The 110204-nt window shown below is 66.8% G+C and carries 111 protein-coding genes, 2 tRNA genes and 1 other RNA gene (2 of these 114 only partly in view); 57 read left to right on the top strand and 57 right to left on the bottom strand.

From position 1 onward, the window contains the following. Together ACRARE_RS09635 and ACRARE_RS09630 are read right to left on the bottom strand one after the other, a co-directional pair. Window positions 1-825: the 5' portion of a methyl-accepting chemotaxis protein gene (locus tag ACRARE_RS09635; RefSeq protein WP_432656214.1), read on the bottom strand. Its footprint begins 597 nt before the window's first position; the window shows 825 of its 1422 coding nt (coding positions 1-825); its start codon is at window positions 823-825; its stop codon lies off the left edge, out of view. 57 nt (window positions 826-882) lie between these two features. Further along, a complete protein-coding gene (locus ACRARE_RS09630; protein WP_432656213.1) occupies window positions 883-1332 on the bottom strand; it encodes an iron-sulfur cluster assembly scaffold protein in 450 nt (149 codons plus the stop codon). 102 nt (window positions 1333-1434) lie between these two features. On the opposite strand from ACRARE_RS09630, the gene hisI reads away from it, so the two are divergent. Beyond that, window positions 1435-1794 carry a phosphoribosyl-AMP cyclohydrolase gene (gene hisI / locus ACRARE_RS09625; RefSeq protein ID WP_432656250.1) on the top strand — a complete coding sequence of 120 codons (360 nt, stop codon included), beginning with the start codon at window positions 1435-1437 and terminating at the stop codon, window positions 1792-1794. A gap of 54 nt (window positions 1795-1848) precedes the next feature. On the opposite strand, the gene gluQRS is transcribed toward hisI, so the two are convergent. The 4 genes from gluQRS to ACRARE_RS09605 all read right to left on the bottom strand — a co-directional run bounded on the left by gluQRS (window position 1849) and on the right by ACRARE_RS09605 (window position 6475). Beyond that, window positions 1849-2724: a tRNA glutamyl-Q(34) synthetase GluQRS gene (gluQRS, locus tag ACRARE_RS09620; RefSeq protein WP_432656212.1), complete on the bottom strand. Its 876-nt coding sequence runs from the start codon at window positions 2722-2724 to the stop codon at window positions 1849-1851. A 186-nt stretch (window positions 2725-2910) separates the two neighbouring features. Further along, on the bottom strand, window positions 2911-3531 hold the full coding sequence (locus ACRARE_RS09615) for a class I SAM-dependent DNA methyltransferase (protein WP_432656211.1): 621 nt from the start codon (window positions 3529-3531) through the stop codon (window positions 2911-2913). A 160-nt stretch (window positions 3532-3691) separates the two neighbouring features. Continuing rightward, window positions 3692-5047 (bottom strand): methylenetetrahydrofolate--tRNA-(uracil(54)-C(5))-methyltransferase (FADH(2)-oxidizing) TrmFO, encoded by a 1356-nt coding sequence (gene trmFO, locus ACRARE_RS09610; protein WP_432656210.1) that lies wholly within the window; start codon window positions 5045-5047, stop codon window positions 3692-3694. 639 nt (window positions 5048-5686) lie between these two features. Continuing rightward, complete coding sequence (locus tag ACRARE_RS09605) at window positions 5687-6475, bottom strand: enoyl-CoA hydratase (RefSeq protein ID WP_432656209.1); 789 nt, start codon at window positions 6473-6475, stop codon at window positions 5687-5689. A gap of 56 nt (window positions 6476-6531) precedes the next feature. On the opposite strand from ACRARE_RS09605, the gene ACRARE_RS09600 reads away from it, so the two are divergent. The 4 genes from ACRARE_RS09600 (at window position 6532) to ACRARE_RS09585 (ending at window position 9022) form a co-directional block, all read left to right on the top strand. Beyond that, entirely contained in the window at window positions 6532-6978 is a 447-nt protein-coding gene (locus ACRARE_RS09600) for a PaaI family thioesterase (protein ID WP_432656208.1), read from the top strand. A gap of 186 nt (window positions 6979-7164) precedes the next feature. Beyond that, entirely contained in the window at window positions 7165-7626 is a 462-nt protein-coding gene (gene rplM / locus ACRARE_RS09595) for a 50S ribosomal protein L13 (RefSeq protein ID WP_432656207.1), read from the top strand. A 3-nt stretch (window positions 7627-7629) separates the two neighbouring features. After that, window positions 7630-8118, top strand: a complete 489-nt coding sequence (rpsI, locus tag ACRARE_RS09590; protein ID WP_432656206.1) for a 30S ribosomal protein S9 — start codon at window positions 7630-7632, stop codon at window positions 8116-8118. A 235-nt stretch (window positions 8119-8353) separates the two neighbouring features. Beyond that, window positions 8354-9022, top strand: a complete 669-nt coding sequence (locus tag ACRARE_RS09585; protein ID WP_432656205.1) for a YrbL family protein — start codon at window positions 8354-8356, stop codon at window positions 9020-9022. Between the two features lie 36 nt (window positions 9023-9058). On the opposite strand, the gene ACRARE_RS09580 is transcribed toward ACRARE_RS09585, so the two are convergent. From ACRARE_RS09580 to ACRARE_RS09535, 10 genes are all read right to left on the bottom strand, one after another. Then, window positions 9059-9679, bottom strand: a complete 621-nt coding sequence (locus ACRARE_RS09580; RefSeq protein WP_432656204.1) for a TetR/AcrR family transcriptional regulator — start codon at window positions 9677-9679, stop codon at window positions 9059-9061. Beyond that, window positions 9672-10541, bottom strand: coding sequence for a polyphosphate kinase 2 (gene ppk2 / locus ACRARE_RS09575; protein WP_432656203.1), 870 nt, complete (start codon window positions 10539-10541; stop codon window positions 9672-9674). Before ppk2 ends, ACRARE_RS09580 begins: the two co-directional genes overlap by 8 nt. Window positions 10542-10648: 107 nt before the next feature. Continuing rightward, window positions 10649-11674, bottom strand: coding sequence for an alpha/beta fold hydrolase (locus ACRARE_RS09570; RefSeq protein WP_432656202.1), 1026 nt, complete (start codon window positions 11672-11674; stop codon window positions 10649-10651). Between the two features lie 266 nt (window positions 11675-11940). Continuing rightward, window positions 11941-12882: a homoserine O-succinyltransferase gene (locus tag ACRARE_RS09565; protein WP_432656201.1), complete on the bottom strand. Its 942-nt coding sequence runs from the start codon at window positions 12880-12882 to the stop codon at window positions 11941-11943. A 92-nt stretch (window positions 12883-12974) separates the two neighbouring features. After that, window positions 12975-13847, bottom strand: coding sequence for an ATPase (locus tag ACRARE_RS09560; RefSeq protein WP_432656200.1), 873 nt, complete (start codon window positions 13845-13847; stop codon window positions 12975-12977). Window positions 13848-14060: 213 nt separating this feature from the next. Further along, window positions 14061-15248, bottom strand: a complete 1188-nt coding sequence (locus tag ACRARE_RS09555) for an OmpP1/FadL family transporter (RefSeq protein ID WP_432656199.1) — start codon at window positions 15246-15248, stop codon at window positions 14061-14063. A gap of 335 nt (window positions 15249-15583) precedes the next feature. Continuing rightward, window positions 15584-16678: an OmpP1/FadL family transporter gene (locus ACRARE_RS09550; RefSeq protein ID WP_432656198.1), complete on the bottom strand. Its 1095-nt coding sequence runs from the start codon at window positions 16676-16678 to the stop codon at window positions 15584-15586. Between the two features lie 417 nt (window positions 16679-17095). Further along, a complete protein-coding gene (locus tag ACRARE_RS09545; protein ID WP_432656197.1) occupies window positions 17096-17974 on the bottom strand; it encodes a DMT family transporter in 879 nt (292 codons plus the stop codon). Between the two features lie 140 nt (window positions 17975-18114). Beyond that, window positions 18115-19380, bottom strand: a complete 1266-nt coding sequence (locus ACRARE_RS09540; protein WP_432656196.1) for a cation:proton antiporter — start codon at window positions 19378-19380, stop codon at window positions 18115-18117. 60 nt (window positions 19381-19440) lie between these two features. After that, window positions 19441-20151 (bottom strand): endonuclease/exonuclease/phosphatase family protein, encoded by a 711-nt coding sequence (locus ACRARE_RS09535; protein WP_432656195.1) that lies wholly within the window; start codon window positions 20149-20151, stop codon window positions 19441-19443. A gap of 37 nt (window positions 20152-20188) precedes the next feature. Between ACRARE_RS09535 and ACRARE_RS09530 the strand changes: the two genes are divergently transcribed. After that, complete coding sequence (locus tag ACRARE_RS09530; protein ID WP_432656194.1) at window positions 20189-20854, top strand: DUF2238 domain-containing protein; 666 nt, start codon at window positions 20189-20191, stop codon at window positions 20852-20854. Between the two features lie 166 nt (window positions 20855-21020). On the opposite strand, the gene ACRARE_RS09525 is transcribed toward ACRARE_RS09530, so the two are convergent. The 5 genes from ACRARE_RS09525 to mazG form a co-directional block, all read right to left on the bottom strand. Then, on the bottom strand, window positions 21021-22448 hold the full coding sequence (locus ACRARE_RS09525) for a protein adenylyltransferase SelO (RefSeq protein WP_432656193.1): 1428 nt from the start codon (window positions 22446-22448) through the stop codon (window positions 21021-21023). Window positions 22449-22492: 44 nt separating this feature from the next. Then, window positions 22493-22939 carry a GNAT family N-acetyltransferase gene (locus ACRARE_RS09520; RefSeq protein ID WP_432656192.1) on the bottom strand — a complete coding sequence of 149 codons (447 nt, stop codon included), beginning with the start codon at window positions 22937-22939 and terminating at the stop codon, window positions 22493-22495. Then, window positions 22936-23880, bottom strand: a complete 945-nt coding sequence (locus tag ACRARE_RS09515; RefSeq protein ID WP_432656191.1) for a nucleoside hydrolase — start codon at window positions 23878-23880, stop codon at window positions 22936-22938. The genes ACRARE_RS09520 and ACRARE_RS09515 overlap by 4 nt, the downstream gene beginning before the upstream one ends. A 219-nt stretch (window positions 23881-24099) precedes the next feature. Further along, on the bottom strand, window positions 24100-25107 hold the full coding sequence (locus ACRARE_RS09510) for a Fe(3+) ABC transporter substrate-binding protein (protein WP_432656190.1): 1008 nt from the start codon (window positions 25105-25107) through the stop codon (window positions 24100-24102). Window positions 25108-25207: 100 nt separating this feature from the next. Then, a complete protein-coding gene (gene mazG, locus ACRARE_RS09505; protein ID WP_432656189.1) occupies window positions 25208-26044 on the bottom strand; it encodes a nucleoside triphosphate pyrophosphohydrolase in 837 nt (278 codons plus the stop codon). Window positions 26045-26108: 64 nt separating this feature from the next. On the opposite strand from mazG, the gene ACRARE_RS09500 reads away from it, so the two are divergent. Together ACRARE_RS09500 and speB are read left to right on the top strand one after the other, a co-directional pair. Next, window positions 26109-27278: a M20 aminoacylase family protein gene (locus ACRARE_RS09500; RefSeq protein ID WP_432656188.1), complete on the top strand. Its 1170-nt coding sequence runs from the start codon at window positions 26109-26111 to the stop codon at window positions 27276-27278. 1 nt (window position 27279) lies between these two features. Beyond that, entirely contained in the window at window positions 27280-28248 is a 969-nt protein-coding gene (gene speB / locus ACRARE_RS09495) for an agmatinase (protein WP_432656187.1), read from the top strand. A 194-nt stretch (window positions 28249-28442) separates the two neighbouring features. On the opposite strand, the gene ACRARE_RS09490 is transcribed toward speB, so the two are convergent. Next, a complete protein-coding gene (locus ACRARE_RS09490) occupies window positions 28443-28721 on the bottom strand; it encodes a hypothetical protein (protein WP_432656186.1) in 279 nt (92 codons plus the stop codon). A gap of 62 nt (window positions 28722-28783) precedes the next feature. Between ACRARE_RS09490 and prfA the strand changes: the two genes are divergently transcribed. The 3 genes from prfA (at window position 28784) to ACRARE_RS09475 (ending at window position 31638) form a co-directional block, all read left to right on the top strand. Next, a complete protein-coding gene (gene prfA / locus ACRARE_RS09485; protein ID WP_432656185.1) occupies window positions 28784-29833 on the top strand; it encodes a peptide chain release factor 1 in 1050 nt (349 codons plus the stop codon). After that, window positions 29830-30669, top strand: a complete 840-nt coding sequence (prmC, locus tag ACRARE_RS09480) for a peptide chain release factor N(5)-glutamine methyltransferase (protein WP_432656184.1) — start codon at window positions 29830-29832, stop codon at window positions 30667-30669. The genes prfA and prmC overlap by 4 nt, the downstream gene beginning before the upstream one ends. A gap of 213 nt (window positions 30670-30882) precedes the next feature. After that, window positions 30883-31638 (top strand): DUF4167 domain-containing protein, encoded by a 756-nt coding sequence (locus tag ACRARE_RS09475; RefSeq protein WP_432656183.1) that lies wholly within the window; start codon window positions 30883-30885, stop codon window positions 31636-31638. Between the two features lie 133 nt (window positions 31639-31771). Here ACRARE_RS09475 and ssrA read toward each other — a convergent pair. The 3 genes from ssrA to ACRARE_RS09460 all read right to left on the bottom strand — a co-directional run bounded on the left by ssrA (window position 31772) and on the right by ACRARE_RS09460 (window position 34472). Beyond that, window positions 31772-32121, bottom strand: a transfer-messenger RNA (tmRNA) gene (gene ssrA / locus ACRARE_RS09470). A 153-nt stretch (window positions 32122-32274) separates the two neighbouring features. Then, window positions 32275-32952, bottom strand: coding sequence for a DsbA family oxidoreductase (locus ACRARE_RS09465; RefSeq protein ID WP_432656182.1), 678 nt, complete (start codon window positions 32950-32952; stop codon window positions 32275-32277). Continuing rightward, entirely contained in the window at window positions 32949-34472 is a 1524-nt protein-coding gene (locus ACRARE_RS09460) for a class I adenylate-forming enzyme family protein (protein ID WP_432656181.1), read from the bottom strand. Before ACRARE_RS09460 ends, ACRARE_RS09465 begins: the two co-directional genes overlap by 4 nt. Before the next feature lie 80 nt (window positions 34473-34552). Between ACRARE_RS09460 and ACRARE_RS09455 the strand changes: the two genes are divergently transcribed. Further along, window positions 34553-35176: a helix-turn-helix domain-containing protein gene (locus ACRARE_RS09455; protein WP_432656180.1), complete on the top strand. Its 624-nt coding sequence runs from the start codon at window positions 34553-34555 to the stop codon at window positions 35174-35176. Between the two features lie 21 nt (window positions 35177-35197). Here the strand turns inward: ACRARE_RS09455 and ACRARE_RS09450 are convergent, their stop codons facing one another. Both ACRARE_RS09450 and ACRARE_RS09445 read right to left on the bottom strand, forming a co-directional pair. After that, a complete protein-coding gene (locus ACRARE_RS09450) occupies window positions 35198-35545 on the bottom strand; it encodes a hypothetical protein (protein ID WP_432656179.1) in 348 nt (115 codons plus the stop codon). 98 nt (window positions 35546-35643) lie between these two features. Continuing rightward, a complete protein-coding gene (locus ACRARE_RS09445) occupies window positions 35644-37365 on the bottom strand; it encodes an extracellular solute-binding protein (protein ID WP_432656178.1) in 1722 nt (573 codons plus the stop codon). A 569-nt stretch (window positions 37366-37934) separates the two neighbouring features. On the opposite strand from ACRARE_RS09445, the gene ACRARE_RS09440 reads away from it, so the two are divergent. Further along, window positions 37935-38708: a 3-hydroxybutyrate dehydrogenase gene (locus ACRARE_RS09440; protein WP_432656177.1), complete on the top strand. Its 774-nt coding sequence runs from the start codon at window positions 37935-37937 to the stop codon at window positions 38706-38708. An 80-nt stretch (window positions 38709-38788) separates the two neighbouring features. Beyond that, entirely contained in the window at window positions 38789-39835 is a 1047-nt protein-coding gene (locus ACRARE_RS09435) for a patatin-like phospholipase family protein (protein ID WP_432656176.1), read from the top strand. 13 nt (window positions 39836-39848) lie between these two features. On the opposite strand, the gene ACRARE_RS09430 is transcribed toward ACRARE_RS09435, so the two are convergent. Both ACRARE_RS09430 and ACRARE_RS09425 read right to left on the bottom strand, forming a co-directional pair. Continuing rightward, a complete protein-coding gene (locus ACRARE_RS09430) occupies window positions 39849-40535 on the bottom strand; it encodes a DUF502 domain-containing protein (RefSeq protein ID WP_432656175.1) in 687 nt (228 codons plus the stop codon). Window positions 40536-40750: 215 nt separating this feature from the next. Then, a complete protein-coding gene (locus ACRARE_RS09425; protein ID WP_432656174.1) occupies window positions 40751-41656 on the bottom strand; it encodes a PfkB family carbohydrate kinase in 906 nt (301 codons plus the stop codon). Window positions 41657-41864: 208 nt separating this feature from the next. On the opposite strand from ACRARE_RS09425, the gene ACRARE_RS09420 reads away from it, so the two are divergent. The 4 genes from ACRARE_RS09420 (at window position 41865) to ACRARE_RS09405 (ending at window position 46079) form a co-directional block, all read left to right on the top strand. After that, a complete protein-coding gene (locus ACRARE_RS09420) occupies window positions 41865-42644 on the top strand; it encodes a HupE/UreJ family protein (protein ID WP_432656173.1) in 780 nt (259 codons plus the stop codon). A gap of 222 nt (window positions 42645-42866) precedes the next feature. Beyond that, the gene (gene rpsB / locus ACRARE_RS09415) at window positions 42867-43643 is read left to right on the top strand and encodes a 30S ribosomal protein S2 (RefSeq protein ID WP_432656172.1); all 777 of its coding nucleotides are present in this window, start codon (window positions 42867-42869) and stop codon (window positions 43641-43643) included. A gap of 78 nt (window positions 43644-43721) precedes the next feature. Beyond that, the gene (gene tsf, locus ACRARE_RS09410; RefSeq protein WP_432656171.1) at window positions 43722-44597 is read left to right on the top strand and encodes a translation elongation factor Ts; all 876 of its coding nucleotides are present in this window, start codon (window positions 43722-43724) and stop codon (window positions 44595-44597) included. Between the two features lie 216 nt (window positions 44598-44813). Beyond that, window positions 44814-46079, top strand: a complete 1266-nt coding sequence (locus ACRARE_RS09405) for an MFS transporter (RefSeq protein WP_432656170.1) — start codon at window positions 44814-44816, stop codon at window positions 46077-46079. A 368-nt stretch (window positions 46080-46447) separates the two neighbouring features. Here the strand turns inward: ACRARE_RS09405 and ACRARE_RS09400 are convergent, their stop codons facing one another. From ACRARE_RS09400 to ACRARE_RS09350, 11 genes are all read right to left on the bottom strand, one after another. Continuing rightward, window positions 46448-47203 carry a LuxR family transcriptional regulator gene (locus tag ACRARE_RS09400; RefSeq protein ID WP_432656169.1) on the bottom strand — a complete coding sequence of 252 codons (756 nt, stop codon included), beginning with the start codon at window positions 47201-47203 and terminating at the stop codon, window positions 46448-46450. Window positions 47204-47899: 696 nt separating this feature from the next. Beyond that, window positions 47900-48325, bottom strand: coding sequence for a hypothetical protein (locus ACRARE_RS09395; protein WP_432656168.1), 426 nt, complete (start codon window positions 48323-48325; stop codon window positions 47900-47902). Beyond that, window positions 48325-48711, bottom strand: a complete 387-nt coding sequence (locus tag ACRARE_RS09390; RefSeq protein ID WP_432656167.1) for a response regulator — start codon at window positions 48709-48711, stop codon at window positions 48325-48327. The genes ACRARE_RS09395 and ACRARE_RS09390 overlap by 1 nt, the downstream gene beginning before the upstream one ends. A 19-nt stretch (window positions 48712-48730) precedes the next feature. Beyond that, a complete protein-coding gene (locus ACRARE_RS09385) occupies window positions 48731-49591 on the bottom strand; it encodes a CheR family methyltransferase (protein WP_432656166.1) in 861 nt (286 codons plus the stop codon). After that, a complete protein-coding gene (locus tag ACRARE_RS09380; protein ID WP_432656165.1) occupies window positions 49588-50046 on the bottom strand; it encodes a chemotaxis protein CheW in 459 nt (152 codons plus the stop codon). The genes ACRARE_RS09385 and ACRARE_RS09380 overlap by 4 nt, the downstream gene beginning before the upstream one ends. Next, window positions 50039-52240, bottom strand: a complete 2202-nt coding sequence (locus tag ACRARE_RS09375) for a chemotaxis protein CheA (RefSeq protein WP_432656164.1) — start codon at window positions 52238-52240, stop codon at window positions 50039-50041. The genes ACRARE_RS09380 and ACRARE_RS09375 overlap by 8 nt, the downstream gene beginning before the upstream one ends. Before the next feature lie 14 nt (window positions 52241-52254). After that, window positions 52255-52620 (bottom strand): response regulator, encoded by a 366-nt coding sequence (locus ACRARE_RS09370; RefSeq protein WP_432656163.1) that lies wholly within the window; start codon window positions 52618-52620, stop codon window positions 52255-52257. Then, the gene (locus tag ACRARE_RS09365; RefSeq protein WP_432656162.1) at window positions 52617-52892 is read right to left on the bottom strand and encodes an STAS domain-containing protein; all 276 of its coding nucleotides are present in this window, start codon (window positions 52890-52892) and stop codon (window positions 52617-52619) included. Before ACRARE_RS09365 ends, ACRARE_RS09370 begins: the two co-directional genes overlap by 4 nt. Window positions 52893-53189: 297 nt before the next feature. Then, on the bottom strand, window positions 53190-54149 hold the full coding sequence (locus ACRARE_RS09360; RefSeq protein ID WP_432656161.1) for a methyltetrahydrofolate cobalamin methyltransferase: 960 nt from the start codon (window positions 54147-54149) through the stop codon (window positions 53190-53192). A 76-nt stretch (window positions 54150-54225) separates the two neighbouring features. Next, window positions 54226-55140: a methylenetetrahydrofolate reductase gene (locus ACRARE_RS09355; RefSeq protein WP_432656160.1), complete on the bottom strand. Its 915-nt coding sequence runs from the start codon at window positions 55138-55140 to the stop codon at window positions 54226-54228. Between the two features lie 44 nt (window positions 55141-55184). Beyond that, window positions 55185-55487 carry a virulence factor gene (locus ACRARE_RS09350; protein WP_432656159.1) on the bottom strand — a complete coding sequence of 101 codons (303 nt, stop codon included), beginning with the start codon at window positions 55485-55487 and terminating at the stop codon, window positions 55185-55187. 412 nt (window positions 55488-55899) lie between these two features. Between ACRARE_RS09350 and ACRARE_RS09345 the strand changes: the two genes are divergently transcribed. Both ACRARE_RS09345 and ACRARE_RS09340 read left to right on the top strand, forming a co-directional pair. Then, entirely contained in the window at window positions 55900-57012 is a 1113-nt protein-coding gene (locus ACRARE_RS09345) for a Ppx/GppA phosphatase family protein (RefSeq protein WP_432656158.1), read from the top strand. A 160-nt stretch (window positions 57013-57172) separates the two neighbouring features. Then, the gene (locus tag ACRARE_RS09340; protein ID WP_432656157.1) at window positions 57173-57943 is read left to right on the top strand and encodes an RlmE family RNA methyltransferase; all 771 of its coding nucleotides are present in this window, start codon (window positions 57173-57175) and stop codon (window positions 57941-57943) included. Between the two features lie 586 nt (window positions 57944-58529). Here the strand turns inward: ACRARE_RS09340 and ACRARE_RS09335 are convergent. After that, a complete protein-coding gene (locus ACRARE_RS09335) occupies window positions 58530-58826 on the bottom strand; it encodes a hypothetical protein (protein ID WP_432656156.1) in 297 nt (98 codons plus the stop codon). Window positions 58827-59040: 214 nt separating this feature from the next. Here ACRARE_RS09335 and pdxA point away from each other — a divergent pair, with 214 nt between their 5' ends. From pdxA to ACRARE_RS09315, 4 genes are all read left to right on the top strand, one after another. Continuing rightward, window positions 59041-60036, top strand: coding sequence for a 4-hydroxythreonine-4-phosphate dehydrogenase PdxA (gene pdxA / locus ACRARE_RS09330; RefSeq protein WP_432656155.1), 996 nt, complete (start codon window positions 59041-59043; stop codon window positions 60034-60036). Between the two features lie 731 nt (window positions 60037-60767). Then, a complete protein-coding gene (locus tag ACRARE_RS09325; RefSeq protein WP_432656154.1) occupies window positions 60768-61502 on the top strand; it encodes a hypothetical protein in 735 nt (244 codons plus the stop codon). Window position 61503: 1 nt separating this feature from the next. After that, window positions 61504-63489: a glycosyltransferase gene (locus ACRARE_RS09320; protein WP_432656153.1), complete on the top strand. Its 1986-nt coding sequence runs from the start codon at window positions 61504-61506 to the stop codon at window positions 63487-63489. A 210-nt stretch (window positions 63490-63699) separates the two neighbouring features. After that, window positions 63700-64581, top strand: a complete 882-nt coding sequence (locus tag ACRARE_RS09315; RefSeq protein ID WP_432656152.1) for a hypothetical protein — start codon at window positions 63700-63702, stop codon at window positions 64579-64581. Window positions 64582-64801: 220 nt separating this feature from the next. On the opposite strand, the gene ACRARE_RS09310 is transcribed toward ACRARE_RS09315, so the two are convergent. Then, window positions 64802-64891 (bottom strand) — tRNA-Ser (locus tag ACRARE_RS09310). Window positions 64892-65204: 313 nt separating this feature from the next. Between ACRARE_RS09310 and ACRARE_RS09305 the strand changes: the two genes are divergently transcribed. The 8 genes from ACRARE_RS09305 (at window position 65205) to ACRARE_RS09270 (ending at window position 72524) form a co-directional block, all read left to right on the top strand. Further along, window positions 65205-66110, top strand: a complete 906-nt coding sequence (locus ACRARE_RS09305; protein WP_432656151.1) for a DUF2059 domain-containing protein — start codon at window positions 65205-65207, stop codon at window positions 66108-66110. Between the two features lie 3 nt (window positions 66111-66113). After that, window positions 66114-67043, top strand: a complete 930-nt coding sequence (locus ACRARE_RS09300; protein ID WP_432656150.1) for a DUF2059 domain-containing protein — start codon at window positions 66114-66116, stop codon at window positions 67041-67043. Window positions 67044-67315: 272 nt separating this feature from the next. Further along, window positions 67316-67951, top strand: coding sequence for a 50S ribosomal protein L21 (locus tag ACRARE_RS09295; protein ID WP_432656149.1), 636 nt, complete (start codon window positions 67316-67318; stop codon window positions 67949-67951). Window positions 67952-67978: 27 nt separating this feature from the next. Continuing rightward, window positions 67979-68248 (top strand): 50S ribosomal protein L27, encoded by a 270-nt coding sequence (gene rpmA, locus ACRARE_RS09290; RefSeq protein WP_085889971.1) that lies wholly within the window; start codon window positions 67979-67981, stop codon window positions 68246-68248. Window positions 68249-68348: 100 nt separating this feature from the next. Then, complete coding sequence (locus tag ACRARE_RS09285; RefSeq protein ID WP_432656148.1) at window positions 68349-68963, top strand: GNAT family N-acetyltransferase; 615 nt, start codon at window positions 68349-68351, stop codon at window positions 68961-68963. Between the two features lie 49 nt (window positions 68964-69012). Then, window positions 69013-70062, top strand: a complete 1050-nt coding sequence (obgE, locus tag ACRARE_RS09280) for a GTPase ObgE (protein WP_432656147.1) — start codon at window positions 69013-69015, stop codon at window positions 70060-70062. 35 nt (window positions 70063-70097) lie between these two features. Continuing rightward, window positions 70098-71222: a glutamate 5-kinase gene (gene proB, locus ACRARE_RS09275; protein ID WP_432656249.1), complete on the top strand. Its 1125-nt coding sequence runs from the start codon at window positions 70098-70100 to the stop codon at window positions 71220-71222. Between the two features lie 36 nt (window positions 71223-71258). Beyond that, a complete protein-coding gene (locus ACRARE_RS09270) occupies window positions 71259-72524 on the top strand; it encodes a glutamate-5-semialdehyde dehydrogenase (protein WP_432656146.1) in 1266 nt (421 codons plus the stop codon). A gap of 63 nt (window positions 72525-72587) precedes the next feature. On the opposite strand, the gene ACRARE_RS09265 is transcribed toward ACRARE_RS09270, so the two are convergent. Beyond that, window positions 72588-73193: a histidine phosphotransferase family protein gene (locus ACRARE_RS09265; RefSeq protein WP_432656145.1), complete on the bottom strand. Its 606-nt coding sequence runs from the start codon at window positions 73191-73193 to the stop codon at window positions 72588-72590. 42 nt (window positions 73194-73235) lie between these two features. On the opposite strand from ACRARE_RS09265, the gene ACRARE_RS09260 reads away from it, so the two are divergent. The 3 genes from ACRARE_RS09260 (at window position 73236) to olsA (ending at window position 75201) form a co-directional block, all read left to right on the top strand. Continuing rightward, a complete protein-coding gene (locus tag ACRARE_RS09260) occupies window positions 73236-73418 on the top strand; it encodes a DUF3553 domain-containing protein (protein WP_432656144.1) in 183 nt (60 codons plus the stop codon). 163 nt (window positions 73419-73581) lie between these two features. Further along, window positions 73582-74358: an L-ornithine N(alpha)-acyltransferase gene (olsB, locus tag ACRARE_RS09255; RefSeq protein ID WP_432656143.1), complete on the top strand. Its 777-nt coding sequence runs from the start codon at window positions 73582-73584 to the stop codon at window positions 74356-74358. A gap of 3 nt (window positions 74359-74361) precedes the next feature. Next, window positions 74362-75201, top strand: a complete 840-nt coding sequence (olsA, locus tag ACRARE_RS09250) for a lyso-ornithine lipid O-acyltransferase (RefSeq protein WP_432656142.1) — start codon at window positions 74362-74364, stop codon at window positions 75199-75201. 56 nt (window positions 75202-75257) lie between these two features. On the opposite strand, the gene ACRARE_RS09245 is transcribed toward olsA, so the two are convergent. Then, window positions 75258-75875 (bottom strand): thiamine phosphate synthase, encoded by a 618-nt coding sequence (locus ACRARE_RS09245; RefSeq protein ID WP_432656141.1) that lies wholly within the window; start codon window positions 75873-75875, stop codon window positions 75258-75260. Window positions 75876-76043: 168 nt separating this feature from the next. Between ACRARE_RS09245 and ACRARE_RS09240 the strand changes: the two genes are divergently transcribed. Genes ACRARE_RS09240 through ACRARE_RS09230 form a run of 3 tightly spaced genes read left to right on the top strand, consistent with a single transcriptional unit; the run spans window position 76044 to window position 79464 of the window. Continuing rightward, window positions 76044-76778, top strand: a complete 735-nt coding sequence (locus tag ACRARE_RS09240; RefSeq protein WP_432656140.1) for an RNA methyltransferase — start codon at window positions 76044-76046, stop codon at window positions 76776-76778. A 60-nt stretch (window positions 76779-76838) separates the two neighbouring features. Beyond that, window positions 76839-77975, top strand: coding sequence for a heme A synthase (gene ctaA, locus ACRARE_RS09235; RefSeq protein ID WP_432656139.1), 1137 nt, complete (start codon window positions 76839-76841; stop codon window positions 77973-77975). A gap of 1 nt (window position 77976) precedes the next feature. Then, complete coding sequence (locus ACRARE_RS09230) at window positions 77977-79464, top strand: carboxypeptidase M32 (protein WP_432656138.1); 1488 nt, start codon at window positions 77977-77979, stop codon at window positions 79462-79464. A gap of 72 nt (window positions 79465-79536) precedes the next feature. Here the strand turns inward: ACRARE_RS09230 and ACRARE_RS09225 are convergent, their stop codons facing one another. The 3 genes from ACRARE_RS09225 to gyrA form a co-directional block, all read right to left on the bottom strand. After that, entirely contained in the window at window positions 79537-80265 is a 729-nt protein-coding gene (locus tag ACRARE_RS09225) for a hypothetical protein (protein WP_432656137.1), read from the bottom strand. A 559-nt stretch (window positions 80266-80824) separates the two neighbouring features. After that, window positions 80825-81664 (bottom strand): LysR family transcriptional regulator, encoded by an 840-nt coding sequence (locus ACRARE_RS09220; protein WP_432656136.1) that lies wholly within the window; start codon window positions 81662-81664, stop codon window positions 80825-80827. 32 nt (window positions 81665-81696) lie between these two features. Beyond that, complete coding sequence (gyrA, locus tag ACRARE_RS09215; RefSeq protein WP_432656135.1) at window positions 81697-84432, bottom strand: DNA gyrase subunit A; 2736 nt, start codon at window positions 84430-84432, stop codon at window positions 81697-81699. A gap of 193 nt (window positions 84433-84625) precedes the next feature. Between gyrA and ACRARE_RS09210 the strand changes: the two genes are divergently transcribed. After that, window positions 84626-84889 (top strand): usg protein, encoded by a 264-nt coding sequence (locus ACRARE_RS09210; RefSeq protein ID WP_432656134.1) that lies wholly within the window; start codon window positions 84626-84628, stop codon window positions 84887-84889. A 78-nt stretch (window positions 84890-84967) separates the two neighbouring features. On the opposite strand, the gene ACRARE_RS09205 is transcribed toward ACRARE_RS09210, so the two are convergent. Further along, complete coding sequence (locus ACRARE_RS09205) at window positions 84968-85531, bottom strand: lipid-binding SYLF domain-containing protein (RefSeq protein WP_432656133.1); 564 nt, start codon at window positions 85529-85531, stop codon at window positions 84968-84970. 257 nt (window positions 85532-85788) lie between these two features. Further along, window positions 85789-86787: a porphobilinogen synthase gene (gene hemB, locus ACRARE_RS09200; RefSeq protein WP_432656132.1), complete on the bottom strand. Its 999-nt coding sequence runs from the start codon at window positions 86785-86787 to the stop codon at window positions 85789-85791. Window positions 86788-86968: 181 nt separating this feature from the next. Between hemB and ACRARE_RS09195 the strand changes: the two genes are divergently transcribed. Next, on the top strand, window positions 86969-87487 hold the full coding sequence (locus ACRARE_RS09195; protein ID WP_432656131.1) for a component of SufBCD complex: 519 nt from the start codon (window positions 86969-86971) through the stop codon (window positions 87485-87487). A gap of 4 nt (window positions 87488-87491) precedes the next feature. Next, window positions 87492-90965, top strand: coding sequence for a transcription-repair coupling factor (gene mfd, locus ACRARE_RS09190; RefSeq protein ID WP_432656130.1), 3474 nt, complete (start codon window positions 87492-87494; stop codon window positions 90963-90965). A gap of 52 nt (window positions 90966-91017) precedes the next feature. Here mfd and ACRARE_RS09185 read toward each other — a convergent pair whose 3' ends face one another. The 4 genes from ACRARE_RS09185 to ACRARE_RS09170 all read right to left on the bottom strand — a co-directional run bounded on the left by ACRARE_RS09185 (window position 91018) and on the right by ACRARE_RS09170 (window position 94343). Then, window positions 91018-91893, bottom strand: a complete 876-nt coding sequence (locus tag ACRARE_RS09185) for a GNAT family N-acetyltransferase (protein WP_432656129.1) — start codon at window positions 91891-91893, stop codon at window positions 91018-91020. Between the two features lie 244 nt (window positions 91894-92137). Next, window positions 92138-93277, bottom strand: a complete 1140-nt coding sequence (locus ACRARE_RS09180; protein WP_432656128.1) for an HD domain-containing protein — start codon at window positions 93275-93277, stop codon at window positions 92138-92140. 164 nt (window positions 93278-93441) lie between these two features. Continuing rightward, the gene (locus tag ACRARE_RS09175; protein WP_432656127.1) at window positions 93442-93675 is read right to left on the bottom strand and encodes a hypothetical protein; all 234 of its coding nucleotides are present in this window, start codon (window positions 93673-93675) and stop codon (window positions 93442-93444) included. 11 nt (window positions 93676-93686) lie between these two features. Continuing rightward, on the bottom strand, window positions 93687-94343 hold the full coding sequence (locus ACRARE_RS09170) for an alpha/beta hydrolase (protein WP_432656126.1): 657 nt from the start codon (window positions 94341-94343) through the stop codon (window positions 93687-93689). Window positions 94344-94672: 329 nt separating this feature from the next. Here ACRARE_RS09170 and iscR point away from each other — a divergent pair, with 329 nt between their 5' ends. The 12 genes from iscR to ACRARE_RS09110 all read left to right on the top strand — a co-directional run bounded on the left by iscR (window position 94673) and on the right by ACRARE_RS09110 (window position 104392). Then, the gene (gene iscR, locus ACRARE_RS09165) at window positions 94673-95131 is read left to right on the top strand and encodes a Fe-S cluster assembly transcriptional regulator IscR (protein ID WP_432656125.1); all 459 of its coding nucleotides are present in this window, start codon (window positions 94673-94675) and stop codon (window positions 95129-95131) included. 52 nt (window positions 95132-95183) lie between these two features. Next, window positions 95184-96242 carry a cysteine desulfurase family protein gene (locus ACRARE_RS09160; protein ID WP_432656124.1) on the top strand — a complete coding sequence of 353 codons (1059 nt, stop codon included), beginning with the start codon at window positions 95184-95186 and terminating at the stop codon, window positions 96240-96242. A gap of 106 nt (window positions 96243-96348) precedes the next feature. After that, complete coding sequence (sufB, locus tag ACRARE_RS09155) at window positions 96349-97878, top strand: Fe-S cluster assembly protein SufB (protein ID WP_432656123.1); 1530 nt, start codon at window positions 96349-96351, stop codon at window positions 97876-97878. Then, window positions 97878-98120, top strand: a complete 243-nt coding sequence (locus tag ACRARE_RS09150; RefSeq protein ID WP_432656122.1) for an HTH-like domain-containing protein — start codon at window positions 97878-97880, stop codon at window positions 98118-98120. The genes sufB and ACRARE_RS09150 overlap by 1 nt, the downstream gene beginning before the upstream one ends. Beyond that, a complete protein-coding gene (locus ACRARE_RS09145) occupies window positions 98113-98916 on the top strand; it encodes a polysaccharide pyruvyl transferase family protein (RefSeq protein WP_432656121.1) in 804 nt (267 codons plus the stop codon). The genes ACRARE_RS09150 and ACRARE_RS09145 overlap by 8 nt, the downstream gene beginning before the upstream one ends. After that, complete coding sequence (locus ACRARE_RS09140; RefSeq protein ID WP_432656120.1) at window positions 98913-99227, top strand: heavy metal-binding domain-containing protein; 315 nt, start codon at window positions 98913-98915, stop codon at window positions 99225-99227. The genes ACRARE_RS09145 and ACRARE_RS09140 overlap by 4 nt, the downstream gene beginning before the upstream one ends. A gap of 31 nt (window positions 99228-99258) precedes the next feature. Then, entirely contained in the window at window positions 99259-99834 is a 576-nt protein-coding gene (locus ACRARE_RS09135; protein ID WP_432656248.1) for a class I SAM-dependent methyltransferase, read from the top strand. 26 nt (window positions 99835-99860) lie between these two features. Next, window positions 99861-100616 (top strand): Fe-S cluster assembly ATPase SufC, encoded by a 756-nt coding sequence (gene sufC / locus ACRARE_RS09130; RefSeq protein WP_432656119.1) that lies wholly within the window; start codon window positions 99861-99863, stop codon window positions 100614-100616. Next, complete coding sequence (gene sufD, locus ACRARE_RS09125) at window positions 100616-101929, top strand: Fe-S cluster assembly protein SufD (protein ID WP_432656118.1); 1314 nt, start codon at window positions 100616-100618, stop codon at window positions 101927-101929. Before sufC ends, sufD begins: the two co-directional genes overlap by 1 nt. After that, on the top strand, window positions 101929-102423 hold the full coding sequence (locus tag ACRARE_RS09120) for a YIP1 family protein (RefSeq protein WP_432656117.1): 495 nt from the start codon (window positions 101929-101931) through the stop codon (window positions 102421-102423). Before sufD ends, ACRARE_RS09120 begins: the two co-directional genes overlap by 1 nt. Continuing rightward, window positions 102420-102974, top strand: coding sequence for a YIP1 family protein (locus tag ACRARE_RS09115; RefSeq protein ID WP_432656116.1), 555 nt, complete (start codon window positions 102420-102422; stop codon window positions 102972-102974). The genes ACRARE_RS09120 and ACRARE_RS09115 overlap by 4 nt, the downstream gene beginning before the upstream one ends. Before the next feature lie 197 nt (window positions 102975-103171). Beyond that, a complete protein-coding gene (locus ACRARE_RS09110; protein ID WP_432656115.1) occupies window positions 103172-104392 on the top strand; it encodes a cysteine desulfurase in 1221 nt (406 codons plus the stop codon). 30 nt (window positions 104393-104422) lie between these two features. Here ACRARE_RS09110 and ACRARE_RS09105 read toward each other — a convergent pair whose 3' ends face one another. Next, the gene (locus ACRARE_RS09105; RefSeq protein WP_432656114.1) at window positions 104423-104950 is read right to left on the bottom strand and encodes a GNAT family N-acetyltransferase; all 528 of its coding nucleotides are present in this window, start codon (window positions 104948-104950) and stop codon (window positions 104423-104425) included. Window positions 104951-105167: 217 nt separating this feature from the next. Here ACRARE_RS09105 and ACRARE_RS09100 point away from each other — a divergent pair, with 217 nt between their 5' ends. Together ACRARE_RS09100 and ACRARE_RS09095 are read left to right on the top strand one after the other, a co-directional pair. Then, window positions 105168-106178: a methyltransferase gene (locus ACRARE_RS09100; RefSeq protein ID WP_432656113.1), complete on the top strand. Its 1011-nt coding sequence runs from the start codon at window positions 105168-105170 to the stop codon at window positions 106176-106178. A gap of 170 nt (window positions 106179-106348) precedes the next feature. Then, window positions 106349-106425: transfer RNA gene (locus ACRARE_RS09095), tRNA-Arg, on the top strand. Window positions 106426-106447: 22 nt separating this feature from the next. On the opposite strand, the gene ACRARE_RS09090 is transcribed toward ACRARE_RS09095, so the two are convergent. The 3 genes from ACRARE_RS09090 to ACRARE_RS09080 form a co-directional block, all read right to left on the bottom strand. After that, window positions 106448-106585 (bottom strand): hypothetical protein, encoded by a 138-nt coding sequence (locus tag ACRARE_RS09090; protein WP_432656112.1) that lies wholly within the window; start codon window positions 106583-106585, stop codon window positions 106448-106450. A gap of 153 nt (window positions 106586-106738) precedes the next feature. Continuing rightward, a complete protein-coding gene (locus ACRARE_RS09085; protein ID WP_432656111.1) occupies window positions 106739-107209 on the bottom strand; it encodes an H-NS histone family protein in 471 nt (156 codons plus the stop codon). A gap of 101 nt (window positions 107210-107310) precedes the next feature. Continuing rightward, window positions 107311-108216, bottom strand: a complete 906-nt coding sequence (locus ACRARE_RS09080; protein ID WP_432656110.1) for a LytTR family DNA-binding domain-containing protein — start codon at window positions 108214-108216, stop codon at window positions 107311-107313. A gap of 546 nt (window positions 108217-108762) precedes the next feature. Between ACRARE_RS09080 and ACRARE_RS09075 the strand changes: the two genes are divergently transcribed. Together ACRARE_RS09075 and ACRARE_RS09070 are read left to right on the top strand one after the other, a co-directional pair. Next, window positions 108763-109344 (top strand): hypothetical protein, encoded by a 582-nt coding sequence (locus ACRARE_RS09075; protein ID WP_432656109.1) that lies wholly within the window; start codon window positions 108763-108765, stop codon window positions 109342-109344. Beyond that, window positions 109236-110204, top strand: the 5' portion of a protein-coding gene (locus tag ACRARE_RS09070; protein WP_432656247.1) for a Hint domain-containing protein. Its footprint extends 201 nt past the window's final position; 969 of the gene's 1170 nt are visible here — the first part of the coding sequence; its start codon is at window positions 109236-109238; the stop codon falls past the right edge of the window. Before ACRARE_RS09075 ends, ACRARE_RS09070 begins: the two co-directional genes overlap by 109 nt.

The following is a 110204-nucleotide window of genomic DNA, read 5'->3' as shown; positions in this document are numbered from 1 at the left end:
CTCGACCGCCTCGGCGCTGTCCTGGACGCTGCTGAACATGGTCTCGATCCGGGGGGTATAGTCGCGCAGCGCCTGGTCGGCCTCGACCGCGTCGTCGCGCACCAGTTTCATCCGGGTAACCGAGCGATCCATCGCCTCTTTCACCGCCGCGTTCATCTGCGCCACCTTGTCGCCGGTATGGGACAGCTCGCGCGAGGTCTCCGAGACCTGGCCGGTTTCCTGTTGCAGGGTGGTGATCCAGTCGACCAGGCGCTGGATGTTGTCGCTGATCGTCTCGGCGGTGGCGCCGGTCTGTTGCGACAGCAGGTTGATGGCATCGGCCACCACCGAGAACCCCTTGCCGGCGCTGCCCGCGCGCGCCGCCTCGATCTTGGCATTGATCGCCAGCATGTTCACCTGGGCGGCGATGTCGGCGATCTGGTCATTGCTTTTCTGCACGTCCTCCAGCACCGATTCCACGTCCTGGGTGCGGGTGGCCAGGGTCAGCACCCAGGTCAGCACCTCGCGCGACTGGCGCCCGGCCACATCGGCCATGCCCAGGGCCTTGTCGAAACTGGCCTGGGTTTCCTCCAGCTGGGCGTAGGAATCGCGGATCGTGGTCATCACCGAGGCGTTCATCTGCAAGACCTGGCCGGTGCCCTCGCGCACCGTTTTCAGCTGGGTCAACAGCAGCTCGGTCCGGTGGGTCAGATCCTCTAGGAAGCCGTCCACATCGACGATGTCCTGCCCCAGGGCCGAGGCATTGCGCGCCAGCCGGTCCAGAGAGACACCGGCGGGGCGGGGGGCGTCAGAGCCCGGCGAGGGGAAGGGGGGATCGTGTTGCATCTGGGGCCGCTGATCGTTGCGCGGGCCCAGACCTAGGGCGGAAGTCCTGCGAAGCGGTTAAGCGCAGTCGCTGGCCTCGGCCTTTTCCAGCGCCTCCGACAGCGCCTCGAGCGCCAGCAGGATCGAGGCATGGCGGTTCTTGTACTCGCGCGCGGGCAGCAGCACCTCAAGCCCGTCAAAGGGCGCCTCGGGCACCGGGCCGCCCTCTTTCAGCATGGCGCGCAGCTGGTCGCGGGCGGTCAGGATCTGCGTCTTGGTGCAGCCGATCACCGCCGCCCCCACTACGCTGGCCGAGGCCTGGCCCAGGGCGCAGGCGCGCACCTCCTGGCCGTAACGGGCGATACGGCCGTCCTCGACATCCACGTCCACCGTCACGGTCGAGCCGCAGAGCGGCGCGCGTTTCTTCACTGTGGCGTCGGGCGCGTCGAGCCGGGTTTGATGGGGGATCTCGGCCGCCAGCGCCAGGATGCGCGAGGAATAGAGTTTGATCAGGTCGGTCTCGCTCATCGGCTGTCCTTTCCGGCGCGGGGCGGCGGCGCTGGTTCTTTCGGGTGTTTCCCCCTAGATAGGCCGCAACGGCCCCATCGGAAAGGGGCGGAAAGGATGCCCATGCGCTTTGATCCCAGCACCCTGAAATTCGACGACAAGGGCCTGATCCCCGCCATCGCCCAGCAAGAGGGCACCGGCGAGGTTCTGATGATGGCCTGGATGAACGCGGCCTCGATCGAGAAAACGCTGCAAAGCGGCCATGTCACCTATTGGTCGCGCTCGCGGCAAAGCTTCTGGGCCAAGGGCGAAAGTTCGGGGCACATGCAGCGGCTGGTCGAGATGCGGGTGGATTGCGACCGTGACTGCCTGCTGGTGATCGTCGACCAGACCGGGCCCGCCTGCCACACCAACCGGCGCAATTGCTTCTATACCGCCATTCGCGACGGCGAAGAGGTGATCATCGCCGACCCGATGGTCTGATCCGTCGGTCGGGGTTTGCCCCCGTCCTCGGCGGTGCCCCGGGGCGCTGGTGCCTCAGCCCTCGGGGGGCAGGCCGATCATCTTCATCACCTCTGCCGGGCTGCGCCCCTCGTCTCGATAGAGGCGCAGGGCGCGGGCATCGTCGCGTTTTGCCAGGCGCTTTCCGCTCGCGTCGCGGATCAGGCGGTGATGGTGATAGGCGGGCGTGGGCAGGCCCAGCAGGCGTTGCAACAGCAGGTGAATCGGCGTTGCCTCGAACAGATCGGCGCCGCGCACCACCTCTGTCACCCCTTGCGCGGCATCGTCGACCACCACCGCCAGGTGGTAAGAGGTGCCCATCTCGCGCCGGGCCAGCACCACGTCGCCGATCCGCTCGACCATGCGCCGGACCGAGATCGCCTGGGCCCCGTGTTCCCCATGGGGCCCGCGCCCGGTCTCGGTGAACCCCAGGGGGGCGTGGCGGCAGGCGCGTTCCATCGCGGCGGCCATGTCGAGGCGCAGCACGGCCTCGGGCAGGGGGCCCTTGGGCGGCGTGGCGGGGCGGCAGGTGCCGGGATAGACCACCCCATCGGGGCCGATCACCGGGTCGCCCCCTTCCTGCGGCGCGCTGGCCGCGGCGGCGATGTCGCGCCGGGTGCAGGTGCAGGGATAGAGCAGGCCCATGTCCCACAGCCGGGTGAGGGCGGCGCGATAGGCGGGCATCCGCGCAGACTGGCGCATCACCGGGGTGGGCCAGCTGAGGCCCAGCCAGTGCAGATCCTCGAAAATAAGCGTTTCCCACTCGGGCCGGGCGCGGCTTTGGTCGATATCCTCGATCCTGAGCAGGAATTGGCCGCCCGCCGCCCGGGCACGACGCGCGGCGGTCAGGGCCGAAAAGGCATGGCCCAGGTGCAGCGGGCCCGTGGGGGAAGGGGCGAAACGGGTGATCATGGCGGCCCACCCTAGAAAGCGGCGCGGGGCATCACAAGACGGGGGCGGGCACAATTCCGCGCGTCCGCCATATTTGCGTCGGTCCGCGCGGGGGCAGTGAAACGCAAACGGGCGGCCACGAGATGGGGGCCGCCCGTCTTTTTTGAAGGGGTTTTCTTGCCTGGGGGCCGGGGAAGGCCGCGCCCCTTAGCGGCGGCGGATCACCAGGACCCGGGCGGTGGACCCGGCAGAGCGCACATGCGGCCCGTCCTCGTCCAGCTCGACCACCGCCTCGGAACTGTCGGTGACCCGCTCCAGGGTGCGGCTGTACTCTTCATCCGCCTGGGCGCGGTCGTTGAAGCTGAGCGCGACACGCCCGCCCGAGGGCAGGGCCATGAAGATGGCGGGCAGGCAAGAGGCGGGCGCGGCGCCGGGCGAGATCGCCCCCATGGCGGTGACCAGGCGATAGCGCGACACCAGCCCCGGATCGGGGTTGCCCGTGGGCAGGGCGGTCAGCTTTTCATAGACCTGCTTGGCCTCGGCCTCGCGCAGCATCCCTTCCGAGACATCGGCACCATGGATGCGGGTAAAGCCCGCGTCGGTCAGCGCCAGGCCCGACAGGCCGGTGCCACAGCCGAAGTCCAGCACGGGGGCCGACATCTCGCTGTCGCGCAGCACGGATTTCAGCGCGCGGGCGATGCGACCGGGGGTTTCGTAATCGGCGTCCGTGAGATCCGCATCATAGCTTGCGGCCCATTGGTCATAGACGTCACGTTGCTTGTCGGCGTCATCGACGCCGTAGATTTTTTCCAGATAATTTTCAGACATGCGCCCGAATGTAGACCTCTGGCGGGTGAGGTCCAGTCACAGGCGGGGGCGCTCAGGTGCAGGGGTGCACATCGGGGCGGGGGAGGGATGGCGGGATGGCTTCCGCTCTACTGGTCTGCGGCACAGGGGGCGCGGCGGGGGTGCCCCCGCCGCGGATCGCTTAGCCCTGCGTGCCCAGCCAGCCGGTCCACAGCTCTTTGGCGCGGTCGGTATAGGCCTTGTAGCGGTCCTTGCGGCCCCGCCGCCCGCCTTTCAGACCCTCGACCGGGGGGAAGAGGCCGAAGTTCACGTTCATCGGCTGGAAGGTCTTGGCCTCGGCCCCGCCGGTGATGTGGGTGACCAGCGCGCCCATGGCGGTCTCGGCGGGCACCGGCGGCAGGGTCTTGCCGGTGATCTCGGCCACCGCCAGACGGCCCGCCAAGAGGCCCATGGCGGCGCTTTCCACATAGCCTTCGACCCCGGTGATCTGGCCCGCGAAACGGATGTTGGGGCGCGAGCGCAGGCGCATCTGGTCGTCCAGCAGGGTGGGCGAGTTGATGAAGGTATTGCGGTGGATGCCGCCCAGACGGGCGAAGCTGGCATTCTCCAGCCCGGGGATCATCTTGAAGACCTCGGTCTGGGCGCCGTATTTCATCTTGGTCTGGAAACCGACGATATTGTAGAGCGTGCCCAGCTTGTTGTCGCGGCGCAGCTGCACCACCGCCCAGGCCTTCTCATCCGGTTTGTGCGCATTGGTCAGGCCGACGGGTTTCATCGGGCCATGGCGCAGGGTCTCGCGGCCGCGTTCGGCCATGACCTCGATCGGCAGGCAGCCGTCGAAGTAGCCCGCCGTTTCGCCCTCGTGGAACTCGGTCTTCTCGGCGGCCAGCAGGGCGTCGATGAAGGCCTCGTATTGCTCCTTCGTCATCGGGCAGTTGAGGTAGGCCTTCTGCTCTTCCTCCGTCTCGCCCTTGTCGTAGCGCGACTGCATCCAGGCCGTGTCCATGTCGATGCTCTCGGCATAGACGATGGGGGCGATGGCGTCGAAGAAGGCGAGGCTTTCGGCGCCGGTCTCGGCGCGGATCGCCTCGGCCAGGGCGCCCGAGGTCAGGGGACCGGTGGCGATGATCCAGTGACCCTCGGTGGGCAGTTCGGAGATCTCGCCCTCTTCCACCGTCACCAGGGGATGGGCGCGCAGCGTCGCGGTGACCTCTTCCGAGAAGGGATCGCGGTCGACGGCCAGAGCGCCCCCGGCGGGCAGGCGGTGGCGGTCGGCGGTCTGCATGATCAGCCCGTCCGCCTGGCGCATTTCCCAATGCAGCAGGCCCACGGCGTTCTGCTCGCTGTCGTCCGAGCGGAAGGAATTTGAGCAGACCATCTCGGCCAGGTTGCCGGTCCGGTGGGCGAAGGTTTCCACCTGCGGGCGCATCTCGTGGATGACCACGGGGATCCCGGCCTGGGCGGCCTGCCAGGCGGCCTCGGACCCGGCCATGCCGCCGCCGATGATGTGGAGTGTCTCTGAAGGGCTGTGTGTCATGGGCGCGATCTATGGCAAGTGGTGGGGTTTGGCTAGCCCCCGGTGGGATGTGGGGATGGCAAAGGGGGAATGGGGGCTCTGCCCCCCTCCGCTGACGCGGAGTCCCCCGGGATATTTTTGGCAATGAGAATTAGGGGGCAGCGCGCCGGGGGCGGGCGGGGGTGAGGGGGGACGAGGGGCGAAATCTTAGGGGTTGGCGCCCGGAGAGGACAGGTGTGGGTGGGCTGGACGCCTGGGCAGGGGGGAGGCGGAGGGCGCGCGACCGACGATCCTGCCGTCAGGCGGGGCGGAACAGGCATCTTGGGCGAGGGGGGGAGAGACGAGTGGGTCACCGTGTCCCGATCGGCTGCCAGAGAGAGCTGGCCTGGAGGGGGCGCCGACGGTGACCCAAACTCGTGCGTTCGGTGGATACGTATCCCTCGTATCCTTAAGAGTAGGGGTAGCGGATCGGGATGCGGCGGGAAAGTGGCGAAAGAAGAACCACACTGGCCACGATTTGGAAACGGTGGGCGGCGGGGGCCGCAATCGGTGCCGGGGTGGCGGCGATCTGCCGTGCTTTGGCCCCGATTTCCGCCCGGTCTGTGGCGCCAATGGTGCCAGAGCCGGGCGGGGCCTTTAGTCCGGGGGCAACCGGGGTGGTCAGTCGCGCGCCCAGCTGGGGGCGCGTTTTTCCAGGAAGGCCTGGATGCCCTCGTCGGTGTCACCATCCAGCATGTTCTCGACCATGGCGGCGCCGGTGAAGGCATAGGCCTGGTCGAGGCCCATCTCGGCCTGGCGATAGAAGGCGGATTTGCCGATGCGGATCGCGGTGTCCAGCTTGGCGGCCACCTTGCGCGCCAGGGCCAGCCCTTCCTCGGCCAGGGCCTCGGGCGGGACGGCGCGGTTGATCAGGCCCAGGTCGGCGGCGCGGGCGTCGTCGATCATCTCGCCGGTGGTCAGCATTTCGAAGGCCTGTTTGCGCGGGATGTTGCGCGACAGGGCCACCATGGGGGTGGAACAGAAGAGGCCGATGTTGACCCCGTTGACGCCAAAGCGGGTGCCCTGGGCGGCAATCGCCATGTCGCAGCTGGCCACCAGCTGGCAGCCCGCGGCGGTGGCGATGCCATGGGGCAGGGCGATCACCGGTTGGGGCAGGTCGCGCAGCCCGGTCATCACCGCGGCGCAGCGGGTGAAGAGATCGGCGAAATAGGCCGCGCCCCGGTCCGGAGCCTGGCGACCCGCCTGCATCTCTTTCAGGTCGTGACCGGCGCAGAAAGCGCGGCCCGCGCCCGACAGCAGCACGACGCGGGTGTCGCGATCCTCGCGCAGCGCGGCGATCTCGGCCGAGAGCGCCGCCAGCATCGCATCGCTCAGCGCGTTCAGCCGCTCGGGCGCGTTCAGCGTCAGCCGCGCGATCCCGTCCTCGTCGTGACGTTCCAGAAGTGCCATCTTGTTTCCTCCCTCTCCTGCTGGAACTCTAGGGCGGTTACGCGAGGGAGGAAAGCATGACGCTGGCAATGACGGCGGAGGACCTGATGGTCTTCCTGAAGGAGGCCTTTCCGCAGGTCTCTGGCGACTATGTGGTCGACCATGTGGAGGAGAAGCTGATCCGGGTGCGCCTGGTGGTGGATGACCGGCACCTGCGGCCGGGGGGCACGATCTCGGGGCCGACGATGTTCTCGCTGGCGGATGTGGCGGTCTATCTGGGGGTGCTGTCGATGATCGGGCCCAAGGCGCTGGCGGTGACGACCAACTGTTCGATCGACTTCATGCGCAAACCGGCGGCGGGCCAGGATCTGGTGGCCGAGGCGCGGCTGTTGAAACTGGGCCGGGTGCTGGCCGTGGGGGATGTGGTGATGTGGTCGGACACGGGGCCCGAGGCGGCGGCCGAGGGCCGCGCGGCGCCGGTGGCGCGGGCCACGCTGACCTATTCCATCCCGCCAGAGCGCTGAAGGTGCCGCCGGGAGGGGCGGATTTTGTGGGGTATTTTAATACCCATTTTGCAAGTCTTTGAAAGGGAACGTTAAATTTGGATTTGTGGCGCTTGACTGGGGCGCGGGCAGCTGTATAACCCGTCCATCACTTCGCCCGCGGGTCGTCTGGCTTCGCGGGCTGCCAATTTCCAAAGGGCACCCGTCATGAAAACCTTCTCTGCGACTCCTGCAGACATCGAGAAGAAGTGGATCATCATCGACGCCGAAGGCGTCGTGCTGGGCCGTCTCGCCTCGATCATCGCCATGCGTCTGCGTGGCAAGCACAAGCCGTCCTTCACCCCCCACATGGACATGGGCGACAACGTCATCGTGATCAACGCTGACAAGGTCCAGCTGACCGGCAAGAAACGTGCCGACAAGCGCTACTACTGGCACACCGGTTTCCCGGGTGGCATCAAGGACCGCACCTATGGCCAGATCCTGGAAGGTGAGCACCCCGAGCGCGTCGTGACCCTGGCTGTCAAGCGTATGCTGCCCGGCAACCGCCTGTCCCGCCAGCAGATGACCAACCTGCGCGTCTACGCTGGCGCCGAGCACCCCCATGAGGCGCAGTCGCCCGAGGTGCTGGACGTCAAGTCCATGAACTCCAAGAACACCCGGAGCTGATAGATGGCTGATCAAGTGAATTCCCTGGAAGATCTGAAAGACGCCGTCGCCGAAGAAGGCACCGTGCTGGAGATCGAAGCCCCCCGTGAGCCGGTCCGTGACGAACTGGGCCGCTCTTACGCCACCGGCAAGCGGAAGGACGCCGTCGCACGCGTCTGGATCAAGCCGGGCTCGGGCAAGGTCGTGGTGAACGGCAAGGAGATGAAAGTCTACTTCGCCCGCCCCGTGCTGCAACTGATCCTGAACCAGCCGTTCCAGGTTGCCGGTGTCGAAGGCGAGTTCGACGTCATGGCCACCGTCAAGGGCGGCGGTCTGACCGGCCAGGCCGGTGCGGTCAAGCACGGCATCTCGAAGGCTCTGCAACTCTACGATCCGTCGCTGCGTGGCGCGCTGAAAGCCGCTGGCTTCCTGACCCGCGACAGCCGCGTCGTCGAGCGTAAGAAATACGGTAAGCGCAAAGCCCGCCGTTCGTTCCAGTTCTCCAAGCGTTAATCGTTTCGGGATCGAGATCGCGAAAGGCCGCCCCCCGGGGCGGCCTTTTTGCTTGGGCGGGTCTGCGTCGGCGGCTCTGGCTGCGGGGCCGTTGTGCGTCCCTGGGCACATCCGCTGTGCCCCTAATCCCAAGTGGTTTACTTGTGTTTCAGTTTTGTGACGGCTACTATCTGAACTCATCGGTTCAGGTTTGCCCTGGGCGGATCCCCTCTCTTCCCGTGCCAGGCCCCTGTTCATGCTCGACCCGATCACCGCCTATTACGACCTGTCCGATGCCACCCCGCTCAGCCAGGGGCAAAGCCGGATCGTCTATCAGCACCCGCTGCACAACGGCATGCTGATCAAGGTGGTACGCCCGGGCAGCCAGGATGAGCGGCGCTACTACAACGCCCGGCTGCGGCGCTTTTCGGTCTGGCGGTTCGGGGGAATGCGCGTCTGGGCGCGGGAATACGACGAATATATCGCCCTGCTGTGGCGGGCGCGGGCGATGCCCGATTACATCTCGCGCTACTTCGGCTTCTGTCAGACCAATTTCGGCCCCGGGATGGTGGTGGAAAAGGTCATGGGGCCGGACGGCACGATGGCGCGCACCCTGAAAGAGCTGCTGTCCGACGCGCGCTACAGCACGGCGCAGCTGCACGGGCTGGTCGACACCTTCTTCGACGACCTGATCGGCAGCGACGCGGTGGTCAGCGGGCTGCACCTGGGCAATGTGGTGCTGCGCGAGGGGCCTGCGCCGAAACTGGTGCTGATCGACGGGCTGGGCGATATCGTGCTGATCAAGACCAAGATGCTGTCGCGTCGCCTGCGCCGCCGCTCGCTGGACCGGCGCCGGGCGCGGTTCCATGCCCAGATCGACAAGGCCCGCGCGGGCCAGGCCCTGCCCGAGGGCGTGCCCGCCTGAACCCTGCTGGGGCGCGCGTGGGCGGCCCCAAAACCTCTAGCGGTCGCTTTCGATCAGGCCCAAGCCGCGCAGGTAGACGCCGATCCCCGATTCCAATAGATCCTCGGGCGGAAAGGGGCTTTGCCGCCCCGGAGAGTTCCGCGCGAAAAGCTCGACCACCCCGTGGCTCAAGGCCCAGATATGGGCGGTGAACATCGAGGCGGGGGGGCGCTTTTCCGGCGGGATATGCTGTGACAGGTCCTGGGCGGCCTGTTCCATCACATCCCAGGCGCGCCGCGCCACGGCGGCCAGTTCCGGCGTGCGATTGACCGAGATGCCGCTTTCGAACATGGCGATGTAATGGCCCGGGTACTTGCGGGCGAAGGCCAGATAGGCGCGCCCCGTGGCCTCGAAGGCCGTCAGGGCCGAGGGCTGGCCCTTCTCGTAGGCGTAGTGGATCACGTCGGCAAAGATCTCGTAGCCCTGGCGCGCCGCCTCGGCGATCAGGTCTTCGCGGCCCTCGAAATGACGGTAGACGGCGGCGGGGGTCACCCCCGCCTGTTTCGCCGCCTCCGACAGGGTGAAGCCCGTTGGCCCCTTCGCCTCGATCAGCGACAGCGCGGCCTCGACCAGCGCCTGGCGCAGGTTGCCGTGGTGATAGCCGCGTTTCTTAGACATCCCAGAGTTCCGGCCCCCCCACGATCTTGTCGTCGGGCAGGCCGATGGCCTTGGTGTCCTTGTTGGTATAGGGCAGGTGCAGCAGCACCTGACGGATCGCGGCCAGCCGCGCCCGGCGCTTGTCGTCGGACCGCACCACGGTCCAGGGGGCGGCATGGCTGTGGCTGCGGCCCAGGGTCTCGACGATGGCCTCGGAATAGGCGTCCCAGCGGGCCAGGCCCTTCACGTCGATGTCCGACAGTTTCCACTGTTTCAGCGGATCTTTCTCGCGATCCAGGAAGCGGCGCAGCTGTTCGGCCCGGCCGACGTTCAGCCAGAACTTGAAGATATGGATGCCTTCCTCGGCCAGCATGGCCTCGAACTCGTTGACCTGGCTGAAGAAATGCTCGCGCTGCGCAGGGGTGCAGAAGCCGAAGACATGTTCGACCACGCCGCGGTTGTACCAGGACCGGTCGAAGAAGGCGATTTCGCCCGCCGCCGGAAGATGGGCGATGTAGCGCTGGAAATACCACTGGCCGCGTTCGGTGTCCGAGGGTTTGGGCAGCGCCACCACCCGCGCGCCGCGCGGGTTCAGATATTCGCGAAACCGCTTGATCGTGCCGCCCTTGCCGGCGGCATCGCGACCCTCGAAGACGCAGATCACGCGGGCGCCGCTTTCCTTGGCCCAGGCCTGCATCTTCACCAGCTCGATTTGCAGCGCTTCCAGCTCTTTCTCATAGGCCTTGCGCGGCATCCGCTCGCTATAGGGGTAAGAGGGTTCAAGGATGTCGTCCTTGTCGCCGCGCCGGATCGCGTTGCGTATCGGCTCGGGGGCCTCGGTCTCGTAGAAGGCGCTGATCGCCCCGTCGAAGGGAAGGTCCATCGCAAAATCCTTTTCCCCCTATATGGCGGCGCGCTGGCGCCGGTGCAATCCGCTCGTTGCGGCAGCAGCGGGGACAGGGGGGCAAGGGGGGGCGGGCGCCGGGCCGTCTAGCCCGCCGGGCGCGCGCCCTCGGCCCGGTTGCCGCCTGCCGCGGCAGCGGCAGCCATCGCCGGGGCGATACGCGCGCGGCGCGCGGCGCGCTGCACGGCCTCGGCGATCTCGGCGGCGCCACCCACATGCACCATATGGCCCTGGTCCTTCAGCTGTTTCAGCCGCGCCCCGGGGATCTCGCGCGACAGGGGCACCCCATGCAGCTGCGGCGCGGTGATCACGTCGCTTCCGCCGAAAAGGATCTCGACCGGCATACGGATCTCGCCGTAATGCGGGCCCATCTCGGCCAGGTCGGGTTGCATACGCTTCAGCTGGCGATTGTCGCTGACGATGCTGTGCGGGCGCAGGGTCAGGCGCAGACCCACCTTGCGCGCATAGCCCTGTGGCATCTCACGGGGGGCGAAATAGGCAATGTAATCGCGGTCGAAACGGCTTTGCGGGAACCAGGCGGTCACCACCTGGGCCACCAGCGGCCCCAGCACCGGCAGGGCGGGGCCACGCACCCGCCAGGGCAGTTTCGGCAGCCAGGGGAAGGCAGGCGTGCCCACCAGGACCATCGAGCTGAGCCGTTCGGGCCGGTAGAGCGCCCAGGCCAGGGCGATGGAACCGCCAAAGCTCTGGCCCAGCAGGGTGACCTGATCAAGTCCCAGGGCGGCGCAGGTGTCATCCAGGAACTCGGCCTGCTCGCGCAGGCTTTCGCCCTGGTGGTTCAGCCGCGGGGTATAGCCCAGGCCGGGGCGGTCGATCAGGGTGACCCGGAAATGCGGCAGCAGGGCCGGGACATAGGTTTCCAGCGGCTCGATCATCTGGCTGGTGACGCCATGGACCACCACCACATCGGGGCCAGAGCCCAACTGGAGCACATGCACCGGGTGGCCGTTCACGGTGATCATCCGTCCGCGCGGCGGATAGAGGGTCTGGGCCTGGTGGCTGCGTTGGTAGGCGCGCAGCCAGGTCAGAAGGGCGGCAAGGGCAAGACAGGCCAGTATCGTGGCCAGAACGGTGTAAAAGACAGAGGGCATCGGGACGACGATCCTGTGCGGAAGAAAGCTATGTACTATGACGAAGCTATTCGACCATGCGCCGCCGTCAGGTCAATCAGCGAAGCTGCCCCGGCGCCAGAGGCACCGGGAAATGCGGCCAGATCCGCGATTTTGCCTGTTGCGGTCGCGACGCTACCGTCTGGTTCGGCCCCTGGCCTGCCGTCGCGGCGCGCGGACCTGGGGCCTGACCCGAGGGGCATTCGCCCGCCGGGTCAGGCGCCCGGACCGTCAGCCCCCGTATTCCGTCAGCCCTCGTATTCCGCCAGGCCGATCATCGCCGGGTCATAGGGGGTCGTCTGGTAGATATTGTTGATCCAGTTGCCATAGAGCAGATGCGCATGGCTGCGCCAGCGGTTGAGAGGCTGGCGGGTCGGATCGTTCTCGGGGAAGTAGTTGACCGGCGTCAGGATCTCGTCACCGCTGGCCACGTCGCGATCATATTCCTGTTTCAGCGTGTCGCTGTCGTATTCGAAATGGTTGAACACGTAGAGGGCGCGATGCGCCGGATCCTCGACCAGACAGGGGCCGGTATCCTCGTTGCCCAGCAGGGTGCGCAGCCCGCCGCCCGCGGCGCGGATATCCTCGTCGCGCATTTCGGTCCAGCGGCTGACCGGCACCACCAGCGTGTCCGAGAAGCCGTTGAGGAAGACCGAGGAGGGCGCAAGGTTGGTCTGCGGGTAGCAGCCAAAGCTTTTCGCGGGCAGCAGGTGCTTTGGCACCCCGTGAAAGTAGTGGATCATCGCCATGCCGCCCCAGCAGACGCCGAAGGTGCGGTGCACATGGGTCTGGGTCCAGTCGAAGACGCGGGTCAACTCGTCCCAATAGGTCACCTCCTCGAAGGGCAGATGCTCGATCGGGGCGCCGGTGATGATGAGGCCGTCGAACTTCTGCCCCGAGGCCTCGACCTCTTCGAAGGTCTGGTAGAAGCTTTCCATGTGCTCGGCGGCGGTGTGGCGGCTGCGATGCTCGCTCATGCGGATCAGCGACAATTCGATCTGAAGCGGGGTCGCGCCGATCAGCCGGGCAAACTGGGTCTCGGTCTGGATCTTCTTGGGCATCAGGTTCAGCAGGCCGATGCGCAGGGGCCGGATGTCCTGACGGGATGCCTGATCCTCCGACATGACCATCACGCCCTCGTTCGTCAGAACGTCGAAGGCGGGCAGGTCGGAAGGGATCTTGATGGGCATTGTCGTCAGTCCTCTGTGGGGGCCTTTCTAGGGGCCTTTGGCGTGGGCCGCCCGGGGGCGGGCCACTGGGGGATGCGCGCGGGCGGGGCCGCTCAAATAGGCGCTTCGCCGCGCCGGTCAAGGGCGGTGGCGATCAAGGTTTCGAAATCTTCCGCGGTTTTCACCGCCGCGACCTCGTCGGCCAGCACGGTGACACCGCGCCGGGCCATGGCGGCATAGCGCGGCTGGCGATGCGCCAGGGCGCGGGCATAGGTCCAGCGCACGAAGGCGTCGGGGTCGACCTGGGTCTCGTCGGCGCCGGTCTCTGTGCGGTATTCGTCCCAGGCGGCACGCAGGAAGGCGGGGTCGTAATACATCGGTTTCGGCGCCCGGTCGAAGCGGCGCACCAGCTCTTCGGTATGGGCGTCATCGCCCTTGATCCAGACCATCAGCGCCGAGGCCTCCAGCACCTGCAAGACCGGGTCGGCGGGATCCTCGGGATCCACCACCTCGCAGATCGAGCCGCCGCTGTCGCAGACGAAATGCGGATAGCCGTAAAGATCCACCGCCCGCGCGGCAAAGCGCGGCGTGTCCAGCAGGGCCTTGATCTCGGCATCGCGGTGCTGGTCCTGGCGGATCATGTATTCCTCGAAGGGCAGCCCGCCCTTGTCCGGGTCCCCGGGCTTGCCCAGATAGGCCGACAGCGGCGCCAGGTTGTTGAAGGTGATGTTCGAACCGATATAGATCGAATCCGTCATCAGAAGGTTACGCAGGAAGGGGACCTGCATCGCGTGCCGCTTGGCATTGTCGGCGATGTGTTCGCCCATGTAGCCGGTGCCGATGCGGTAATCGACCGAGTAGTGGAACCAGCGCCCGTCGTCGCGCAGCAGGTTTGAGACATGGGTCTTGCCCAGGCCCGACATTCCGAACAGCAGCACGCGTTTCTGTGCCGCCTCGCGCCACTCCTGCGCCGATCCGTATAGCATTTCGCCCCCGTGTCTTCACCTTGCCCGCGTCTTTTGCCCGGCCCGCGCGGCGCCATGGCGCCCGGGGCGCGTCTTTTGCGCGGCCAGGCAAAGCGTTAGGCGAAGGGCGCGCGCGGGTCAAACGGCAATCGGGGGCGGCGGCGGGCGGCGCATGGCAAAACCCCCCGGCCGTTGCGGGCCGGGGGGCGGTCAGATCCGAACGTCAGGCGCGGATCAGAAGCTGTAGGCGAACTTCACGCCAAAGGCGGTGGCGTCGTTGTCCTCGAAGGGGGCCACGCCGATGCCGCCGGGGGCTGCGATCGCGTCGCCGACCCAGATCTTGCTGACGCCGCCCGACACTTCGAAGGTGTCGGTGACCTTGTAGGACACTCCCAGCGACAGCGAGGTCTTGCCGGTCGAGGGGGCCAGGGGCGAAACCAGGGTGTCGCCTTCGGCCTCGTAGCCGACCATGACCGAGGCGGCCAGTTTCGGGGTGAAGCGGCGGCCGATCCCGAGGTTGTAGGTGGTGGTGTCGCTCAGATCCACCAGGCTGGGGCCGTAGGTCGGGTCGATCAGGAACTCCGAGTGCTTCACGTAGCGGATCGAGCCCATGATCAGCGTGTCGGCGGCGATGCCCGACTGGAACTCCAGGTTCCAGGATTCCGGCGTCTTGACCTTCAGCGTGCTGGTCAGCGGGCCCGGGATCTGCGAGCCGTTGTTGGCCGGGACGTTGGGAATGTTGCGCTCGACCGTGTCGAAGTCATGCTCGATGGACGAGTTGTAGGTCAGCGCGACGCGCAGGGCGATCTCGGGGATCTCGTAGGCGGCGCCCAGCACATAGCCCACGCCGGTGCCGTCGTTCAGCGCAACATTGTAGCCGTTCAGGTTGGGCGTGTAGCCGATGGGCGGGTCTTGCGGGTCGGCATAGACCGGACGGCTGGCATAGGCCGCGCCCCCCAGGGTGATGTCGCCCGAGGCCTTCTGGAAGCGCAGGCCGCCGAAGACGCTGAAACGTTCAGTGGCCTGGTACTTGGCCAGCAGGGTCAGGGCCTCGACCTTGGCCTCGGCGGAGGTGCCGGCCAGAAACGCCGGTTGCTGCTGGCTGGCGCCAGCGTAGTCGTATTCGACATCGGCGCCGAAGGGGCGGTCGTAGATCATCGCCAGCGACCACTGGTCGTTGATGTCCATCTTCACCGCCAGGCTGGGCAGGTTGAAGTCGTCCGCGACATTTCCGGTATCGTTGAGGGCCAGATCGGTCCCGGTCAGCGAGGGGCTGGCGTGGCCGAAGCTCAGCTCGATCCGGTTGCCTTCGCCATAGAGCACCATGGCCGACTGCGTGGTCCGCTCGATGCCACCGGCATAGGCCGAGGTTGCGGTGGTGGCGGCAAGCAGCGCCAGGGTCGCACCTGTCTTGAATTTCATGATTTCTCCTCCCGTATGCAGAACCTGTCTGCCTCTGCTCTCCACTATTCTGAGGAAAGCGAGCCGATCAATCGGTCCGGGCGGTTGACGTTGGGATAGCTCTAGGTCAAGTGCGCATTTTGGCCCCCGCCTGTGGCGCGCTTGCAATAGATTTGGCCGGGCCATGGCGTTGCTGCCGGCCCGGGTTTGCATTCTTACTGCCGCGCCTATGGCGGTGAATTGCCTTTTCCGCATTGCAGCGTGGCTTCATTCCGCATTGCAGCAGGGCCAGCCCGGCCCGCGGTCGCCTTCGGCGCGAAGAGGCCCCGGAGCGGATCCGGGGCCAGAGACCTGAGTCAGAAGCTATAGGCCACCTTCAGGCCGACGCCGGTCAGGCTGTTGTCCTCGAACCGGCCCACCGGGGCGCCGCCGACCGTCGCATTGGCATCGCCATAGACGCGGTAGGTGATCCCGCCCGACAGCTCCAGCGCTTCGGTCGCCTTGTAGGCCAGGCCCAGCGACAGCTGCTTGTAGCCATTGGAGGGCGACAGGGACGAGACATTCTCGCTGCCCTTGGGCTCGAAGGCATAGGTGACCGAGCCCGACAGTTTCTGGCTGAAGGCGCGGCCGATGCCGATCCGGTAGGTGGTGGTGTCGCGCAGGCTGACCAGATCCCGGTCAAAGACCGCAGGATGCAGCTTGAAGGCCGAATGGTCGACCCAGCGAGCCGAGGCCATCAGCAGGGTGCGCTGGTTCAGGCCGGTCTGGAACTCGAGGTTTACGGATTGCGGTGTCACGCTTTTGGTCTTGCTGCCGGGAACCAGGGTACCGCCGATGATCTCGGTCGTGTCGTAGGAATGCTTGACCTCGGAATTGTACGTCAGGGCCAACCGCAGGGCGATCTCGGGGATTTCGTAGGCCGCCCCCAGGACGTAGCCGGTGCCCCAGTCGTCGCCGAAGGTCACGTCATAGGCGGTGACCAGCGGGTTGGCATCGTAGGGCGCGCCGTCGAGGATTGTCGATCCGCCGGATTCCTGCACCCTGAGGCCGCCGAAGACGCTGACCCGATCCGTCGCCTGATACTTGGCCAGGAAGGTCATGGCGCGGGTCTCGGCCTGGCCAGACTGACCCAGCAGGATCCCGCTGGGTCCGTCGGCATAGACCACGTCAGAGCCGAAGGGCTTGTCGTAGATGAAGGCCAGGGCGAGCGTGTCGCTGACATCCATCTTCAGCGCCAGAGAGGGCGAGGTGAAGTCGTTCGCGATATCGCCCGAGCCCTGGCTGTCGGCCATCACGCCCGACAGTTTCGGCATGACGCGGCCAAAGCTCAGCTCGACCCGGTTACCCTTCTGGTACAGGATCATCGCCGATTGCGTGGTCCGCTCGATCCCGCCGGCCTGGGCCGCAGAAGCGCCGAGAAGCGCCAGAAGGGCGCCTGTATAAAGTTTCATCTTGTCTCCTCCCGTTGCGGACATTTCCTCCTCGTCCGCATGTGAGCAAGATTATTGCGCTGCCAATACCCGATCAATTTTCTTCTGATGGAAATGCCATTTCTAATAGGGTGACGCAGGGGAAAGCCTCGCGCATTGTGGCGTCATTGCAATAGGTGGCAAGGTGTTGCGGAATTAGTCGGGTTTTCCGTCTCGCTCTGCGGAATTTAGTCGGGCGCTTCATTTTTCCGACGGGCGGGTGCGGCGATAATCGACTTGAAAGTCGAATCGCCCTCAATTGCCCGGGCGGATTGCATTTATTGCATTGGCGATGGCCATTATTTTGCAGTCGCAGAATTAATATCAATGCGGAATGTATTTTCAGACCCCGGCGCGGTGTGCGGCGGGGGCTGGGCGGGCATCAGGCGGGCGGGCCGATCAGGCGGGCGGGCGGGCCCGGGTCTCGCCGCGGATGTTCAGGTAATTGCCGGCAAAGATGATCGCCGCGCCCGCCAGGACCCACAGGTCGAAGGGTTCATTCACGAAGAGCGCGCCCAGCAGGGCGGCCAGGGGCAGGCGGGTAAAGTCGATCGGCACCACCACCGTGGCCGGCGCAAAGCTGAGCGCGGTGGTGACGCAGAAATGCGCGAAGAGGCCGCAGCACCCGACCAGCACCAGAAGCGGCAGGGTCTGGGCCGTGGGCAGGGCGAAATCCAGGTCGTAGCCGCCGCAGATCAGGCCAAAGACGGTCTGGGTGACGGTCATCCAGAAGATGATCGACAGGGTCGGCACATCGCGGGTCAGCCGCTTGGTGGTGACCATGGTGATGGCAAAGGCGATGGCGGCCAGCCCGGCGGCGATGATGCCAGGCGACAGGCTCTCGGCGCCGGGGCGGGTCACCACCAGGATGCCCACGAACCCCAGGGCGGCGGCCAGCACCCGCATCGGCGTCAGCCGTTCGCCCAGCACCAGCGGCGACAGCACCAGCACCCAAAGGGGCGAGGTGAACTCCAGCGCGAAGACCTGGGCAATGGGGATCAGCGCCACGGCGAAGAACCACAGGTTCTGGCCGGTGAAATGGGCCAGGTTGCGCGCGATATGCAGCCGCATCCGCCGGGTGTCGATGATCCCCCAGTCGCGGCGCAGGGTGATCACCGCGACCATGATCAGAACCCCGGTGACCGAGCGCCAGGTCATGATCTCGAAAGTGTCCAGGCTGCTGCTCAGGGCGCGCCCGGCAAAGGCCATGGTCAGGAAACTGGCCACCGCGCCGCTCATCCACAGGACGGCACGCAGGATGTCTTGGCGGGTGGTCACGGGGGGCAGCTCCTTGAAGGGTCAAGGAACCTTTTGGCCGGGATGGAGCGGGGGTGCAAGCAGGCAACGGTCGGGGGCGCCGGGCCGGGCCCGTCCGGCCCCGGGGTGACGGGGCCGGGCGGGACGGGGCCGGGCCGGGGTCACATCAGCTCGGGCTGGCGGCCCACCCGGGTGGCCAGGCGGCCCACGGTCAGCCCCTGCACCACGATCGAGAAGATCACCACGCAATAGGTGGCCGTCAGGATCAGCGCCTTCCATTCGCTGTCGGGCAGCGACAGGGCCAGCGCCACAGAAATCCCGCCCTTCAACCCACCCCAGGTCATGATCGGCACCGTGCCGGGGCCAAAGTCGCGCAGAGGCCGCAGCAACAGGATCGGCACCGCCACCGCGCCGAAACGCGCCAGAAGGCCCAGGCCGATGGCCAGGGCCGAGGCCAGGAAGAAACTTTGCTCGAATTCGACCGCGAAAACCTCCAGCCCGATCAGCAGGAAGAGGACCGCGTTCAGGATCTCGTCGATCAGGTGCCAGAAGGTCTCGACATACTCGCGGGTTTTCTCGGACATGCCATGCCGCGCGCCTATGTCGCCGATCAACAGGCCCGCGCAGACCGCCATGATCGGCGCCGAGACATGCAGCGCCACCGACAGCTCATAGCCGCCGAAGGCCAGGGCCAGGGTGATCAGCACCTCCAGCGCGGGATCGTCGATGCGGCGCATGATGCGGAAGACCAGATAGCCCAGGCCCAGGCCGATCAGCGCGCCGCCCAGGGCCTCTTGCGCGAAAAGCTGGGCCGCGGCGGCCAGTTGCGAGGGTTCTTCGCCGCCGCCCGCGCCATGGCCCGTGGCGCCGAACGCCAGGCCCACCAGGATCAGATAGACCACATAGCCGACCCCGTCGTTGAACAGGCTTTCGCCCGCGATGGTGGTCTCCAGGCTGCGGCGCAGGTTGGCGGCGCGCAGCACGCCCAGCACCGCCACCGGATCGGTGGGCGAGATCAGCGCCCCGAAAACCAGCGCCACCAGCAGCGGCATACCCGTCACCCAGGCAAAGCCAAGCCCCACAATGGCGGTCGAGATCGCCACCCCCAGGGTCGCCATCAGCAGCACCACCGGCCATTGCTTGGCCAGGTCCGACACTTTCACATGCAGCGCGCCCGCGAACAGCAGCAGCCCCAGCATCCCCTCCAGCAGCGCATCCGAGAAGTCGATGCCCAGCACCACCTCGCGCAGCTGATCGGCCAGGGCGAAATGGGGCAGCACCAGGTCCAGCGCCAGCATGGCCACAGAGGTGACCAGCGCCACCAGCAGGATCCCGATGGAGGAGGGCAGGCGCAGGACAAAGTAGTTCACCGTGCCGAAGGCGGCGGCCAGCACGATCAGAAGCGAGGCGATTTGCAGCAGTCTCATGGAAAAGGTCCGAAAAAGAATGAACTCTGTCGGGCTCTTAGCACGGGGCCTGTGACAGGGCTATTGCGCCGGTGCCGCAGGGGCGCGGATCTCGACCGTCAGCGGCAGATGGTCCGAGGCGATGCGCGCGGGCTGGGCGATATGGGCCCGGACCGGCCCGGCGCGCAGCCCGCCGCCGATGCCGAAGCGGTCCAGCGGCGCCACGGCGCGCGGCGCGGGATAGCTGGGGGGCGAGGGCAGCAGGTCGACCATGCCCAGTTCCGCGTCCAGATCAGCCGCCGATCCCCAGGCGTTGAAGTCCCCCGCGATCAGCACAGGCATCGGCACGCGCCCCTCCAGCGCCCGGCGCAGGGCGGCGCATTGCAACCGGCGCGACCGGGCCACCAGCCCAAGGTGCGTGCCCAGCACCCGCAGGGGCCCCAGGGGGGTGGCGAACTCGGCCAGGACGGCGCCGCGCGGCTCCAACCCCGGCAGATCCATCCGGTCGGTGGCGGTCACCCGCAGCCCGGGGCGGTAGAGCATGGCGTTGCCGTGCCAGCCCAGCGAGCCGCCCGCGCCGAAGGGCACGATCTGCCAGCCCTCGGCCTGGATCATGTCATGGGGCAGGGCGGCCGGGCGCGGCGGCAGCCGCTTGTCCGCCTCTTGCAGCACAACGATCTGGGCGCCGGTATCCTCGATCACCTCCAGCACCCGGCGAGGGTTGCGGCGAAAGTCCAGGCCGACACATTTTTGCAGGTTATAGGTTGCGATCCGCAGCGACACGTCATTCATGGGATAGATGTGACATTCCCCTGACGGAGCTTCCAGCATGTTTTCGGAACAATCCCTCGTCACCCGGCTGATCTGGATCTCATTGCTGTTTTCCATTGCCGAGGCGCTTGTTCTGGGGCGCTGGTCGCTGGCCTTCATCGCCACGGTGACCCTGGCGCTGTCGGTGACGCCGCTGGTCCTGGCGCGCTGGATTCATATTCGCGTGCCGCCCAGCTTCATGGCCGCCGTGGTCTTTTTCATCTGGGGCACGATCTTTCTGGGCGAGGTCTTTGATTTCTACAACCGCTACTGGTGGTGGGACATCGTCATGCATGGCGGCTCGGCCATCGGCTTTGGCCTGATTGGCACGGTGCTGGTGCTGATCATGTTCCAGGGCGACCGCTACGCCGCGCCGCCCATTGCCATTGCCTTCTTCGCCTATTGCTTTGCCGTATCCATCGGCGCCACCTGGGAGGTGTTCGAGTTCACCATGGATCAGCTTTTCGGCACCCAGATGCAGAAATCGGGGCTGATGGACACCATGGGCGACATTATCGTCGATCATGTGGGCGCGATCCTGGGGGCCTCGGCGGGGTTTGCCTATCTCAAGGGGCAGGAACGCGGCGGGCTGACCGGGATCATCCGCGATTTCGTGCAGCGCAATCCGCGGTTCTTCAAGCGACTGCGCGAGTTGCAGCACAAGCATGATGATACGCAGGGTTAAAGCACTGAGGGCAGCGCCGCCCATGGGGCGGGTCGGCGCTGCCCGGCGTTGCCGCCGGGCGGTACACTTGCTGCAAATGTGGCTTTTAAGGTGTGGGTCTGGGGTGCTCTGATCTGCTTGCCTTCGGGCTGGTACTGATTAGGGCGAGGTTGTGGCTCAAGCTCCCTCACGTCCCGCAGAACGTGGTCTCGACCTCTTCCTCGGGCCTGGCAGGCTGGGCCAGGTCGGCATCTTCCGGGGCCAGGTCAAAGGGCGTGGCCAGCACCCGCACCAGCCGGTGGAAGGGCGCCAGATCGCCCGCCTGGGCGGCGGTGATGGCCTGTTCGACCCGGTGGTTGCGGGGGATCACGGCGGGGTTGGTGGCCCGCATCCGCGCCTCGGGCGCCTCTTCGCCCGCCAGCCGCGCCTGCCAGTCCTGCCGCCAGGCGGCAAAGCCCGCGGGGGCGCCCAGCATCGCCTCGGCCCGGTCCGGATCCTCGGCCAGGGCGCGGAAGGTATTGGTGAAATCGGCGCCCTGGTTTTGCATCAGCGTCAGCAGCCCGTCGATCAGCGCCCGGTCCTCCTCGGTCGCCGTGGCCAGCCCGATCTTCTGCCCAAAGCGCGCCAGCACGGCGGCGTCGATCAGCCCGGGCATGGCGTGGACGGCCTGGGTGTAGGGTTCGACCATCGCCTCGGCGTCCTCTTCCAGCAAGAGCAGTGCCGAGGCCAGCTGCGCCATGTTCCAGGGCAGCACATGGCGCTGGCTGTCATAGGCATAGCGCCCCTGCCGGTCGATCGAGCTGAAGACCGTCTGCGGGTGATACCCCTCCATGAAGGCGCAGGGGCCATAGTCGATGGTCTCGCCGGAAATCGTGGTGTTGTCGGTGTTCATCACCCCGTGGATGAAGCCCAGCGACAGCCAATGCGCTACCAGTTCAGCCTGGCGCGCGATGACGCCCTTGAGGAACTCCAGCGGGTCAGAGGCGGCCGGGTCATGGCGGGCGATGGCATGATCCAGCAGCAGCCGCATCCGGGCGGCGTCGCGGCGCCCGGCGAAGAACTCGAAATGGCCGACCCGCAGGTGCGAGGCCGCGACCCGGGTCAGCACGGCGCCGGGCAGGGGCGTTTCGCGATAGACCGTGTCGCCGGTCGCCACGGCGGCCAGGGCGCGGGTCGTCGGCACGCCCAGGGCGGCCATGGCCTCGCTGAGGATATATTCGCGCAAGACCGGGCCCAGAGGTGCCAAGCCGTCGCCGCCACGCGAAAACGGCGTGCGCCCCGATCCCTTCAGTTGCAGATCGCGGCGCTGGCCGTGGCGGTCCACCACCTCGCCGATCAGCAGGGCGCGGCCATCGCCCAGCTGGGGCGAGAAGCCGCCGAACTGGTGCCCCGCATAGGCCTGGGCCAGGGGATCGGCGCCCTCGGGCAGGGCGTTGCCGGAAAAGATCTGCGCCAGTTCGGCAGGCGGCGCCTCGCCGGTCATGCCCAGTTCGACCGCCAGGGGCGCGTTGAAGGCCAGCAACTCGGGCGCCGAGGCCGGGCGCGGCGTCTGACGCAGGAAGAACCCCTCTGGCAGGGCGGCGAAACTGTTGTCGAAGGGGAAGGAAATGCTCATGGCGCAAAGCTAGGTCTTCGGCGCGCCTTTTGCCAGAGGCGGCGTCAGAAGGCCCGGGCGAAGCTTTGCGCACCATCGCTGCTGCGATAGCCGGTGCGCGCCGCCAGCCGGGCCAGGGCATGGTCGGGGCCGGGCACCTGGAAACGCAGCCGCTTCAGCCCCGCCTCGGTCAGGGCGCGGGGCAGGATCGACAACAGCTCGCCGCCGATGCCGCGCCCGCGAATGGCGGGCCGCACCCAGATCTCGTCCAGCTCGGCCGCCAGACCGCCCGCCGCCAGCGACCAGCCAAAGCTGATCGCCGCATAGCCGATGGGCGCCCGGGACGGGCCCGCGATATAGACCGCCCCATGGGGCGCGCCTTCCAGGATCGGCATCAGCGCCTCGCGCAGGGCCCATTCCTCGGTCGCCAGTCCCAGTTCGGTATGGCAGGCGCGCAGCATCGGCAGAAGCCGCGTCTCGTCGCCCTCGCGGGCCAGATGCAGGACGGTCACAGACGGGCCAGCCGCTCGGTCAGCAGGTCGAAGAAGCCCTGCGCGTCGACATCGCCGATAAACAGCGCATTGGCGGGCCGGTCGGTGACGCGCCACCAGTCGGCCACGGTCATCCCCAGGGTCAGCTCGGACTGGGTCTCGATCTCGACGTTGATGTGGCGGCCGGTGAATAGGTCAGGCTTCAGCAGATAGGCGATCACGCAGGGATCATGCAGCGGGCCGCCGTCCGAGCCGTATTTCTCGACATCGAAGCGCTCGAAGAAGTCGATCATCTCGGCCACGCCCACGCCAACCTTCGAACCAAGGGCGCGGATCGCCTCGATCCGGGCGCGGGTGCAGAGCACCTTGTGGGTCACGTCCAGCGGCATGACCACGATGGGTACGCCGGATTTGAACACGACGTCAGAGGCTTCGGGGTCGACCCAGATGTTGAACTCGGCCGCGGGGGTGATGTTGCCCACCTCGAAATAGGCGCCGCCCATCAGGACGATCTCCTGCACCTTCTCGACGATGTCGGGGGCCTTCTGGAAGGCGGTGGCGACGTTGGTAAGCGGGCCCATGGGGCAGAGGGTGACGGTGCCCGCCTGTTCGCGGCGCAGGGTCTCGATGATGAAATCGACGCCGTGCTGCGCTTGCAGGGGCATAGTGGGCTCGGGCAGCGGCGGGTTGGGGCCGTCGAGGCCGGTCTTGCCATGCACATGTTCGGCGGTGTGCAGGGCGCGCTGCATCGGCGCGTCGCAGCCCGCGTAGACCGGCACGTCGTGCCGGTCGGCCAGTTCGCAGACCTTGCGCGCGTTCACCCGGGTCAGCGGCAGCGGCACGTTGCCGGCCACGGCGACGACGCCCAGCAGGTCGATCTCTTCCGGGCTGGCCAGGGCCAGCAGGATGGCGACGGCATCGTCCTGTCCGGGGTCGGTGTCGATGATGATCTTGCGCGCCATGTGGTTTTCCTTGGTCTTCGGGATGTCCTTGGCCCGGGGCAGACCCGGGGTCGAGGCGGACCATGTGGCGGCGGCGCGGAATTGTCCATGGGATGCGCGCCGGACCGGCGGAAATCCCGCGCGCGGGGCGGGCGGGATGCAGGGACGCTAGGCTAATGCCCGTGACGGTGGCGTCCGGTCGCAGCGGCGCGCAGGGGCGCGCGCCGCCGCCAGAGCCGGTCAGCCGTCGAAATCGACCTCTTCGATCAGGCGCAGCGCGTCGGGGCGCAGCCGGGCCAGTTCGATCAGCGGCAGGTCGTCCGGGGTGAAGCTGCCCCAGCTGGCAACCAGTTCCGAGGCGGGAATGCCCGGCACGATCGGGTATTCGTAGTTCTTCTCGGCGTAGATCTGCTGCGCCTCGGGCGAGACCAGGAATTCCATGAAGGTCAGCGCGTTGTCGCGGTTGGGCGCCGATTGCGTCATGGCAATGCCCGAGACGTTCACATGGGCGCCGCCCTCCTCGAAGTGGGGGAAGATGATGCGCACGGAGTTGGCCCATTCCTGCTGTTCGGGATCCTCCAGCATCTTGCCCATGTAATAGGTATTGCCCAGCGAGATGTCGCATTCGCCAGCCCAGATCGCGCGTACCTGGGCGCGGTCGTTGCCCTGCGGCTTGCGCGCCAGATTGGCCTTCAGCCCTTCCAGCCAGGTCTTGGTCGCCTCTTCGCCGTGATGGGCCAGATAGGCCGATGCCAGGGCGACGTTGTAGGCATGGGTGCCAGAGCGGGTGCAGATACGGTCGTTCCACTTGGGGTCGGCCAGATCCTCGTAGCTTTCAAGCTCGCCGTCGGCCACGCGTTCCTTGCTGGCATAGACCACGCGGGCGCGGGTGGTGATGCCCCACCAATGCCCGGCGGGATCGTGCAGGGCGCTCGGGATCGCGTCGCGCAGGACGTCGCTGTCCACGGCCTGGGTGACGCCGGCATCGACGATGGCCGACAGGCGCGCGATGTCCACGGTCAGCACCAGGTCGGCGGGCGAGCGCATCCCCTCGGCCTTCAGGCGTTCCACCATGCCCTGTTCCAGGTAGGCGATGTTGACGTCGATCCCCGTCTCCGCGGTGAAGGCCTCGGCCAGGGGGGCGATCAGCTCGGGCTGGCGATAGGAATAGATGTTCAGCTCGTCCGCCAGGGCAGGCACGGTCATGGCGGCAAGGGTCACGAGGGTGGTGGTGGAACGCAGGAACATGGGACTCTCCGGGTCGCATACTGTTGACTGCGCCCGCTTATGACGAAGGGTCTCGCCCTCGGTCAATACCCGATTAAAAGAATAGGGTTTCCGATCCGGCTCATTCGGCGGCTTTCGCCGCCTTCTCGGCAGCCTTGGCGGCGTCCCACAGGGCGTCCATCTCGGCCAGGTCGCTGTCGGCGGGGCTGCGGCCCTGGGCCGCCAGGCTGTCCTCTATGGCGTTGAAACGGCGGGTAAACTTGGCATTGGCCGCGCGCAGCGCCTCTTCGGGGTCGACGCCCAGGTGGCGGCCCAGATTGGCCATGACGAACAGCAGGTCGCCGTATTCCTCGGCCACCTCGTCTTGTGTCAGTTCGGCGCGCGCCTCGACCAGCTCGGCGGCCTCTTCGGCCACCTTGTCGACCACCTGGCCCACATCGGGCCAGTCGAACCCCACCCGGGCCGCGCGCTTTTGCAGCTTCACCGCGCGCATCAGGGCGGGCAGGCCCCGGGCCACCCCGTCCAGCACCCGGGTCTCGGCCTTGGCGGCCCGCTCGGCGGCCTTGATCTTTTCCCAGTCCACGGTCTGCTGCGCCGCCGACTTGTCGCGGCTTTCGTCGCCGAAGATATGCGGGTGGCGGAAGATCATCTTCTGCGCCGAGGCCTCGGCCAGCCGGTCGAAATCAAACAGCCCCGCCTCTTCGGCCATCTGGCCGTGAAAGACCACCTGCAACAGCAGATCGCCCAACTCGCCCTCCAGCTCGTCCCAGGCCTGGCGCTGGATCGCATCGTCGACCTCATAGGCCTCTTCGATGGTATAGGGCGCGATCGAGGTGAAATCCTGCTCGATATCCCAGGGGCAGCCGGTTTCGGGATCGCGCAAGCGGCGCATGATGGCGCGCAGGCGCGGCAGACCTGCCGGAACGTCATGGATGGGGTCGCGGGCGTGATCGGCCATTGCAGCGCCTCGTGCTTTGGGATTTGGTTGCAACCTGACGAAGGTATCCCAAGGAGTCCAGACCATGCCCGTGGTCAATCGCATCGCCGGTCTCGCAGACGAGATGGAAGGCTGGCGCAAGCATCTGCATACGATCCCCGAGCTGAGCTTCGATTGCTTCAAGACCGCGGCCTTCGTGGCCGAACGGCTGCGCGAGTTCGGCATCGAGGAGATCCACGAAGGCATCGCCAAGACCGGCATCGTGGCCATCATCGAAGGCCGCGAACCGGGGCCGACCGTGGGGCTGCGCGCCGATATGGACGCCCTGCCGATGCAGGAAGAGACGGGGGCAGAGCACGCCTCGCAGACGCCCGGCGCGATGCACGCCTGCGGCCATGACGGCCATACCACCATGTTGCTGGGCGCGGCCAAATACCTGGCCGAGACACGCAATTTCGCCGGTCGCGTGGCGCTGATCTTTCAGCCGGCCGAGGAAGACGGCGGCGGCGGCGGGCGCATGGTCGAGGCAGGCATCATGGACCGGTTCGACATCTCGCAGGTCTACGGGATGCACAATGCGCCGGGCGAACCCGAGGGGCGGTTCCGCACCTCGCCCGGGGCGCTGATGGCGGCGGTGGATACCTTCACCATCAATATCACCGGGGTGGGCGGCCATGCCGCCACGCCGCATCTGACCAAGGATCCGGTGGCCGCCGCCGTGGGCTTTTACACCGCCATTCAGACCATCGTGTCGCGCAACCATGATCCGGTGAAGGATGTCGTGGTCTCGGTCACCCAGATCCACACCGGCAGCGCCGAGAACGTGGTGCCCGAGAAGGCCTTTATCAACGGCACCGTGCGCACCTATGATCCGGCGGTGCAGGACATGGTCGAACGGCGCCTGAACGAGATCGTCAAGGGCCAGGCCGCCGCCTATGACGTCGCGGCCGAGCTGATCTATACTCGCTGGTATCCGGCCACGATCAACAATCCTGAAAAGGCCGAATTCGCCGCCCAGGTGGCGCGCGAGGTGGTGGGGCCGGACGCGGTGCTGCTGAACGACGACCGCGAGATGGGGGCCGAGGATTTTTCCTACATGCTGAACGCGCGCCCCGGCTGCTATCTGTTCCTGGGCCAGGGTGACACCGCCCCGGTGCACCATCCGAAGTTCGATTTCAACGACGCCATCGCGCCCATCGGGGCCAGTTTCTTTGCCCGCATGGTCGAAACGGCGCTGCCGCTGAAGGAGGGGTGACATGGCCCTGGAAGACGCGAAAACCCAGGTCGATCAGGCCTTTACCCGCACCGAGGCCAAGGGGCTGAGCTATGAGAACGCCTTTGGCGGCGCCCCCAGCTTTCTGCGGCGGCGCTATACCAAGGATCTGACGGGCTTTGACCTGGCGGTGACCGGCGTGCCCTTCGATCAGGCGGTGACCAACCGCACCGGCACCCGCCTTGGCCCCCGCGCCATCCGCGAGGCCTCGACCCTGCAACCCTATGACCCGCCCTATGGCTGGGGCTTCGATCCGCTGGGCGAGTTCGCCGTGGCCGACTACGGGGATCTGGCCTTCGACTATGCCAAGGTGGCGGACTTCCCCGAGACGCTGACCAACCACATCCGCGGCATCCTGGCCCAGGGGGCGGGCTCGGTCACCCTGGGGGGCGATCACTATATCTCTTTCCCGATCCTGAAGGCCTACGCCGAGAAATTCGGGCCCCTGTCGCTGATCCATTTCGATGCCCATAGCGACACCTGGCGCGATGACGACATGGCGCGGATCGACCACGGCACGATGTTCTACAAGGCCATCAAGCTGGGGCTGATCGACCCCGCGCGCTCGGTCCAGGTGGGGATCCGCACGGTGAACGAGGACGGGGCGTTCGGGATGAACATCATCGACGCGCCGGAGGTGCACGAGATCGGCCCCCGGGCCGTCGCGGCAAAGGTGCGCGAGATCGTGGGCGACAGCCCGGCCTACCTCAGCTTCGACATCGACTGCCTCGACCCGGCCTTTGCCCCCGGCACCGGCACCCCGGTCTGGGGCGGCCTCAGCTCGGCTCAGGCGGCGGCGATCCTGCGCGGCATCGCGGGCGTCAACCTGATGGGCGGCGATATCGTCGAGGTCTCGCCACCCTTCGACACCACCGGCGCCACGGCCATTGCGGGCGCCCATGTGGCGATGGAAATCATCGCGCTTTGGTGCTGGACCCGGCGCCAGGGCTGAGGGCGGGCAGGGGGGCTCTGCCCCCCTCTTGAGCCGGGGGCTCAATTCACCCCCCGGGATATTTCTGGCAATGAGAAGAGAGGGGCGCGGCACGTCAAAGCCCCGGCGGCGTCCCGGCTGCAAAGTAGATCGCCCCCGGGGCGCAGCGCGGGCGGCCCTTTCTTTATCCGATTGCCGAAAATACTCCGGGGGAGTCAGCCTCCGGCTGACGGGGGGCTGGCCCCCCTCTGCGGCGCTGCGGCGCGCGACGAGAGGCAGGCGGGGCCGACCTCGCGCCACATGGGCACGTTCAGCGACATCTGGCACTGGGCGAGGTAGCTGCGGCCATCGACGCTGAGGCAGATCACCTCGCCCAGCTCGACCCGGTCGCCCTGGCGGTCGGTGCAATAGCACTCGATCGCCTTCAGGGGCGGCATCGGGGCCTCTTGCGCCGTGGCGGGCAGGGCCACAAGGATCAGGGCATAACGCAGCATGGCCCAGTCTAGCACGGGCCGAGGCTTGACCAAAGCCGCGCTTTAGGGGACAGCTTCGCCCCATGATTTCCGAAGACAGGCTGGCCCGCATCATCGGGCGATACGAATATATCGAGGCGCGGATGGCCGAGGGCGGGGGCGACTTCGCCGCGCTGGCGCGCGAATATGCCGAGCTGAAGCCGGTGGTCGAGGCCGTGCGCGCCTATGAGGCGCTGCGCGCCGATCTGGCCGAGGCCGAGGCGCTGCTGGCCGATCCCGAGATGCGCGCCCTGGCCGAGGAAGAGCTGCCCGGCCTCAAGGCGCGTCTGCCCGAGATGGAGCAGGCCCTGCGCATCGCCCTTCTGCCGCGTGATGCCGCCGACGCCCGGCCCGCGATGATCGAGATCCGCCCCGGCACCGGCGGCGACGAGGCGGCGCTTTTTGCGGGCGACCTGCTGCGCATGTACCAGCGCTATGCCGAGTCGAAGGGCTGGCGCTTCGAGATCGTCGAGCAGCAGCTGACCGAGCTGGGCGGCATCAAGGAGGTGACCGCCGCGCTGCGGGGCGAGGGGGTCTTTGCGCGGCTGAAGTTCGAAAGCGGCGTGCACCGGGTGCAGCGGGTGCCCAGCACCGAAAGCGGCGGGCGCATCCATACCTCGGCGGCCACCGTCGCCGTTCTGCCCGAGGCGGAAGAGGTGGATATCCGTATCGACCCCAACGATCTGCGCATCGACACCATGCGCGCCAGTGGCGCGGGCGGCCAGCACGTCAACACCACCGACAGTGCCGTGCGCATCACCCATATTCCCACCGGCGTGGTGGTCACCAGTTCCGAGAAGTCGCAGCACCAGAACCGCGCCATCGCCATGCAGGTGCTGCGCAACCGCCTGTTCGACCTGCAACGCCAGCAGGCCGCCGATAGCCGCGCCGCCGATCGCAAGGCCCAGGTGGGCTCGGGCGATCGCAGCGAACGGATCCGTACCTACAACTTCCCCCAGGGCCGGATGACCGATCACCGTATCAACCTGACCCTCTACAAGCTGGACCAGATCCTGCAAGGCGACCTGGACGAGGTGATCGACGCGCTGATCGCCGATCATCAAGCGCGGCTGCTGGCGGAGGATGCGGCATGAGCACCACCCGGGCTGCCCTGGCGCAGGCGGTGGCCGATCTGCGCGCCGCCGGTGTCGACGATCCGGCCCGCGATGCCCGCTGGCTCTTGGCCCATGTGCTGGGGCTGAGCCCCGACCGGCTGTCCATCGACATGCCCGATGCCCTGGGCGCCGCCGCGGCACCCTTTGCCCAGGCCATCGCCCGCCGCGCCGCGCGTGAGCCGGTCAGCCATATCACCGGGCGCCGCTTCTTCTGGGGGCAGATGTTCCGGGTCAGCGCCGATGTGCTGGACCCGCGCCCCGAGACCGAGGAACTGGTCGCCGAAGGTCTGTCGGCCCCCTTTGCCCGGGTGCTGGATCTGGGCACCGGCTCGGGCTGCGTGCTGCTCAGCCTGCTGGCCGAGCGGGAAGGGGCCACCGGGCTGGGGGTAGATCTGTCCCCCGCCGCCCTGGCCGTGGCGGCGCAGAACCGTGCCGATCTGGAGCTGGAGGGGCGCGCCGAGCTGACCCCCTCGGACTGGTTCGCCGCCGTCGAGGGGCAGTTCGACCTGATCGTGTCGAACCCGCCCTATATCTCCGAGGCCGAGATGGCCGAACTCTCGCCCGAAGTGCGCCGCGAACCCGCCATGGCGCTGACCCCCGGCGGCGACGGTCTGGCGGCCTATCGCGCCATAGCCGAGGGCGCGCTGGCCCATCTCAGCCCCGGCGGGCGGCTGGCGGTCGAGATCGGCTGGCGGCAAGGCCCCGCCGTTGTCCGGATTTTTCGCCAGGCGGGTCTTGAAGATGTCACCATCCGCACCGATCTTGACGGCAGGGACAGGGTTGTCAGAGCCCGGGCGCCACAAAGCCCGGTCTAAAGGCGCACAATCTGCGTAAAACTGTCACTTCCCCCTTGTCTTCATGCGCCCGGCATGGTTAGTCGGGACTATCCGGGCCTGAGGCCGCGCAGTTTTCGCCCGCGCCCGCCGGATGCCAAGCCAGAGAAAAGCCGCTCGCAATGGTCCGACGCAGGATGCGCCGCGAGACAGCGCAGCGGCCCCTAGACAGAACAAGGCTGGACAGCTGACCTTATGAGATCTTCGAAATCACGTTCGCGTAGCAAGTCGCGCAACCGGTCCGTCGGCAATATCGTCAACCGCGTCTTCGATTCCTCGGGGCCGGAGGGCAAGGTGCGCGGCACGCCGCAGCAGATCATCGAAAAGTACAACCAGCTGGCGCGCGATGCGCAGCTGGCCGGTGACCGCGTCGCGACCGAGAACTTCCAGCAACATGCGGAACATTACCTGCGGATGCTGGGCGAAGCCCAGAAAGAGCAGGACAATCGCCGCGAGCAGCAGGAACAGGAAAACCGTCAGCGTCAGGCTGAGCGTGACCGCGAACGCGCCGCCCGCCAGGACCAGCGCGACGGCGGCGACGACCGCAGCGAGGACCGGGGCCGCAAGGGCCAGGACCGGTCCGCCGAGCGTGGCGAAGACGGCAAGAGCTCTGACAGCAAGCCTCAGGAGCGGGGCCAGGACGCCCAGGCCGAGACCGCCGAGGCGGGCGACAAGCCCGAGAAGGCCCCCAAGCCGCGCAGCACGCGCAGCCGTAGCCGCAAGGGATCCGGTGACGATGCCGTCGAGGCCGCGCCGAAGCCCGCGCGCAGCCGCAAACCGGCCTCCGAGGATGTGATCGACATCAGCGGCGACGACAATTCCATGCTGGTGGAAACCCCCGAGGATGCGGGCAGCAAGCCCGCCCCGCGCAAGCGCAGCCCGAAAAAGGCCGCCGCCGAAGCCCCGGCCGAGTCCCCCTCGGAAGAAGGCTCTGCCGCCGTCGAAGGCTAAGCGCCACGGCCCGACAAGACAGATCAGACGAAGGGCGGCCCCGCTGGGGTCGCCCTTTTGCATGGGGTGACAGAGTCCCGGCAGGGGCAAAGGATCAGTCCTGTCGAACCTGGTGTTTCCAAAGGGGGGGGGAAGTGCAGGTTTCTGTTGCCAGGTACCTGCGAACCCCGCCTTACGCTGCTAGGCGCAAGGACTTAGATTTCGATTCCTCGAACTGCTTACGCAGCCAGAGCAACCGGAGCACGATTGTTGTTGGCAATTGTACTTAGCGAACCGATAACGGTGGTATCTCACCGGGACAAAGCTACATCTTTACACGTTCGTCGATCCTGTTTCGGCCCCATGATCCCCCAACAAGGGATGTTTGGTGGAGCCGCCGGGTACCGCCCCCGGGTCCGATCCGCTTATTACATGCGCGTTTATGCCCATAGTCGCCGAGGCGACAGGGCAGATATAGGGCGGATCGGGGCGGATTTGAAGGGGGATCTTGCGGAAAACCCGCCGGGTTTCGCGGCCCGCTGGCCCCTCCGGGCGCCACGCCCCCCTCTTCTCATTGCCAGAAATATCCCCGCCGGAGGCGTTGGCCCGCAGGCCGCAGGCGCGCCTTTCGGGGCTTCAGGGGGCCCCAAGCCCGGCTCAGGCCGGGGCGTCCAGCTGGCCCATGATCTCGTCGATCACCTGCAACCACAGCTCGACCGGCTGGGCGCCGGGTACGGCGTGTTGCTGTGCGACAATGAAGGTGGGGACAGAATTCACGCCCATCTTGCGGCTGTGGGCGTCGCGCTCGCGGATGGCCTCTTCGTCGGCATCGCTGGCCAGCAGGCGGCGCACCACGGCGGCGTCCATGCCCGCGCTGTCGGCGATATCGGCCAGCACCTCGGCATCGCCGATGTCGCGGCCATCGCGGAAGTTGGCGGTGAACAGCGCGTCGACAACCTTGTCCTGCACCTGTTCCAGACCGGCCCAATGGATTAGCCGGTGCGCGTTCAGGGTGTTGGGCGTGCGGGTGATCTGGGCGAAGTCAGCGGCGACCCCCTCGGCCTTGGCGCGTTCGGCGATCTGGCCATAGACTTTGTCCGCCGTCTCTTCGCCGAACTTCGACACCAGGTAATCGCGCCGGTCCATGCCCTCGCGCGGCATGTCGGGGTTCAGCTGGAAGGGGTGCCATTCGATCACGAAGGGATGGCCCGGGCGCTCGGCCAGGGCGCGGTCCAGCAGGGTCTTGCCGATATAGCACCAGGGGCAGATCGGGTCCGACAGGATGTCCAGTTTCACGGTGGCCGCGGCGGCGGCGGTCTCGGGCGTGTCGGTCATGTCTTGGTCTCCCACAGGGCGCGCAGGGCCGGGCGCTGCAACTTGCCATTCGGATTTCGCGGCAGCGCGTCAAGGTGCTGCCAGATGCGGGGCTGCTTGTAACGGGCCAGCCGTTCGGCCGCCAGTGACGTGAGCGTGAGGGGATCCTGTTCGGTCCCGGTATAGAAGGCGGCAATGACGCTGGCGTCTGCCTTCACGGGCACCTCGGTCACCGCGATCTCGGTCACCCCGGGCAGGTCGGCCAGGGCTGCCTCGACCTCGGCGGGCGAGACGCGGTAGCCGCCCGCGTTCATCATGTCGCCGCTGCGGCCCCGGTAGGTGATGGCGCCATCTTCGGCCATGGCGCCCAGATCGCCGGTCAGGAACCAGTCGCCGCGCATCCGCGCGGCCGTGGCCTCGGGCGCGCCCAGATAGCCGCGCATCAGCCCCGGATCGGCGCGGTCCACGGCGATGGTGCCGTCCTGGCCCAGGGGCACCGGCGCGCCGTCCTCGCCCAGGATCGCCACCCGGCGGCCAGGCTGCGGGCGGCCCAGGGTGCCGGGGGCGGCAGGGTCGGCGGGGCTGCCCGACAGGAAGGTCGAGATCTCGGACATGCCGAAGGCCTCGTGGATCGCAAGGCCCGTGGCGGCGCGCCACTCGTCCCGGATGCGGTCCGACAGTTTCTCGCCCGCCGCGAGCCCGTGGCGCAGCTTGGGCAGATGCAGCGTGGGGTGATCCGACAGGAGCTTGCGGTAAACCCCCGGCGCGGCGGCAAAAAGCGTCGCCTCATGCCGCTTCAGCAGCAGCGGCAGAGAGGTCAGCGGCACACCTTCGGCCGGGATCAGCGCGGTGGCGCCGACGGTCCAGGGGTCCATCAACCCGGTGCCCAGGGTGAAGGTCCAGTTGAAGGCGCCCGCGTGCAACAGCCGGTCCTCGGGGCCCAGCCCGTACCAGCCCGCGTGCATCATCTGCCGCGCCCAGATGGCGCGGTGCGCATGTTCCACCGCGCGCGGCGTGCCCGAGGTGCCCGAGGTGAAGACGATATAGGCGGGCCGGTCCGGGTCGCCCATGTGGTAGTCTGCGGCGGGCAGGTCGCGCATGGCCAGCAGGGTGGCCTGATCGAAGACCGGCAAGTCCGTCTCGGGGCAGACCACGCCGTCCCCTTGCAGGATGGCCGCCGGGCGGGTGATCTCGATCAGCCGGGCGACCTCGGGGGCGGTCAGCTGGGCGGAGCTGGGCACCGGCACCAGCCCGGCGGCGATGGCACCGAGATAGGCCAGGGGGAATTCCACCGTATTCCCCAGGCGCATCAGCACGACATCCCCCGGCACCAGCCCGGCGGCCAAGAGGCCGGTCGCGGTGCCGCGCACCGCCGCCTCTAGCCGGGCGTAGGACCAGCGTTCGGCGCGTGAGAGGCCAAGGATCGCCAGGGCCACCTTGTCGGGCGTGGCATGGCCCGCGGCCAGCACATGGGCGGCCATGTTGAACGGGGCGGGGCAGGGCGCGGCGGGGCCGCGATCACAGATCGAAAGGCGCGTCATGCCCCCTTGCTAGGGCGCGGGCCGCGCGCTGGCAAGCAGGGGCGTTGCAAGCGGCCCCGGGCGGCCCTATAGACTGCGCCATGAGCGAGAGTGACCCCCGCAAGCTGATCCGCATCGCCCGCGAGACGGGCGAGGACATGAGCGCCGAGCCCCTGGACCTGGGCACCCGGGTGCGCGAGCTGCGCCGGGAACGCGACTGGACGCTGGAACAGGCCGCCGTCAAGGCCGGCATGGCGCGCTCGACCCTGTCGAAAATCGAGAACGGGCAGATGTCGCCCACCTATGACGCGCTGAAGAAGCTGGCGACGGGGCTTGGGATCTCGGTGCCGCAGCTCTTCACCCCGCCCAAGGCGCAGCAGGTGATGGGCCGCATGGCGCTGGACCGCGAGGGCGAGGGGCAGGCCTATGCCACCGCCACCTACGAACATGACCTGCTGGCCGCCAACCTGACGCGCAAGCAGATGCTGCCCTACCGGGCCCGCATCCGCGCCCGCTCGATGGAAGAGTTCGACGGCTGGGTGCGCCATGACGGCGAGGAATTCCTTTACGTCCTGACCGGGGTCATCAAGCTGTACACAGAGTTCTACGAGCCGGTCGAGATGCGCCGGGGCGACAGCGCCTATTACGACGCCTCGATGGGCCACAACGTGATCTCGACCAGCCCCGAGGATGCGACGATCCTCTGGGTCACTTCGCTGGCCTGATCCCCCAGATCCCCCAGGCCCTCAGCCGGTGCGCCCGATGGGCGTCTCGGCCTGCCCGTCATCGCCAAACGCCGCGTCATCGTCCGAGGGATCTTCGCCCTCGGGGATATAGCGGGCCGAGGCGCTGATCGCCTCCATGTCCTCGCTCTCGTCCATGCGGACATCGGCGGGCATGGCGCCCTCGCGCCAGCTGGCGATCTCGTCCTGAAGGTCGTTGTAGTCCCGTCCCGTGGCCTGGGCCAGATAGGCCGCCAGCGCGTCGCGAGAGCCATCGAGGGCCAGCAGGTCCTCTTCCTCGGCCTCGGGCCATTGGTCCATCACGGCGGGCACATAGGCGGTCCAGTTGCGGGCGATGTCGGGCCATTGCATGGGGGCACTCCTTTTGTCGTCTGTCACAAGCAAAACGCCGGGCGATGGCCCGGCGTTCCGTTGTGGTCTGAAAGGTGTCGTCTGTATGGGGCAGGCGATCAGCCCTCGGGATCCATCCACCAGACCTCGGGCAGCCAGTAGACGCCGTCACCGTAGATCGGGATCTCCTCGGGGTATTTCAGCGCCGCGTCATGGGCCACGCGGCCCTTGTCGAACATGAAGATCGGGATCACGTAGCGCCCCGTGGTCAGGATCCGGTCCAGGGCGCGCACGGCGGCGGTGAAATCCTCGGAGCTGCGCGAGGCCAGCATCGCCTCGACCATGGCGTCGATCGCCGGGTTCTTCACCCCCATCAGGTTGCGCGACCCGGGCTGGTCGGCGGTGTCGCCGCCCCAGTAGATGCGCTGGTCATTGCCCGGCGACAGCGAGAACTGTCGGCGGATGTCGGTCATGTCGAAATCGAAGGTCTCGATCCGCATCGTATATTGCGCATTGTCCACCGTGGTCACCGTGGTCTGCACGCCCAGACGTTCCAGCGCGTCGCGGTAGATGTCGATGATCGCCTCGTTCTGCTGATCGCCCTGGCGCAGCAGGATCTCGAAGGCCAGCGGGTCGCCCGCCGCATTGCGCCGCAGCCCGTCGTCGCCGGTGACCCAACCGGCCTGATCCAGCAGCTCGGCGGCGGTGCGGATATTGGCGCGGTTACGGGCCGAGCCGTCGCCGGCGGGCAGGGCGTAGCCCTCCAGCGCGCCGGGGGCCAGGCGGTCGGCGAAGGGCGCCAGCAGTTCGCGCACGCGGCCCTCGGCCGGGCCCTCGCGCATCCCCAGCTGGGAATGCGAGAAATACGAGGTGATGCGGGGCTGTTTGCCCCCGGTGATCGTCTCGTTGATATATTCGAAGTTGAAGGCGTGGATCATCGCGTCGCGCACGCGGATGTCGTCAAAGGGCGCGCGGCGGGTGTTCATCACGAAGCCGGTAATGCCCGAGGGCCGCTCCGAGGGGATTTCGGATTTCACGATCTCGCCAGAGCGCACGGCGGGGAAATCGTAATCGCGATCCCATTTCTCGGCGTTGAATTCCCGCACGAAGGAAATCTCGCCCGCCTTGAAGGCCTCGAACAGGGCCGCCTGATCGCCGAAGAATTCAATGCGGATCTCGTCGAAATTGGCCACGCCCTGGCGGATCGGCAGGTCATTGCCCCAATAGTCGGGATTGCGTTTCAGCACCACGTTTCGGCCCGCGTCGAAACTGTCGATCACGTAGGGAGAGGAGCCCACGGGCACCACGTCGAGGCCCGACTGGGTGAAATCCAGACCCTCCCACTGGGCCTTCTTCAGCACCGGCCAAAGGCCGATCACCAGCGCCTGTTCGCGGTCGTCGCCGCCGAAGGTGAAGCGGACCGAGCGCGGGCCGGTCTGCTCCATCTTCTCGATGGCTTGCCACAGCCCGAGGTATCGGGCGTTGCCGATGGTGCCCAGGGTCTCGTAGGTCCACATGACATCCTCGACCGTCACCGGCGCGCCGTCCGAGAATTTTGCCTCGGGGCGCAGGGTGAATTCCACCCAGCTGCGATTCGGGTCCGTTTCCACCGATTCGGCCAGCAGCCCGTAAAGGGTGAAGGGTTCGTCCTGGGTGCGGTACATCAGGCTTTCATGGGTCATGAAACGCAATTGCCAGGGCACGCTGCCGCGAATGATGAAGGGATTAAGGCTATCGAAACCGCCGGTATTGCCGGTGACGAAAACCCCGCCCTCGGGGGCCTCGGGATTGGCATAGGGCAGGTGGGTGAAGTCGGCCGGAAGCGCCGGATCGCCGTACATGGCAAGGCCATGAGAGGGCTCTGCCCGGGCGGGAATCGCCGCCGCGGCGCAGAGAATCGCCCCCGAGACAAGGCGTCTGACAAGCGGTCCCGCTTGCGCGATCCGGCCTCGGGTATGCGATGGTGAGAGGGGTTTCATTTTGCGACTGCTCCCTGGAAACCTTGTTTTCTTGGTCTTCACGGTAACCGCGGACCTTCGCCTTTTCAAACTTTTAGCTTTCATGACGGCGCCGGATTGCTTATAAAGAAGCCACTGCTCGATAGGTTTCTTGCCTGTATGAAACCTGCCTCAATAACTGAACGCCGGCCTTGCGCCGGCGTTTTTTTCTGCCCGATCCCTGGCTGTGTCACGGGGGCAGAGATCCGGCGGGCAGAGCCCCATATCCCCTCGAAAACGCACCAAGGCCGCTGACCTGGCAGGTCCGCTTGTCGCGTCCCTTCAGGAATTCTCACGTTAGCGCGCGGGCCGGGCGCCTTTCCCTCGCTTTTTGCATCCGCAGCATTATTGTCAGCGGCGACGGGCGGCCCCGGATGAACCCCGGCTGGCCCCGGCTCAAGAAGGAGAGACCAATGAGTGTGAGCGGCAAGACGGCGATCGTGACCGGGTCGAACAGCGGCATCGGCCTTGGCGTGGCCGAGGAACTGGCGAAGGCGGGGGCCAAGGTGGTCCTGAACTCCTTCACCGACCGCGACGAGGATCACAAGCTGGCCGAGGAGCTGGCGGCGAAATACGGCACCGAGGTGCGCTATATCGCGGCTGACATGTCCAAGGGCGACGATTGCCGCGCCCTGGTCGAAAAGGCCGGCGGCTGCGACATCCTGGTGAACAACGCGGGCATCCAGCACGTCTCGGCGATCGAGGATTTCCCGACCGCGAAATGGGATGCGATCATCGCCATCAATCTCTCCAGCTCGTTCCACACCATTGCCGCCGCCCTGCCGGGGATGCGCGAAAAGGGCTGGGGCCGGGTGGTCAACATCGCCTCGGCCCATGGGCTGACCGCCAGCCCCTACAAATCGGCCTATGTGGCGGCCAAGCACGGCATCGTCGGGCTGACCAAGACCGTGGCGCTGGAAACCGCCGAGGATCCGATCACCTGCAACGCCATCTGCCCGGGCTATGTGCTGACCCCGCTGGTCGAGGCACAGATCCCCGACACGATGAAGAAATACGACATGTCGCGCGAGGATGTGGTGCGCAACGTGCTGCTGGAACGCCAGCCGTCGAAAGAGTTCGCCACCACCGAACAGGTGGGCGGCACGGTGGCCTTCCTCTGTTCGCCCGCCGCCGAGCAGATCACCGGCACCACGATCAGCATCGACGGTGGCTGGACCGCCCTTTAAGACCCCGACCAAGGCCCCGCAGTCGCGGGGCCTTCGCCTTTCTCCCCCGCAGTTTTCCCCTGGCAAAACCGAGGCGACCCATGGCCCCCAAGAAACGTATCAACCTGGCCCTCCAGGGCGGCGGCGCCCATGGCGCCTTTACCTGGGGCGTGCTGGATCGCCTGCTGGAGGATGAAGACCTTGAGATCTGCGGCATCTCGGGCACCTCGGCGGGGGCGATGAACGGCGCCGCACTGAAGGCGGGCTGGGCCAAGGGCGGGCGTGAGGGCGCGCGCGAGGAATTGAACTGGTTCTGGGCCCAGATGGGCGCGGTCGAGGAACAGGGGTTCTGGCCCTGGTTCCTGGCCGGGCTGCCCTTGCCCGGCACGCGCGAGATCGGCATGGCGGTGGAATATTCCGTGGCGGGGCAGGTGGCCGACATGCTGTCGCTGATGTCCACCCCCTATGCCCTGGGCCCCTTCTACCGCAACCCGCTGCGCCCGGTGGTCGAACGATTCGATTTCGACGCCGTCTGCGGCTGCGAGGGCCCCGAGCTGTATATCTCTGCCACCAAGGTGCGCGACGGCAAGATCCGCGTCTTCGAGGGCGACGAGGTGACGGCGGATGCCATCCTGGCCTCGGCCTGCCTGCCCACGGTCTTTACCGCGATCGAGTTCTTCGACGCCCAGTCGGGCCGGGAAGAGGCCTTTTGGGATGGCGGCTATTCCGGCAATCCGGCGCTGTTTCCCCTGTTCAAGTCACACCTGCCGGGCGACGTGCTGATCGTGGCGCTGAACCCGCTGGAACGCGACGAGCTGCCGATGTTGCCCAACCAGATCCAGAACCGGATCAACGAGATCAGCTTCAACTCGTCCCTGCTGCGCGAGCTGCGCGCGGTCGAATTCGTGCAGCGCCTCTTGGCTGAGGGCAAGGTCTCGACCGCCGAGAAGAAAGAGGTGCTGGTGCATCTGATCGCCGAGGACAGCGTCATGCAGGACCTGTCGGTGGTGACGAAGATGTTCCCCAATGGCTATGTGCTGGCCTCGCTGAAGGCGGCCGGGCGCGCGGCGGCGGACCGCTTTCTGGACGAAAGCCGCGACGCGCTGAACACGCGGTCTACCGTGGATCTGAAAGAGATGTTCGGCTGAGGCGCCCGGGCCCTCAGCCCTTGGGCGGCTTGGTGGGATCGACGCCGTTGGGATAGACCAGCCCGGCCGAGATCACCAGTTTCGCCGCATCCTCGATGGTCATGTCCAGCTTGATCACGTCTTCCTCGGGGAAGAACAGCAGGAAACCCGAGGTCGGGTTGGGCGTGGTCGGCACGAAGACCGACAGCAGCTGCGAGCCGGTCTCGGCGCGCCGGGCCACCTCGCCGCGGGCCTCGGTCGAGACAAAGCCGATGGCCCAGATCCCCTTGCGCGGGTACTGCACCAGGCAGGCCTCTTCGAAACTGCGTTCGGACTGGGCAAAGACCGTCTCGGCGATCTGCTTTGCGCCGGAATAGATCGAGCGCACAAAGGGCATCCGGTCGACAAAGCTTTCGCCATAGCGGATCAGCGACCGCCCGATCAGCCCCTTGGCGATCCAGCCGATCAGGATCGTGAAGATCAGGAAGAAGATGATCCCCACGCCGCGCAGGTTGATGCCGATATATTGCTCGGGCTGGAAGCGTTCGGGCACCAGCGGCAGGACGAAGCCGTCGACCCAGCCCAGCAGGGACCACAGAAGCCAGATCGTCAGCGCGACCGGCAGGATGACCACGATCCCCGTCAGGAAGGACGAGCGCAGCCGGGCCAGCAGGCCGGGGCGCGGGGTGTGGGTCGGGATCTCGGACAGGGGGTCGTTCATGGGGCGCCGCGCGAAAGAGGGTTCGGTTCAGGAAGTTAGGCACGAACGGGGCAGGCCGCAATGGGCCAGCCCGGATTCAATCGTGCAAAAGCGAGACAGCCCGGCACCTGCGGGGCCTGCGCCCAGAGCGCGGGCAGCTGGACCTGCGGGTCTTCGGGCGGGCCGGGGCGGTGCGGGGCCGCGCGGGGGTGCGGCCCGGACCCGTCGTGACAGGCTCACAGGGCAGTTTCGCCCGAGACATAGCGCGCCGCGGCCCGCAGGGCCCGGTCCAGCGCCTGGGCCCGGTCGCAGCCCTCGGCCTCGGCCACGATATGGGCGGCCATGAAGGTGTCGCCCGCGCCTGTCACCCGGGTGACCAGCACCTCGGGCGGGCAGCCGGTGACCAGGCCCTCGGGGCTGCCGTCGCAGGCGGGTTTGTCGCCATTGGTCACCAGAACCCGCGCCGCGCCGCGCTCGATCAGCCCGGCGGCGGCGGACTCGGCGCTGTCGAACTCGCGCTGGCACAGCAGCCCGGCCTCTTCGAGGTTGACGTAAAGCAGGGCGCGGCCATGGGCCAGGAAGGGGCGCAGCCGCTCGGCCTTGCCGGGCGAGGCGGGGGCCACCCGCAGGTCGGCGCGGGCAAAGGCGGGGGCGGCGGCGATCTCTTCCAGCAGGGTTTGGGTCAGGTTGCCATCCAGCGCCACCAGCCCGGCAAAGGGCGCCGCCTCGCTGGCCAGGCGTCCGTCGCTGAGCGGGCGCAGGATCTTGGCGCCCGCCTGTTCCAGGGAATGGGCATCGGCGATGGCGGCGATCAGCCCGTTGGCCCCTTCGACCGCCATGTAGCGGTCGGTCGGCAGATCCTCCGAGCGGTAGACATGGGCGGTTTCCATCCCCAGGTCATGGCAGGCGCGGACCAGCTCGTCGCCCTCGGGGTCCTGGCCGATGGCGGTCAGCAGCACCGGGCGCATCCCGAAGCGCGCCAGGGTCATGGCGATATTCATCGCCACGCCGCCGGGCAGGCGGGTGATGCGGCCCGGCACGTCCGAGCCCTGGCGCATATGCGAGGCGGAACGGCCGATCACGTCCCACAGGACGGAACCGATGCAAAGGATTTCGGGCAGGGGGTGTGGCTGTCGTGTCATCAGGTCTTGTCGCCGCGAACGGGCGCGGGCGCAAGACTTTGCGCAGCCCGGGCCGCTGCAAATCCCACCCGTCGCCCGCAGGCTGGGCGGTCGGGCGGGGCCGCTACGGATGCGTAGGTGATTTGGGTTCCTTTCAGGGGCGCCGGGGCTATGCTGTGCCTCCGTTTCGACGGGCGGACGGGGAGGTCCGGGGGGAGGGAGACAAGACATGGCGGGACAGAGCCGGGCGGCGGCGCTGAAAGGCGGGCGCGGGGTCCATGGGCAGACAGCAGGACAGCAGGCAACAAGGGGGCAGGCGCCGCCTGCGCGGCGCAGCGGGATTTGGGGGGCGGCGCTGGCGTTGGTGCTGTGCGCCCCGGCGGGCATGGCCCGCGCGGCGGCGACGGCAGAGCCCCTGGCCGCAGGGGACCCGGGGACGCTGTCGGCGGCGATGACCTTTCTGACCTCGATCCCGGCAGGTGCCGGGTTGATCCTGGCCCAGGGGGCGGCGCTGTTGTGCTGTCTGCTGGCCATCGCGGCGCTCAGCCTGCGCGGTGATCGCCAGGCCTGGCAGGTGGCCGGGTTCGCGGCGGTGCATAACGCGGTGCTGTGGCTGGCGCTTCTGCCAGAGCCGGGGGCGCTGGCGGGCTGGGTGGGGCCGGTGGCGCTGGCCCTGGCGACCCTGGCGGTGGCCCTGTCCAACATGCTGCGCCCGGGCCTGGATCTGTGGCGGGCCCTGCTTCTGGGCGTCGTGGGCGCGGTGCAGGGGCTGGGGCTGGCGCAAACTGCCACCGCTGCCGGGCTGCCTTCTGCCCCCCATCCGGTGGCGGCCCTTGCCGGGCTCAGCCTGGGGCTTATGCTGGCCGAGGCGCTGGTGCTGATGCTGCTGTACCTCGGGCTGGGCCATTGGGTGACACGCCGCCCCGTGCTCTTGCGCGAGGCGCGGCTGCGGGCCTCTGCCCTGGTGATGGTGCTGGCCCTGATCGGCCTGTCGCGCCAGCTGATCTGACCGGCGCGCGCCCCGGCGGGCAACCGGCACCCAAGGGCTACGCCGCCTCTCGCAGCGGACCCTTGCAAAGCGGGCTTGCGCCGCCGGAACTTTGCCTTTAAGGAAGCGCCACTCAATCCCGCAGGCGGGGTCGGGCCCATGGGGGAGACATCCCCATGCGTCCACCGGTTGACCAGATGGTCTCACACCCCCGCCAAGGCGCAAACCGGAAAGGAAAACGGCATGGCTCTTCCCGAGTTCTCCATGCGTCAGCTGCTGGAAGCTGGCGTTCACTTTGGCCACCAGACGCAGCGCTGGAACCCCCGCATGGGCGAGTTCATCTACGGCGCCCGCAACGGCATCCACATTCTCGACCTGACGCAGACCGTCCCGATGCTGGACGCGGCGCTGAACGCGATCCGCGAAACCGTCGCCAAGGGCGGCCGCGTTCTGTTCGTCGGCACCAAGCGCCAGGCCGCCGGCCCCGTCGCCGAAGCCGCCGAGAAATGCGCGCAGTACTACATGAACCACCGCTGGCTGGGTGGCACGCTGACCAACTGGAAAACCGTTTCCCAGTCGATCAACCGTCTGCGTGAAATCGACGAGAAAATGGAATCGGGCGCCGAAGGCCTGACCAAGAAAGAGCGTCTGCACATGGAACGCGAGCAGACCAAACTGCAAGCGTCCCTGGGCGGCATCCGCGAAATGGGCGGCGTGCCCGACCTGCTCTTCGTCATCGACGTCAAGAAAGAGCAGCTGGCCATCGCCGAAGCCAAGAAACTGGGGATCCCGGTTGTGGCCGTCGTCGACACCAACTGCTCGCCCGAGGGTGTGGATTACATCATCCCCGGCAACGATGACGCGGCCCGCGCCATCTCTCTGTACTGCGACCTGGCCTCGCGCGCAGCCCTGGACGGCATGACCGCCCAGCTGGGCGCCGCCGGTGTGGACGTTGGCGAATTCGTCGAGGGCCTCGAAGAGGAAGCCCTAGCAGAAGCCGCGGCCGAAGCCGAGGCGTAAGCCCGTCGTTACAGAACTGTCACCGGCTGCGTGTTACGCGCAGCCGGACCCTATTTCAGACCGTAAGGAGATCTCCCGATGGCGATCACTGCTGCACAGGTTAAAGAACTGCGCGAGATGACCGGCGCAGGCATGATGGATGCCAAAAAGGCGCTGACCGAAACCGACGGCGACATGGAAGCGGCCATTGACTGGCTGCGCACCAAGGGCCTGGCCAAGGCCGCGAAGAAATCCGGCCGGACCGCCGCCGAGGGCCTGGTGGCCGTCGAAGTGTCCGGCACCACCGGCGTGGCCGTCGAGGTGAACGCCGAGACCGACTTCGTCGCCAAGAACGCCGAGTTCCAGGAAATGGTTGGCGGTATCGCCAAGGCCGCCCTGGGCGTGGCCGACGTCGAGGCGCTGGCCTCGGCCGATATGGGCGGCAAGCCCGTCTCGGACGTGATCACCGACAAGATCGCCAAGATCGGCGAAAACATGACCCTGCGCCGCATGGCGAAGATCGAGGGTGACGTCGTGGCGGCCTATGTCCACAACGCCGCTGCCCCCGGCCTGGGTCAGATCGGTGTGCTGGTTGCGATGAAAGGCGGCGACGAAGCCTTTGGTAAGCAGGTTGCGATGCACATCGCCGCCGTGAACCCCGCCGCCCTGAACGAAGCCGAGCTGGACCCGGCCGTGGTCGAGAAAGAGCGTCAGGTTCAGATCGACATCGCCAAGGAATCCGGCAAGCCCGACGCCGTCATCGAGAAGATGATCGTGGGCCGCATGAAGAAGTTCCTGGCCGAAGTGACCCTGCTGGGCCAGCCCTTCGTGGTGAACCCCGACGTCACCGTCGAGGAAGCTGCCAAGGAAGCCGGCGCCGAGATCACCGGTTTCATCCGCCTGCAAGTGGGTGAAGGCATCGAGAAGGCCGAAGAGGACTTCGCCGCCGAGGTGGCCAAGGTCGCCAAGGGCTGATCGCCTGGTGGTCCCCATCCGGCCTCGCGCCGAATGCGACAGAACACGGAAAGGGTCGGGATTTTCCCGGCCCTTTTTCATGCGCCCCGCTGTCGGGGCAGGGGCATCTGTGCAAGGCCTTGGCAGGCAACATAGTTATCCGCTTGTACTGAACCGGGCTTGAGGGTCTAGCTTGGCACCGGGCAGCAGGGCACGGGCAGGCAGAAGGAACCGGGGATGCAGCAGGACAGGCAGACCAGCGCCTTTTGGCGCTTCCTGGCGGCGGGCGGGCTGACCAACCTGGGCGACGGGGTGGCGACCCTGGTCTGGACCTGGCTGGCCACCCGGCTGACTCGCGATCCCTTCCTGATCTCGCTGATGCCCGTGGCGCTGCGGCTGCCCTGGTTCCTCTTTGCCATTCCCGCCGGGCTGGTCACCGACCGGGTCAGCCGCAAGGCGCTGGTGCTGGCCATGGATCTGGCCCGCGCCCTGGCCTTTGCGGTGGCGGCCCTGGTGCTGTGGCAGGCCCTGCCGCTGGCCCCGCCCCCGGACGAGGGGGTGTCGGCGCCGGGGCTGTTCCTTGCCCTGGCCGCCTGCGCGGTGGTCATCGGCGTGGCCGAGGTGTTCCGCGATACCGCCGCTCAGACCCTGTTGCCCTCGCTGGTCGACCGCACCCGGCTGGAGGCCGCCAATGCGCGGTTCGCCACGGTCGAGATCCTGGGCAATACCCTGGCGGGCCCGGCGCTTGGCGCCTTCCTGATCGCCGCCTTCCTGCCCTTGCCCTTCGTGCTGAACGCCGCCGCCTATCTGCTGGCGGCGGGGCTGGTGGCCGGGCTGGTGGTGCAGCAGCGCGCCACGCGCGGGGCCCGGCGCCACTGGCGGCAGGAGTTCACCGAGGCCTCGGGCTTCCTTCTGGCCCAGCCGACCCTGCGGATGCTGGCGATCTTCACCGGGGTTTTCAACGGCTTGCACCAGATGGTCGTGGTCGGTCTGGTGCTGTTCGCGCAAGAGGTTCTGGGCCTGGGTGCGCGGGCCTATGGCCTGGCCCTGTCGGCGGGGGCGGGCGGCGGGTTGCTGGCCGGGCTGATCGCCGCGCCGCTGATCGCCCGGGTCGGCGGGGCGCGGCTGGCGCAGATGTCCTCGGCGCTGATCGTGCTGGCCTATCTGGCGATTCCCCTGACCGGGGGCGCGGTCGGGCTGGCCCTCTGTCTGGCGGGGTTTTCCTTTCTGGGTCTGCTGTGGGACACCGTGTCGATCTCCTACCGCCAGCGCGCGGTGCCCGACGAGATGCGCGGACGGGTCAATTCCCTCTACCGCATGGCCTCCTGGGGGATGATGCCCGTGGGGCTGCTGGTCTCGGGCCTGCTGGTGGATCTGGGGGCGGACATCCTGCCGCGCGCCCAGGCGCTGATGCTGCCCTTCGTCTTCGCCGGGGTGGGGGTGGCGGTGATGACCGCCCTGGCCTGGCGCGGCATCGGTCGCGGCTTCTCTGCGGCGCCCTGATCCAGGGGTCCGAAAGGCGCGCAAAGACAGAGAGGCGGTGCCGATCGGGACAGCGACCGGCACCGCGAATTGGCAGGTGCTCGTCAAAGGGGATGGCACGAGATCCCCGCCAGAATGCCGGATGGGAGGGCGGATCAATACGCCCCCCAACCGGCTCCGGTTTCCCGGCCAACCCGCAGGGCCCTGGAATTACAGGGATGCGGGTCGGATGCTCCATGGCTCAAAGCCACCACTCACGGAACATCTCGAGAATGCGATTTTTACCAACCAATCGGAAGTAAGGGAAACCTTACCTATTCCCAGAGACTTAGCTGAATCGGGTTAAAAGGCTGGTTTTCCATACCTTTGCCGGAAGATGCCAAGCGGCGTCAAGCGTCCAGGATAAACATCTGATTAAGGAATGCGGCCTTCAACACCGCCTGGGCGGTGGTTTCCACGTTCAGATTCTCGCGCGCCAGGCGCAGATGCTTTTCCACCGTGGCGGTGGTCAGGCCCATCAACAGGGCGATATCCTGCGTGGTTTTGCCGTCGCCGACCCATTGCAGGGCCTCGCGCTGGCGCCGGGTCAGCTCTCGCGCCGGGCCGGAATAGGGCAGGGTCAGGATCTTCAGGTGGGCGACATTGTTGATGATCACGATATCGCGACCATGTTCGGCCCAGACCGCGTCCACCTCATCCTGGCTCATGTCCGGGCGGGCAGTCAGGGCGATGGCGCCCTTGGTGCGCGGCGAGATGCTCTTGAAAGAGATCGAATAGCCCGCGGTGACCCCCATCGAGCGGTTGAACTCGATCACCTTGCGCTCGCTTTCTGTCAGGGTGCCCGAGGCGGTCATCTCGCCCAGGATCCGCCAGGAACAGGCGCCTTCGTTGTCCAGCGCCCAGCGGACCATCGGGGCGTGGAAATACAGGCCCTTGCCCAGGAAGGCGTCGCGATAGGCGGCAGAATGGTTGGTCAGGATGACGAAATCCTCGGGGTCGCCCAGTGAGGTTGCGGTGCGGTAGCGGGTGAAGCCGTAAAGCAGCCGGTCGAACCCATAGTCTGCCATGCGCCGACAATGCAGATCCCACAGCGCCTCGATCGAAGGCGCGTTGGTCAGCTGTTCCAAATATTCGCGGCGCATCATTCTGGTTGTCCCCCCCCGGTAGACATGGCCCTGAACTGCGGATTGCCGGGCCCGAGGGGGCGGCAAGGGCCCCGTCCAGCACGGCAACACCCAGCGGGTGTAGCCCGACTGACGCGGGTTTGTCGAGGATGCGTTCTGTTTCCGGGCCCGCTGTTTCAGGCCTTTGCGCAGATGTTTACGCCCCGGGGCCCCTGGCGCGCCACGGGAGGCACGGGCCGGTCGCCCTCGCGCCCAGGCGTCGGGGCCGTCTTGCGCCATAGCCGGTGACCGGTGTCTGGTCGGTCGCTATCTGGCAGAGGTGTCCTCTACGGGCCCGAGCTACAAACGCGCGAAGGGCCCCGCGGCCATCTTGTGGCTTGCGCCCGCCATTGAGGCGTGTTGCCGTTGCCGTTGCCGTTGCCGTTGCCGTTGCCGTTGCCGTTGCCGTTGCCGTTGCCGTTGCCGTTGCCGTTGCCGTTGCTATTGGCTTGGCGGCTTTGACGGCTACCAAGCGGGGCGGCGACCCGCCGTCGGCCCCCGGCCCAAGACTGCTGCGCGCGCCACAGCGCGATGCGGTGCGACGGAGGCGGAGGTCTGTTGTGTGTGCCCTGGCCCGGTCCGGGCGCTGTTGAGCCTGCCACAGTTCGGCGTGACAGGGCGAGGTGCCCGGGGCGGTCCTCACCACCGGGGCCTGACCTCACCACAGAGGGCCAACCCTCACCACAGGTCGAGATCGCCTGCGCCATGGCTGGGCGGCGCCTCCTCGGTCTGGGTGCCGCTGCGGGATTTCGATGCCTTTAGGATCGGCGTGATCGACTCGTTCATATCCACCGTGTCCCGCAAGGCGGCATGGGTCAGCCGGTGCCCTTCGACCCAGTCTAGCGCCGGGCCGAAACGCAGCAAAATCCCTTCAATGTCCTTCAGCGACTGGCGCATGTAGTCGATCCGCTGAAGCGTCAGGAAGGCATCCTCGCTCAGCGGTTTGCAGGTGCACAAGGCCGCCGACAGGGCCTCTTCCAGACCCGTGGTCAGCCCCCGCAGCCCCGCAACCTGTCCCGCCAGGATCTCGGCCAGTTCCGGGGCGTCGATGTCGATATGCAGACCGGTGGCCTCCTCCGGGGGGCTTGGCGACTCCGGTTGCATCAGAGACGCCCAACGACTGCCTCGATACAGGCCCGCAGATCATTGGGTTCGAAGGGCTTCTTCAGGAAGTTGTTCATCCCCAGCTGCTTGCCCTTGTCGATGATCGCCTTGTCCGCCTTGCCGGTGATCAGGATGAAGCCGACCCCCTTGGTCTTGGCCCCGCCGCGCAGATGTTGCAGCAGTTGCAGCCCGTCCATGCCCGGCATGTTGAAGTCCGAGATCACCAGATGCACCGGTTTCGTCTCGAGCGTCTTCAATGCCGAGGGCCCGTCAGAGGTGCTGGCGACATTGGTGATGCCGAAAGCATCCAGCGCCTGGGTGATAAGCCCGCGGCTGGTCGACATATCGTCCACAACCATGATTCTGATCTGATCTCGCAGCGCCATTCAAGCATTCCTTCCCGGCTTAGCGTGTCGCGGAGGCGGCCGCCCGGTAGGCCGTCATCCCGTTGGGTTCAAAAAGGCTCATGGCCGAATCCGAAATGCGTTCGGAATGGCCAAGGAAGATCCACCCGCCCGGATCCAGCCGCTGACGGAAGCGCGGCCAAAGGGAGGCCTGGGTGGGCGCATCGAAATAGATCACCACGTTGCGGCAGAAGATGACGTCGAACTGGCCCTTCATCGGCCAGTCGCGCAGCAGGTTCAGCTCGCGAAAGCGCACGATACGCCGGATCTGATCGCTGACCCGGTATTGGCCGGCGGCGCTCTCCTTCACCAGGTAGCTGCTGCGCATCTCGCTGGGGATGCCGCTGACCTGCTGGTCGGAATAGGTCGCCGCCTGGGCCTTCTCCAGGATGGCCGGGTCGATATCGGTCCCCAGGATCAACAGGTCGTGGCTGAACAGGTCGGGGGCCGCATGGTGCAGGCACATCGAGATCGAATAGGGTTCCTGCCCCGAGGAGCAACCCGCCGACCAGATCCGGATCCGCTGCCCATTGCGGGCCTTTTGTTGCAGCACCGGTAGCACCTTGTCGCGCAGGATGTCGAAGTGATGCGACTCCCGGAAGAAATGCGAGACATTGGTGGTCAGCGCCGAGATCATCTGGCGCCGCTCTTCGTCGCCCGCGGCAGAGGCCACGAAGCGGCAATAGCTTTCGTAATCCGGCTGGCCGGTGGCCATCAGCCGCTTGCGCAGGCGCGATTGCACCATGGTCATCTTGCCTTCCGGCAGGACCAGCCCGGCCTCTTTCTTGGCCATTTCGGCGATGGCGGCGAAGGACTTGCTGTCCATCGCCAGCGCCGCAGTATCGGAGGCGCCGCGCGTCATGCGACCTCGTCACTGGAAACCGGCACGACGGCGCGCAGATCCAGAACGCGGATCATGCGGTCGTCGATGACGGTGAGAGAGCGGACAACGGACATATGCGGATCCGACGAGATATCCGGCGGCGGTTGCAAGTCATCCTCGGTGATGGCGACGATGTCCGACACCGCATCCACCAGCAGCCCGGTCAGGGTGCCGTTCAGGTTGACCACGATGATCACGTTACGATCATTGGTTTCCTGGCTGGGCAGGTTCAGCCGTCGCGCCAGGTCCATCACCGGCAGGACCGTCCCGCGCAGGTTGATCACGCCGCGCATGTAGTCGGGGGCATGGGGCATCGGCGTCGTGCGGGTCCAGCCGCGGATCTCGCGTACCGACATGATGTCCAGCGAATATTCCTGATCCGCGACCCGGAAGGTCAGCAGTTCCAGGTCGTTGTTTTGGCCCTGTTCACTCATTGACGATCATCCTTTCCGAAAGCATGAGATCGGCACCGCGCATATGCCCCATCCCGGCAATCACATCCGCCGGGTCGAGGATCAGCGCGATCTGTCCATCCCCCAGGATCGTTGCCGCGGCGATGCCGGGGGCACGGTAGAAACTGTCGTCCAGACCCTTGATCACCACCTGGCGCTGGTCTTGGATGCCGTCGATCACCAGGGCGGCGCGGGTGCTGTCCTCCAGCACGATCAACAGCACGATGGCCCCTTCGCCGGTCTTGCGCTGATGGCGGTAACCCAGCATGACCCCCAGATCGTAAAGCGGCACGAAGCCGCCGCGCACCCGCACCACGTAATGGCCGGGGCGCAGCATCTGCACGTCGTCGGGGCCCAGCGACAGGGTTTCCACCACCACGTTCAGCGGCAGCACCAGCGTCTCGCCCGCGACATTGACCACCATCCCGTCCAGCACCGCCAGGGTCAGCGGCAGGCTGATCGAGAAGGTCGTGCCCTTGCCCGGTTCCGAGGTGATCGAGATCCGTCCCCCCAGCCCCTGGATCGCGGTTTTCACCACATCCATGCCCACGCCGCGCCCCGAAAGGTTCGACACGGTCTTGGCGGTCGAGAAGCCGGGCAGGAACAGCAGGTTGTCGATCTCGCTGTCGGTCAGCTGCGTCTCGGGCGGGATCAGCCCCTTGTTGACGGCGATCTCCTGCACGCGTTTTCGGTTGATCCCGGCGCCGTCATCGGCCACCTCGATGATCACCCGGCCCGAGCGGTGGGCGGCGGTCAGGGTCACCGTTCCGGCCCGGGATTTGCCCGCGCTTTCGCGGTCGGCGGCGCTTTCCAACCCGTGGTCCACGGCGTTACGGATCATATGGGTCAGCGGATCGGAGAGGCGTTCGATGACCGTCTTGTCGACCTCGGTGCCTTCGCCTTCGGTGACCAGGCGCACGTCCTTGTCGACCGCCGCCGAGGCCTCGCGCACGATGCGCGACATGCGCTGGAACAGCGACTTCACCGGCTGGGCGCGGATCATCATCACGCTGTCCTGGATGTCGCGGGTCAGGCGTTGGAATTCCTCCAACCCGTTCATCGCGTCGGAATGGGGCGACAGGCCGGCCTCGTCCAGGCTTTGGCTTAGCATGGCCTGATTGATCACCAGCTCGCCCACCAGATTGACCAGCCGTTCGATGCGTTCCAGATCGACCCGCACCACGGATTTGGCCGCCGCCTGTCCGCCCTTGCGCGGCTCGCCGCCGTCCTTCGCCGCCTCCTTGTCGCCGGGCTTGCGCGGCGGGGCCGGGGGGCCGGCTGCGGCAGGCGTGGCCTGCTCGGGCGGGGCGGAGGGCGTCTCGTCGCCCTCTGCCTCCTCCGCCTCGTCGGCGGGCGCCTCTTCGGCTTCGGGGGCGTCTTCGTCCTCTTCCGTCTCGGAGGCAGCTGTGCCGCCCTCGGCGGTGATCTCGATCTCGCACAGTCCATCGACGAATTCGAAGATATCGCGGATCTCGGGCTCTGCCGCCTCGGTCTCAAGCGCGATATGCCATTCGATATAGGGCGTCTCGGGCGCCAGATCCTCCAGCGGGGGCAGCTCGGCCAGGTTGCAGGTGACCGAGGAGGTGCCCAGGTCACAGAGATTGCGCAGCAGCATCAAGGGCTCGTTGCCGGTGGCGAAAAGCTCTTGCTCGGGCTTGAAGCGGATCAGATAGCGGTTGGCCGTGGGCGCGTCGAGGTCGGGCAGGTCCAGCGACAGGCTCAGCCCCATGGGCTGGAAATCCTCCGGTTCCACCTCTTCGGCGCCGCCCTCGTCGCCCAGCAGGGCATCCAGCCGGGTCAAAAGCTCTTCGCTGGTTTCCTCGGGGATGGGGGTCTCGTCCCGGCAGGCGCGCACCAGGTCCGACAGGTGGTCGGCGGCCAGGAAGAACAGCTTCATCGCGTCGCTGTCGGGATGCAGGCTGCCGTTGCGCACCTCGTCCAGAACGGTCTCGTAGCGGTGGGCAAAGCGCACCAGCGCCTCCAGCCCGAAGGCCCCGGCGCCGCCCTTGATCGAATGGACAGCGCGGAAGACGACGTTGATCGTCTCGGAATCGCCTTCGCCGTCTTCGGCTTCGTCCATCTCTTGCAGGCCATCCTGCAAGGCCTCCAGCAGCTCTTCACATTCGATGAAGAAGGAGGCGCGGATTTCCGCCATCGGGTCGTTCTGATCGGACATAGCTGGCCCTCCTCTTATCCGGCGACCATTTGAAGGGCCTTGACGAGTTTCGCGGGGTCGAAGGGTTTGACGATCCAGCCCGTGGCCCCGGCCTCTCTGGCGCGCATCTTCAGCTCGGGCGCGCTTTCGGTGGTCAGCACTAGGATCGGCGTCGCGCGGTGTTCGTCCTGTTCGCGAACGGCGTCGATGAAGCCGAAGCCATCCATCCGCGGCATGTTGATGTCGGTGATGATGGCGTCGGGGCCCAGCCCCGCCAGCACCTCGATCCCGTGCACACCGTCTTCGGCAAGGTGCACGTCGATCCCGGCGGGCATCAGCGCCATGCGGATCATGTCCCGCATCGTGCGGCTGTCATCCACCGCGAGGACTTTCATGGTCATCCGCGCCCCTCCGCCAGGCTTTCGGGCGAGAACCCCATCTGCGCCAGCTGTTCGATCACCTTGTCGCTGACATTGGTCAACGACAGCGCGTGCCCCTTGGCCCGCAGCGAGGTGGCCGCCGACAGCAGCACCTGAAGGCACAGGGCGCCGACCTGGGTGACCTGGGCGCCGTCAAGGACCACATCCCCGTCCAGCCGCGCGCGCAGTTCCTCCGCCAGCGGGGCGGCGGCGGGCAGATCCAGTTTCGGTTGCAGGACCAGCGGCTCAGTCATGGCCACCTGCCGCGGGTCACAAGGCGGAGCGTTTCCATGCCGTTCTCCCATCGTTCCATTGCGTCACGATGGTGATAGGGCTGGCCCCGTTAAGACGAAGTTACGCGGTGCTGGCTTTGCCGCGCTTTTTCCGGGCCCGGCCGCGATTGCGGCGGCTGGTGCAGGAAGAAGTCGCTGAAAAATAGACTTAAATGAAAAGCCCCGCCCGGAGGGAACCGGTGCGGGGCAGGGCGCGAGGGGCACGCGCCCGGGCGCGGAGGGAGCGCGCCGGAGGGGCCTCGAAGCGGGGTGTGGGGGTCAGCCCCGGCGACGTCGGCGGGCGCCCCGGCCGGAACCGGCACTGGCGCTGGCCTGGGCGGCCTCGGCGAAGGTTGCCCCCTCGGCCACCGCATCGACGACGCGCGAAAACCGGATCCACTCGCCGCCGTTCGGGTCGGCATTCATCAGCAGGTTGGCGGCCTTCACCGCCTCCATCTCGACCTGGCGCACCGGGTTCATGATCGCCGAGGTCATGCCCGAGGCAATGGCCATGGGCAGGAAGGCGGCGTTGACCCCGTGGCGATGCGGCAGGCCGAAAGAGATGTTGGAGGCGCCGCAGGTGGTGTTCACCCCCAGCTCGTCGCGCAGCTTGCGGACCAGCTCGAACACCTGGCGCCCGGCGGTGGCCATGGCGCCCACGGGCATGACCAGCGGATCGACCACGATGTCATGGGCCGGGATGCCGTAATCGGCGGCGCGTTCGACGATCTTCTTGGCGACGGCAAAGCGCACCTCGGGATCCTCGGAAATGCCGGTATCGTCGTTCGAGATCGCCACCACCGGCACGTTGTATTTCTTGATCAGCGGCAGCACCAGTTCGAGCCGGTCCTCTTCGCCGGTGACCGAGTTCACCAGCGGGCGGCCCTTGGCGGCGGCCAGACCGGCCTCCAGCGCGGCGGGGACCGAACTGTCGATGCACAGCGGCACATCGACCAGCCCCTGCACCAGGGTGACGATGTCGCGCATCAGCGGCGGTTCGGTCTCGTTCGGGTTGGGGTTCGAGTTGTAGACCACGCCCGCGTTGATATCGAGCACCGCCGCGCCGCAGGCGACCTGTTCCAGCGCGTCCTTCTCGACGGTCGAGAAATCGCCCGCCTCCAGCTCGGCCGCCAGTTTCTTGCGGCCCGTGGGGTTGATGCGCTCTCCGATCACGCAGAAGGGCTCGTCAAAGCCGATGGTGACCGTCTTGGTGGCCGATTCCAGTGTCGTGCGGGTCATGAGATCCCCCTTTGAAAAGCACGCGAGAACACGTCTGTCTTGGCTGGCCGGGCCGCCGAAACGGCCCGGAAAGAGGTCAGGCCTCGGCCTGGACGGGGGCCTGCTGGCCTGCGCCGTGGCGGGCGGCGAAGTCGGCCGAGGCACGGATGCCGCCCAGCGGGAAGATGTGGATCTGTTCGATCAGCCCCAGGTCGGCGGTGGCCGAGAGATCCGACAGGATCTCGACCGGCTCGTAGGGCAGCATCAGCTTGGTCACGTCCAGCGCGCGCTTTTGCAGCACCTTCAGCGAGGGGCCGACACCGCAGGCCACGGCGAACTTGATCAGGGTCTGCAACTTGGCCGGACCGGCGATGCCCAGGTGGACGGGCAGGGTGATCCCCTCGTCGCGCAGGCGCCGCGACCAGGCCAGCACCGGGGCGGCGTCGAAGGCGAACTGCGTCGCCATGGCCATCTGTGCGTCGGTCCGTTCGGCAAAGGCCTGTTTCCAGCGCAGCGCCTCCATCACCGCGCGGTCCGAGCCGTCGGGGTCGATGTCCAGATTGCCCTCGGGGTGGCCCGCCACATGCAGCCTGGTGAAACCCGCGCGGTCGAAGAGGCCGGTTTCCAGCAGCTGCATGGAACAGTGGAAGTCGCCATGGGGCTTGGCCACGCCACCGGCCAGCAGCAGCGCCTGGGTCACCCCGGCCTCGGCCTGGTAGCGGGCGATCCAGTCTTCCAGCACCCGGGCATCAGCGATGATGCGGGCCGGGAAATGCGGCATGACGTCGAAACCGTCATCGGCCAGACGGGCAGCGGTGGCCACCATCTCGTCAATCGGGGTACCTTCGATATGGGCGATATAGACCCGGGTGCCCGCAGGCAGCAGCGCCTTGAAATCGTCGATCTTGGCGGCGGTGCGGGGCATCACCTCGATCGAATAGCCCGACAGAATGGCGGAGAGATCGCCCGAGGGGCCGGGGGCCTCTTTGCGACGGAAGGGAAGGAGGGCCATGGGCAGCTCCGCATTGGGGGCGGCGCGGCGCCCCGGGGTTGGCATCAGGCGGGCGCGTGGCCGCCGTTGGCGATAAGGGTCTTGAGTCTGTCCTGATCGTATTCGGCGTCGAGCCGGGCGATTGCGTCATCTGCGACCTGTTGTGGATCGCCTTCGACCTCGACCGGCTCGCCCTTGCGCCAGGCGGCCAGATAGGCGTCGGTGCCGGTCAGGCCGGTGGCCATGGCGGCGCGGTCGATGGCCTGCTCGAAGCGTTCGGGCAGGGGCGCCTTGGCGGCGCGGCGGCCGCGCCCGACCAGAACCTGGGCCGGCATGTCGCGCCAGTAGAGGATGGTAAGCTGCGGCATGGGGGCCCTCCCTGTGATCCCTCAACTCTGCCAGAGGCGCGGGGGCGGGCCTGCCGGGGCGCGACCTGCAAGCGCGGGAATGCGACCTCTGCGCCCGCCTGGACGGGTCGGGACCAGGTCGAGGGCGGCGCCTTCGCCCGGTCGGGCCGCAGCCCCGGGGCGGCGCGCCCGGGCGTGCCGCTGTGCGGATCGACCCAAGGGGGCGTGCGCTGAAGCGCGCATCAATGAAATGTGAGCGCTGGCTGTGCGCAAGCGCATAGATGATTGCGGCGCCTTGTTTTTCTGCTGTCCGGCGACGCGCGCGTCCCGGTCCCGACCCCACGGCGTGATCACGGCCGGGTGAGCAAGCATCTTGCGCGCCGGGGGCCAAAGCACTACCTTCATTCTCAACACGATATAGGAGGGCGCAAAGATGGCGCCCAGGCGTCCCAAAGGTGCGGGCGCATTCCCGAAACCGGTCGAAGGCCCCGCATCCAACGCCCCAGACCCGGCGGAGCTCTATGCTGCGCTGGACCTGGGCACAAATAGCTGTCGCATGTTGATCGCCCAGCCCAAGGGTTCTCAATTCCATGTGGTCGACAGTTTTTCGAAATCCGTTCAGCTCGGCTCCGGGCTCGAACGCTCTGGTCGGCTGTCGCGCTCTTCCATGGCGCGCACGGTGCAGGCCATGCGGATCTGCAAGCAGAAGCTTCAGCGCCACAAGGTGACGCATATGCGCCTGGTGGCCACCGAAGCCTGTCGGCGGGCCTGCAATGCGAAGAACTTCATCCACCAGGTGCGGCGGGAAACCGGTCTGAAGCTTGAGATCATAGAGCCCGAGGAAGAGGCCCGTCTGGCGGTCATTTCCTGCGCGCCGCTGGTCTCGACCCGGACCGAGCAACTGCTGGTGGTGGACATCGGCGGCGGCTCGACGGAGCTTGTCTGGATCGACCTGACCTCGGTGCCGCAGCGTGACCGGCCGAAGGCGATCATGCGGCTGCACGCGGGGTTTCACCCGCCCGAAAGCCCGTTCCCGGCCGCCAAGGTGGTGGACTGGATCTCGGTCCCTCTGGGCGTGGCGACCCTGCGCGACCAGTTTCGCGATGTCGAGGATGACAGCGCGCGTTTCGCGCTGATGTCCTGGTTCTTCGAGGAGAGCCTGGCCGAGTTCGCTCCCTACAAGGACGAACAGGCCCGCGAGGGGTTCCAGATCATCGGCACCTCGGGCACCGTCACTACGGTGGCGGCCAGCCATCTGGGGCTGAAGCGCTATGACCGGACCAAGGTGGACGGGCTGCGCATGACCAGCGACCAGATCGACCGGGTGATCCGCGGCTATCTGGAGGCTGGCCCCGAGGGGCGCCGGCGCGATCCGCGCATCGGTCAGGACCGGCAGGCGCTGATCATGTCGGGGGCCGCGATCTTGCAGGCGCTGCTGCGCTGCTGGCCCACAGACCGGCTGAGCGTGGCCGACCGGGGCCTGCGCGAGGGGCTGCTCTATGCCCAGATGAGCGCCGATGGCGTGCTGGAGGACGGGCCTTTCTGAGGCCCTGGTGACCAAGGCCGAAACCGCCCCCTTTGACAGCGGGGCGGTTTTGCTATTCTAAGCGGAACTTCCCTGCGAAGGGGGAAGGGGGGCGCTGCCCCCCGTCGCGGCAGGCCGCGATTCCCCCCGGGATATTTTTGGCAATGAGAAGAGGTGGGCCGTGGCCAAGAAACCGACCGGCAAGAATACATCGGGGCGTGGCCAGCGGGATCTGACCGTGAAGGTGAAGACCGCGCGCGGCCGCAAGCTGTCGTCGACCCGCTGGTTGCAGCGGCAGCTGAACGACCCTTATGTGGCGCGGGCCCGGGCCGAAGGCTATCGCGGCCGCGCCGCCTTCAAGATCATGGAGCTGGATGACAAGTTCCGCTTTCTCGTGCCCGGCGCGCGGGTGGTCGATCTGGGCTGTGCCCCCGGTGGCTGGATCCAGGTGGCGGTGCCGCGGGTCAATGCCCTGGGCGAGAAGCGCGGCAAGGCCGTGGGCACGATCCTGGGCGTCGATCTGCAAGAGGTCGACCCGATCCCCGGCGCCGAGATCCATCAGCTGGATTTCATGAGCGACGGGGCCGATGACCAGGTGAAGGAATGGCTGGGCGGCGAGGCCGATGTGGTGATGTCGGACATGGCCGCCGCCTCGTCCGGGCACAAGCAGACCGACCACCTGCGGATCATCGCGCTGTGCGAGGCCGCCGCCTATCTGGCCTTCGACGTGCTGGCCCCCGGCGGGACCTTCGTGGCCAAGGTGCTGGCGGGCGGCGCCGAGGGGGATTTGCAGCAGCTCTTGAAGCGCAAGTTCACCAAGGTCCATCACATGAAGCCGCCCTCGTCGCGGTCCGACAGTTCCGAGAAATTCGTCGTGGCCACCGGGTATCGGGGCGGCGCGCCGGTGGAGGCGGAGGCGGACGAAGACCCCGAGGCCGGCCCGCTGGGGTGATCTTCGGCGGACGGGCGCAGTGCCTTGGCCCTTGCGCCCGGCCGGGCGGGGGCCGACTGGTTCGGGTTTTCCGGCTTTTGCCCCTCGACTAGTCCTTCAGGTTTCGCGCCTTTTCTTGAGCCTTGAGCCTTGAGCCTTGAGCCTTGAGCCTTGAGCCTTGAGCCTTGAGCCTTGAGCCTTGAGCCTTGAGCCTTGAGCCTTGAGCCTTGAGCCTTGAGCCTTGAGCTTCCGAGTTTCTGGCGCCAGCTCCTTGTCCAGGGGGACGCGCGGTTAGGTCCCGATTGCCCGCTTTGGACCCTGGGGGCGCCTGTCTGTCTCAGCCACTCAGGGCGCCGCCGGATCCCCGGAGAATGCAGCTCGTGCCCCACGAACTCCATTTCGTCTCACTTCGTACAGATCCCCGTCCGTTGTCTCCCCCCCCTGTCCGCCTTGGAAATGGTTATCTGCACAGGGACATGGAGGAAAGGATCCCACAGCACGCGGGTGCAGTTGGATGACTGACCCGATGGTGCGCATCACCCGTGGTTCAGCGCTCTTTGCGAGGAGGTGTCTTTGCCACGACCTCCGGGATGGGAGAGCTCCCGGTTCAGCCCCGCAGCAGCCAGCGCAAGAGCCTGCGGCTCTTGTCGCCCCTGTCGGTCGGGCGCGCCATCTGCGCGCGCAAAAAGTCGGAGACCGCCGTCACCTCGGGCGCGTCGGCGGGGCGGCTTGCGGGCGGTGCGCCCTGTTCGCGCAGCAGGTCGAACAGCTGCGCGCGCCCGGCGTGCAGGGGGTTGGTCGCGCTCTCTGACCCTTCGGGTCCAAGCGGCGCCCCAGCCCCGGACGTTGCGTCTGGACCCCGGCCCATATCGTCATCGTCTTGCGATCCCGTGTCGGGCATCATCGGCCCCTTTCCTTCATCGGGACCAAGCCTAGCCTGCCCGGATCCGGCGCCCAGGGAAAAGCATGGGGCATTTCGTTCAAATGCCCTGGATCCGCCGGTGCCGGGTCGGCTGGTCCGCACGGGCTTTTGCCCTTTTCGCTGGCGGGCAGCGCGGTATGCTCCGCCCCGAAGCCCCCCGGCGGCAGGGCGTCGCCCGGGACGGAAGGAGCGGATCATGACACCATTGGCCATCACCCTGGGCGACCCGGCAGGGATCGGCCCTGAAATTGCGCTGAAGGCCCTGGCCGAGGCCGGGACCGAGGCGGGCGTCCTGCTGGGGCAACGCGCGGTGGCCGCGCGGGGGCTGACCCTGCTGGGGGGCGACTGGAATCTGCAAACCGTCGCCGACCCTTCGGAGCTGCTCGAGAGCCCGCGCGCCCTGCGCCTGATCGAGACCGGCGCGCCAGATGCCGCGCCCGCGCCCTATGGCGCGATATCGGCGGCGGCGGGCCAGGCGGCCTATGACGCGATCCGCGCGGGCATTGATCTGTGTCTGGCGGGCCGCGCCTCGGGCCTGGTCACCGCGCCGATCCACAAAGAGGCGCTGGCCGCCGCCGGGGTGCCCTTCCCGGGTCATACCGAAATGCTGGCCCATCACGCGGGCGGGGTCGAGGTGGCCATGATGCTGGCCAATGCCGAGATCCGCACGGTGCTGGTGACCATCCATGTCTCCTTGCGTGACGCCGTGGCCCTGGCAGATTACGACGCCAACCTGCGGGCCATTCGCCTGGCCCATGAGGGCTGCCGCGCCTTCGGCATCGCCCACCCGCGGATCGCCGTGGCGGGGCTGAACCCCCATGCGGGCGAGGGGGGCCTTTTCGGGCGCGAAGAGATCGAGGTGATCGCCCCCGCCATCGCCGCCGCCCGCGCCGAGGGGATCGAGGTCAGCGGCCCCTGGCCCGGCGACACGATCTTTATGCAGGCCCGCAAGGGGCAGTTCGACGTGGTGGTGGCGCAGTACCACGATCAGGGGCTGATTCCGGTGAAATACATGGGTCTGGAAGAGGGGGTGAACATCACCCTCGGCCTGCCCTTCGTGCGCAGCTCGCCCGACCACGGCACGGCCTTTGACATCGCCGGAACCGGCAAGGCCGATCCTCGGTCGATGTCCCTGGCCCTGACCCAGGCCCTTCAGATGGCCCGCGCCCGCGTGGAAGGGGCGGCAGGTTAGGTCTGGTTGTTTGTCTCGGCCCTCGGGCGCGTGGCCTCGCGCAAGACGGGCAGCGCCCAGGCTTCAGAGTCACCTCGCCCCTCGGGCACGCGTGGCCCTTGCGGATGCTTGGCCCTAGAGGTTTCGTCTTTGGGGGATCCGAACAGGGTTTCGATGGGCGTTGCGGGCAACCTGTCCCGTTCGCGGTTGCACGAGACCTGTGGTGCCCATGTCCTCGGCTTCCCTTGCGATCTCGCGCCGCTTTGGTCCCTTCCTTCTGAAGGTTGAGGCCGGAATAAATCGTCGCTATGCGCGCGTCTATGCCACTACGCTTGGACTGTGGGCGTCGGTACTCGACAAGGCCGTCGGTGATCGAACTATCGACGCCTGTTTTGCAAAGTTGAACCTGAAATATGCAGAAGGGATTTTGCAGAACGCCATTTGCAACGTTGGTTTGCAAATTCCGTATTTGCATATTTCAGAACACCGGATTCCCGCGATCCCTTCTCAGGTCTCAGGTCTCAGGTCTCAGGTCTCAGGTCTCAGGTCTCAGGTCTCAGGTCTCAGGTCTCAGGTCTCAGGTCTCAGGGCGCTTTGTCGCAGCCTCTGCGCTGCATTGCCTTGCTGAGGGCCGATCTCACTTAACTGCGCCTTAACCCTCCTGTGCCGAGATGACCGCAGGCACGGCTTGGGCCATCCGGGCGCAAGTTGGTCGTCCCCCGGGCGGGGACGCAGATCCGGTGGAGGACGGGATGAACATAGAGACGAGCCTGGGGCGCATCCGCACCCAGTTGAGCGGGATGGAACGAATGACCCGGATCCTGCGCGCCGAGATCGAAAGCCAGATCGGGGGCTTCGACCCGGCCGCCCTGGACCAGGAGACAGAGGTGCCCAATGGGCTGGCCAGTCTCTTCCGCGAGGCTGCGCCGCACAGCCCCCAGGCCGCTGATCCCTACACCCATTTCGCCCCGGGCGTCTGGATCGGCCTCGACCAGGAAACCGGCGATACCGGCGCCACCGTGGCGCTGAAGGCGCAGCGCCGTCCCACCCCCGGTGGCGAGGCCCGGGGCGTCGCCCGGCTCAGCGTGAACCCGGTCTTTCCCCTGGCGCGCAAACCGCGCTGGGTCACGCTGGAGACCGATATTTCGGTCGCGGCGCTGAAAACCGCCCAGGCCCTGCGCATCGAATGCATCGCCTTTTTCCAGATCGGCCCGGGCAATTCGGCCGAGTTCCCCCGCAGTGTAACCCTGAACCTGCGCCTGCACCGGCCGGGCGGCAAGACCAGCGACCACCTGAACCTGCGCCTGCCGGTTTCGACCATGCCCTTTGATCATGCCGCCCGCGTCTCGGCCGCCACCCTGGCCGAGATCGAGCTGAGCGATGTCACCGAGGCCACGGTGATCCTGGAGCTGCCCCTGGCGGGCACCTACACGCTGCATCTGGATCATTTCGCCGTTGTGGCGCTGAACGGCGCGGGTGAGGGCTGAGATGCGGATCCTCTATGTCTCGCGCGAAACGCCCCTGGCGCCGGCGGGCGGGATCGCCACCTATCTGGAGTATATGGTCCCCGCGATGGAGGCGGCGGGCCATGAGGTCTTCCTCTTCTCCTGGACCGAGGCCGAGACGCCTGCGCGTCCCCTGCGCCACGCGCCCTTTCGCGCCGACCGGGTGCATATCGAGGCGATCGACCCGCGCGAGCTGTGGCGTATCTGTCCGGTGCCCGCCCACAACCTTTTTGTCGCTTCCTGGATGTCGGACCGCATCGCCGAAAAGGTGCGCGACTGGCAGATCGACGTTGTCGAGGCGACCGATTTCCTGGCCCCCTGTCTGACCGCCTATCAGGCGTTGCAGGCGCGGCAGGGCGCCAGCGACCGTCTTTTCGTCACCTATAACCACGGATTCATCGAGGATTTCTTCGAGGCCGACCAACTGCCGCTGCCCGATGCGGCGCGGCTGAACAACCTGTGCGAACGCCAGCAGGCGCGCGGCTCTGACCTGGTGATTGCCCCCTCGCTGGCCGCAGCGGCGCGGTTGCAAAGCTATGGCATTTCCGACCGGGTCGAGGTGGTGCGCGAACCCTATATCTTCCGTCAGCAGACCGACCCCTGGCCGGGGCTGCGCGACGAGATCCAGTATATGGGCCGCCTGGCGATCTCGAAGGGGATCGACAAGCTGATCTACCTGGCCAACCTGCTGCATGACGTCCATCCCCTGCGCCAGATCCGCCTGGTGGGCCGGGTGGTCGACACCCCCTTCCGCCAAAGCGACATGCGCAGCTATATCCGCGCCCGTCTGCGCCCCGAGCTGCGCGATGCGGTCTTCTTCAGCGACTACCTGCCGCGCGCCCGAGCCCTCGACCTGCTGGAACCGGGGGCGATCTGCCCGCAGCTGGGCTCGGCCGAAACCTTTTCCTACGCCTGTATCGAGAGCATCGACGCCGGGCTTTTGCCGGTGGTGCGCGACGGCACGCCCATGGCGGAATTCTTCCCCGAAGATCTGTTGCACCATGTGCTGGACCCGCGGATGCGCTCGGTTCGGGGCCTGCAACGACAGATGGAGCGGATGCTGGCCGAGGCGGGCGAGATCTCGGCCCGGCTGCGCGCCCATGGGGCCGAGACCCTGGCGCCCGACAAGGTGGCCGAGCAGATGGGCCGCAGCTATGACCGCGCCTTGCAGGCCAAGCGCGGGCGCACCCTTTATGCCGCGCCGCGCCGCCGGGCGACGCGCGGCGATCTGACGGTGCTGATCCCCGCCTACAACCCGGATGCCGAGTTTTTCGAGACCGTCGACAGCCTGGCCTGGCAACAGGGCGGCCCGCCCCGGGTGCTGATCTGCGACGACGGCAGTCCCGAGGCCGCGCGCCCCTGGTTCGACTATGCCCGCGCCCTGCTGCCCGAGGCGCGCGTCCTGCGCCAGCCCAATGGCGGGCTGCTGGCGGCGCGCAATACGCTGATCGAGGCCTGCGAGACCGAGTTGGCGCTTTTCCTCGACACCGACGACCTGCTGGCCCCCGACCTGCTGGATCATCTGCTTCAGGCCTGGAACGAACATCCCGCGCGCCCCGATGCGGTGATTCCGCAGCGGCGCAACTTCGGCGAAAGCGCGGAACTGGTGCTGGCGCATCTCTTGGGCGATCACCTGCATCTGCTGGAAAACGACTATCGGATGACCGCGCTTCTGCCTGTGCAGGTGCTGCGCGACATCGGGTTCGACGCCACCCGGCGCAATGGCGAGGGCGACGACTGGGCCTTCTGGCTGGAGTTCACCGCGCGGGGATTGCGTGGCGCGCTGCTGCCCGAACAGGGGTTCTTCTACCGCTTCCGCAAGGGCTCGATGTCCTGGCCCTGGTCGAAGGGGCAGAACGCAGGCAGCCGCCGCATGGTGCGCGACGCGGCGATCGAGATGTGCCGCCAGGATCCGCGTCAGGCGGTAACCCTGGCGCGGGCGCTCTACGCGGCCGGGGTGCGGCCATGAGGGGCGGGTGTTCACAGCGGGGCCCGGATGACAGGTGGCCCGGATGACATGCGGAGGGACGACAGGATGACTGGAGGAGAGAGACGGGCGGCCCCGAAGTGCGCGCCCAGGCAGGTGAGCCCTTGCGCCGAAAGGCGCGCCGATCCGGTGGCCTTCGCGCCTCCGCCTGGTCCTGGTCAGGGGCGGCGCCCGGTGGCCGGTGGCGGCGGCGTGGCAGGAGTGGCCGCCGCGACCCGGCCCGCCGCCCCCAAGCCGCAGCCCGGGCCCGAGGCCGAGGGGCAGGCAGGTCCGCGCGCGGCTGGCTCGGATCTGGTCTTCATCGTCGGGCGCCAGCGCAGCGGCACCACCGTTTTCCGCAACCTGCTGGTGCGGGCCGGCGCCATGAATGCCGATGAGATCTTTCACGGCGACCTGGCCCCGCGCCACCGCTTCTACGCCTTCCTGCGCGACCGCATCGCCGAGGATCCCCGGTTCGTGCATCCGCAGACCCACCCGACCGTCTTTCGCCAGTTCATCGCCGCGCTGCGCGCCGAGGCGGCGGGGCGGGTGATCGCGCTGGATGTGAAATACTTCGGCCTGAACCTGATCCCCGCGCGCGAGGATGTGGATGCCCGCGCCCCCTTCCTGATGCGCTTCATGCGCGAGGAGGGGGCGCATGTGGTACATATCATACGGCGCAACAAGCTGCGGGTGCATGTGTCGGAGCAGATCTCCATCGCCACCGGGCGCTGGTCGGCCGAGAAGGATCATCAGCTTGTGGCCGAGAAACCCCGGCTGGACCTGGACCCCGACGAGGTGCTGGCGGTGATCGAACGGCTAGAGCGTCAGGACCGCCGCGTGGCGCAGATGCTGGCGGCGGGGCCGGGGGCCGTGCCGTTGACCTATGAAGAGATGTTCACCCCCGAGGGGATGTTCGCCGCCCCGGTGGCCGAACTGGGCCAGCGCATCATGGCGCCTGCGCCGGTGGATCCGCGCCCGGGCAATCTGAAGATGAACCCAGAGCCCCTGTCGGCGCTGATCGGCAATTTCGACGTGGTGGCGCGCGCCCTGCGCGGCGGGCCGCATGAATGGATGCTGGACGGCCCGGGCTAGGCCAGGGCAGGGCGCGGGGCTTTGTGGGCGGCGGCGAGGGCCGCGCCCTCGGCCAAAGGCGCCGCCAGGCGACGGTCAGGCCGGAAGGGGGCAGACCCAAAGGCGCCAGATCGAAAGAGGCCAGCCCGAAAGGGGCACATCAAAAGCGATCAGAACGAAAAACGCCCCGGGCCCATCAGAGCCACCGGGGCGTTATTTGCGCGCTATCCTAGAAGGATAGTGGCGGAGAGACAGGGATTCGAACCCTGGGTGGGCTTGCACCCACAACGGTTTTCGAGACCGCCCCGTTCGACCACTCCGGCACCTCTCCGCGGGGGTCGTGGAGGGCCGTCTAAAGAGAAATGGCGGAGGGTTCAAGAGGGGTTTCACCTCTCTGCGACAGAAATGTCATCTGACCCCGCCCGAGGGGGCCGCCACCGCCGCCGCGAGACGCGGGCGCCGGGCGCGCGCTGTCTCATCGGGGCGCGGGGGCGTTCCAATAGGGGCGGCCCCCGGGGCACTCACCCGGGCCTTTGGGCAAAGCTTCGCCTGACAAGCCGCGCGCGCGGACGTGACCGCCATGGCCCTTGAAATCTGCGCGGGCAGGGCGCCATTCTGGAAGCAGAGACATGAGGAGTAACCGGATGACCTATCCCCACCCCGATCCCGCCACTGCCGCCCCGCGCGCCCGGCGCCGGGCGCTGGCCCTGCCGGATCCGCGTCCGCTGCTGCTGAGCGCCCTGCTGGCGCTGGCCCTGGTGGCGAGCCTGGCGCTGCCCGGTCGGGCGGCCAGCCGCGAGGAAGTGCGCGATTTCCTCAAGGTGACGGGATTCGACGCGGCCATCGATTCGATCTCGCTGTCGGCCGATCGCGGCCCGGCGATGCTGGGCCTCGACGACCCGGGTTTTGTCACCGTGTGGAACGTCATGGCCAAGCGGGTCTTCGACCGGGCCACGATGCAGGACATGGCCGCCGCCATGCTGGAGGAAACCCTGGACGAGGCGGCGATCCGCTCGGCCCACGACTTTTACGGTTCCGATCTGGGGCAGCGCCTGGTCGAGGTGGAAAACGCCTCGCATCTGGATGAGGACGAGGGGCGCGCCGATCTGGCCTCGGCCCTGCTGGCCCATCTGATCGAGGAACGCGACGTGGCGCGGCTGTCGGCACTGGACCGGCTGGTGTCGGCGCTGGATGATACCTCTGACGGGGTGATGGCCATGGCCGAGGTGCAAAGCCGCTTCATGATCGCCGCCCGCAATGCCGGGGTGATCGAGCTGCGCGTCGGCGATGACGCCCTGCGCGACCTGATCGCCGAACAGTTCCGCCAGATGCAGGCCGACAGCGGCAGCCAGGACGGGGTGGCCAATGCCGCCTGGACCTACCGCGACTTCACCACCGAAGAGATCGACCGCTACGCCGAGGCGCTGGAGGATCCGGGGATGCAGCGGGTCTACGAACTGATGAATGCGGTGCAATACGAGGTGATGGCGGACCGGTTCGAGACCGCCGCCAGCCTGCTGGTCGGGGCGCAGCCCAGCCAGGAGCTTTGAGCGATGCGGGCGGGCGCCCCCCTGGTCCCGCTGCTGTCGGCCCCGCTGCTGCTGGCCCCGGTGGCCCTCGCGCTGTGGCCGGTGGCGGCGGCGGCCGGGCCGGGGCTGCCGCCCGCGTTGCCCCCGGGCCCTGTCGCGCCGCTGGCGTCAGAGGAGATCGCCCAGCCCGGCTGGGCCGAGGCCGACCGCATCTTTGACCTGATGGGCCTGCCGCGCCTGGTCCAGACGATGCGCATCGAGGGCCTGGCGATGAGCGCGCAGCTGGCCGAGGACTACCTGGCCCCCGCCGCCGCCCCCGCCTTTCACGACATGGCCGCCCGGATCTACGACACCCCCCGGATGGAGCGGGTGATGCGCCGCGCCTTCGCCCGGCACCTGTGCCAGGCCGCGCCCTGGCAGCTGGAACATCTGCTGGCCTTCTACGACAGCCCGGCCGCGCAGCGCATCGTCACCGCCGAACTGGCCGCCCGCCGCGCCTTCCTGGATGCCGAGGTGGAAGAGGCCGCCGCCCGCGCCGCCGAGATCGCCCGGGTGCAGAACCCGACCCTGTCGGAGGCGGTCGACCGCTATGTCGCGGCCGCCGACCTGGTCGAGATGAACCTGGGCGGGATGCTGACGGCGAATTACCACTTTTACCTGGGCCTGGTCGACGGCGGCGCCTTCGTGCTGAGCGAGGACGAGATGCTGGCCGATGTCTGGCAGCAGGAAGACAGCGCCCGGCTGGAGATCGAGTTGTGGCTGCGTGCCTTCCTGACCCGGGCCTATCGCGATCTGCCCGAGGCCGAACTGGCCGACTACCTGACCCTGATCCAGAGCGCCGAGGGCCAGCGCCTGAACGCGGCCCTGTTCGAGGCCTACGGGGTGCTCTATAACGACCTCTACCATGCGCTCGGGCGGGGCGTCTCGACCCTGCTCAGCGGCGAGGACCTGTAACCGCCCTCGGGGCGGAGGCGGTCGGGCCGGTCAAAAGCCCTGATTTCCTTGCCTCGCCACGCCTGCGGGCTTGACAAGGCGATCGCTTGCCTCGATATAGCGCCCATCCCGGCGGGCCTGCGTGCTTCGCCGGGCGTTTCAATTTCGCCCAAGAGAGGGCGCGCAGTTCGAAGGCGAGCGGGCAGGGGCCTGGTCACAACACCCGACAGGATGCCGCCGCAAGGCCGGGATCGCAGGGGGCCGCAGGACGCGTCAGAAAGAAGGAAGAGCATATGTTTGCGGTTCTGAAAACCGGCGGCAAGCAATACAAGGTCCAGTCCGGCGACCTGCTGCGCGTCGAAAAGCTGGCGGCTGATGCCGGCGAGAAAATCCAATTCAACGACGTTCTGATGCTGGGTGGCGAAACCGTCACCGTTGGCGCGCCCTTCGTGGCTGGCGCCGCCGTCCAGGCCGAGGTCATCGACCAGGTCAAGGGCGACAAGGTCATCAACTTCGTCAAGCGCCGCCGGAAGCACTCTTCCAAGCGCACCAAGGGTCACCGTCAGCAACTGACCCTGCTGAAGATCACCGAGATCCTGGCCGAAGGCGCAGACAAGTCCGGTGTCAAGGCTGCCGTTGGCGCGGGCTCGATCGCCGGTGTCGCCGCTGCTGCCGCTCCGGCCGCCAAGGCCGAGAAGAAAGCCGCCGCGCCCAAGGCCGCTGCCGCTGAAGGTGCCGACGACCTGAAAAAGCTGTCCGGCGTTGGCCCGGCGCTGGAGAAGAAACTGCTGGCCGCAGGCATCACCTCCTTCGCCCAGATCGCTGCCTGGACCGAAGCCGACATCGAGAAGTTCGACGAAGAGCTGTCCTTCAAGGGCCGCATCCAGCGTGAAGGCTGGGTCGATCAAGCCAAGGAACTGGCCCAGTAAGGGCCCCGTTAACAGGAGACACGCAAGATGGCACACAAGAAAGCTGGCGGCTCTTCCCGCAACGGTCGCGATTCCGCAGGCCGCCGCCTCGGGATCAAGAAATTCGGCGGCGAAGCCGTTCTGGCCGGTAACATCATCGCACGTCAGCGCGGCACCAAATGGTACCCCGGTGAAGGCGTCGGCATGGGCAAGGATCACACGATCTTCGCCACCGTCGAAGGCGCCGTGAAGTTCCACAAGGGCCTGAAGGGCCGGACCTTCATTTCGGTTATGCCAGTGGCCGAGGCCGCCGAGTAAGCCGACTGCCCTCGCGACAGACAAAAAGGGGATCGGCAGACAGCCGGTCCCCTTTGCCGTTTCGGTGGTGAAGGGGCCAGACCCCGAGAGGAGCACCCCCATGGACGACGCAGACATCAAGGATCCGTTGAAATCGCGCAGCGGCGCGATGATCGCCGAGGCGGCCCGCAAGGCCACCGGCGAGGCGCCCGGTTTCGACCTGCCGGTGATCCCCGCGCGGGGCATGGTCCTGCGTCCGCTCAGCTATGCCGATGCGGGGATGATCGAGTTTTACGCCAGCGATGCGCGGGTGGCACAGATGACCACCTCGATCCCGCATCCGCTGCCGCCGGGCACCACCGACAGTTTCGTCGCCCGGGCCTTGAAACCCAGCCCGCGTGAGGTGATCTGGGCCATGGATGCCTCCGCCGAGGGCGGGGCCGAGTTCAAGGGCGTGATCAGCCTGAAGCGGATGGATGGCGGGCAAAGCGAAATCGGCTATTGGGTGGCGCCCAGCTGGTGGAACGGCAATGCCGCCTCGGCCGCGGTCGAGGCCCTGGTCGAGGCCAACCCCTTGAACGACCGGACCTATTTCGCCACGGTCTTTCAGGACAATCCCGGTGCGGCCCGCGTGCTGACCAAGACCGGGTTCGAATATGTAGGCGACGCCGAGGCCTTCTCGGTGGCGCGCGGGGCCAAGGTTGCGACCTGGACCTATATCAGAAAACTCGATTGAGCCGCCGTCGCCTCTGAGATAGAGCGACCTTTGCGGCAGGGAAAGAAACATGAAATTCCTCGATCTCGCAAAGGTCTACATTCGCTCGGGCGCAGGCGGGAACGGGTGCGTCTCGTTCCGGCGCGAGAAGTTCATCGAATACGGCGGCCCCGATGGAGGCAACGGCGGCCGGGGCGGCTCGGTCATTGCCGAGGCGGTCGAGGGGCTGAATACCCTGATCGACTTCCGCTATCAGCAGCATTTCTTCGCGCAGAACGGGCAGGGCGGCATGGGTCGTCTGTCGACCGGGCGTGATGGCAATGACATCATCCTGCGGGTGCCCGTGGGCACCGAGATCCTGGAAGACGACGAAGAGACGGTGATCGCCGACCTGACCGAGGTCGGCCAGCGCGTGGTGCTGGCCAAGGGCGGCAACGGCGGCTTTGGCAACGCGCATTTCAAGACCTCGACCAACCAGGCGCCGCGCCGCGCCAACCCCGGCCAGGACGCGGTCGAGCGCACCATCTGGCTGCGGCTGAAGCTGATCGCCGACGTGGGTCTGCTGGGTTTGCCCAATGCGGGCAAGTCCACCTTCCTGGCCGCCACCTCGAACGCCCGGCCCAAGGTGGCCGATTACCCCTTCACCACGCTGCACCCCAACCTGGGCGTCGTGGGCGTGGACGGGGTGGAATTCGTGGTGGCCGACATCCCCGGCCTGATCGAGGGCGCCAGCGAGGGCCGCGGCCTGGGCGATCTGTTCCTGGGCCATGTGGAACGCTGTGCCGTGCTGCTGCATCTGATCGACGCCACCGCCAATGAGGTGGCCGAGGATTACCAGACCATCGTCACCGAGATCGAGGCCTACGGCGAGGGCCTGGCCGACAAGCCCCGGATTACCGTGCTGAACAAGGTCGATGCCCTGGATGACGAGCTGCGCGAGATGCAGCGCGAATTCCTGGCCGAGGTTACCGGCGGGCCGGTGATGTTCATGTCCGGCGCCACCGGCGAGGGCGTGACCGAAGTGCTGCGCGCCCTGCGCGCCCAGATCGACGAAGACCGCCTGCGCCGCAAGAAGGACGAGGGCGGCGAAGATGAGGAGGATGCGGCGTGGCATCCCTGACCGAAAGCGACGCTGGCGTGGCGGCGGGCGCGGGCCTGTCGGCCTCGCTGGCGGGCACCCGGCGCCTGGTGGTGAAGATCGGCTCGGCCCTGCTGGTCGATGCGGTCACCGGCGAGCTGAAGGCGCATTGGCTGCAATCGCTTTGCGATGACGTGGCAGCGCTGAAGGCGGGGGGCACCGAAGTGGTGCTGGTCTCGTCCGGCTCTATCGCGCTTGGCCGCGGGGTGCTGGGGCTGGGCCTGGGCGCGCTGGCGCTGGAACAGGCCCAGGCCGCCGCCGCCGTGGGCCAGATCGGCCTGGCCGCCGCCTATGACCACGGGCTGAAATCCCACGGGATCACCGTGGCCCAGGTTCTGGTGACCCTGGAAGACAGCGCCAACCGCCGCCGCTACCTGAACTCGCGCAACACGCTGGAAACCCTGCTGGGATTCGGCGCCGTGCCCATCGTGAACGAGAACGACACGGTGGCCACCGACGAGATCCGCTATGGCGACAACGACCGTCTGGCGGCCCAGGTGGCCGTCACCGTGGGCGCAGACCGGCTGGTGCTTCTGTCGGATGTGGATGGCCTTTACACCGCCAATCCCAACGAGGATGAGACCGCCCGCCGCTTCGACGTGGTCGAGCGCATCACGCCCGAGATTGAGGCGATGGCGGGGGATGCGGGATCGGGCCTGTCGAAGGGCGGCATGAAGACCAAGCTGATGGCGGCCAAGACCGCCACCGGCGCGGGCTGTGCCATGGCCATCACCCTGGGCTCGCGGATGAACCCGCTGGCGCGGCTGGCCGAGGGCGCCAGCGCCACCTGGTTCACCGCCGAGGGCGACCCGGCCCATGCCCGCAAGGGCTGGATCGGGTCGATGAAACCCCAGGGGCGGATCCTGGTGGACGCGGGCGCGTTGCGCGCCCTGGAAAAGGGTCGGTCCCTGCTGCCTGCGGGTGTCACCGGCGTGGAGGGCAGTTTCGGCCGGGGTGAACCGGTCGAAATCCTGGGCCCAGGCGGGGTGTTCCTGGGCCAGGGCCTGACCCGCTATACCGCGGCAGAGGCCCGCGCGCTGGCCGGTCACCAAAGCCAGGAGATCGAAGAGATCCTGGGCTATCCGGGCCGCGCCGCCCTGGTCCATCGCGACGACATGACCTTGTTTGCACGGGCAGGCTGAGACGCGCGCGCCGCGCCGCCGCCCAAGGAGGATGGGATGAACGACACCCTGACGATCGAAGAAGTGATGACCGGCATCGGCCGCGCTGCCAAGGCCGCCGCCGCCGAGCTGGCCTTTGCCCCCGCCGAGGCCAAGGCCAAGGCGCTGGAGGCCGCCGCCGACGCGGTCTGGGCCGCCCGCGCCGAGATCATCGCCGCCAATGGCGAAGACCTGAAATACGGCACCGAAAAGGGGCTGACACCCGCCCTGATGGACCGGCTGACCCTGGACGAGGCCCGCATCAAGGGCATCGTCGACAGCCTGCGCGCCATTGCCGCCCAGACCGATCCGGTGGGCCAGGTGATCGCCGAATGGGAACAGCCCTCGGGGCTGAAGATCCGCCGGGTGCGCACGCCCCTCGGCGTCATCGGCGTGATCTACGAAAGCCGCCCCAATGTGACGGCAGATGCGGGCGCGCTTTGCCTCAAGGCCGGCAATGCGGTGATCCTGCGCGGCGGCTCGGAAAGCTTTCACAGCTCGCGCGCCATCCATGCCTGCCTGCTGGAGGGGCTGCGCGCCGCCGGTCTGCCCGAGGCCGCCATCCAGCTGGTGCCGACCCGCGACCGCGCGGCGGTGACCCAGATGCTGACCGCCACCGATTATATTGACGTGATCGTGCCCCGGGGCGGCAAGGGTCTGGTCGGCCTGGTGCAGCGCGAGGCGCGGGTGCCGGTCTTTGCCCACCTGGAAGGCATCGTGCATATCTACATCGACAAGGCCGCCGATCCGCAAAAGGCGCTGGATGTGGTGCTGAACGCCAAGACCCGGCGCACCGGCATCTGCGGCGCCGTGGAATGCCTGCTGATCCACCGTGACGTGGTCGACACCATCGGGCAGGGCGTGCTGCGCGCGCTGGCCGACAAGGGGGTCGAGGTGCGCGGCGACGAGACCCTGTCGAAGATCCCCGGCATCGGTCAGGCGGCCGAGGACGACTGGGGGCGCGAATACCTCGACAGCATCGTCGCCGCCCGCGTGGTGGCCGATGTGGACGAGGCCATCGCCTATATCCGCGACCATTCCTCCAGCCATACCGAAGGGGTGATCACCGAGGACGCGGAGGTGGCCGAGCGCTTCTTCCAGCGGGTCGACAGTGCCATCCTGATGTGGAACGCCTCGACCCAGTTCGCCGATGGTGGCGAGTTCGGCATGGGCGCCGAGATCGGCATCGCCACCGGCAAGATGCACGCGCGTGGCCCCGTGGGGGCCGAGCAGCTGACCTCGTTCAAATACCTGGTGACCGGCAACGGCACCGTGCGCGGCTGATCGCGGCAGGCAAGAGACATCGGAAAGGGCCTCGCCACGGCGGGGCCCTGTTGCGTGGGGGGCTCAGAACCGCAGGGTCAGGCTATCGTCGTTTCCGATCACCTGGATCTGCCCGTGACGTTCGGCCACCAGGGCGGGCAGCAGGGCGAACTGCACATGGGCGGGCATCACCGCCTCGGTGCCCGCGCCACGGGCCAGGATCTGCCACAGCTCGGGGTCGGGTCGGGCGCTGGTGCCGGGCCCCGACACCTCCCAGCCGCCAGGGTCGTCATCGGGCCGGGTGACAGAGATCACGCCGCCCTGGGGCATGGCGCTTTCCAGACAGAGCAGGGCCAGGAAGACCTCCTGGATCGCGGTGCGCCGGAAGTCCCCCGTGGGGGTCCAGTCATAGGTGATCCGCCCCCCCTGGCTCAGGTCATCCAGGATCGCTGCCACCTCCTTGCGGCCAATGCGCTGACCCTCGCCCGCCAGGCCAAAGGCGATGCGCATGAAGCGGATCTTGGCCGAGGCCGCCGAGACCGAGTCGGAAATCAGCCCCATCTCGGGGCCCTGCACCGCGCCTTCCAGCGACAGCAGTTCCAGCCCGTTCTGGATCGCGCCGACCGGGGAAATCAGGTCGTGGCAGATACGCGACCCTATCAGCGAGGCGAGAAGATGCGTAGATTGCACGGTGAATGACCCCTTACCCTGAACGTCGAAAGCCCCGCCGCCATGTCCGATCTGAACGCCCTGCTGGAACCTGGCATGTTCGTGCGCCACCCGATGCACCCCGACTGGGGCACGGGTCAGGTCCAGTCCAACATCGCCGGCCGGATCACGGTGAACTTCCCCGAGGCCGGCAAGATCGTCATCGACGGGTCCAGAATCGACTTGATTCCGGTCTTCGACCACTGAAACCGTGGAATGGTATACGGAAGGTTAACGCGGCCCCTTTGCGCGCGGAAAGCCCAAAGCGCTACGTGCCCGGCGCTTGCCTGTGGCCCGGCTCTTGCCTACAACGCCGCAAGGTCGGGGGCCTTCCTGGCCGCCGAATGACCGCAGGACCAGACCGCAGCCCATGACGCAGACCGCCGCCCCGCAGTTCGAAACCCGCCTGGCCGCGACGGAAGAGGATCTGCGCGCCGCACAGCACCTGCGCTATCAGGTCTTCGTGGCCGAACTGGGCGGGGGCGGCGCGCTGGTCGATCATGACGCCCAGCTGGAGCGGGACCGTTTCGATCCGCATTTCGATCACCTGCTGCTGCTGGATCACGCCCGCCCGGGCGACCTGCGCGACAAGGTGGTGGGGGTCTACCGCCTGCTGACCGATGCTGCTGCCGCCGAGATCGGCCAGTTCTATTCCGCCGATGAATACGACCTGTCCAAGCTGACCGGCTCGGGGCGCAAGTTGCTGGAACTGGGCCGGTCCTGCCTGCATCCCGACTATCGCGGCGGGGCGGGGATGATGCATCTTTGGGCTGCCCTGGCCGATTACGTCACCGCGCGCGGGATCGAGGTGCTGTTCGGCGTGGCCTCGTTCCATGGCACCGATGTGGCCGCCCTGGCCGAGCCGCTGTCGGTGCTGCACGCTCGCCACCTGGCCCCCGAGGCGCTGCGCGTGCGCGCCCGCGACGAGGCCTTCCAGCGGATGGACCTGATCCCCGAGGCCGCGCTGGACCGCGTCGCGGCCATGCGCGCCGTGCCCGCGCTGATCAAGGGCTATCTGAAGCTGGGCGGTTTCGTGGGCGAGGGGGCCTTTGTCGATCACGCCTTCAATACCGTGGACGTCTGCCTGGTGCTGGACACCGCCCTGCTGAACGAAAAGCAAAGCCACCTGTTCCGGCGCGAGGGCTGAGGCATGACCACCACCTGGGACTCGACCGAGCCGCCCGCGCCGCCGCCGCCCTTCGACACCCGCGCCAAGCTGCGCGCGGCGCGGCGCATCCTGCCGCTGGCACTGTTCCTGATCCTCTGCCTGGTCTTGCTGCTGCTGGTGCGGCTGATCGAGGCGCCCCTTTGCGGCGCCCGCCGTCCGGTCTCGCCGGTCTTCCAGGGTCTGGTCTGCCGCGCCTTCTTCCGCCTGTCGGGGATCGGGCTGAAGATCACCGGCACCCCCATGCGCCACGCGGGGGCGCTGGTGGCGAACCATTCCAGCTGGCTCGACATCTTCAGCCTGTCGGCGGCGGCGCCGGTCTTTTTCGTCTCGAAGGCCGAGGTGCGCAGCTGGCCCGGCATCGGCCCTCTGGCCCGCGCCACCGGCACCGTTTTCATCAACCGCAAGCGCGGTGAGGCCCGGGCCCAGCAAGAGATGTTCCTGGAACGGCTGCGCGCCGGGCAGCGGTTGCTGTTCTTCCCCGAGGGCACCTCGACCGATGGCAAGCGGGTACTGCCCTTCAAGACGACGCTCTTTGCCGCCTTCTTCGCGCCAGAGCTGCGCGATCTGACCCATATCCAGCCGGTCAGCGTGCTGTACCGTGCGCCTGAGGGGGCCGAGCCGCGCTTTTACGGGTGGTGGGGCGATATGGAGTTTGGCGCCCATTTCCTGAAGGTCTTTGGCGCCCGGCGTCAGGGCGGGGTCGAGGTGATCTATCACCCGCCGCTGGCGGTCAGTGATTTCCCCGACCGCAAGGCCCTGGCCGCCGAATGCGAAGCCCGGGTGCGCGGCGGGATGCCCTGGGACTGGCAGAAAAACAGCTGAGCGAAACGAAAAGAGCGGGCCCATGGCCCGCTCTGCTGGTCTGTCTGTGGCGAAGGTCAGAACCGGTCGGTCAGGGCCTTCAGCGCCACCAGGGCGTCGGCCTCGCGCCAGATCTCTTCGCCGATGCCGAAGAAATCTGTGACGGGCGACAGCTTGGCCACCACCTCGGGGGTCAGGCCGCCCTCGGCCACCACCGGCACCTCGATCATCTGCGACCACCATTCGAAGACCTCGAAATCCACGGTCTCGCCATCGGCCAGGGCGGTGAGGCCTGCGGGGCCGAAAGACACGTAATCGCTGCCCGCTTCGCCCGCGTTCATGCCCTCGTGCCGCGAGGCGCCGCAGAAGGCGCCGACGATGGCATCGGCGCCAAGCGCCTTGCGCGCTTTGCGGACAGACCGCGCGCCGTCGTCCAGATGCACCCCGTCCAGCCCCAGCCGGTCGGCCAGCACGATATGGCGGTCGATCACCAGCGCCACATCGCGCGGCGTGGTCACCTCGCGCAGGGCATCGGCGGCGCGGCAGATGCGGTCTTCGTCATGGCTGGCCAGCGCCAGACGGACGCAGGCCACCTCTTGCGCATCCAGCACGGCGGCCAGGCGCTCGGGGAATTCCATCAGGTCGAATTCCGGGGGGGAGATCAGATAGATCTGCGGCTGCTCTTCCTGGGACATCGGGGCCTCTCACGTTTCGCGCCGATATAGCGTGCCACCGGCGCTGGTGCAAAGGGATTGCGTGGGGCGCGCGTCCCCTGGCCCCCAAACCCTGTGCCCCCTTGCCCCGGCCTCGACAGGAGGGCGCGGCGCGGGTAGAGGGGGCCTGTCTTTCAAGGAGCCTGACCCATGTCGCAACCCGCTTTCGTGCTTGTCCGCCCCCAGATGGGGGAAAACATCGGCGGGGCCGCGCGGGCGATGTGGAACTTCGGCCTCGACCGGATGCGCCTGGTCAGTCCGCGCGACGGCTGGCCCAACCCGCGCGCCGTGGCCCTGGCCTCTGGCGCCGGGCGCCTGCTGGACGAGGCGCAGCTGTGCGAGACCACCGCCGATGCCCTGGCCGACTGTTCCTACGTCTTTGCCACCACGGCGCGGGCGCGCGGCCTGACCAAGCCGGTGGTGACCCCCGAACGGGCCATGGAAATGGCGCGCGAAAAGATCGCGGGCGGCGAGAAGGTGGCGGTGCTTTTCGGCCCGGAACGCGCGGGCCTGGAAAATGACGACATCGCCCGGGCCAATGCGATCATCAACGTCCCCGTGAACCCCGAGTTCGCCTCTCTCAACCTGGCGCAATGCGTGCTGCTGACCGCCTATGAATGGCGCCGCCAGGCGGTCGAGGTCGAGGCGGAACGGATGGAGATGGCCGGCGCCGACTGGGCCAGCCATGTAGAGATCGAGAAGCTGGCCGATCATTACGAGGGCCGGTTGGACGAGGCGGGTTTCTTCTTCCCCGAGACCAAGGCCGAGGGGATGAAGATGGTGCTGCGCAACTTCTGGTCGCGGATGCCCCTGACCCGCTCCGATGTGCAGATGATGCATGGCATCCTGCGGCAAATGGTGCGCTGGAAGGAACGCGGCGACTGACTTGCCCCCCGGGGGCGGCGCGACTAGGGTCCGCGGGCAATTGAAGCCAGCGAGGGTCGCATGAGCGGGAAACGCAGCATTTTCGAAGAGGTGGGCAGCGACGACGCGCGCCCCGAGATCCGCACGGGCGGGGTTGACGCCGGGCGGCGCGGATCGCGCAAGGGCCTGCGCGTCTGGCTGATCCTGCTGTTCCTGATGGTGGTGGCGATGATCGCCCTGGGCGGGCTGACCCGCCTGACCGACAGCGGGCTGTCGATCACCCAGTGGAAACCCCTGTCGGGCGCGCTGCCGCCGATGACCGAGGCCGACTGGCAGGCCGAGTTCGCCCTCTATCAGCAGATCCCGCAGTTTACCCAGATGAACCACTGGATGGAGCTGGCGGACTTCAAGCAGATCTACTGGTGGGAATGGTCGCACCGTCAGCTGGGCCGCGCCATCGGCCTGGTCTGGGCCGTGGGCTTCCTGGGCTTCTGGATCTCGGGGCGGATGCCCACGGGCTGGGTGAAGCGCTCGCTGCTGATCGGCGCCCTGGGCGGGGCCCAGGGGGCGATCGGCTGGTGGATGGTGGCCTCTGGCCTGGGCGAGGGGATGCTGAGCGTTGCCTCCTACCGGCTGGCGGTGCACCTCGGGCTGGCCTTTGCCATTCTGGGCACCATCGCCTGGTATGTTTTCCTGCTGGGCCGTGAGGAACGCGACCTGATGCAGGCCCGCCGGATGCGCGAGGGCAAACAGTTCAGCCTGGCCACCGGCTGGATGCATTTCGCCTTCCTGCAAATCCTGCTGGGCGCGCTGGTGGCGGGGATCGACGCGGGCCGGTCCTTTACCGACTGGCCGACCATGGGCGGGCAGTTCTTCCCGCCCTATGCCTTCGACATCACCCCCGCCTGGCGCAACTTCCTGGAAAACCCCGGGCTGGTGCAGTTCATCCACCGCATGTCGGGCTATCTGCTGCTGATCTTCGGCACCGTCGCCTTCCTGCGCGGCCGCCGCAGCGCCAACCCGGCGACGCGCCGGGCCTTCACGGCGGCCTATATCGCCCTCTGGGGGCAGATCGCCCTGGGCGTGGCCGCGGTGATGACCGCCGCGCATCTGCATGTGGCGATCACCCACCAGATCGTCGCGGTGCTGTTCTGGGTGCTGATCCTGCGCGCCCGCTTCGCCGCCGCCTATCCCGTTGCCACCAGTATCCGAGGCTGAGATGACCCACCCCAATATCCCCCTGGCCGATCTGCTGGCCTATCAGAAACAGACCGAGGCCCTGGCTCAGGTCGCGGGCCGTCTGGGCTGGGACCAGGAAACCGTCATGCCGCGCGGTGCGGCCGCGCAGCGCGGCGAGGAGATGGCGGCGATGGAAGCGGTACTGCACGCGCGCCGCACCGACCCGCAACTGGGCGACTGGCTGGCCGCCTGCGAGGGCTCCGAGATGAGCGAGGCCGACGCTGCCAAGCTGCGCCATATCCGCCGCAACTACGACCGCGCCAGCAAGATCCCCGCCGATCTGGCCGCCGAGCTGGCCCGCGTCACCTCTGTCGCCCAGGGCCAATGGGCCGAGGCCCGCGCCGCCGATGACTTCGCCGCCTTCGCCCCGGTGCTGGCCCGGGTGGTCGAGCTGCGCCAGCAAGAGGGCCAGGCCCTGGCCGCGGGGGGCGATGTCTATGACGCCCTGCTGAACGACTATGAACCCGGCGCCACCGCCGCCCAGCTGGAGGCGATGTTCGCCGAGATGCGCCCGCGCCTGGTGGCCCTGCGCGGCGCCGTGCTGGAAAAGCCGCAGCCCAAGGGCCTGTCGGGCAGCTTCCCGGCAGAGGCGCAGATGGCCTTTGCCCGCAAGCTGGCGCTGGCCTTCAACTATGACCTGACGCGCGGCCGCATCGACAAGGCGGTGCATCCCTTCAGCTCTGGCTCGGGTCACGATGTGCGCATCACCACCCGCACCGCGGAGGACGACCCGTTCAACTGCTTCTTCTCGACCATCCACGAGGTGGGCCACGCCTGCTACGAGCAGAACATCGACGCGGGCTATGCGCTGACCCCGCTTGGTCAGGGCGTCTCGATGGGGGTGCATGAAAGCCAAAGCCGGATCTACGAGAACCAGCTGGGCCGCTCGCGCACCTTCACCGGCTGGATCTACGATCAGATGCGGGCCGATTTCGGCGACATCGGCGTCGACAGTGCCGAGGCCTTCTATGCCGCCGTGAACCGGGTGCAGAAGGATTTCATCCGCACCGAGGCGGACGAGCTGCAATACAACCTGCATGTCATGCTGCGTTTCGATCTGGAACGGGCGCTGATCGCGGGCGATCTGAAGGTGGCGGATCTGGAAGGCGCCTGGAACGAACGCTTCGAGGCCGATTTCGGCTACGGCGTGCCGCGCGCCTCGCTGGGCTGCCTGCAGGACGTGCACTGGTCGGTGGGTCTCTTCGGCTATTTCCCGACCTACAGCCTGGGCAATGTCTATGCCGGTTGCCTCGCCGAGGCGCTGCGCGCCGATGTGCCGGATCTGGATGTGGAACTGGCCAAGGGCATAACCGCGCCCGCCACCGACTGGCTGCGCGAAAATGTGCAGCGCCACGGCGGTCTTTACGAGCCGCGCGAGGTGATCACCCGCGCCTGTGGCCAGGCCCCCACGGCGGGGCCGCTGCTGGACTATATCGAGGCGAAGTTCACCGAGCTTTACGATCTCTGATCCCTGAGACGGGACATGCGAAAGGGGCCGCGCGGATGCTGCGGCCCCTTTGTTTTGCGCGCAGGTCCGGGGTCAGTAGCCCGGGTACAGCTCCATCGTGTCGCGGGCGCGGAAGGTGGCGCCCCGGCCGAAGGTGAAGGTGGCCAAGACCGAGGCGATGGCGGCGCCGTCCTCGGTGCTGCCCGCGGTCATGCCGATGTCGATCCCGTCGCGGACCTCGTAGGTGGCCCCCAGATAGCCGAAGCCCTGATCGACCGGCGCGCCATTGTCGGTGACGGCGCCCGCCAGCAGGGTCCAGCGCGGGGCGGCGGGCAGGGCATAGGTCACGTCCAGACCATAGCGCCCGCCATCGGTGCTTTCGGCGATGTCGTCGCGATAGGCTGCAAAGGCCTCGATCCCCAGGGCCTCGCCCTGATAGGCCACCTCGGCCCCGTAGAAGTAGGAATTGCCCGGTCGGCGGTCTTCGGCGGCCAGGAACAGGCCATAGGACAGGGTCTCATCGACGCGGTAATAGCCGTGCAGCGTGGCCGAGGGCTGGGTCGACTCGTGGTGTTCGTGCTTGCCCACGCCCAGGTCCAGCTGGACACCGATATCATTCCACACCAGCCCGTCGAACGAGCCCCTGAACCGCTTGGTGTTGATCGAGGTGTCTTCGTTATGGGCCAGCTCCAGGCGCAGGGTGCCGTCCAGCACCAGTTGCGCCCGGGCCGGGGCGGCGGCGCTGGCGGCCAGAAGGGCAAGAGCGGGCAGGGCGGCGGCGCGCAGGGCGCGCGTCGGGGCGGGGCGGGGGAGTTTGGGCATGGCGACCATCCATTTAAGTGCCGGCCCCGGGGGCCGGGAAAACGTGAAAGTGCCCGCAGACGCCGCGTTTGGGAGGATCGGCGAGAACTGGCTGAGGCAAAAATGGCGCCTCAGAGCCCAAAGGAAAAGGCCCCTGGCGCGCAAAGAGCCTCAATTGCTGCACAGAGGACGCAGTCACGCTGCCGCATGGTGGGCCGTTGCGGCCCTGTTTCGCCCTGCCGGAAGAGAAAAGGGGCCGGCTGTTCGGGCCGGCCCAGTGAAGGGTTTGACGGGGTAGAAGCGTCAAGCCTTTGGTTGGCAATGGCTGCGAACCGAAGTTCGCCGCTGAACAGGCGCGTCGAGCCACCGCCAGGGACACTTTGCAAAAGACCCGCGGATGAGAAAACGTCCGGTCGGGTCCTGCGGTGATCCACTCTTCTACCTTAGGCTGAGAAAAATGACCTTGGAAGAAGGCTAATCACCCGTTTGGAAAACACCTTGCCTGTGACTATGAGCATCTTGCCGAATGCGTACAATATGTGCGCGCTGCATACCTGCGCTTGCATTCCTGCAAGGGGGGTCAGACGTTTTCGTATGCGTTGAAACGGTCTGCGACCCAGTCCGCGACCATCTGTACAAGGGGATCCTTGCGGCGCGTCTCATGAAAACACAAGTAAAGCGGGGTCTGCATCGGCCGGCTTTCGGGCTCGAAAGGGATCAGCTCGGGGTCGCCCAGGGCCGCCCCGGTGGGCAGGATCCCGGGCAGGCGGGTCGAGCGGACGGTGCGAACCGAGTCCATCATTGTCTCGACCCGTATCATCGGATCCCGTCCCCCCATGATTGTGCGGCAATGCTGCACCGGCGGATAGCGGTCATGCAGGGCATGAAGCCCGACCCAGCGTCCGTCGCGCGGGCTGTCGGGGTAGCAGAAGACATTGGTGGCGAACTTGCCCACGAAGCGGACCACAAGGCGCCCCTGTTGCGGCCGGATGGCCGAGATGAACAGGTCGTTGTCGCCCAGGGCATCCTGGTAGAACTGGTTGGTCAGGGTGATCTGGAGGTCGGGGTTTTCCTCCATCAGATCCTTCAGGCCGGGCAGCAGGACATAGGTGGCGACGGAAGGCGAGCAGCCGATGTTCACATGGCCGGTGATCGTGGTGCCGACATTGTCGCGGGTGTTGAGATAGGATTCGATCTCGTTCTCGAAGGCGGTGATCGTCTCGATCAACTCGCCAATCGAGTCATTCGCCGTCCAGCCCTGGGGGGTCTTCAGAAACAGCTCGAAGCCAAGCGTTTCCGACAGACGCCCCAGACGCCGCGACACCGTGGCCGGGTTGGTGTCGAGCAATCGCGCGGCCGCGCTCATCGAGCCGGTCTTGTGGACTGCGACCAGATAGCGGAGGTCGTCCCAATTCTTCAAATCACTTCGCTCCCAAGCGGCTGAGGTCCCCGTCAGCCGGTCTCGCCTTCGCCGTCCTCCTCTTCGCCTTGCTCGATGATCCGCGCAACGGAGACGACATGCTCTTCTTTACCCGTATTAAACACACGAACGCCACCCGCGCTACGGGAGCGGAAGGAAATTCCTTCAACCGGCACGCGGATCGACTGTCCGCGCGACGTTGCGAGCATGATCTGATCATCCAGCTCGACCGGGAAGGCGGCAATGATTTCCCCGGTCCGCATGGATTTTTCCCAGGCCGTGACACCCATGCCACCGCGCCCGCGCACCGGATAGTCATGGGACGAGCTGATATGGCCCGCGCCGCCTGCCGTCACCGTCAGGATCAGCGTCTCGGCGGCAGACATTTCGGCATAGCGCGCCTGTTCCAGCGGCATGTCGGCATTGCCCTCTTCCTCTTCCGCCGCCTCGGTATCGCCCGCCATGGCGCGGCGCATCTTGAGGTAGCTGGCCCGTTCGTCGCTTTCGGCGGCGAAATGGGGCAGGACGAACATCGAGGCGACCTCGTCCTGTTCGTTCAGGCGCACACCGCGCACCCCGGTAGAGGCGCGCGAGTTGAACACCCGCACCTCATCGGCGCGGAAGCGGATTGCCCGGCCCGAGCGGGTGAACAGCATCACGTCGTCCTCGGGGCCACAGATGCGGGCGTTGATCAGGCGCATCCCCTCGGCGTCGCCCTCGAATTTCATCGCGATCTTGCCGTTGCGCATGACGTTGGTGAAATCCGACAGGGCGTTGCGGCGCACGGTGCCCGCCGAGGTGGCAAAGACGATCTGAAGATCGCCCCATTCCTCTTCGGGGCGGTCCACCGGCATGATGGCGGCAATCGACACGCCCGTGGGGATCGGCAGGATGTTCACAACCGCCTTGCCCTTCGAGGTGCGTCCGCCGACCGGCAGGCGCCAGGTCTTCAGCTTGTAGACCATGCCCTCGGTGGTGAAGAACAGCAGCTGCGTATGGGTATTGGCGACAAACAGGGTGGTGACCGCGTCGTCATCCTTCATCGCGCCGCCCGACAGGCCCTTGCCGCCGCGCTTTTGCGCGCGGAAGTCGGCCAGGGGGGTGCGCTTGATATAGCCGCCCGCGGTGACGGTCACGACCATGTCCTCGCGCTCGATCAGATCCTCGTCGTCCATGTCGCCGGCCCAGTCGACGATCTCGGTCCGGCGGGGCACGGCGAACAGCTCGCGGACCTCGCGTAACTCATCGGCGATGATGCCCATGATGCGCTCGCGCGAGCCCAGGATTTCCAGGTATTCCTTGATCTTGCCGGCCAGCTCTTGCAGCTCGTCGGTGACTTCTTTCACGCCGATCTGGGTCAGGCGTTGCAGGCGCAGCTCCAGGATGGCGCGGGCCTGAGTTTCGGACAGGTTATAGGTGCCGTCCTCGTTCATCGTGTGGGTCGGGTCGTCGATCAGGCGGATGTAATCGGCGATTCCGGCGGCGGGCCATTTGCGCGTCATCAGCTTTTCGCGCGCTTCCGCTGCATCGGCCGAGGCGCGGATGGTTGCCACGACCTCGTCGACGTTGCTGACGGCCACGGCCAGACCGCAGAGGATATGCGCCCGTTCCCGCGCCTTGCGCAGCAGATAGGCGGTGCGGCGCGCCACCACGTCTTCGCGGAAGTCGACGAAATGCGACAGGAAGCCGTAGAGGGTCAGCGTCTCGGGGCGACCGCCGTTCAGCGCCAGCATGTTGCAGCCAAACGACGTCTGCATGGGGGTGAAGCGGAACAGCTGGTTCAGCACCACCTCGGGCGTTGCATCGCGCTTCAGCTCGACCACCACGCGCACGCCTTCGCGGTCGGACTCGTCCTGCACATGGGCCACGCCCTCGATCCGCTTGTCGCGGACCTGTTCGGCGATCTTCTCGATCATGGCGGACTTGTTCACCTGATAGGGGATCTCGTCCACGACGATGGCGTAGCGGTCCTTGCGCAGCTCTTCCACGTGGGTCTTGGCCCGGATGATGCAGCTGCCGCGCCCTTCCAGATAGGCCTTGCGGGCGCCGGACCGGCCCAGCAGGACGCCGCCCGTGGGGAAGTCGGGGCCGGGCACGTATTGGATCAGCTCCTCGACCGACATGTCGGGGTTGTCGATCAGCGCCAGTGTGGCGTCGATCACCTCACCCAGGTTGTGCGGCGGGATGTTGGTGGCCATGCCGACGGCGATACCGCCCGCGCCATTGACCAGCATGTTGGGGAAGCGGACCGGCAGAACCGAAGGCTCGCGGTCCTTCCCGTCGTAGTTGTCCTGGAAATCGACCGTGTCCTTGTCGATGTCGTTCAGCATGTAGGCCGCGGGCTTGTCCATGCGCACTTCGGTGTAACGCATGGCGGCGGGCTTATCCCCGTCCATCGAGCCGAAGTTGCCCTGGCCGTCCAACAGCGGCAGCGACATCGAGAAATCCTGCGCCATCCGCGCCAGGGCGTCGTAGATCGCGCTGTCGCCGTGCGGGTGATACTTACCCATCACGTCGCCCACGGGGCGTGCGGATTTGCGGTAGGGCTTGTCGTGGGTGTTGCCGACCTCGTGCATGGCAAAGAGGATCCGGCGGTGCACAGGTTTTAGGCCGTCCCGCAGATCCGGGATGGCGCGGCTGACGATGACCGACATGGCGTAGTCGAGATAGGAGGAACGCATTTCCTCCGAGATCGACACGGTCGGGCCGCTGGCCGGCGCAGGCTTATTTTCCTGTTCGTTTTCAGGGGGTTCCGGGGTATCGGTCACTGGGTCTGCCTGTCTGGGGATGGCTTCTATATCTTGTTGACAGAAGTATAACACCGCCATGATCTGGGGTGCAATGCCCGCCCCGGGGCGAAGCTGGCAGCCACCGGGCGAGATGGCTAACATGCTGTTTTTGTTGAATGTTAAATTTCCCCTGCGCAGAGTTTTTGCACAGGCATCAACAGGGGGCTCCGCAATGGGGGAAACCGAACGACTTCTGAAGGGCTACGGGCTGACCACGGCCGAGATTTTCTACCGTCTCCCGGACTATCGCAACGTGCTGCAAAGCTTCATCTGGCAGGACTACGACCTGGCGCCGGATTACCCGCGCCTCTTCGGGTTCATCGAGTTCTGGCAAGAGAACATCGAAGGGCCGCTGCATTCGGTGCGCTTCGCCCACAGCCGGGCCCTGGGGCCCACCGACTGGCGCAATGTGGTGGGCGAGCTGCGCTATCACTGAAGGCCCGGGGGGGGGCGGGGCAGGCCCAAGCAAAAGGGCGCCCGAAGGCGCCCCGCACTCGCTTGGATCGGCCCCGGCTCAGGGGATGATGCGCGAGTATTTCAGGCCCTCGATCGTGGCCCCCACGCGCAGGCCCGCCTGGGCAAAGATCACGGCCACGACCGGCGCCAGCGAGGTGGTGGTTTCCGCCCGCAGGGTCTCGCCCAGGTTGTTGAAGACGATCTCGGCATCGGCCCCTGCCGCCCAGCCGTCATTGATGCGGAAGCTTTGCAACGCGTCCTCGGTCATGAAGAACAGCACATGGGCGTATTGCTGGGCGCCGATCTGGATCCCGGCGCTGGCGCGGGTGGCGGAATAGTAGTCCACCGTGGCCCCGCCGACGCGCAGGGCGCCGCGGCCATAGCCGCCGCCCAGGCCCAGGCCCGCCTCGGTCACCAGGGGCATGACCAGCATCCCCGTCGATTTCGCCGCCAGGTCGCGGGTCTGCGGATAGTCCGAGAACATCTGCGCCAGGGTCGCGTCGACCCGGGCGTCGATCGTGGCCGCGCCGTTGTTGCCGTAACCGTTGCCGGAACAGGCCGAGAGCGCCGGCACGGCGGCCAGCGCGGAAAGGGTGAACGCGCGTCGCGTCAATTGGCTCATGATACTGCCCTCTTGTGGCGCCGGGGCGCCTCGATACTGCCTCTGCCGGTGGTCCGGCTTGTTGCGTCGCCGGATGCCCGGTGCGGTGTTGTGTGCCGGATGCCCGGCGTGACTGGCCCATGTTTTACCTGTGCGGCGGCGGGGTGTCATCCAAACATCCACCCCGACAGGGGCAGAAAGCGAAAAGGGGCCGATTTCGGCCCCTTCGGCCTGCCGGGGCAGGCGAATTGCATTGCGCGGCGCGGTGCCGTCGCCGCTTAGCCGCCGCTCAGCCGGGCGAAGGCGGGGGCGAAATAGCTGAGCACCCCGTCGCAGCCCGCACGTTTGAAGGCCATCAGGCTTTCCACCATGGCCTTTTCGCCGTCGATCCAGCCATTTTGCGCGGCGGCCTGAATCATCGCGTATTCGCCCGACACCTGATAGGCGAAGGTCGGCACGCCGAAGCTGTCCTTCACCCGGCGGCAGATATCCAGATAGGGCATCCCGGGCTTGACCATCACCATGTCGGCGCCCTCGGCCAGATCGCGGGCCACCAAGCGCAGGGCCTCGTCGGAATTGGCGGGGTTCATCTGGTAGGTCTTCTTGTCGCCCTTCAGCGCCCCCGAGGCACCGACCGCGTCGCGGAAGGGGCCATAGAAGGCACTGGCGTATTTGGCTGCATAGGACAGGATCATCACGTTCTGGTGCCCGCCTGCCTCCAGTGCGGCGCGGATGGCGCCGATGCGGCTGTCCATCATGTCCGAGGGGCCGATGATGTCGGCGCCCGCCTCGGCCTGGCTGACGGCCTGTTTCACCAGGGCCTCGACGGTGGGATCGTTGACGATCTCGCCGTCCACCACATAGCCGTCGTGCCCGTCAGAGGAATAGGGATCCAGCGCCACATCGGTCATCACCAGCATCTCGGGGCAGGCGGCCTTGATGGCGCGGGTGGCGCGGTTCGACAGGTTGCCCGGGTTCCAGGCCTCGGCCGCGTCCTGGGTGCGCGCCGCGTCGGGCGTGTAGGGAAAGAGGCAGATCGCCGGAATGCCCAGATCGAAGGCCTCGCGCGCGGCCTCGGCCACCCGGTCGACAGAACGACGCATCACGCCCGGCATCGAGGGCACGGGTTCCTCGTGGTTCTCGCCCTCGCAGATGAAGACCGGCCAGATCATGTCCTTCGGCGTCAGCACGTTTTCCTGCACCAGATCGCGGATCGCGGCGGATTTGCGGGTGCGCCGCAGGCGGGTGGCGGGGAAGGGGGCCTGGATGGTTTGCATGGTGACACCTCCGATCGGTCGTTGCCTTCAGGTGGCACGGATCGGCGGCCAAGCTCAAGGGGTTGGGCGCATTGGCCGCAACTGGGCGCTTCCGCGGCAGGGGCTGGGCAAGCGTCGCACGCGGGGCTATATCCGAAGGGCGGGCAGAGGTGAGCAGAAAGGACAAGTACCCTTGGGTGCGATGGCCACGATTTTTGAACTGATCGACCTGCGGTCCTTCTCCAACCTCTGGTTCTGGATCGCGCTGGCCGTGGTCTGGTCCTCGGCCAGTCACTGGGTGCTGGGCGTGCCCTTCGACCTGGTGCTGCGTGCGCATCGCCGCGGCGGCACCATCGAAGAGGACATGCGCGACCTGGTGCGCATCAACGTGAACCGGATGCTGTTCATCGCCGATACCGCCGGGGTGATCGTCGTCGGCGTGATGAGCTTCCTTCTGACCGTGCTGGCCATCCTGGGGTTCTTCTACTGGGTCGAGTTCGCCCAGGCCCTGCTGCTGATCGGGCTGCCGCTGACCATCGTCTGGGTGCTGTCGGTGCGCACCGCGCGACGCATCGCCCTGCAACCGCTGACCACGGCCGAGCTGTACCTGCGCCTGCGCCGTCTGCGCCTGGGGATCCAGGTCATCGGGATGCTGTCGGTCTTGACCACCTCGTTCTGGGGCATGTACGTCAACTCCTCTCTCGGTGTTCTCGGAGGCTAATCCCTTGGCAGATGACAGCCATTTCATCCTCGGCGGCGCGCCAGAGGGCTATGACGCGGCGCTGCTGCTGAAGGAGATCGCCAAGACCGGGCGACCCGTTCTGCATGTGGCGCGCGATGACAAGCGCATGGCGGCCTTGGCCGATGCGCTGCGCTTCTTCGATCCCACCATGCCGGTGCTGAACTTCCCGGGCTGGGATTGCCTGCCCTATGACCGGATCTCGCCCAATGCCGATATCTCGGCCACGCGGATGGCCACCCTGGCCGGGCTGGTGCACGGGATGCCGGATCAATTCATCCTGCTGACCACGCTGAACGCCGCCACGCAGCGCATTCCGGCGCGCGAGGTGCTGCAAGAGGCCTCGTTCAGCGCCCGGGTGGGGGACCGGATCGACGAGGCGGCGCTGCGCAACTTCCTGGTGCGCATGGGGTTCTCGCAAAGCCATTCGGTGACGGAACCGGGCGACTATGCCATTCGCGGCGGCATCATCGACATCTATCCGCCCGGGCCCGCCGGGCCGGTGCGGCTGGACATGTTCGGCGACGTCCTGGACGGGGCGCGCGCCTTTGACGCGGGCAGCCAGCGGACCACCGACAAGCTCGACGTGATCGAACTGGCCCCGGTCAGCGAGGTGATCCTGGACGAGGCGGCGATCACCCGGTTCCGGCAGAATTACCGCATCGAGTTCGGTGCCGCGGGCACCGACGATCCGCTCTACGAGGCGGTCAGCGCGGGGCGCAAGCAACAGGGGATGGAGCATTGGCTGCCCTTCTTCCACGAGCGGCTGGAGACCCTTTTCGACTATCTGCCCCAGGCAACCATCTCGCTGGACGATCAGGCCACGCCCGCGCGGCTGGCCCGGTGGGAGGCGATCGCCGATCAGTATGAAAGCCGCCGCATCGCCCTGGCCGACCGGGCCCGCCTGGGATCGGTCTACAAGCCCGTGCCGCCGGGGCTTTTGTACCTCGACGATGCCGCCTGGGAGGGGCAGGTCAGCGGCCGCCGGGTGATCCAGCTGTCGCCCTTGGCGCAAAGCCCCGGGCCCGGCGTCCTGGACGCGGGCGGGCGCATCGGGCGCAATTTCTCGCCCGAGCGGCAGCTTGAGAATATCAGCCTTTTCAAATCTCTGGCTGATCATGTGAAGGTAAAACTTCAGGACGGGCCGGTGGTGATTGCCTCCTATTCCGAAGGCGCGCGAGAGCGGCTGGAGGGGCTGATTGCCGATGAAGGCCTGAAAGAGGCGATCCCGGCCCGCGATGCCTCGCGCATCGGGCGGACGGGGCTGCATCTGGCGGTCTGGGCGCTGGAACACGGCTTCGAGGGGCGCTGGCATGACCGGCCGCTGACGGTGATCTCGGAACAGGATGTGCTGGGCGACCGGCTGATCCGCTCGGCCCGCAAGAAGCGCCGCGCAGAGAACTTCCTGACCGAGGCGCAAAGCCTGTCGCCCGGCGATCTGGTGGTCCATGTGGATCACGGCATCGGGCGCTACCACGGGATGGAGGTCATCACCGCCGCCGGGGCCGCGCACGAATGCCTGGTGCTGGAATATGCCGAAAACGCGCGGCTTTACCTTCCGGTCGAGAACATCGAGCTGCTGTCGCGCTATGGCCACGAAGAGGGGCTGCTGGACAAGCTGGGCGGTGGCGCCTGGCAGGCCAAGAAGGCGCGGCTGAAGGAACGCATCCGCGAGATGGCCGACCGGCTGATCCGGGTGGCCGCCGAACGCGCCCTGCGCCGCGCCCCGATCCTGGAGCCGCCCGAGGCCGAATGGAACGCCTTCCTCGCCCGCTTCCCCTATCAGGAAACCGACGACCAGCTGTCGACCATCGACGATGTGCTGTCCGACATGGCCTCGGGCCACCCGATGGACCGGCTGGTCTGCGGCGACGTGGGCTTTGGCAAGACCGAGGTGGCCCTGCGCGCGGCCTTCGTCGCGGCCATGTCGGGCGTGCAGGTGGCGGTGATCGCGCCGACCACGCTTCTGGCCCGCCAGCACTATCAGGGTTTTGCCGAACGGTTCCGGGGTTTTCCCATTCAAGTCAGCCCCTTGTCGCGCTTTGTTAGCGCAAATGACGCGGCCCGGACACGCAGCGGGATCAGCGATGGCACGGTGGATATCGCCGTCGGCACCCATGCGCTTTTGGCCAAGAATATCCGCTTCAAGAACCTGGGGCTGCTGATCGTCGACGAGGAACAACGCTTTGGCGTGGCTCATAAAGAGCGGCTGAAGCAGCTGCGCACCGATGTCCACGTCCTGACCCTGACCGCGACGCCGATCCCGCGCACCCTGCAACTGTCGCTGTCCGGCGTGCGCGATCTGTCGATCATCGGCACGCCCCCCATCGACCGTCTGGCGATCCGCACCTATGTGAGCGAATTCGACGCTGTGACCATTCGCGAAGCATTGTTGAGGGAACACTACAGGGGCGGGCAAAGCTTCTTCGTTGTGCCGCGGGTCAACGACCTGGCCGAGATCGAAGAGTTCCTGAAGGCCCAGGTGCCCGAAGTGTCCTTTGTCACCGCCCACGGCCAGATGGCGGCGGGCGAGTTGGACCGGCGCATGAACGCCTTCTACGACGGACAATATGACGTGCTGCTGGCGACGACCATTGTCGAATCCGGCCTCGACATCCCGCGCGCCAACACCATGGTGGTGCACCGGGCCGATATGTTCGGCCTCAGTCAGCTGTATCAGATCCGCGGCCGCGTCGGCCGGGCCAAGACCCGCGCCTATGCCTATCTGACCACGAAGCCGCGCGTGAAACTGACCGATACGGCGCAGAAACGGCTGCGGGTTCTGGGCTCTCTCGACACGCTCGGCGCCGGATTTACCCTTGCCTCCCAAGATCTTGATATCCGGGGCGCGGGGAACCTGCTGGGCGAGGAACAGTCGGGCAATATGCGCGACGTGGGCTATGAGCTGTACCAGTCGATGCTGGAAGAGGCGATCGCCAAGATCCGTTCCGGCGAGGCCGAAGGGCTGAGCGACACCGAAGAGACCTGGGCGCCGCAGATCAACCTGGGCGTGCCGGTGCTGATCCCCGAGGATTACGTGCCCGACCTGGATCTGCGCCTGGGCCTCTACCGTCGCCTGTCGGGTCTGACCACCAAGGTGGAGCTGGAAGGTTTCGCCGCAGAGCTGATCGACCGCTTCGGGAAATTGCCCAAGGAGGTCAATACCTTGCTCCTCGTTGTTCGCATCAAGGCCATGTGCAAGCGGGCCGGGATTGCCAAGCTGGACGGCGGGCCGAAGGGGGCCACGATCCAGTTCCACAACGACAAGTTCGCCTCGCCCGAGGGGCTGGTGGAATTCCTCAAGGATCAGCGTGGCCTGGCCAAGGTGAAGGACAACAAGATCGTCGTGCGCCGCGACTGGAAGGGCGAGGCCGACCGGATCAAGGGCGCCTTCGCCATCGCCCGCGACCTGGCGGCCAAGCTGAAAGAGGCCGAAAAGCAGGGCAAGGCCGGGCGCTAAGGCCGCGCGGCAGGCTCGGGCGATGCCTTCGCCTTGCCACGTAATGCCTTGATCAAAGGTCTTTTTCGAAGAAATGATCGGGGTAGGGATCGTCGTTGAACCGGTCAATCTCGCGCCAGCCCAACCCCCGATACAGCGCCACCGCCTCGGGCAGGGCCGAGTTAGTGTCCAGCCGCAGGGTGGTGATGCCCAACTCGCGCGCCCGATCCTCCAGCGCTGCCATCAGCCGTTTCGACAGGCCCAGACCCCGGGCCGAGGGGGCGATCCACAGCCGCTTGATCTCGGCCACCGGCCCGCCGTTGCCCTTCAGCCCGCCGCAACCAATGGGCATCCCGTCCGACAGCGCCAGCAGGAAGGCGCCGCGTGGGGCCTGCATCGCCGCCGCCTCGGGGTCGCGCGACAGCGACACGTCAAAGCCGGTGTCAAAGCGGCGCGCCAGTTCGGAATAGTATTCATGCAAGCAATACAAGGCCTTATCGCTCCGCGGGTCGACCTCTTCCAGGGTGATCCGGTCGCGCCCCAGGGCCGAGGCGACAAGATCCATGGCCGCCAGCAGGGCCTCGGGGCGGGGATGCCGGGCCAGCGTGTCGGCGGCGCGCTGGTCCGACAGGGCCTCATAGGCGGCGAACTCGGCCTCTCCGGCCTCGGTCAGCTGCGCGATGCGGGCGCGGGCGTCCTCGGGGTGGGGCGCGGTGGTCACCAGCCCTTCGGCCTCAAGCCCGCGCAGCAGCCGCGACAGCAGGCCCGAGTCCAGCCCCAGGTAGTCGCGGATCGCCGCCACCTCGCTGCGGCCCTGGCCGATGGCGTTCAGCACCCGGGCGCTGCCCAGGGGGCGGCCCCGGCCAAGAAAGGACTGGTCCAGCGCGCCCACCTCGGAGGTGACGGCGCGCGAGAAGCGGCGAAAACGGGAGATCGGATCGGTTGTCATGTAGCTGACTTTTGTCCGCTACCGGCGCGGCGTCAAGTATCTATTTGACTTGGGTCAGGAAAAGGGCGGCAAGTTGTTTCGGTTGTCGCGGTTGTCCACAGCTTTTCCACAGCACGCCCTGCGCCCGGGAAATTCCTTGTGTATAGCCAACAATTCTCCCTGCATTGGCCATATACGGGCGAAATTCCTTGCGCTTACTATACGTTTTCGTGCGGGTTTGTGCGGACGCCCGGCGCGGGTAGCCTCAGCCCAGAAAGGCCCGGATGCGCGGCGCCAGATGGTCCCAGAAGGCGGGCATCGAGCGCGCGATGGCCGCGCCCACGCGGGCCTCGACCATCTCGAAGGTGGCGTTATGGGCCCGCCAGGACACGCCGCCCGAGGCCAGGTTCTGAAGCGGCGGCTGGAACCGGTCCAGCGCCTTGGCAAAGCGCGCGTCCGGGGTCTGGGCCGCCTCGAATTCCTGCCACAGCGTCAGCAGGGGGGCGCCCTGGGCCGGGGGCAGAAGGCCGAAAAGGCGCCGGGCGGCGGCCAGTTCGGCGATCTCGGTTTCCGCCTGACCTGCGGCAGTCTGGGCATAGATCGGCACGTCGCCCGCGTCGATCTCGACCAGGTCATGCAGCAGCAGCATCCGCAGCACCCGGGACAGCGAGACCCCCTCGGGCGCATGTTCGCCCAGCACCAGCGCGTAAAGCGCCAGGTGCCAGGAATGCTCGGCCGAGTTTTCGGGGCGCGAGGCATCGCAAAGGGTGGTGGCGCGTTCGATCCGCTTCAGCCGGTCGGCCTCGGCCAGGAAGGCGCATTGGGCGGCGATCTCGGCCGGACCCGCCTGCAATTCGGAATGCAGATGCGCGTAAAGCGCGGGCCGGGTCTCGGCGATCAGCCGGGCGCGGCCCCGGGCGGTATTGTCGCGCGCGATCGCCTCGTGATCGGCGCGCCGCGGGTCGGCCGTCCAGACCTGAAGGACGGGAATAGCGAAATCCACGCTCTTGGCCAGGCGCGCGGCCTCGCTCTCCGCCGCCTCGAACTCTTCCCACAGGGCGCGCAGGCCCGGGCCCTGATCGGCGGGCAAGAGGGCAAAGAGGCGATCGGCGGCGGCGGCTTCGGCGGCGGCCAGGGCTGCGGCATCATGGGGCAGGTCGATCGGCTGGTCGCCCGCGTCGATCTCGACCAGGTCGTGCAGCAGCAGCATGGCCAGGATCCGGTCCATCAGCGCCGTCTCGACCTCGGGCAGCCAGATCAGCGCCCCCAGGGCGGCCTGCCAGGAATGCTCGGCCGAGTTCTCGGCCCGCGACTGGTCGGTCAGGGTCGAGGCCCTGGTGACCCCTTTCAGCCGGTCGGCCTCGTTCAGGAAGGACAGCTGCGCGTCAAGCCTCTGGGCATCCATGATCATCACTCCGGTCTGGGGGTATGCCCCCGCCTAGACCCGGCGCGCGCCCGGCGCAAGGGGCGCCCTTTGCCGATCCTGAAGCTGAAAATACGCTCGGGGGGAGACTGCGACCCGCAGCCGGGGGGCAGACAGCCCCCCGCGCCGGTTCAGCCTGCGAGGGTTCAGCCCTCTGGGCTGGCCCGCAGTTCCTTGACCCGCCGGATCAGGAAGTCGCGCGCGGCGCGTTCGGCCAGGCGCACCCGGACCTCGGTCAGGAACGCCTCTTCCAGGGTCTGCGAGGCCGCGCCCAGAACGGCGCCCACCTCGACGTAAAGACGCTCTTGCCCGGTGGCCTTCATGGCCTTCATGCAATCCTCCGCCAGGGCGGAGGCCAGCGTTTCGACGGTCGAGGCCATGGGCGCGGTCCTTAGCGGCTGGTTTCGGTCAGGCGGCGTTTGACGTAGTCGGTGACGCTGCCCAGCATGGTTTGCATCTGGTCTTCTTCCTGGAAGAAGTGCCCGGCGCCCTCGACCTCTTCATGGGTGATGGTGATTCCCTTCTGCTCTTGCAGCTTGCCCACCAGGGTCTGGGTATCGGCGGGCGGCGCGACGCGGTCGGCGCTGCCGTTGATGATCAGACCCGAGGACGGGCAGGGGGCCAGGAACGAGAAGTCGTACATGTTGGCAGGCGGCGCGACCGAGATGAAGCCGGTGATCTCGGGGCGGCGCATCAGCAGCTGCATCCCGATCCAGGCGCCAAAGCTGAAGCCGGCGACCCAGCAGTGCTTCGAGTTCGAGTTCATGGATTGCAGGTAATCCAGCGCCGAGGCCGCATCGGACAGCTCGCCCACGCCCTGATCATATTCGCCCTGGCTGCGGCCCACGCCGCGGAAATTGAAGCGCAGAACGGTGAAGCCCATGTTGTAGAAGGCATAATGCAGGTTGTAGACGACCTTGTTGTTCATCGTCCCGCCGAACTGCGGATGCGGATGCAGCACGATGGCGATCGGCGCATCGCGGTCCTTCTGCGGGTGATAGCGGCCTTCCAGGCGGCCTTCGGGTCCGGGAAAGATGACCTCGGGCATTCAATACATCCTCAACCTTGGCGCGGGCCGCGGCGCGGTCCGTCTGTCCTCTTGCGTCGCCTGCCGGTGGCCCGGACCCGTCCGGCCCGGGGCCTTGCGGCTGAACCTTCATTCTTGACGAATATTATCGGGCACCTTAGAAAAGTTCTAAAGAGACCGCTGCCTCTGGCGACGCGCTGCAAAGCGGGATAATCCGGGGCGCAGCGAAGGTCAATGAAATCAACCGTCCCGGGCTGTCTCGCCAGACCGCCGTGACCCCGGACCCGCAGATCAGGGCGCCTTGGCGTCGGATGCCGTGACAATGGCTGTGGAAAAGGGAGTTTAGGCCCATGAAACTGAGCACCAAGGGGCGCTACGCCATGGTCGCCCTGGCCGATATTGCGCTGCAACCCGAGGGCAGCCTGGTGGCTCTTGGCGACATTTCCAAACGTCAATCGGTGTCGCTGCCCTATCTGGAACAGCTTTTCGTCAAGCTGCGCCGCGCCGGGCTGGTGTCTTCGGTGCGCGGGCCCGGGGGCGGGTACAAACTGTCGCGGCCCGCGACCGAGATCCGCGTGGTCGACGTGCTGGCCGCCGTCGACGAGACGGTTTCGGCCATGCACAAGGGCGCGGGCGTCTCGGGCGGCCTGTCGGGGTCGCGCGCGCAGTCGGTGACCAACCGTCTGTGGGAGGGGCTGTCGGCCCATGTCTATGTCTTCCTGCACCAGACCACCCTGGGCGACGTGGTGAAGAACGAGCTGGCCCCGTGCCCCGCCGTGCCGCACCTTTTCGAGGTGGTGGACGAGTGAGCCCGCGCGCCGCATATCCCTTGGTCGGCCATCGGGTCGGGGCAGCTGCGTCATGAGCCGCGCCTACCTCGATCATAACGCCACCACGCCGCTGCGCGCCGAGGCGCGCGCCGCGATGATCGCGGCGATGGACGTCACCGGCAATCCGTCTTCGGTCCATGCCGAGGGCCGCGCCGCCAAGGCGCTGGTGGAACGGGCCCGCGCCCAGGTGGCCGCCGCCCTGGGCGCCGAGGGGGCCGATATCGTCTTCGTCTCTGGCGCCACCGAAGGCGCGGCGCTGGCCATGGCCGGGCGCGATCTGGCGGTGGCGGATGTGGAACATGACGCTGTGCGGGCCTGGGGCGCAGGCGACCCGCTGCCCGTGGATCACGACGGCCGGGTCACGGTCGCCGATCCCGCCCATAGCGCGGTGCAGCTGGCCAATAGCGAAACCGGGGTGATCCAGGCCCTGCCCGAGGGCCTTGCGCTCAGCGATCTGACCCAGGCTTTCGGCAAGCTGCCCATTGCCTTCAACTGGCTGAATTGCCACATGGCCCTTGTCAGCGCCCACAAGCTGGGCGGGCCCAAGGGCGTCGGCGCTCTGGTGATGCGGCGCGGCACTGATCTGCCCGCGCAGCTGAAGGGCGGCGGGCAGGAAATGGGCCGCCGCGCAGGCACCGAGAACGTGATCGGCATCGCGGGCTTCGGCGCCGCCGCCGAGGCCGCCGCCCGCGACCTGGAGGCGGGCACCTGGGACCGGGTCCGCGCCCTGCGTGACGGGCTGGAGGTGCGGCTGCGCGAGGGGCTGCAGGCCCTGGGCCTGGAGGCCGAGATTGCCGGGGCAGGGGCCGAGCGCCTGCCCAACACCACCTGCCTGGTGACGCCCGGATGGAAGGGCGAGACCCAGGTGATGCAGATGGACCTGGCGGGTTTCGCCGTCAGTGCCGGGTCGGCCTGTTCCAGCGGCAAGGTCCGCGCCAGCCAGGTGCTGCGCGCCATGGGCTATGCCGAGGACGAGGCCATGGGCGCCCTGCGCGTCAGCCTCGGCCCCGAGACGACCGAGGACGAGACGATGCGCTTTGCCACAGCCTGGCTGGCGCTGAGAGAGAAACGGCGCGCCAGGGCGGCTTGATCCGCCCCCAGACAGCGCCCCCGACCGAAGCCGCCCGGCGCCCTCCGCCCGGCCCCTATTTCAAAGACACGAACCAGAGCCGCGACACGCTGGACAGGACGAGATGATGAGTAAGATGGATACCCCCGAAGTGAAGGATGGCGTGGATCAGGAAACGGTCGACGCCGTCGCCAAGATTAACACCTACAAATACGGCTGGGACACCGATATCGAGATGGAATATGCCCCCCTGGGCCTGTCCGAAGATATCGTCCGCCTGATCTCGACCAAGAACCACGAGCCCGAGTGGATGACCGAATGGCGCCTGGCCGCCTATCGCCGCTGGTTGGAAAAGGAAGAGCCCGACTGGGCGATGGTCGACTACCCCGAGATCGACTTCCAGAACCAGTATTACTATGCCCGCCCCAAAAGCATGGAAGAAAAGCCCAAGTCGCTGGACGAGGTCGACCCCAAGCTCTTGGAGACCTACCAGAAGCTGGGGATCCCGCTGAAGGAACAGATGATTCTGGCGGGCGTCGAAGGCGCCGAAGAGATGAAGGACGAGGGCGCCCCCGAGCGCAAGGTCGCGGTGGACGCGGTCTTTGACTCGGTTTCCGTGGGCACCACCTTCCAGGCCGAGCTGAAGAAGGCGGGCGTCATCTTCTGCTCGATCTCGGAAGCGATCCGTGAACACCCCGAGCTGGTGAAGAAATACCTCGGGTCTGTCGTGCCGGTTTCCGACAACTTCTATGCCACGCTGAACAGCGCCGTGTTCAGCGACGGCTCCTTCGTCTACGTGCCGCCGGGCGTGCGCTGCCCGATGGAGCTGTCGACCTATTTCCGCATCAACGCGGAAAACACCGGCCAGTTCGAACGCACCCTGATCATCGCCGACAAGGGGTCTTACGTCTCCTACCTCGAAGGCTGCACCGCGCCGCAGCGTGACACCGCGCAGCTGCACGCCGCCGTGGTCGAGATCATCGTCGAGGAAGACGCCGAGGTGAAATATTCCACGGTGCAGAACTGGTTCCCCGGTGACGACGAGGGCAAGGGCGGCATCTACAACTTCGTCACCAAGCGCGCCGATTGCCGCGGCGACCGGGCGAAGATCATGTGGACCCAGGTGGAAACCGGCTCTGCCGTGACCTGGAAATACCCGTCCTGCATCCTGCGCGGCGACGACAGCCAGGGCGAGTTCTATTCGATCGCCATCACCAACAACTACCAGCAGGCCGACACCGGCACCAAGATGCTGCACCTGGGCAAGAACACCCGCTCGCGGATCGTCTCGAAAGGGATCTCCGCAGGCAAGGCGCAGAACACCTATCGCGGTCAGGTCGCCATGCATCCCAAGGCCAGCAACAGCCGCAACTACACCCAGTGCGACAGCCTGCTGATCGGGTCCGACTGCGGGGCCCACACGGTGCCCTATATCGAGGTGAAGAACAATTCCTCGCGGGTCGAACATGAGGCCACGACCTCGAAGGTGGATGATGACCAGATGTTCTATTGCCAGTCGCGCGGCATGGACGAGGAAGAGGCAGTGGCGCTGATCGTCAACGGTTTCTGCAAGGACGTCTTGCAGGCCCTGCCGATGGAGTTCGCCATGGAAGCGCAGCAGTTGGTGGCCATCTCTCTGGAAGGGTCCGTGGGCTGATGACGCGTTCTACGCTCGTTGAAGCCCTCAAGGCGCTACACGTTTCCTTCTCGGAACGTGAGAAGACGGTAGCTATTCATCTCTTCGGCATTCGCTATGCCGAAGAGCTTGAGGACCTGCCTATGAGCGAATTGAACCTGGTTGCCGAGGAGGCTGGGCTTTCGTCTTCATACGGAACTGAGCTCCGCAAGATGGTCCGACTGTCGAAGTATGTTGAGGAGAAGAAGTGCGGTCATGACTGAGCCGGTGAAGCTCTACTGGTGGGCGGGCAAGCCGAATTTCGGCGATGCCATCTCGCGCGCCATCGTGGCCCATCTGTCGGGCCGCGACGTCGCCTGGGCGAAGCCCGGCGCGGTGGATCTTTTCGCCATCGGCTCGATCATGCATGTGGTGCGGCGCGGCACCAAACAGCCGCGCGAAGGGGCCAGGCCCGTGGTCTGGGGATCCGGCTGCATGAAGCCGATCAATACGGATTTCGTGCCCAACGTTGATTTCGCCCTGCTGCGCGGCCCGATCAGCGAAAGCCTGCTGGAGGTCGAGGTGCCGGGCTACGGCGACCCGGGCCTGCTGATGGCCGAGGTGCTGGGCCCGGTGCCGCGCGGCGACCGGATCGGGTTGATCCCCCATTATGCGCAACTGGGCGACCCGGCCTTCCGCGCCATGGTCGAGGCCAACCCGGTGCTGGATCTGATCGACGTGCGCGGCGACGCGCTGGAGGTCTGCCGCCAGATCGCCGGCTGCGCCCATGTGGTCAGTTCCTCCCTGCATGGGCTGATCGTGGCCGACAGTTTCGGGGTGCCCAATACCTGGCTCAACCCCGAGGGCATCCATGCGGCACCGAAGCTGAAGTTTCTCGACTACGCGGCGGGGATCGAACGGGCGTTGCCGCGCCCCCTGGCCCTGGCAGATCTGCCCGCGCGGCTGGCGCAGCTGCCCCAGGGCGATCTGCCCTATGCCGAGGGCGTGGCGCGGTCCAAGGCCGATCTGCGGGCCAGTTTCCCCGCCGCGCTGAAAGCCACCGAAGGAGCTGTGCAATGATCATTACGACGACAAATTCCATCGAAGGCCGCAAGATCACCGATTATCGCGGTGTCGTGGTGGGCGAGGCGATCATGGGCGCCAATATCGTGCGCGATTTCTTCGCCAATATCACCGATGTGATCGGCGGCCGCTCTGGCGCCTATGAGACCAAGTTGCAGGATGCCCGCGACATCGCCATGCGCGAGCTTGAGGGCCGCGCGGCGGCCCTGGGGGCCAATGCGGTGGTGGGCGTCGATCTGGATTACGAGGTGGTCGGCGACAGCATGTTGATGGTCTCGGTCTCGGGCACCGCCGTGGTGGTCGCCTGAGGTGAGCGATCTGTCGCCCTCCGACGCGCCGATGACGCGCCCAGAGCTGACCTTCCCCGAGGCGGAGGCCGAGGTGCTGCGCCTGGCCTATGGGGAGGCCAAGGTGATCCTGGAATACGGATCGGGCGGCTCGACCGTGCTGGCGGGGGATCTGGGCAAGCAGGTCACCAGCGTGGAAAGCGATGGCGCCTGGGCGCAGATGATGCGCGACTGGTTTGCCGCAAATCCGCCCCGGGGCGCGGTCGAGGTGATCCATGCCGATATCGGGCGAACCAAGGAATGGGGCCACCCGAAGGACGACAAGGGCTGGCGCCGCTTCGCCGCCTATCCCCTGGCGGTCTGGGAAAGGGGCGCGATGCCCCACCCGGACGTGGTGCTGGTCGACGGGCGGTTCCGCACCGGCTGTGTCCTGGCCACCGCCTTTCACATTACCCGTCCGGTGACCCTGTTGCTGGACGATTACAAACACCGCGAGCAGTACCACGAGATCGAGGATTTCGTGGGCCAGCCAACCCTGATCGGCCGTCTGGCCGTCTTCGACATAAACCCCATGCCGGTCCCCGTGACCCGGCTTCTGGACGTGATACGGATGATGACGCAACCTTGATGCGTTGCGTGAGGAAAGGTAAAAAGATGTTGGAAATCAAAAACCTGCATGTGAAACTTGAGGAAGAGGATAAGCAGATCCTCAAGGGCGTGAACCTGACGGTCGAGCCCGGCAAGGTTCATGCGATCATGGGTCCGAACGGCTCGGGCAAATCCACCCTGTCCTATGTGCTGTCGGGCCGTGGCGGCTATGAGGTGACCGAGGGCGAAGCGACCCTGCTGGGCGAGGACCTGCTGGAGATGGAGCCCGAGGAACGCGCCGCCGCCGGTGTCTTCCTGGCCTTCCAGTACCCGGTCGAGATCCCCGGCGTCGGCAACATGACCTTCCTGCGCACCGCCGTGAACGCGCAGCGCAAGGCGCGCGGCGAGGAAGAGATGTCGTCCGCCGAGTTCCTGAAGGTCGTCCGCGAGAAGGCCAAGACCCTGAAGATCGACGCCGAGATGCTGAAGCGCCCGGTGAACGTCGGCTTCTCGGGCGGAGAGAAGAAGCGCAACGAGATCCTGCAAATGGCCATGCTGGAGCCCAAGCTGTGCATCCTGGACGAGACCGACAGCGGCCTGGACGTGGACGCGATGAAGCTGGTGTCGGACGGGGTGAACGCCCTGCGCGACGAGGGCCGCGGCTTCCTGGTGATCACCCACTATCAGCGCCTGCTGGACCACATCAAACCCGACGTGGTGCACATCATGGCCAATGGCCGCATCATCAAGACCGGCGGCCCCGAGCTGGCCCTGGAGGTCGAACAGAACGGCTATGCGGATCTGCTGGCGGAGGTGGAGTGATGGCGGCGATCCTGTCGGAAACCATCAAGACCAAGCCCTCGGCCCGGCGCGATGAGGACACGGCGGCGCGTCTGGCGGTGCTGGCCCCCGGTGCCACCGCAGGGTGGAGCGTGGCCAACCGCGAGGCCGCCCTGGCGCGGGTCAAATCCATGGGCCTGCCGCAGCCGCGCGATGAATACTGGCGCTGGACCCGTCCGGCGACGCTGAACGCCCCCGAGGCCCCGGCGGCCGCCGTCTTCGACCCCGCCGAGACGCCCATTTTCGACGAGGTCGACCGGGTCAAGGTCGTCTTCATCGACGGCGTCTTCTCGGCCGAAGAGAGCGATCCGCTGGAGCTGGCGGGCGTGACGATCGAACGTCTGGCCGACGCGGGCAGCGACATCCATTGGGCGTTCGAGCTTTACGGCACCCTGGAGGCGCGCGGGCAAAGCCCGGTCGAGCGTCCGCTGGCCGCGCTGAATACCTGGGCCGCCACCGATGGTCTGCTGATCCGGGTGACGGCCCGGGCCTCGAAACCCGTCAGCCTGATCTATCAGCACGCCTCCGAGACCTCGGATGCGATGCTGCACCATGTGATCAAGCTGGAAGAAGGCGCCGAGCTGACCCTGCTGGAGAACGGCCCCGCCGCCGCGCGCTTCAACAAGGTGATGGAGGTGGATGTGGCCGACGAGGCGCGGTTCCACCATATCCGCACCCAGGGCCGCGACCACGAGCGCCGCGCCGCCACCCATATCTTCGCCCGCCTGGGCCGGGAAAGCCTGTTCAAAAGCTTTACCCTGACCGCCAATGGCGTGATGACCCGCAACGAGGCGGTGATCGAACTGCTGGGCGACGATGCGGTGGCCCATGTGGCCGGCGCCTGCCTGGGCGACGGTGATTTCCACCATGACGACACGGTCTTCGTCACCCATGACGCCCTGAACTGCGAAAGCCGCCAGGTGTTCAAGAAGGTGCTGACGAACGGCGCCAAGGGCATCTTCCAGGGCAAGATCCTGGTCAAGGACGGGGCGCAGAAGACCGACGGCTATCAGATCAGCCAGTCGCTCTTGCTGGATGGCGACAGCCAGTTCCTGGCCAAGCCCGAGCTGGAGATCTACGCCGATGACGTGGCCTGCTCGCACGGCTCGACCTCGGGGGCGATGGATGAAGAGGCGCTCTTCTACCTGCGCTCGCGCGGGGTGCCCGAGCGCGAGGCGCAGGACCTGATGGTCATCGCCTTCATCGCCGAGGCCCTGGACGAGATCGAGGACGAAAGCCTGCGCGAACAGCTGCTGGAGCGGCTGACCGGCTGGCTGGAACGTCGGCGCGGCTGATGTCGCTGGTGGCCAATATCGCCGCCAGCTATCGCCACCCGGGCGATGTGCTGGGCCGGATGCTGGGCGAGGGCGCGCGGGAAGACCGCGCGCTGGCCCTGTGCATGGGCGGTTGCGGGGCGATGTTTGTCGCCCAGTGGCCGCGCCTGGCGCGCGAGGCGCATCTGTCGGGCGAAGACCTGCAAATGCTTCTGGGCGGCGCCCTGTTGGGCGTGGTCTTCATCCTGCCGCTGGCGCTGTACCTCCTGGCGGGGCTCAGCCACGGGGTGGCGCGTCTGCTGGGCGGGCGCGGCACCGGCTATGGCGCGCGGCTGGCGCTGTTCTGGGCGCTGGTGGCGGCGACGCCGCTGATGCTGCTGCACGGGCTGGTCGCGGGCTTCATCGGGCCCGGCGCGGCGAAAGGTCTTATCGGCCTGGCCTGGTGCCTGGGCTTTGGATGGATCTGGCTGGCCGGGCTGCGGCGGGCCGAATTTGGAGCCGGGACGGTGGCATGATGAAAGACTGGCTGGAGCTGATGCGCCTCAGCGTGATCGAGCCGCGGCGCGGGGCGGCCGAGGTGATGGCCGCGCCCTTCCCGGAGGCGGCGGGTCCGTTGCTGCTGGCGCTGCTGGCGGTGCTGAACGGCATCCTCTACACGCTGATCCTGCCGCCGGGCATGGTGTTCTCGCCCATTGCCATGGCTGTGGTTGCGGGGGTCGTGATCTGGCTCAGTGCCTGGCTTTTCGCCCGGGTCGGGCAGTTCATGGGCGGGCAGGGCGACCTGCCGCGCCTCTTGCGCGTGGTGCTGTTCCTGCAGGCGCTGCGGCTGATCGCCCAGGCGGCCCTGTTGGTGCTGGGCGCGCTGGTGCCGCCGCTGGCGGGAATGGCGAGCCTGGTGGCCGGGGTCTGGGGCATCTACATGATGGTCTGTTTCCTGGCCGAGGCGCACGGGTTCGACAACCGGCTGAAGGCCCTTGGCACCCTGGGCGCGGTCTTCGTGGTGGTGATCGTCGCCGCCTCTGTGCTGATGTCGATGGTGGGCGGTGCGGCGCTGACCGATATCTAGGCCGCGACGTGGCCTGCGCGGCGACGCGCCGCGACGCGATGTGATGTGACAGGCGGGGCCCCGGACGGGCCCGGCCAACTGGAACCCCAAGGCCCCGGGCACCCTGTGCGCGCCCCGGGCCGGACCGGCGCCGCCCCCCTGGGCGCGTCCGGCCCGACGACAGGACCGCGCCAGCCGCGCGGGCCGGAGGATCGAAGATGTATGATGTGAACGCCATCCGCGCCGATTTCCCCATCCTCGCGCGCGAGGTGAACGGCAAGCCGCTGGTCTATCTCGACAATGGCGCCTCGGCGCAGAAGCCGCGCGCGGTGATCGACGCCGTGACCCGCGGCTATGCCGAGGAATATGCCAACGTCCACCGTGGCCTGCATTTCCTGTCGAACCTGGCCACCGACAAATACGAGGCGGTGCGTGGCAAGATCCAGCGCTTCCTGAATGCTGCCGATGAGGATGAGATCATCTTCAACTCGGGCACCACCGAGGGGATCAACCTGGTCTCCTACGCCTGGGCCGCGCCGCGTCTCCAGCCGGGTGACGAGATCGTCCTGTCGGTGATGGAGCATCACGCCAATATCGTGCCCTGGCATTTCCTGCGGGAACGCCAGGGGGTGGTGCTGAAATGGGTCGAACCCGAGGCCGACGGGTCGCTGGATCCGCAGAAGGTGATCGACGCCATGGGCCCGAAAACCCGGCTGGTGGCGATGACCCATATGTCCAACGTGCTGGGCACCGTTGTTGACGTGGCCGCCATCTGCGCCGCCGCCCGGGCGCGCGGTATCGCGACGCTGATCGACGGCAGCCAGGCCGCCGTCCACATGCCCGTGGATGTGCAGGCCATTGGCTGCGATTTCTACGCCATCACCGGGCACAAGCTGTACGGTCCCTCGGGCTCTGGCGCGATCTGGATCTCGAAGGAGCGCCAGGCCGAGATGCGCCCCTTCCTGGGCGGCGGCGACATGATCAAGGAAGTGACCCGCGACACCGTCTGCTATGCCGACGGCCCGATGAAGTTCGAGGCGGGCACCCCCGGCATCGTGCAGACCATCGGCCTGGGCGTGGCGCTGGATTACATGATGGACAAGGGCATGGAGGCCATTGCCGCCCATGAGGCCGACCTGGCCGCCTATGCCAGCGAACGCCTGCACGGGCTGAACTGGCTGAACGTGCAGGGGCAGGCGCCGGGCAAGGGGGCGATCTTCAGCTTTACCCTGGACGGCGCGGCCCATGCCCATGACATCTCGACCATCCTCGACAAGAAGGGCGTCGCGGTGCGTGCGGGCCACCATTGCGCCGGTCCGCTGATGGAACATCTGGGGGTGAGTGCCACCTGCCGGGCCAGCTTTGCCATGTACAACACCCGCGCCGAGGTCGATGTGCTGATCGAGGCGCTGGAACTGGCCCACGACCTCTTCGCCTGAGGGCGCCGGGGCAGGGCGCGCGCCCCGGGGTCAGGCCTGCGCCTGGCTCTGGGCGGCGCCGAAGTGGCGATAGACCAGATCGGTCGGATCGGGGCGCGCGGCGCGCGGATCGGGTGCCGCCCCCAGCCGTTCCGCCAGGCGGCGCGAGCGGTGGTTGTCGGGGTCGATATAGCTGACCAGCGTCGGCAGGCCGCGCCGGTCCTGAGCCCAGTCGCGCAGGCTGGCCGCCGCCTCGAAGGCGATCCCGCGCCCCTCGGCCTCGGTGAACAGCAGCCAGCCCAGCTCCCATTCGGGAAAGAGCGGCCCGCCGTTGATCCCCACCTGGCCCAGAACCGCGCCGCTGGCCAGGTCCTCGATCATCAGGGCGCCGCAGCCGAAGAAATCCCATTGCGCGTGATCGTGACAGAACAGGCCCCAGGCCTGCGCAGGCGCAAAGGGGCCGCCCATGTGGCGCGCACGCTCGGTCGCCATCAGCGCCGCATAGGCGGGCCAGTCGTCGGGATGCATGGCACGCAGCCGCAGCCGGGCGGTGTGCAGGGTGGGGATCTGGCAACTCATCCGATGTCCCTTTCGTTGCGCGCGGGCAGGCCGCCCCGCCTGTCTCGGGGATAGTCCGGCCCGCGCCCGGGCGCCAGTGGGTGCGGCGACAGGTCCCGCCCGCTGCCGTGCGACCGTGCATTTGCGACATGAATCTTGTCGCTTTTTGCCCTGCCGGGTTTTGCCCTGCCCGATCTGCCGCTAGGCTGCGGGCAACGCAACCAACCCGGAGACACTCATGACCCTGCTGACCGAAGCCGACCAGATCTCTCAAATCGCCTTTGGATTCATGGGCTCGAAGGCGCTTTTCGCGGCGCTGGAACTGGGGGTCTTCTCGCATCTGGCAGAGGGGCCGAAGGACGCGGGCGCGCTGGCGGCGGCGGCGGGCATCCACGAGGACCGCGCCATGACCCTGCTGACGGCGCTGGCGGGGATGGGGCTGGTCTCGGTCGAGGCGGGCCGGTTCAGCAATTCCCCCGCCGCCGAGGCCTTCCTGGTGAAAGGGGCGAAATACGATTTCGGCGACTACCTGCGCCTACAGGTGGGCCGCCAGATGTACCCTCTGCTGGATCAGATCGAGGGCGCGCTGAAGGGGGATATGGCCGAGGACGACACCGCCTCTTATGCCGACTGGTTCGCCGATCCGGAAGAGGCGCGGCTTTATTCCGAAAGCCAGCACGCGGGCTCGCTGGGTCCGGCGCGGCAGCTGGCCAAGACGCTGGACCTCAGCGGCCGGACGCGGATGCTGGACGTGGGCGGCGGCACGGCGGCCTTCGACATCGTGCTTTGCGGCGCCAACTCCGATCTGCACGCCACGGTGCTGGATTTTCCCAATGTCGCGACCCTGGGGCGGCGCTATGTCGATCGCGCGGGCCTGTCGGACCGGATCACCTATCTGGAGGGCAACGCCCTGGAAACCGACTTTCCCGGCGGCCAGGACATCGTCTTGATGTCCTATCTCTTCTCCGGCGTGCCGGGCACGGCGCACGAGGGGCTGATCGAGCGCGCCCGCGCGGCGCTGAACCCCGGCGGGTTGCTGCTGATCCATGATTTCGTGGTCGAGGCAGACCGCACCGGCCCGCCGCTGGCTGCTCTGTGGCAGCTCCAACATACGGCCTTCACCCCCGAAGCGCGCTCGCTGGATGCGGCCTGGCTGACCGGGGCGCTGAAGCAGGCGGGCTTTGCCGAGGTGGGCATCCGCACGATGATTCCCGAAATGACCATGCTGGCCAGCGGGATGAAGCCCTGAGGCGTGCCCCGCCTGCCGCCCAGAGCCCTGAGTGGGTAGGATTTTCCGCCCCGCACCCGCCCGCGCACCCCATGCGGGCTGGGCCGGGGCAGAGCGCCTTCGAAAAGTTGGGCCCGCGCGCCCACGGCCCATTGCGACCCGCGCCCCGAGCCGCTATAGAGCCGCGACAGGCACCCGTAGCTCAGCTGGATAGAGCGCTGCCCTCCGAAGGCAGAGGCCATAGGTTCGAATCCTATCGGGTGCGCCAGTAGATCGCCAAACGACTGTTATCATTCGTAAAACTGCAGAAGTTGGAACTTGGTTTCGGTCGAGTTGGGACTTTCTGTTCCCGATACGATCTTTTTGAGCACCGCGCTCTTGCTGTAACGTGCCGCCTCGCTCTGCGTCTCATGCCCGAGAATTGCCATGCGTTGCTCTGGCGTGGCGCCATTCTCCTTGAAGACGGCAGCCCGGTGTTTCCTGATCTCGTGGGCGCTTAAGCGGGCGGCCTGAGGGGATCTGGATCGAAACGGTGAGACGATAGGGCCGGGGCGGATGCCTCGGCTCTTCGCGTTCTGGGGTCAGATCGACAGCGCCTCCAGTTCTAAACCGGCGGAAAGCGCATAGTGAAGCCACTGGGGCTTGCGGCCCCTACCGGACCAGGTGAGCGTCGGGTCTTCTGGATGTCGGTACTTGCCAGGCAGCTTGCTGCGGCGTCTTGCGCTCTCCGCAGCGATGTCATCCAGCGAGTAGCCCAGTTCGCGTGCCCTGGCCGCCAGGGCCGCGCGCGCCTCGGCCTTGCGCTGGCTTTCGAGCGCACTGATGTCGATGAAGTTCGAGGTCGGCCGCAGGCGCTTTGGAACGAGACTTGGCGCTGGCTCGCGGTCCTCGAGAGATTCCTGGATGGCAAAGCCCGGGGAGGCCGGTTTGAAAGAGGGGGTGTCTTGCGACATGCCATGGTTCTGACGTGCGAGGACCTGACCGAGGATGGTCAGTCGGTAGGTTCGAGAACCGTCGGGCTCTTCCACCTCAAGGAGGATGCGGCAGCCCATGGGCTCTCATAGCGAACTGGAGATACAGAAGGGGCACGGCGCAAGAGGAGTGAGCGGCCTTCAGCCTGCACCGTTGCGCGCTTCGGCCTGCCAACAAGCGTTCACGCAATGTCGACGGCTGGGAGGTTCTCGGTGAGCTTGCTCATGTCTACCTCCGCCAAAAAGCGTGAGCGCGGCGCTGGCAGCGTGCTTCCGTCACTCAGGCTTATTCGATATCCGTTCGCAACCTTATCGACCTTGGTGATCTGGCTGTAGGCGACCCAATAGCTTCGGTGAATTCGCGAGCCCAGATCTTTGGGCATCTTTTCGGTGGCACCCGTCAGGCTGATCCTCGCAATTCGATTTCCTGAATCGGTCGTGCTGATAAGGACGTAGTTCTGTTGTGCCTCAATTTTTGTAACGCTTTCAGCGTTCAGCGTTTCCGTTCCCAGAGTGACATATCTAGGGCCCGATTCGGATGATGTCAGATCATCTTTCGGGGCCTGCGAGTGCGCGTTTGCATTCTTGTGGGTATTTTGCATATCCATAAGGGCGCTTGGAATGACGAAATTGCCAAGAACCGTCATCAGCATTTCATTTATGAAGATGTTGAAGATAAATTGAAAGGCGAGAGGTTTTAGGGCGAGCGGCTCGCCTCCCAGAAGGTGCGTTAGCCAAAACATGACTGGCGTTGTGGAAACGACAAGGGCAATCACAACGAAAACAGACCAAACGTTGACCGCGCCCTTGCGTCGCATCAGGTGCGCATGGAGCTTCAGAAACAGCATATACCCCAGCCAGCTAATCACGACCGCGAGGGTGAGGAGAATGAACTGCTGAATGTAAGGCAGGGAGGCGCCATTGTCCCAAGGTGCAAGAAGGCTGAACAAAAAAATATATGCGATCATAGATATGAGAGTGAAGCGATGCGACAGTAGTTTCAGGCATTTGTCGGCGCCAAAAGTAACTGACGTTCCATTCAGGAATTTGAGGGTTATCTGAACAGGCGACGTCTTCACTGTACTCATCTGGCTCACTCGAACTGGCTTGACGGAGGGTCAATACTACACACACAGGTATCTTTCACAACTCACATGTGACGCTCTAGTGAGTCGACCGAAAGTTTGTTGTGTCCTTAGAAAAACAAGCAAGATGGCGAAACCTACGTGAGCGAAAAGCCAGAAGTGACGCCAAATAGCGTCAGTCCGGCGGAGGCCCAGACATTGCGCCAAAGGGATGCGTGATCAGGAACGCCCAGGGCGCTCAACTCAGCGGGCGACTTCCATGCAGGCCCTCACCGCAGCGGTTGCGTCACGTTGAGGGCCAGAGGGCCCGGACAAGCCCCCCGACTGCTCGATTTTATCCCTTGGTACCAAATTTCGTCCCTTAACCCCTAATCAGTAGCCGCAAGCCTGGGATTTGTGGGCAAGTGCTCGGAACAAAATTTTCGGTTCGGGTGGCACCACAATAACAGTGATGCGAGGGCTTGTCGCACTACTCAAAGTAGAGTTGGGGCGGTCGACTACACGCGAAGCGCATACAAATCTGATTATGTAAGTGAATGAGTATGTAAGATGGCGTTGACCAGAGTTCCCAGTTTTGATGGCAGCGGAGTCACCTTCGTGACGTCGTCCCTCGATCTGACAAGCGGTACGGTTTATGATGTTACCACCGCCGACCTTAAAACATTCGATCTCGATTACGACAACGACAATTGGCATGATTCCGACGAAACCGTTGTCGTCGATGGTGTCGAAACAACGGTCGTCAAAATCTATGCGGTAGACGTTGAGCTGACGCTTTCTGATGGCAGCGTGATCAATTGGGATGCCTATGGCTACCCCGAGAATGCACGGGTCCTCGAACTGGCAAACGGACAGTACCTTTGGTATCTGGTCCGCGTTCCCTCGGAATATACCGACGTAATCGTTGAATCCATCGAGGTTCAATCCAGCGTCTTGCTGGGCGGGGATTATCTTGGCGGTTACACCCGTCTTCCATCGACCCGCGTGACGGCATCGTCGAAGGCACCGAAAGCGCTGACGTTATCGATGCGGCTTACAACGGGGACCCGGATGCGGATTTTGTCGATAACAATGACAATACCGCGGCAGGGGTTGATGCCGGTGGCGTCGAAGGCTCGAACGATGACCTGATCGAAGCATATGGCGGCGATGATAGCGTCGATGCCGGGCTCGGTGATGACACCGTATATGGTGGTGCGGGCGATGATACGATCCATGGCGGCACCGGGAATGACATCATGTTCGGCGGAAGCGGAGACGACATTTTCGTCCTGGACCCGGCGACCAACGGCAATGACGTCATCACCGACTTCAATATCGGGAATACCGGGGCGATCGACGACGGCGACCAATCCAACAACGACTTCGCCGATTTGTCTGCCCACTATAACCAGGAAAACTATGACGCTGCCGTCGCGGCAGGCGACATTGATCCAAACGTCATCCAGAACCCGCTTCAATGGATGCGCGCCGACCAGGACGACGACGGCATCCTGAACGACATTCATGCCTGGGGTGCGGGGAACAGCCTGCGGATCGAGAACGGCGGCTCAGCGGTCGCCTCGTCCGATCTGACCTGGGACAACACCAATGTCATCTGCTTCGTCTCGGGTACGCTGATCGCGACGAAGTCCGGGCTGGTCCAGATCGAAGACCTCTCTCCTGGCGATATGGTCCTGACGCGCGACAACGGCTTCCGTCCGGTGCGCTGGATCGGTTCCACCAAACGCGCGGCGACGGGCAAGGTTGCGCCCGTTCTGATCCCGGAAGGCACGTTGGGCAACACCCGCGATCTGAAAGTGTCTCCGAACCACCGGATGCTGCTCAAGGGCGCCGAAGTGGAGCTGATCGTGGGCCACAGCGAAGTTCTGGTGGCCGCGAAACACCTAGTTGATGGCGCGCACATCCGCCAGGTCGAAGGGGGCACGGTCGAATATTGGCATATCCTGTTCGACAATCATGAAATCATCCTCGCCGAAGAAGCCTGGTCG

Source organism: Pseudooceanicola aquaeponti, from assembly GCF_050897975.1.
GTDB lineage: Bacteria > Pseudomonadota > Alphaproteobacteria > Rhodobacterales > Rhodobacteraceae > Pseudooceanicola.
Note: the sequence above shows the minus strand (reverse complement) of the source record. Positions and strands in the feature narration are given on the sequence as shown.

What these genes read in the sequence shown, in the direction of transcription:
- ACRARE_RS09140 (WP_432656120.1), top strand. Translation starts at nt 98,913, where the DNA reads ATGATCATTACGACGACAAATTCCATCGAAGGCCGCAAGATCACCGAT.
- ACRARE_RS09400 (WP_432656169.1), bottom strand. Translation starts at nt 47,203, where the DNA reads ATGATGCGCCGCGAATATTTGGAACAGCTGACCAACGCGCCTTCGATC.
- ACRARE_RS09405 (WP_432656170.1), top strand. Translation starts at nt 44,814, where the DNA reads ATGCAGCAGGACAGGCAGACCAGCGCCTTTTGGCGCTTCCTGGCGGCG.
- ACRARE_RS09435 (WP_432656176.1), top strand. Translation starts at nt 38,789, where the DNA reads ATGGCCCCCAAGAAACGTATCAACCTGGCCCTCCAGGGCGGCGGCGCC.
- rpmA (WP_085889971.1), top strand. Translation starts at nt 67,979, where the DNA reads ATGGCACACAAGAAAGCTGGCGGCTCTTCCCGCAACGGTCGCGATTCC.
- ACRARE_RS09600 (WP_432656208.1), top strand. Translation starts at nt 6,532, where the DNA reads ATGACGCTGGCAATGACGGCGGAGGACCTGATGGTCTTCCTGAAGGAG.
- ACRARE_RS09285 (WP_432656148.1), top strand. Translation starts at nt 68,349, where the DNA reads ATGGACGACGCAGACATCAAGGATCCGTTGAAATCGCGCAGCGGCGCG.
- ACRARE_RS09175 (WP_432656127.1), bottom strand. Translation starts at nt 93,675, where the DNA reads ATGGCCTCGACCGTCGAAACGCTGGCCTCCGCCCTGGCGGAGGATTGC.
- ACRARE_RS09515 (WP_432656191.1), bottom strand. Translation starts at nt 23,880, where the DNA reads ATGGCGCGCAAGATCATCATCGACACCGACCCCGGACAGGACGATGCC.
- ACRARE_RS09115 (WP_432656116.1), top strand. Translation starts at nt 102,420, where the DNA reads ATGATGAAAGACTGGCTGGAGCTGATGCGCCTCAGCGTGATCGAGCCG.
- ACRARE_RS09390 (WP_432656167.1), bottom strand. Translation starts at nt 48,711, where the DNA reads ATGGCGCTGCGAGATCAGATCAGAATCATGGTTGTGGACGATATGTCG.
- ACRARE_RS09105 (WP_432656114.1), bottom strand. Translation starts at nt 104,950, where the DNA reads ATGAGTTGCCAGATCCCCACCCTGCACACCGCCCGGCTGCGGCTGCGT.
- rpsI (WP_432656206.1), top strand. Translation starts at nt 7,630, where the DNA reads ATGGCTGATCAAGTGAATTCCCTGGAAGATCTGAAAGACGCCGTCGCC.
- ACRARE_RS09085 (WP_432656111.1), bottom strand. Translation starts at nt 107,209, where the DNA reads ATGGGCTGCCGCATCCTCCTTGAGGTGGAAGAGCCCGACGGTTCTCGA.
- ACRARE_RS09395 (WP_432656168.1), bottom strand. Translation starts at nt 48,325, where the DNA reads ATGCAACCGGAGTCGCCAAGCCCCCCGGAGGAGGCCACCGGTCTGCAT.
- ACRARE_RS09185 (WP_432656129.1), bottom strand. Translation starts at nt 91,893, where the DNA reads ATGACAACCGATCCGATCTCCCGTTTTCGCCGCTTCTCGCGCGCCGTC.
- ACRARE_RS09355 (WP_432656160.1), bottom strand. Translation starts at nt 55,140, where the DNA reads ATGGCCCTCCTTCCCTTCCGTCGCAAAGAGGCCCCCGGCCCCTCGGGC.
- olsA (WP_432656142.1), top strand. Translation starts at nt 74,362, where the DNA reads ATGACCACCACCTGGGACTCGACCGAGCCGCCCGCGCCGCCGCCGCCC.
- ACRARE_RS09565 (WP_432656201.1), bottom strand. Translation starts at nt 12,882, where the DNA reads ATGCCCATCAAGATCCCTTCCGACCTGCCCGCCTTCGACGTTCTGACG.
- mazG (WP_432656189.1), bottom strand. Translation starts at nt 26,044, where the DNA reads ATGGCCGATCACGCCCGCGACCCCATCCATGACGTTCCGGCAGGTCTG.
- ACRARE_RS09170 (WP_432656126.1), bottom strand. Translation starts at nt 94,343, where the DNA reads ATGCCCGAGGTCATCTTTCCCGGACCCGAAGGCCGCCTGGAAGGCCGC.
- speB (WP_432656187.1), top strand. Translation starts at nt 27,280, where the DNA reads ATGGCCCTGGAAGACGCGAAAACCCAGGTCGATCAGGCCTTTACCCGC.
- ACRARE_RS09325 (WP_432656154.1), top strand. Translation starts at nt 60,768, where the DNA reads ATGAACATAGAGACGAGCCTGGGGCGCATCCGCACCCAGTTGAGCGGG.
- ACRARE_RS09430 (WP_432656175.1), bottom strand. Translation starts at nt 40,535, where the DNA reads ATGAACGACCCCCTGTCCGAGATCCCGACCCACACCCCGCGCCCCGGC.
- ACRARE_RS09585 (WP_432656205.1), top strand. Translation starts at nt 8,354, where the DNA reads ATGCTCGACCCGATCACCGCCTATTACGACCTGTCCGATGCCACCCCG.
- ACRARE_RS09385 (WP_432656166.1), bottom strand. Translation starts at nt 49,591, where the DNA reads ATGACGCGCGGCGCCTCCGATACTGCGGCGCTGGCGATGGACAGCAAG.
- ACRARE_RS09350 (WP_432656159.1), bottom strand. Translation starts at nt 55,487, where the DNA reads ATGCCGCAGCTTACCATCCTCTACTGGCGCGACATGCCGGCCCAGGTT.
- ACRARE_RS09225 (WP_432656137.1), bottom strand. Translation starts at nt 80,265, where the DNA reads ATGCCCAAACTCCCCCGCCCCGCCCCGACGCGCGCCCTGCGCGCCGCC.
- ACRARE_RS09630 (WP_432656213.1), bottom strand. Translation starts at nt 1,332, where the DNA reads ATGAGCGAGACCGACCTGATCAAACTCTATTCCTCGCGCATCCTGGCG.
- ACRARE_RS09420 (WP_432656173.1), top strand. Translation starts at nt 41,865, where the DNA reads ATGGCGGGACAGAGCCGGGCGGCGGCGCTGAAAGGCGGGCGCGGGGTC.
- ACRARE_RS09510 (WP_432656190.1), bottom strand. Translation starts at nt 25,107, where the DNA reads ATGTTCCTGCGTTCCACCACCACCCTCGTGACCCTTGCCGCCATGACC.
- obgE (WP_432656147.1), top strand. Translation starts at nt 69,013, where the DNA reads ATGAAATTCCTCGATCTCGCAAAGGTCTACATTCGCTCGGGCGCAGGC.
- ACRARE_RS09075 (WP_432656109.1), top strand. Translation starts at nt 108,763, where the DNA reads ATGGCGTTGACCAGAGTTCCCAGTTTTGATGGCAGCGGAGTCACCTTC.
- ACRARE_RS09210 (WP_432656134.1), top strand. Translation starts at nt 84,626, where the DNA reads ATGGGGGAAACCGAACGACTTCTGAAGGGCTACGGGCTGACCACGGCC.
- sufB (WP_432656123.1), top strand. Translation starts at nt 96,349, where the DNA reads ATGAGTAAGATGGATACCCCCGAAGTGAAGGATGGCGTGGATCAGGAA.
- ACRARE_RS09205 (WP_432656133.1), bottom strand. Translation starts at nt 85,531, where the DNA reads ATGAGCCAATTGACGCGACGCGCGTTCACCCTTTCCGCGCTGGCCGCC.
- ACRARE_RS09455 (WP_432656180.1), top strand. Translation starts at nt 34,553, where the DNA reads ATGAGCGAGAGTGACCCCCGCAAGCTGATCCGCATCGCCCGCGAGACG.
- ACRARE_RS09570 (WP_432656202.1), bottom strand. Translation starts at nt 11,674, where the DNA reads ATGCCCTCTGTCTTTTACACCGTTCTGGCCACGATACTGGCCTGTCTT.
- ppk2 (WP_432656203.1), bottom strand. Translation starts at nt 10,541, where the DNA reads ATGGACCTTCCCTTCGACGGGGCGATCAGCGCCTTCTACGAGACCGAG.
- ACRARE_RS09090 (WP_432656112.1), bottom strand. Translation starts at nt 106,585, where the DNA reads ATGGCAATTCTCGGGCATGAGACGCAGAGCGAGGCGGCACGTTACAGC.
- ACRARE_RS09230 (WP_432656138.1), top strand. Translation starts at nt 77,977, where the DNA reads ATGACCCACCCCAATATCCCCCTGGCCGATCTGCTGGCCTATCAGAAA.
- ACRARE_RS09245 (WP_432656141.1), bottom strand. Translation starts at nt 75,875, where the DNA reads ATGTCCCAGGAAGAGCAGCCGCAGATCTATCTGATCTCCCCCCCGGAA.
- ACRARE_RS09370 (WP_432656163.1), bottom strand. Translation starts at nt 52,620, where the DNA reads ATGACCATGAAAGTCCTCGCGGTGGATGACAGCCGCACGATGCGGGAC.
- ACRARE_RS09380 (WP_432656165.1), bottom strand. Translation starts at nt 50,046, where the DNA reads ATGAGTGAACAGGGCCAAAACAACGACCTGGAACTGCTGACCTTCCGG.
- ACRARE_RS09490 (WP_432656186.1), bottom strand. Translation starts at nt 28,721, where the DNA reads ATGCTGCGTTATGCCCTGATCCTTGTGGCCCTGCCCGCCACGGCGCAA.
- ACRARE_RS09080 (WP_432656110.1), bottom strand. Translation starts at nt 108,216, where the DNA reads ATGAGTACAGTGAAGACGTCGCCTGTTCAGATAACCCTCAAATTCCTG.
- ACRARE_RS09145 (WP_432656121.1), top strand. Translation starts at nt 98,113, where the DNA reads ATGACTGAGCCGGTGAAGCTCTACTGGTGGGCGGGCAAGCCGAATTTC.
- ACRARE_RS09295 (WP_432656149.1), top strand. Translation starts at nt 67,316, where the DNA reads ATGTTTGCGGTTCTGAAAACCGGCGGCAAGCAATACAAGGTCCAGTCC.
- hisI (WP_432656250.1), top strand. Translation starts at nt 1,435, where the DNA reads ATGCGCTTTGATCCCAGCACCCTGAAATTCGACGACAAGGGCCTGATC.
- rplM (WP_432656207.1), top strand. Translation starts at nt 7,165, where the DNA reads ATGAAAACCTTCTCTGCGACTCCTGCAGACATCGAGAAGAAGTGGATC.
- ACRARE_RS09300 (WP_432656150.1), top strand. Translation starts at nt 66,114, where the DNA reads ATGCGGGCGGGCGCCCCCCTGGTCCCGCTGCTGTCGGCCCCGCTGCTG.
- ACRARE_RS09240 (WP_432656140.1), top strand. Translation starts at nt 76,044, where the DNA reads ATGTCGCAACCCGCTTTCGTGCTTGTCCGCCCCCAGATGGGGGAAAAC.
- olsB (WP_432656143.1), top strand. Translation starts at nt 73,582, where the DNA reads ATGACGCAGACCGCCGCCCCGCAGTTCGAAACCCGCCTGGCCGCGACG.
- ACRARE_RS09260 (WP_432656144.1), top strand. Translation starts at nt 73,236, where the DNA reads ATGTCCGATCTGAACGCCCTGCTGGAACCTGGCATGTTCGTGCGCCAC.
- ACRARE_RS09445 (WP_432656178.1), bottom strand. Translation starts at nt 37,365, where the DNA reads ATGTACGGCGATCCGGCGCTTCCGGCCGACTTCACCCACCTGCCCTAT.
- ACRARE_RS09120 (WP_432656117.1), top strand. Translation starts at nt 101,929, where the DNA reads ATGTCGCTGGTGGCCAATATCGCCGCCAGCTATCGCCACCCGGGCGAT.
- ACRARE_RS09425 (WP_432656174.1), bottom strand. Translation starts at nt 41,656, where the DNA reads ATGACACGACAGCCACACCCCCTGCCCGAAATCCTTTGCATCGGTTCC.
- ctaA (WP_432656139.1), top strand. Translation starts at nt 76,839, where the DNA reads ATGAGCGGGAAACGCAGCATTTTCGAAGAGGTGGGCAGCGACGACGCG.
- gluQRS (WP_432656212.1), bottom strand. Translation starts at nt 2,724, where the DNA reads ATGATCACCCGTTTCGCCCCTTCCCCCACGGGCCCGCTGCACCTGGGC.
- tsf (WP_432656171.1), top strand. Translation starts at nt 43,722, where the DNA reads ATGGCGATCACTGCTGCACAGGTTAAAGAACTGCGCGAGATGACCGGC.
- ACRARE_RS09550 (WP_432656198.1), bottom strand. Translation starts at nt 16,678, where the DNA reads ATGAAACTTTATACAGGCGCCCTTCTGGCGCTTCTCGGCGCTTCTGCG.
- ACRARE_RS09305 (WP_432656151.1), top strand. Translation starts at nt 65,205, where the DNA reads ATGACCTATCCCCACCCCGATCCCGCCACTGCCGCCCCGCGCGCCCGG.
- sufD (WP_432656118.1), top strand. Translation starts at nt 100,616, where the DNA reads ATGGCGGCGATCCTGTCGGAAACCATCAAGACCAAGCCCTCGGCCCGG.
- ACRARE_RS09540 (WP_432656196.1), bottom strand. Translation starts at nt 19,380, where the DNA reads ATGAGACTGCTGCAAATCGCCTCGCTTCTGATCGTGCTGGCCGCCGCC.
- prmC (WP_432656184.1), top strand. Translation starts at nt 29,830, where the DNA reads ATGAGCACCACCCGGGCTGCCCTGGCGCAGGCGGTGGCCGATCTGCGC.
- ACRARE_RS09180 (WP_432656128.1), bottom strand. Translation starts at nt 93,277, where the DNA reads ATGGATGCCCAGAGGCTTGACGCGCAGCTGTCCTTCCTGAACGAGGCC.
- ACRARE_RS09500 (WP_432656188.1), top strand. Translation starts at nt 26,109, where the DNA reads ATGCCCGTGGTCAATCGCATCGCCGGTCTCGCAGACGAGATGGAAGGC.
- ACRARE_RS09615 (WP_432656211.1), bottom strand. Translation starts at nt 3,531, where the DNA reads ATGTCTGAAAATTATCTGGAAAAAATCTACGGCGTCGATGACGCCGAC.
- ACRARE_RS09580 (WP_432656204.1), bottom strand. Translation starts at nt 9,679, where the DNA reads ATGTCTAAGAAACGCGGCTATCACCACGGCAACCTGCGCCAGGCGCTG.
- ACRARE_RS09560 (WP_432656200.1), bottom strand. Translation starts at nt 13,847, where the DNA reads ATGCTATACGGATCGGCGCAGGAGTGGCGCGAGGCGGCACAGAAACGC.
- ACRARE_RS09530 (WP_432656194.1), top strand. Translation starts at nt 20,189, where the DNA reads ATGTTTTCGGAACAATCCCTCGTCACCCGGCTGATCTGGATCTCATTG.
- rpsB (WP_432656172.1), top strand. Translation starts at nt 42,867, where the DNA reads ATGGCTCTTCCCGAGTTCTCCATGCGTCAGCTGCTGGAAGCTGGCGTT.
- ACRARE_RS09365 (WP_432656162.1), bottom strand. Translation starts at nt 52,892, where the DNA reads ATGACTGAGCCGCTGGTCCTGCAACCGAAACTGGATCTGCCCGCCGCC.
- ACRARE_RS09270 (WP_432656146.1), top strand. Translation starts at nt 71,259, where the DNA reads ATGAACGACACCCTGACGATCGAAGAAGTGATGACCGGCATCGGCCGC.
- ACRARE_RS09335 (WP_432656156.1), bottom strand. Translation starts at nt 58,826, where the DNA reads ATGATGCCCGACACGGGATCGCAAGACGATGACGATATGGGCCGGGGT.
- ACRARE_RS09525 (WP_432656193.1), bottom strand. Translation starts at nt 22,448, where the DNA reads ATGAGCATTTCCTTCCCCTTCGACAACAGTTTCGCCGCCCTGCCAGAG.
- ACRARE_RS09150 (WP_432656122.1), top strand. Translation starts at nt 97,878, where the DNA reads ATGACGCGTTCTACGCTCGTTGAAGCCCTCAAGGCGCTACACGTTTCC.
- trmFO (WP_432656210.1), bottom strand. Translation starts at nt 5,047, where the DNA reads ATGACACACAGCCCTTCAGAGACACTCCACATCATCGGCGGCGGCATG.
- ACRARE_RS09160 (WP_432656124.1), top strand. Translation starts at nt 95,184, where the DNA reads ATGAGCCGCGCCTACCTCGATCATAACGCCACCACGCCGCTGCGCGCC.
- ACRARE_RS09100 (WP_432656113.1), top strand. Translation starts at nt 105,168, where the DNA reads ATGACCCTGCTGACCGAAGCCGACCAGATCTCTCAAATCGCCTTTGGA.
- ACRARE_RS09135 (WP_432656248.1), top strand. Translation starts at nt 99,259, where the DNA reads ATGACGCGCCCAGAGCTGACCTTCCCCGAGGCGGAGGCCGAGGTGCTG.
- hemB (WP_432656132.1), bottom strand. Translation starts at nt 86,787, where the DNA reads ATGCAAACCATCCAGGCCCCCTTCCCCGCCACCCGCCTGCGGCGCACC.
- ACRARE_RS09345 (WP_432656158.1), top strand. Translation starts at nt 55,900, where the DNA reads ATGGCGCCCAGGCGTCCCAAAGGTGCGGGCGCATTCCCGAAACCGGTC.
- ACRARE_RS09360 (WP_432656161.1), bottom strand. Translation starts at nt 54,149, where the DNA reads ATGACCCGCACGACACTGGAATCGGCCACCAAGACGGTCACCATCGGC.
- ACRARE_RS09375 (WP_432656164.1), bottom strand. Translation starts at nt 52,240, where the DNA reads ATGTCCGATCAGAACGACCCGATGGCGGAAATCCGCGCCTCCTTCTTC.
- ACRARE_RS09440 (WP_432656177.1), top strand. Translation starts at nt 37,935, where the DNA reads ATGAGTGTGAGCGGCAAGACGGCGATCGTGACCGGGTCGAACAGCGGC.
- sufC (WP_432656119.1), top strand. Translation starts at nt 99,861, where the DNA reads ATGTTGGAAATCAAAAACCTGCATGTGAAACTTGAGGAAGAGGATAAG.
- ACRARE_RS09535 (WP_432656195.1), bottom strand. Translation starts at nt 20,151, where the DNA reads ATGAATGACGTGTCGCTGCGGATCGCAACCTATAACCTGCAAAAATGT.
- pdxA (WP_432656155.1), top strand. Translation starts at nt 59,041, where the DNA reads ATGACACCATTGGCCATCACCCTGGGCGACCCGGCAGGGATCGGCCCT.
- ACRARE_RS09465 (WP_432656182.1), bottom strand. Translation starts at nt 32,952, where the DNA reads ATGACCGACACGCCCGAGACCGCCGCCGCCGCGGCCACCGTGAAACTG.
- prfA (WP_432656185.1), top strand. Translation starts at nt 28,784, where the DNA reads ATGATTTCCGAAGACAGGCTGGCCCGCATCATCGGGCGATACGAATAT.
- ACRARE_RS09110 (WP_432656115.1), top strand. Translation starts at nt 103,172, where the DNA reads ATGTATGATGTGAACGCCATCCGCGCCGATTTCCCCATCCTCGCGCGC.
- ACRARE_RS09555 (WP_432656199.1), bottom strand. Translation starts at nt 15,248, where the DNA reads ATGAAATTCAAGACAGGTGCGACCCTGGCGCTGCTTGCCGCCACCACC.
- ACRARE_RS09605 (WP_432656209.1), bottom strand. Translation starts at nt 6,475, where the DNA reads ATGGCACTTCTGGAACGTCACGACGAGGACGGGATCGCGCGGCTGACG.
- ACRARE_RS09195 (WP_432656131.1), top strand. Translation starts at nt 86,969, where the DNA reads ATGGCCACGATTTTTGAACTGATCGACCTGCGGTCCTTCTCCAACCTC.
- ACRARE_RS09475 (WP_432656183.1), top strand. Translation starts at nt 30,883, where the DNA reads ATGAGATCTTCGAAATCACGTTCGCGTAGCAAGTCGCGCAACCGGTCC.
- ACRARE_RS09450 (WP_432656179.1), bottom strand. Translation starts at nt 35,545, where the DNA reads ATGCAATGGCCCGACATCGCCCGCAACTGGACCGCCTATGTGCCCGCC.
- ACRARE_RS09320 (WP_432656153.1), top strand. Translation starts at nt 61,504, where the DNA reads ATGCGGATCCTCTATGTCTCGCGCGAAACGCCCCTGGCGCCGGCGGGC.
- ACRARE_RS09460 (WP_432656181.1), bottom strand. Translation starts at nt 34,472, where the DNA reads ATGACGCGCCTTTCGATCTGTGATCGCGGCCCCGCCGCGCCCTGCCCC.
- iscR (WP_432656125.1), top strand. Translation starts at nt 94,673, where the DNA reads ATGAAACTGAGCACCAAGGGGCGCTACGCCATGGTCGCCCTGGCCGAT.